The organism is Citrobacter sp. RHBSTW-00887, from assembly GCF_013728095.1.
Lineage (GTDB): Bacteria > Pseudomonadota > Gammaproteobacteria > Enterobacterales > Enterobacteriaceae > Citrobacter > Citrobacter braakii.
Map to the genome: position 1 here is coordinate 3,851,230 of NZ_CP056267.1, position 115,343 is coordinate 3,966,572.

The 115,343-nt window shown below is 53.0% G+C and carries 105 protein-coding genes, 1 tRNA gene, 1 other RNA gene, 2 pseudogenes and 1 other annotated feature (2 of these 110 only partly in view); of the genes and pseudogenes, 53 read left to right on the forward strand and 56 right to left on the reverse strand.

Annotated elements, in window-relative coordinates:
• On the reverse strand, positions 1 to 1,117 hold the 5' portion of the coding sequence (gene rclA, locus HV314_RS18455; protein ID WP_137367287.1) for a reactive chlorine resistance oxidoreductase RclA. 209 nt of this gene lie to the left of the window's left edge; the window shows 1,117 of its 1,326 coding nt (coding positions 1–1,117); its start codon is at positions 1,115 to 1,117; its stop codon lies beyond the left edge, outside the window.
• Positions 1,118 to 1,352: 235 nt separating this feature from the next.
• Between rclA and rclR the strand changes: the two genes are divergently transcribed.
• Positions 1,353 to 2,207 carry a reactive chlorine-specific transcriptional regulator RclR gene (rclR, locus tag HV314_RS18460; protein ID WP_049282483.1) on the forward strand — a complete coding sequence of 285 codons (855 nt, stop codon included), beginning with the start codon at positions 1,353 to 1,355 and terminating at the stop codon, positions 2,205 to 2,207.
• Positions 2,208 to 2,258: 51 nt separating this feature from the next.
• On the opposite strand, the gene HV314_RS18465 is transcribed toward rclR, so the two are convergent.
• The 4 genes from HV314_RS18465 to HV314_RS18480 form a co-directional block, all read right to left on the reverse strand.
• Complete coding sequence (locus tag HV314_RS18465; protein ID WP_047358048.1) at positions 2,259 to 5,402, reverse strand: CusA/CzcA family heavy metal efflux RND transporter; 3,144 nt, start codon at positions 5,400 to 5,402, stop codon at positions 2,259 to 2,261.
• Between the two features lie 11 nt (positions 5,403 to 5,413).
• A complete protein-coding gene (locus HV314_RS18470; protein ID WP_101699769.1) occupies positions 5,414 to 6,706 on the reverse strand; it encodes an efflux RND transporter periplasmic adaptor subunit in 1,293 nt (430 codons plus the stop codon).
• Between the two features lie 76 nt (positions 6,707 to 6,782).
• Positions 6,783 to 7,130: a cation efflux system protein CusF gene (gene cusF, locus HV314_RS18475; protein WP_016155925.1), complete on the reverse strand. Its 348-nt coding sequence runs from the start codon at positions 7,128 to 7,130 to the stop codon at positions 6,783 to 6,785.
• Between the two features lie 32 nt (positions 7,131 to 7,162).
• Complete coding sequence (locus HV314_RS18480; RefSeq protein ID WP_016155924.1) at positions 7,163 to 8,545, reverse strand: efflux transporter outer membrane subunit; 1,383 nt, start codon at positions 8,543 to 8,545, stop codon at positions 7,163 to 7,165.
• Positions 8,546 to 8,740: 195 nt separating this feature from the next.
• Between HV314_RS18480 and cusR the strand changes: the two genes are divergently transcribed.
• The 5 genes from cusR to torS all read left to right on the forward strand — a co-directional run bounded on the left by cusR (position 8,741) and on the right by torS (position 15,729).
• A complete protein-coding gene (gene cusR / locus HV314_RS18485; protein ID WP_016152149.1) occupies positions 8,741 to 9,424 on the forward strand; it encodes a copper response regulator transcription factor CusR in 684 nt (227 codons plus the stop codon).
• On the forward strand, positions 9,414 to 10,865 hold the full coding sequence (locus HV314_RS18490; protein ID WP_016152148.1) for a Cu(+)/Ag(+) sensor histidine kinase: 1,452 nt from the start codon (positions 9,414 to 9,416) through the stop codon (positions 10,863 to 10,865). The genes cusR and HV314_RS18490 overlap by 11 nt, the downstream gene beginning before the upstream one ends.
• A 248-nt stretch (positions 10,866 to 11,113) precedes the next feature.
• Positions 11,114 to 11,440 (forward strand): hypothetical protein, encoded by a 327-nt coding sequence (locus HV314_RS18495; protein WP_016152147.1) that lies wholly within the window; start codon positions 11,114 to 11,116, stop codon positions 11,438 to 11,440.
• 321 nt (positions 11,441 to 11,761) lie between these two features.
• Complete coding sequence (locus tag HV314_RS18500) at positions 11,762 to 12,742, forward strand: IS5-like element ISKpn26 family transposase (protein ID WP_181546410.1); 981 nt, start codon at positions 11,762 to 11,764, stop codon at positions 12,740 to 12,742.
• Positions 12,743 to 12,942: 200 nt separating this feature from the next.
• Entirely contained in the window at positions 12,943 to 15,729 is a 2,787-nt protein-coding gene (gene torS / locus HV314_RS18505) for a TMAO reductase system sensor histidine kinase/response regulator TorS (RefSeq protein ID WP_181546412.1), read from the forward strand.
• 8 nt (positions 15,730 to 15,737) lie between these two features.
• Here the strand turns inward: torS and HV314_RS18510 are convergent.
• A tRNA-Arg gene (locus tag HV314_RS18510) sits at positions 15,738 to 15,814 on the reverse strand.
• A gap of 39 nt (positions 15,815 to 15,853) precedes the next feature.
• Positions 15,854 to 16,033, reverse strand: a complete 180-nt coding sequence (locus HV314_RS18515; RefSeq protein WP_016152134.1) for a hypothetical protein — start codon at positions 16,031 to 16,033, stop codon at positions 15,854 to 15,856.
• Between the two features lie 36 nt (positions 16,034 to 16,069).
• Here HV314_RS18515 and fimW point away from each other — a divergent pair, with 36 nt between their 5' ends.
• The 4 genes from fimW to fimZ all read left to right on the forward strand — a co-directional run bounded on the left by fimW (position 16,070) and on the right by fimZ (position 18,991).
• The gene (gene fimW / locus HV314_RS18520; protein WP_181546414.1) at positions 16,070 to 16,663 is read left to right on the forward strand and encodes a fimbria biosynthesis transcriptional regulator FimW; all 594 of its coding nucleotides are present in this window, start codon (positions 16,070 to 16,072) and stop codon (positions 16,661 to 16,663) included.
• Positions 16,664 to 16,855: 192 nt separating this feature from the next.
• On the forward strand, positions 16,856 to 17,098 hold the full coding sequence (locus tag HV314_RS27195) for a hypothetical protein (RefSeq protein WP_196093686.1): 243 nt from the start codon (positions 16,856 to 16,858) through the stop codon (positions 17,096 to 17,098).
• Positions 17,049 to 17,771: a fimbria biosynthesis regulator FimY gene (fimY, locus tag HV314_RS18525; RefSeq protein ID WP_046276057.1), complete on the forward strand. Its 723-nt coding sequence runs from the start codon at positions 17,049 to 17,051 to the stop codon at positions 17,769 to 17,771. The genes HV314_RS27195 and fimY overlap by 50 nt, the downstream gene beginning before the upstream one ends.
• A gap of 587 nt (positions 17,772 to 18,358) precedes the next feature.
• The gene (gene fimZ / locus HV314_RS18530) at positions 18,359 to 18,991 is read left to right on the forward strand and encodes a fimbria biosynthesis transcriptional regulator FimZ (RefSeq protein WP_016152131.1); all 633 of its coding nucleotides are present in this window, start codon (positions 18,359 to 18,361) and stop codon (positions 18,989 to 18,991) included.
• Positions 18,992 to 19,040: 49 nt separating this feature from the next.
• On the opposite strand, the gene sfmF is transcribed toward fimZ, so the two are convergent.
• From sfmF to fimA, 6 genes are all read right to left on the reverse strand, one after another.
• Complete coding sequence (sfmF, locus tag HV314_RS18535) at positions 19,041 to 19,577, reverse strand: fimbria assembly protein (RefSeq protein ID WP_047358037.1); 537 nt, start codon at positions 19,575 to 19,577, stop codon at positions 19,041 to 19,043.
• Complete coding sequence (gene fimH / locus HV314_RS18540; protein ID WP_016155910.1) at positions 19,570 to 20,577, reverse strand: type 1 fimbria D-mannose specific adhesin FimH; 1,008 nt, start codon at positions 20,575 to 20,577, stop codon at positions 19,570 to 19,572. The genes sfmF and fimH overlap by 8 nt, the downstream gene beginning before the upstream one ends.
• A gap of 4 nt (positions 20,578 to 20,581) precedes the next feature.
• Complete coding sequence (locus tag HV314_RS18545) at positions 20,582 to 23,203, reverse strand: fimbrial biogenesis usher protein (RefSeq protein ID WP_181546416.1); 2,622 nt, start codon at positions 23,201 to 23,203, stop codon at positions 20,582 to 20,584.
• A 7-nt stretch (positions 23,204 to 23,210) separates the two neighbouring features.
• Positions 23,211 to 23,903, reverse strand: coding sequence for a type 1 fimbria chaperone FimC (fimC, locus tag HV314_RS18550; RefSeq protein ID WP_016152127.1), 693 nt, complete (start codon positions 23,901 to 23,903; stop codon positions 23,211 to 23,213).
• A gap of 41 nt (positions 23,904 to 23,944) precedes the next feature.
• Positions 23,945 to 24,478 carry a type 1 fimbrial protein subunit FimI gene (fimI, locus tag HV314_RS18555; protein ID WP_016152126.1) on the reverse strand — a complete coding sequence of 178 codons (534 nt, stop codon included), beginning with the start codon at positions 24,476 to 24,478 and terminating at the stop codon, positions 23,945 to 23,947.
• A 77-nt stretch (positions 24,479 to 24,555) separates the two neighbouring features.
• Positions 24,556 to 25,110 carry a type 1 fimbrial major subunit FimA gene (gene fimA, locus HV314_RS18560; RefSeq protein WP_032931075.1) on the reverse strand — a complete coding sequence of 185 codons (555 nt, stop codon included), beginning with the start codon at positions 25,108 to 25,110 and terminating at the stop codon, positions 24,556 to 24,558.
• A gap of 575 nt (positions 25,111 to 25,685) precedes the next feature.
• Here fimA and folD point away from each other — a divergent pair.
• The 3 genes from folD to HV314_RS18575 all read left to right on the forward strand — a co-directional run bounded on the left by folD (position 25,686) and on the right by HV314_RS18575 (position 27,414).
• Positions 25,686 to 26,552: a bifunctional methylenetetrahydrofolate dehydrogenase/methenyltetrahydrofolate cyclohydrolase FolD gene (gene folD, locus HV314_RS18565; protein ID WP_131380847.1), complete on the forward strand. Its 867-nt coding sequence runs from the start codon at positions 25,686 to 25,688 to the stop codon at positions 26,550 to 26,552.
• Position 26,553: 1 nt separating this feature from the next.
• Positions 26,554 to 26,766: a ribosome-associated protein YbcJ gene (gene ybcJ, locus HV314_RS18570; protein WP_016152124.1), complete on the forward strand. Its 213-nt coding sequence runs from the start codon at positions 26,554 to 26,556 to the stop codon at positions 26,764 to 26,766.
• 123 nt (positions 26,767 to 26,889) lie between these two features.
• Entirely contained in the window at positions 26,890 to 27,414 is a 525-nt protein-coding gene (locus HV314_RS18575) for a metal-dependent hydrolase (protein WP_181546418.1), read from the forward strand.
• Positions 27,415 to 27,504: 90 nt separating this feature from the next.
• Here HV314_RS18575 and cysS read toward each other — a convergent pair whose 3' ends face one another.
• The gene (gene cysS / locus HV314_RS18580) at positions 27,505 to 28,890 is read right to left on the reverse strand and encodes a cysteine--tRNA ligase (protein ID WP_006685638.1); all 1,386 of its coding nucleotides are present in this window, start codon (positions 28,888 to 28,890) and stop codon (positions 27,505 to 27,507) included.
• Positions 28,891 to 29,063: 173 nt separating this feature from the next.
• On the opposite strand from cysS, the gene ppiB reads away from it, so the two are divergent.
• The 5 genes from ppiB to mnmH all read left to right on the forward strand — a co-directional run bounded on the left by ppiB (position 29,064) and on the right by mnmH (position 33,213).
• Positions 29,064 to 29,558 carry a peptidylprolyl isomerase B gene (gene ppiB / locus HV314_RS18585; RefSeq protein ID WP_003021875.1) on the forward strand — a complete coding sequence of 165 codons (495 nt, stop codon included), beginning with the start codon at positions 29,064 to 29,066 and terminating at the stop codon, positions 29,556 to 29,558.
• 2 nt (positions 29,559 to 29,560) lie between these two features.
• Entirely contained in the window at positions 29,561 to 30,283 is a 723-nt protein-coding gene (gene lpxH / locus HV314_RS18590) for a UDP-2,3-diacylglucosamine diphosphatase (protein WP_181546421.1), read from the forward strand.
• Between the two features lie 173 nt (positions 30,284 to 30,456).
• Entirely contained in the window at positions 30,457 to 30,966 is a 510-nt protein-coding gene (gene purE, locus HV314_RS18595) for a 5-(carboxyamino)imidazole ribonucleotide mutase (RefSeq protein WP_016152120.1), read from the forward strand.
• Positions 30,963 to 32,030: a 5-(carboxyamino)imidazole ribonucleotide synthase gene (gene purK, locus HV314_RS18600; protein ID WP_016152119.1), complete on the forward strand. Its 1,068-nt coding sequence runs from the start codon at positions 30,963 to 30,965 to the stop codon at positions 32,028 to 32,030. Before purE ends, purK begins: the two co-directional genes overlap by 4 nt.
• Positions 32,031 to 32,127: 97 nt before the next feature.
• Entirely contained in the window at positions 32,128 to 33,213 is a 1,086-nt protein-coding gene (mnmH, locus tag HV314_RS18605; protein WP_181546423.1) for a tRNA 2-selenouridine(34) synthase MnmH, read from the forward strand.
• Here the strand turns inward: mnmH and HV314_RS18610 are convergent, their stop codons facing one another.
• The 6 genes from HV314_RS18610 to ybbA form a co-directional block, all read right to left on the reverse strand.
• Positions 33,214 to 33,873, reverse strand: coding sequence for a methionine ABC transporter permease (locus HV314_RS18610; protein WP_181546425.1), 660 nt, complete (start codon positions 33,871 to 33,873; stop codon positions 33,214 to 33,216).
• Positions 33,866 to 34,882 carry a virulence-associated ABC transporter ATP-binding protein SfbB gene (sfbB, locus tag HV314_RS18615; protein WP_181546426.1) on the reverse strand — a complete coding sequence of 339 codons (1,017 nt, stop codon included), beginning with the start codon at positions 34,880 to 34,882 and terminating at the stop codon, positions 33,866 to 33,868. Before sfbB ends, HV314_RS18610 begins: the two co-directional genes overlap by 8 nt.
• Before the next feature lie 62 nt (positions 34,883 to 34,944).
• Positions 34,945 to 35,775: a MetQ/NlpA family ABC transporter substrate-binding protein gene (locus HV314_RS18620; RefSeq protein ID WP_016152116.1), complete on the reverse strand. Its 831-nt coding sequence runs from the start codon at positions 35,773 to 35,775 to the stop codon at positions 34,945 to 34,947.
• A 245-nt stretch (positions 35,776 to 36,020) separates the two neighbouring features.
• Positions 36,021 to 37,154 carry a porin gene (locus tag HV314_RS18625; protein WP_181546427.1) on the reverse strand — a complete coding sequence of 378 codons (1,134 nt, stop codon included), beginning with the start codon at positions 37,152 to 37,154 and terminating at the stop codon, positions 36,021 to 36,023.
• A 186-nt stretch (positions 37,155 to 37,340) separates the two neighbouring features.
• Positions 37,341 to 39,755 carry a putative ABC transporter permease subunit YbbP gene (ybbP, locus tag HV314_RS18630; protein ID WP_016152114.1) on the reverse strand — a complete coding sequence of 805 codons (2,415 nt, stop codon included), beginning with the start codon at positions 39,753 to 39,755 and terminating at the stop codon, positions 37,341 to 37,343.
• Positions 39,752 to 40,438, reverse strand: a complete 687-nt coding sequence (gene ybbA / locus HV314_RS18635) for a putative ABC transporter ATP-binding protein YbbA (RefSeq protein ID WP_016152113.1) — start codon at positions 40,436 to 40,438, stop codon at positions 39,752 to 39,754. Before ybbA ends, ybbP begins: the two co-directional genes overlap by 4 nt.
• Between ybbA and tesA the strand changes: the two genes are divergently transcribed.
• Genes tesA through HV314_RS18650 form a run of 3 tightly spaced genes read left to right on the forward strand, consistent with a single transcriptional unit; the run spans position 40,406 to position 42,744 of the window.
• Positions 40,406 to 41,032 carry a multifunctional acyl-CoA thioesterase I/protease I/lysophospholipase L1 gene (gene tesA, locus HV314_RS18640; protein ID WP_085951033.1) on the forward strand — a complete coding sequence of 209 codons (627 nt, stop codon included), beginning with the start codon at positions 40,406 to 40,408 and terminating at the stop codon, positions 41,030 to 41,032. The genes ybbA and tesA overlap by 33 nt on opposite strands.
• Before the next feature lie 28 nt (positions 41,033 to 41,060).
• Positions 41,061 to 41,831: an SDR family oxidoreductase gene (locus HV314_RS18645; RefSeq protein ID WP_181546428.1), complete on the forward strand. Its 771-nt coding sequence runs from the start codon at positions 41,061 to 41,063 to the stop codon at positions 41,829 to 41,831.
• A gap of 58 nt (positions 41,832 to 41,889) precedes the next feature.
• Positions 41,890 to 42,744, forward strand: coding sequence for a co-chaperone YbbN (locus tag HV314_RS18650; RefSeq protein WP_016152110.1), 855 nt, complete (start codon positions 41,890 to 41,892; stop codon positions 42,742 to 42,744).
• Between the two features lie 78 nt (positions 42,745 to 42,822).
• Here HV314_RS18650 and fetB read toward each other — a convergent pair whose 3' ends face one another.
• Positions 42,823 to 43,602: an iron efflux ABC transporter permease subunit FetB gene (fetB, locus tag HV314_RS18655; protein WP_016155894.1), complete on the reverse strand. Its 780-nt coding sequence runs from the start codon at positions 43,600 to 43,602 to the stop codon at positions 42,823 to 42,825.
• The gene (fetA, locus tag HV314_RS18660) at positions 43,589 to 44,266 is read right to left on the reverse strand and encodes an iron efflux ABC transporter ATP-binding subunit FetA (RefSeq protein WP_019076194.1); all 678 of its coding nucleotides are present in this window, start codon (positions 44,264 to 44,266) and stop codon (positions 43,589 to 43,591) included. Before fetA ends, fetB begins: the two co-directional genes overlap by 14 nt.
• Positions 44,267 to 44,400: 134 nt before the next feature.
• On the opposite strand from fetA, the gene HV314_RS18665 reads away from it, so the two are divergent.
• The 4 genes from HV314_RS18665 to HV314_RS18680 are packed head-to-tail and all read left to right on the forward strand — an operon-like array spanning position 44,401 to position 48,623.
• On the forward strand, positions 44,401 to 45,318 hold the full coding sequence (locus HV314_RS18665) for an SPFH domain-containing protein (protein ID WP_016152106.1): 918 nt from the start codon (positions 44,401 to 44,403) through the stop codon (positions 45,316 to 45,318).
• Positions 45,315 to 45,773, forward strand: a complete 459-nt coding sequence (locus tag HV314_RS18670; RefSeq protein WP_016152105.1) for an NfeD family protein — start codon at positions 45,315 to 45,317, stop codon at positions 45,771 to 45,773. The genes HV314_RS18665 and HV314_RS18670 overlap by 4 nt, the downstream gene beginning before the upstream one ends.
• A 19-nt stretch (positions 45,774 to 45,792) precedes the next feature.
• Entirely contained in the window at positions 45,793 to 47,937 is a 2,145-nt protein-coding gene (locus tag HV314_RS18675) for a hypothetical protein (protein ID WP_181546430.1), read from the forward strand.
• Positions 47,907 to 48,623 (forward strand): DUF3142 domain-containing protein, encoded by a 717-nt coding sequence (locus HV314_RS18680; RefSeq protein ID WP_046276071.1) that lies wholly within the window; start codon positions 47,907 to 47,909, stop codon positions 48,621 to 48,623. Before HV314_RS18675 ends, HV314_RS18680 begins: the two co-directional genes overlap by 31 nt.
• Here the strand turns inward: HV314_RS18680 and cueR are convergent.
• Positions 48,620 to 49,030 (reverse strand): Cu(I)-responsive transcriptional regulator, encoded by a 411-nt coding sequence (gene cueR, locus HV314_RS18685; protein WP_029139441.1) that lies wholly within the window; start codon positions 49,028 to 49,030, stop codon positions 48,620 to 48,622. The two genes, HV314_RS18680 and cueR, sit on opposite strands and share 4 nt — an antisense overlap.
• A gap of 290 nt (positions 49,031 to 49,320) precedes the next feature.
• Between cueR and HV314_RS18690 the strand changes: the two genes are divergently transcribed.
• The 10 genes from HV314_RS18690 to ybaK all read left to right on the forward strand — a co-directional run bounded on the left by HV314_RS18690 (position 49,321) and on the right by ybaK (position 60,914).
• Positions 49,321 to 51,465, forward strand: coding sequence for a TonB-dependent receptor plug domain-containing protein (locus HV314_RS18690; RefSeq protein WP_016152101.1), 2,145 nt, complete (start codon positions 49,321 to 49,323; stop codon positions 51,463 to 51,465).
• A 2-nt stretch (positions 51,466 to 51,467) separates the two neighbouring features.
• Complete coding sequence (locus HV314_RS18695) at positions 51,468 to 52,292, forward strand: heme/hemin ABC transporter substrate-binding protein (protein WP_016152100.1); 825 nt, start codon at positions 51,468 to 51,470, stop codon at positions 52,290 to 52,292.
• Between the two features lie 18 nt (positions 52,293 to 52,310).
• The gene (gene hutW, locus HV314_RS18700) at positions 52,311 to 53,657 is read left to right on the forward strand and encodes a heme anaerobic degradation radical SAM methyltransferase ChuW/HutW (protein ID WP_181546432.1); all 1,347 of its coding nucleotides are present in this window, start codon (positions 52,311 to 52,313) and stop codon (positions 53,655 to 53,657) included.
• A 3-nt stretch (positions 53,658 to 53,660) separates the two neighbouring features.
• Complete coding sequence (gene hutX, locus HV314_RS18705; RefSeq protein WP_016155886.1) at positions 53,661 to 54,155, forward strand: heme utilization cystosolic carrier protein HutX; 495 nt, start codon at positions 53,661 to 53,663, stop codon at positions 54,153 to 54,155.
• Complete coding sequence (gene chuY, locus HV314_RS18710; RefSeq protein WP_016152097.1) at positions 54,155 to 54,778, forward strand: anaerobilin reductase; 624 nt, start codon at positions 54,155 to 54,157, stop codon at positions 54,776 to 54,778. The genes hutX and chuY overlap by 1 nt, the downstream gene beginning before the upstream one ends.
• 51 nt (positions 54,779 to 54,829) lie before the next feature.
• Positions 54,830 to 55,822 carry a FecCD family ABC transporter permease gene (locus HV314_RS18715; RefSeq protein ID WP_220131414.1) on the forward strand — a complete coding sequence of 331 codons (993 nt, stop codon included), beginning with the start codon at positions 54,830 to 54,832 and terminating at the stop codon, positions 55,820 to 55,822.
• Positions 55,819 to 56,589 (forward strand): heme ABC transporter ATP-binding protein, encoded by a 771-nt coding sequence (locus tag HV314_RS18720; protein ID WP_049271286.1) that lies wholly within the window; start codon positions 55,819 to 55,821, stop codon positions 56,587 to 56,589. Before HV314_RS18715 ends, HV314_RS18720 begins: the two co-directional genes overlap by 4 nt.
• 146 nt (positions 56,590 to 56,735) lie before the next feature.
• On the forward strand, positions 56,736 to 59,237 hold the full coding sequence (copA, locus tag HV314_RS18725; protein WP_016155883.1) for a copper-exporting P-type ATPase CopA: 2,502 nt from the start codon (positions 56,736 to 56,738) through the stop codon (positions 59,235 to 59,237).
• Between the two features lie 202 nt (positions 59,238 to 59,439).
• Complete coding sequence (locus HV314_RS18730; RefSeq protein WP_137367305.1) at positions 59,440 to 60,234, forward strand: TraB/GumN family protein; 795 nt, start codon at positions 59,440 to 59,442, stop codon at positions 60,232 to 60,234.
• Positions 60,235 to 60,434: 200 nt separating this feature from the next.
• Positions 60,435 to 60,914: a Cys-tRNA(Pro)/Cys-tRNA(Cys) deacylase YbaK gene (gene ybaK / locus HV314_RS18735; RefSeq protein WP_016152092.1), complete on the forward strand. Its 480-nt coding sequence runs from the start codon at positions 60,435 to 60,437 to the stop codon at positions 60,912 to 60,914.
• A gap of 181 nt (positions 60,915 to 61,095) precedes the next feature.
• Here ybaK and ushA read toward each other — a convergent pair whose 3' ends face one another.
• Positions 61,096 to 62,748, reverse strand: a complete 1,653-nt coding sequence (ushA, locus tag HV314_RS18740) for a bifunctional UDP-sugar hydrolase/5'-nucleotidase UshA (protein WP_181546436.1) — start codon at positions 62,746 to 62,748, stop codon at positions 61,096 to 61,098.
• Positions 62,749 to 63,045: 297 nt separating this feature from the next.
• On the opposite strand from ushA, the gene fsr reads away from it, so the two are divergent.
• Together fsr and ybaL are read left to right on the forward strand one after the other, a co-directional pair.
• Positions 63,046 to 64,266 carry a fosmidomycin MFS transporter gene (gene fsr / locus HV314_RS18745; protein ID WP_016155879.1) on the forward strand — a complete coding sequence of 407 codons (1,221 nt, stop codon included), beginning with the start codon at positions 63,046 to 63,048 and terminating at the stop codon, positions 64,264 to 64,266.
• A gap of 224 nt (positions 64,267 to 64,490) precedes the next feature.
• Complete coding sequence (ybaL, locus tag HV314_RS18750) at positions 64,491 to 66,170, forward strand: YbaL family putative K(+) efflux transporter (RefSeq protein WP_016152087.1); 1,680 nt, start codon at positions 64,491 to 64,493, stop codon at positions 66,168 to 66,170.
• A 45-nt stretch (positions 66,171 to 66,215) separates the two neighbouring features.
• On the opposite strand, the gene gsk is transcribed toward ybaL, so the two are convergent.
• Positions 66,216 to 67,520, reverse strand: coding sequence for an inosine/guanosine kinase (gsk, locus tag HV314_RS18755; protein WP_181546437.1), 1,305 nt, complete (start codon positions 67,518 to 67,520; stop codon positions 66,216 to 66,218).
• 152 nt (positions 67,521 to 67,672) lie between these two features.
• Here gsk and aes point away from each other — a divergent pair.
• Positions 67,673 to 68,632: pseudogene (aes, locus tag HV314_RS18760) on the forward strand (acetyl esterase).
• Here aes and hemH read toward each other — a convergent pair.
• From hemH to HV314_RS18800, 8 genes are all read right to left on the reverse strand, one after another.
• A complete protein-coding gene (gene hemH / locus HV314_RS18765) occupies positions 68,629 to 69,591 on the reverse strand; it encodes a ferrochelatase (protein WP_153690660.1) in 963 nt (320 codons plus the stop codon). The pseudogene aes and the gene hemH sit on opposite strands and share 4 nt — an antisense overlap.
• 180 nt (positions 69,592 to 69,771) lie before the next feature.
• Positions 69,772 to 70,416: an adenylate kinase gene (gene adk, locus HV314_RS18770; RefSeq protein WP_003021773.1), complete on the reverse strand. Its 645-nt coding sequence runs from the start codon at positions 70,414 to 70,416 to the stop codon at positions 69,772 to 69,774.
• A gap of 232 nt (positions 70,417 to 70,648) precedes the next feature.
• Entirely contained in the window at positions 70,649 to 72,523 is a 1,875-nt protein-coding gene (gene htpG / locus HV314_RS18775) for a molecular chaperone HtpG (RefSeq protein WP_016152083.1), read from the reverse strand.
• A 110-nt stretch (positions 72,524 to 72,633) separates the two neighbouring features.
• Complete coding sequence (gene recR / locus HV314_RS18780; RefSeq protein ID WP_016152082.1) at positions 72,634 to 73,239, reverse strand: recombination mediator RecR; 606 nt, start codon at positions 73,237 to 73,239, stop codon at positions 72,634 to 72,636.
• Positions 73,239 to 73,568: a YbaB/EbfC family nucleoid-associated protein gene (locus HV314_RS18785; RefSeq protein ID WP_003021764.1), complete on the reverse strand. Its 330-nt coding sequence runs from the start codon at positions 73,566 to 73,568 to the stop codon at positions 73,239 to 73,241. The genes recR and HV314_RS18785 overlap by 1 nt, the downstream gene beginning before the upstream one ends.
• A gap of 58 nt (positions 73,569 to 73,626) precedes the next feature.
• Positions 73,627 to 75,555, reverse strand: coding sequence for a DNA polymerase III subunit gamma/tau (gene dnaX, locus HV314_RS18790; protein WP_019076181.1), 1,929 nt, complete (start codon positions 75,553 to 75,555; stop codon positions 73,627 to 73,629).
• Positions 74,230 to 74,294, reverse strand: a sequence feature (DnaX frameshifting element). (Overlaps the previous gene by 65 nt.)
• Positions 75,556 to 75,673: 118 nt before the next feature.
• Positions 75,674 to 76,225 (reverse strand): adenine phosphoribosyltransferase, encoded by a 552-nt coding sequence (gene apt / locus HV314_RS18795; RefSeq protein ID WP_006685676.1) that lies wholly within the window; start codon positions 76,223 to 76,225, stop codon positions 75,674 to 75,676.
• 193 nt (positions 76,226 to 76,418) lie between these two features.
• Positions 76,419 to 76,796, reverse strand: coding sequence for a DUF454 family protein (locus tag HV314_RS18800; protein WP_029139439.1), 378 nt, complete (start codon positions 76,794 to 76,796; stop codon positions 76,419 to 76,421).
• Between the two features lie 69 nt (positions 76,797 to 76,865).
• On the opposite strand from HV314_RS18800, the gene priC reads away from it, so the two are divergent.
• A complete protein-coding gene (priC, locus tag HV314_RS18805) occupies positions 76,866 to 77,393 on the forward strand; it encodes a primosomal replication protein N'' (RefSeq protein WP_016152078.1) in 528 nt (175 codons plus the stop codon).
• A gap of 14 nt (positions 77,394 to 77,407) precedes the next feature.
• Positions 77,408 to 77,569, forward strand: coding sequence for a pleiotropic regulatory protein RsmS (gene rsmS / locus HV314_RS18810; RefSeq protein WP_016155875.1), 162 nt, complete (start codon positions 77,408 to 77,410; stop codon positions 77,567 to 77,569).
• Between the two features lie 74 nt (positions 77,570 to 77,643).
• Here rsmS and mscK read toward each other — a convergent pair whose 3' ends face one another.
• Both mscK and acrR read right to left on the reverse strand, forming a co-directional pair.
• Positions 77,644 to 81,009, reverse strand: a complete 3,366-nt coding sequence (gene mscK / locus HV314_RS18815) for a mechanosensitive channel MscK (protein WP_016152076.1) — start codon at positions 81,007 to 81,009, stop codon at positions 77,644 to 77,646.
• Between the two features lie 127 nt (positions 81,010 to 81,136).
• Positions 81,137 to 81,787, reverse strand: coding sequence for a multidrug efflux transporter transcriptional repressor AcrR (gene acrR / locus HV314_RS18820; protein ID WP_151222886.1), 651 nt, complete (start codon positions 81,785 to 81,787; stop codon positions 81,137 to 81,139).
• A gap of 141 nt (positions 81,788 to 81,928) precedes the next feature.
• Here acrR and acrA point away from each other — a divergent pair, with 141 nt between their 5' ends.
• The 6 genes from acrA to HV314_RS18850 all read left to right on the forward strand — a co-directional run bounded on the left by acrA (position 81,929) and on the right by HV314_RS18850 (position 88,721).
• On the forward strand, positions 81,929 to 83,122 hold the full coding sequence (gene acrA / locus HV314_RS18825; RefSeq protein WP_094760920.1) for a multidrug efflux RND transporter periplasmic adaptor subunit AcrA: 1,194 nt from the start codon (positions 81,929 to 81,931) through the stop codon (positions 83,120 to 83,122).
• Between the two features lie 22 nt (positions 83,123 to 83,144).
• Entirely contained in the window at positions 83,145 to 86,294 is a 3,150-nt protein-coding gene (gene acrB / locus HV314_RS18830; RefSeq protein WP_016152073.1) for an efflux RND transporter permease AcrB, read from the forward strand.
• Between the two features lie 487 nt (positions 86,295 to 86,781).
• Entirely contained in the window at positions 86,782 to 87,156 is a 375-nt protein-coding gene (gene tomB / locus HV314_RS18835) for an Hha toxicity modulator TomB (protein WP_003021733.1), read from the forward strand.
• A gap of 27 nt (positions 87,157 to 87,183) precedes the next feature.
• Positions 87,184 to 87,402, forward strand: coding sequence for an HHA domain-containing protein (locus HV314_RS18840; RefSeq protein WP_002892050.1), 219 nt, complete (start codon positions 87,184 to 87,186; stop codon positions 87,400 to 87,402).
• A gap of 180 nt (positions 87,403 to 87,582) precedes the next feature.
• Positions 87,583 to 88,134: a maltose O-acetyltransferase gene (gene maa, locus HV314_RS18845; protein WP_016152072.1), complete on the forward strand. Its 552-nt coding sequence runs from the start codon at positions 87,583 to 87,585 to the stop codon at positions 88,132 to 88,134.
• A 116-nt stretch (positions 88,135 to 88,250) separates the two neighbouring features.
• Positions 88,251 to 88,721, forward strand: a complete 471-nt coding sequence (locus tag HV314_RS18850; RefSeq protein ID WP_016152071.1) for a YlaC family protein — start codon at positions 88,251 to 88,253, stop codon at positions 88,719 to 88,721.
• A 78-nt stretch (positions 88,722 to 88,799) separates the two neighbouring features.
• On the opposite strand, the gene ykgO is transcribed toward HV314_RS18850, so the two are convergent.
• Together ykgO and HV314_RS18860 are read right to left on the reverse strand one after the other, a co-directional pair.
• On the reverse strand, positions 88,800 to 88,940 hold the full coding sequence (ykgO, locus tag HV314_RS18855) for a type B 50S ribosomal protein L36 (RefSeq protein ID WP_005125190.1): 141 nt from the start codon (positions 88,938 to 88,940) through the stop codon (positions 88,800 to 88,802).
• 1 nt (position 88,941) lies between these two features.
• Positions 88,942 to 89,202, reverse strand: a complete 261-nt coding sequence (locus tag HV314_RS18860) for a type B 50S ribosomal protein L31 (RefSeq protein WP_016152070.1) — start codon at positions 89,200 to 89,202, stop codon at positions 88,942 to 88,944.
• A gap of 188 nt (positions 89,203 to 89,390) precedes the next feature.
• Here HV314_RS18860 and HV314_RS18865 point away from each other — a divergent pair, with 188 nt between their 5' ends.
• On the forward strand, positions 89,391 to 90,944 hold the full coding sequence (locus tag HV314_RS18865) for an EAL domain-containing protein (RefSeq protein WP_047416867.1): 1,554 nt from the start codon (positions 89,391 to 89,393) through the stop codon (positions 90,942 to 90,944).
• A 51-nt stretch (positions 90,945 to 90,995) separates the two neighbouring features.
• Here HV314_RS18865 and HV314_RS18870 read toward each other — a convergent pair whose 3' ends face one another.
• Complete coding sequence (locus HV314_RS18870; protein ID WP_003831033.1) at positions 90,996 to 91,349, reverse strand: DUF1428 domain-containing protein; 354 nt, start codon at positions 91,347 to 91,349, stop codon at positions 90,996 to 90,998.
• Positions 91,350 to 91,413: 64 nt separating this feature from the next.
• Positions 91,414 to 92,043 carry a membrane protein YczE gene (yczE, locus tag HV314_RS18875; protein ID WP_016155872.1) on the reverse strand — a complete coding sequence of 210 codons (630 nt, stop codon included), beginning with the start codon at positions 92,041 to 92,043 and terminating at the stop codon, positions 91,414 to 91,416.
• 87 nt (positions 92,044 to 92,130) lie between these two features.
• Here yczE and yczR point away from each other — a divergent pair, with 87 nt between their 5' ends.
• Complete coding sequence (gene yczR, locus HV314_RS18880) at positions 92,131 to 93,558, forward strand: MocR-like transcription factor YczR (RefSeq protein WP_080858961.1); 1,428 nt, start codon at positions 92,131 to 92,133, stop codon at positions 93,556 to 93,558.
• Between the two features lie 59 nt (positions 93,559 to 93,617).
• Here the strand turns inward: yczR and HV314_RS18885 are convergent, their stop codons facing one another.
• The 3 genes from HV314_RS18885 to ffs all read right to left on the reverse strand — a co-directional run bounded on the left by HV314_RS18885 (position 93,618) and on the right by ffs (position 94,378).
• Complete coding sequence (locus HV314_RS18885; RefSeq protein WP_181546439.1) at positions 93,618 to 93,836, reverse strand: hypothetical protein; 219 nt, start codon at positions 93,834 to 93,836, stop codon at positions 93,618 to 93,620.
• Positions 93,833 to 94,084 (reverse strand): hypothetical protein, encoded by a 252-nt coding sequence (locus tag HV314_RS18890; protein WP_047501909.1) that lies wholly within the window; start codon positions 94,082 to 94,084, stop codon positions 93,833 to 93,835. The genes HV314_RS18885 and HV314_RS18890 overlap by 4 nt, the downstream gene beginning before the upstream one ends.
• Positions 94,085 to 94,281: 197 nt before the next feature.
• An RNA gene (gene ffs, locus HV314_RS18895) (signal recognition particle sRNA small type) lies at positions 94,282 to 94,378 on the reverse strand.
• An 84-nt stretch (positions 94,379 to 94,462) separates the two neighbouring features.
• On the opposite strand from ffs, the pseudogene HV314_RS18900 reads away from it, so the two are divergent.
• Positions 94,463 to 94,852 (forward strand): annotated as a pseudogene (locus tag HV314_RS18900) (MGMT family protein).
• A 31-nt stretch (positions 94,853 to 94,883) separates the two neighbouring features.
• Here HV314_RS18900 and HV314_RS18905 read toward each other — a convergent pair.
• Complete coding sequence (locus HV314_RS18905; RefSeq protein ID WP_016152063.1) at positions 94,884 to 95,453, reverse strand: YbaY family lipoprotein; 570 nt, start codon at positions 95,451 to 95,453, stop codon at positions 94,884 to 94,886.
• Positions 95,454 to 95,665: 212 nt separating this feature from the next.
• On the opposite strand from HV314_RS18905, the gene tesB reads away from it, so the two are divergent.
• Positions 95,666 to 96,526, forward strand: a complete 861-nt coding sequence (gene tesB / locus HV314_RS18910) for an acyl-CoA thioesterase II (RefSeq protein ID WP_016152062.1) — start codon at positions 95,666 to 95,668, stop codon at positions 96,524 to 96,526.
• Between the two features lie 49 nt (positions 96,527 to 96,575).
• Here tesB and amtB read toward each other — a convergent pair whose 3' ends face one another.
• The 5 genes from amtB to decR all read right to left on the reverse strand — a co-directional run bounded on the left by amtB (position 96,576) and on the right by decR (position 102,535).
• Positions 96,576 to 97,862, reverse strand: coding sequence for an ammonium transporter AmtB (amtB, locus tag HV314_RS18915; RefSeq protein WP_008783954.1), 1,287 nt, complete (start codon positions 97,860 to 97,862; stop codon positions 96,576 to 96,578).
• Between the two features lie 31 nt (positions 97,863 to 97,893).
• Positions 97,894 to 98,232 carry a P-II family nitrogen regulator gene (gene glnK / locus HV314_RS18920; RefSeq protein ID WP_003021657.1) on the reverse strand — a complete coding sequence of 113 codons (339 nt, stop codon included), beginning with the start codon at positions 98,230 to 98,232 and terminating at the stop codon, positions 97,894 to 97,896.
• Positions 98,233 to 98,488: 256 nt separating this feature from the next.
• Positions 98,489 to 100,267, reverse strand: coding sequence for a SmdB family multidrug efflux ABC transporter permease/ATP-binding protein (locus HV314_RS18925; RefSeq protein ID WP_181546441.1), 1,779 nt, complete (start codon positions 100,265 to 100,267; stop codon positions 98,489 to 98,491).
• Entirely contained in the window at positions 100,260 to 102,032 is a 1,773-nt protein-coding gene (locus tag HV314_RS18930) for a SmdA family multidrug ABC transporter permease/ATP-binding protein (RefSeq protein ID WP_181546443.1), read from the reverse strand. The genes HV314_RS18925 and HV314_RS18930 overlap by 8 nt, the downstream gene beginning before the upstream one ends.
• 44 nt (positions 102,033 to 102,076) lie before the next feature.
• Positions 102,077 to 102,535 (reverse strand): DNA-binding transcriptional regulator DecR, encoded by a 459-nt coding sequence (decR, locus tag HV314_RS18935; RefSeq protein WP_016152059.1) that lies wholly within the window; start codon positions 102,533 to 102,535, stop codon positions 102,077 to 102,079.
• Positions 102,536 to 102,651: 116 nt separating this feature from the next.
• Here decR and HV314_RS18940 point away from each other — a divergent pair, with 116 nt between their 5' ends.
• Positions 102,652 to 103,707, forward strand: a complete 1,056-nt coding sequence (locus tag HV314_RS18940) for a PLP-dependent cysteine synthase family protein (protein ID WP_094168793.1) — start codon at positions 102,652 to 102,654, stop codon at positions 103,705 to 103,707.
• A gap of 50 nt (positions 103,708 to 103,757) precedes the next feature.
• Here HV314_RS18940 and cof read toward each other — a convergent pair whose 3' ends face one another.
• Positions 103,758 to 104,576, reverse strand: coding sequence for an HMP-PP phosphatase (gene cof / locus HV314_RS18945; protein WP_131347895.1), 819 nt, complete (start codon positions 104,574 to 104,576; stop codon positions 103,758 to 103,760).
• Positions 104,577 to 104,793: 217 nt separating this feature from the next.
• On the opposite strand from cof, the gene HV314_RS18950 reads away from it, so the two are divergent.
• Positions 104,794 to 106,494 carry an SgrR family transcriptional regulator gene (locus HV314_RS18950; protein ID WP_181546445.1) on the forward strand — a complete coding sequence of 567 codons (1,701 nt, stop codon included), beginning with the start codon at positions 104,794 to 104,796 and terminating at the stop codon, positions 106,492 to 106,494.
• A gap of 64 nt (positions 106,495 to 106,558) precedes the next feature.
• Positions 106,559 to 107,254: a 7-cyano-7-deazaguanine synthase QueC gene (queC, locus tag HV314_RS18955; RefSeq protein ID WP_003021638.1), complete on the forward strand. Its 696-nt coding sequence runs from the start codon at positions 106,559 to 106,561 to the stop codon at positions 107,252 to 107,254.
• Between the two features lie 107 nt (positions 107,255 to 107,361).
• Here the strand turns inward: queC and fadM are convergent, their stop codons facing one another.
• The 7 genes from fadM to clpP form a co-directional block, all read right to left on the reverse strand.
• On the reverse strand, positions 107,362 to 107,760 hold the full coding sequence (fadM, locus tag HV314_RS18960) for a long-chain acyl-CoA thioesterase FadM (protein WP_016152055.1): 399 nt from the start codon (positions 107,758 to 107,760) through the stop codon (positions 107,362 to 107,364).
• A gap of 105 nt (positions 107,761 to 107,865) precedes the next feature.
• Positions 107,866 to 108,240: a helix-hairpin-helix domain-containing protein gene (locus tag HV314_RS18965; protein ID WP_095715158.1), complete on the reverse strand. Its 375-nt coding sequence runs from the start codon at positions 108,238 to 108,240 to the stop codon at positions 107,866 to 107,868.
• A 146-nt stretch (positions 108,241 to 108,386) separates the two neighbouring features.
• Positions 108,387 to 110,261 (reverse strand): peptidylprolyl isomerase, encoded by a 1,875-nt coding sequence (gene ppiD, locus HV314_RS18970; protein ID WP_181546447.1) that lies wholly within the window; start codon positions 110,259 to 110,261, stop codon positions 108,387 to 108,389.
• Between the two features lie 267 nt (positions 110,262 to 110,528).
• On the reverse strand, positions 110,529 to 110,801 hold the full coding sequence (gene hupB, locus HV314_RS18975) for a nucleoid-associated protein HU-beta (protein ID WP_003021629.1): 273 nt from the start codon (positions 110,799 to 110,801) through the stop codon (positions 110,529 to 110,531).
• 208 nt (positions 110,802 to 111,009) lie between these two features.
• Positions 111,010 to 113,364, reverse strand: coding sequence for an endopeptidase La (gene lon, locus HV314_RS18980; protein ID WP_016152052.1), 2,355 nt, complete (start codon positions 113,362 to 113,364; stop codon positions 111,010 to 111,012).
• A 184-nt stretch (positions 113,365 to 113,548) separates the two neighbouring features.
• Positions 113,549 to 114,823, reverse strand: coding sequence for an ATP-dependent protease ATP-binding subunit ClpX (gene clpX, locus HV314_RS18985; RefSeq protein ID WP_003831013.1), 1,275 nt, complete (start codon positions 114,821 to 114,823; stop codon positions 113,549 to 113,551).
• 126 nt (positions 114,824 to 114,949) lie between these two features.
• Positions 114,950 to 115,343: the 3' portion of an ATP-dependent Clp endopeptidase proteolytic subunit ClpP gene (gene clpP / locus HV314_RS18990; RefSeq protein ID WP_003021624.1), read on the reverse strand. Its footprint extends 230 nt past the window's final position; 394 of the gene's 624 nt are visible here — the last part of the coding sequence; its start codon lies off the right edge, out of view — the gene reads right to left on this strand; it ends in the stop codon at positions 114,950 to 114,952.

The window sequence follows — 115,343 nt, forward strand, 5'->3', positions numbered from 1 at the left end:
CATTCATCACCCGGGCACGCGGGATAGCCGCGACAGGCAGGGTGACAACCTGGACCGCCGCGCCGCTGGCGCGAGCTTGTTCTTCTGTCATCCCCACGCGGGAAAGCGGCGGCGTCATAAAAACAGAATACGGTACGTTTTGGCGATCGCCGGTGTTACGTAATCCCTCGCCTAACAGGTTGTCGCGCACAATACGGAAGTCATCCAGCGAGATATAGGTAAATTGTAACCCCCCCGTCACATCGCCCATGGCCCAGATATTGTCTGCCGAAGTACGCAGATATTTATTCACTACAATGGCACCGCGCTCGTTGACATCCACACCCGCATTCTGCAACTGCAGATTTTCAGTTGCCGGTTTGCGACCCGATGCCACCAGTAGCGCATTCACAGTCTGGACGCCTTGCGGCATTTGCACCTGTACCGCGCCGTCATGGGACGAAACCGCCTGCACCCTGGCATTGAGGATAATCTCAACCCCTTTGTCGCGTAAAATGTTGGCGATAGCGTCGGCAATATCCCGATCTTCGCGGGCTAAAAACAGTGGGGCGGCTTCATAAATGGTGACCTTACTGCCAAAGTTGGCAAACATTGATGCGAATTCAACACCAATATAACCGCCGCCCAAAATCCCCAAACGTTCCGGACGTTGCGTCAAATTTAACAACCCGGTGCTGTCAAACACGCCCGGTGTAGTCATTAACCCTGCCACGTTTGGCATCGTTGCCTGTGCGCCGGTATTAATAAAGATCTTTTCGCCGCTTAGTTCAATCTCGCCTGTTGGCTGCACGACCCGCACCGTATGGTTATCAATAAATTCAGCACGACCTTCAATCACATCTACATTTTCCAGATCGGCAAGATTATGGAAGTTTTTATCACGCAGAAAGCTGACAACGGAGGCCTTGCGCTGCATCGCCGCAGCAAAGTCATGCTGAAGTTCAGCATCGTGTACCAGGGTTTTGGTGGGAATGCAGCCGATATTGATACATGTCCCGCCATACATGGTGTTTGACTGTTCAATAATCGCCACTCGCCAGCCCGTTTTCGCCAGGGTAGCCGCCAGCGTTTTACCCGCTTTGCCAAATCCGATAATAATCGCCTGATACTGATTCATGCTGTCTCTCCACCATGTCACTGTTCGTTTGTTGAACTGAAGTATAGGTTTAACGATGCATGAACAATGTATCCATATCGCGCAAATTACTGTCAAATCGTCTAAATCACTACGATCTCTCTTCCACTCAACCCATCGAGGAAATAAACTAACACCATAAATTTATTTAATAAATAATGAGTAACAGCGTTACTTTATCTCGACAAGCATCAACAAGAACTGCTCAGGAGTCTTTATGGATGCACTTAGCCGATTACTTATGCTTAACGACCCGCAGGGCTCGATTGATCAAAACTGCCTGCTGAGCAGGGACTGGCAACTGCCGCACGCGGCGGGTGAGCTGTCCGTTATCCGCTGGCATACGGTAACCCAGGGGTTTGCTCAACTGGATATGCCAGACGGAACGTCTTCTACGTTACGCCCAGGAACAATAGTCATTCTGCCTCAAAACTCCGCGCATCGGCTGTGCCAGACAGGGGAAGAACAAACGCATATTGTCTGCGGAAGCCTGCGATTGCAGGCATCTTCACGCTATTTTTTAACTGCCCTTCCGGAAGTATTAATACTGGCACCAGAAGATAACAGTCCCATTAGCCACTGGCTGAAAGCCATGATTGCGCTGATGCAGCAGGAATACATCAACGATCTGCCTGGCTCCAACATCGTTTGCAGCCAGCAATGCGCTACGCTGTTCGCGTTAGCCGTTCGCGAGTGGCTAGCCCAGCCGACACCCGCTAAAAATGTGCTGAATTTACTGCTGCACCCAAGGCTTGGGGCCGTTGTCTTCATGATGCTGGAGTCACCGGCTTTTCCCTGGACTGTCGAAGAACTGGCAAAGCGTGCCCATATGTCGCGGGCCAGCTTTGCGCAGCTATTTCGTGAAGTCTCAAACTCCACGCCGCTGGCGGTGTTGACCGAGCTACGCCTGCAATTCGCCGCCCAGATGCTGTCACGCGGATCGCAGCCGTTGATCGTTATTGCCGAGTCGGTGGGTTACGCCAGCGAATCGTCGTTTCACAAAGTCTTTTTACGAGGATTTGGCTGCACGCCGGGCGAGTACCGCAAACGCGTGAAAGCGTTGGCGGCATAACGCACCGCCTGCTTCGGCAACAAAACCGACGCAGGCGAGCGCTTCAAGGCATTACTTTTGGCTACGATGCCTGTGCAGCCACATCAGCTTATAAGCTGCCGGAATAATAAACAGCGACAGCAATGGCGCGGTAATCATGCCGCCAATCATCGGCGCGGCAATGCGGCTCATCACTTCTGAGCCCGCCCCTGTCCCCCACAAGATTGGCAACAGGCCCGCGATAATCACCGCCACGGTCATCGCTTTCGGACGTACGCGCAGCACCGCGCCGTGATACAACGCTTCATCCAGCTTATCCGCCGTAAAGGTTTGCGGATTTTCCAGCGCAGGCTCGGCTTCAATAGCATGGCGCAAGTACATCAGCATCACTACGCCAAACTCCGCGGCAACGCCAGCCAGGGCGATAAACCCGGTTCCGGTCGCAACCGACATATGGAACCCCATCCAGTAGAGGAACCAGATCCCCCCTACCAGCGCAAAGGGCACGCTGGTAATAATCAGCAACGCTTCACCAAAGCGACGGAAAGCCAGATAAAGCAGGACAAAGATAATCATCAGCGTCATCGGCACCATCAGTTTGAGCTTATGGCTGGCGCGTTCAAGCAGCTCGAACTGCCCGGAAAACGCCACGCTGGTCCCCGGCTTTAACTGTACGTTTTCAGCGATCGCTTTTTTCAGATCGTTCACCACCGAAACCATGTCACGGTCGCGGGCGTCGATATAAATCCAGCTGGTGGGTCGTGCATCTTCGGTTTTCAACATCGACGGACCAGAAACCACTGTCACATCTGCAACATCAGCCAGCGTGATTTGCTGCTTCATGGGCGTCAGAATAGGCAGATTACGCAGCGCTTCCGGGCTATCACGATAGCTCTGCGCATAGCGAAGGTTAATCGGATAACGTGCAATCCCTTCCACCGTTTCGCCCACCATCGCGCCTCCGACCGCGGAGGTGACAAACAACTGTACCGCGCCAACGGTCATACCGTAGCGGGCTGCTTTCTCCCGATTAATGTCCACATTAATATAGCGCCCGCCCACCAGCCGCTCAGCCAGCGCCGAAGCGACGCCCGGCACGGTTCTGGCTACCTCTTCGATTTGTTCCGCCGTGGCGTCGATATCAGCCAGAACGTTACCTGACACCTTTATCCCAATCGGGCTTTTGATGCCGGTAGAAAGCATGTCGATACGGTTACGAATAGGCGGAACCCACAGATTCGCCAGCCCTGGCAAGCGCACGGTTTTGTCGAGTTCGGCGATGATTTTGTCCATCGTCATCCCCGGACGCCACTGATCCTGCGGCTTCAGTTGGATCGTTGTTTCGACCATTTCCAGCGGCGCGGAATCCGTTGCGGTTTCCGCCTTACCGGTTTTACCAAACACACGCGCCACTTCCGGAACGGTCATGATCAGCTTGTCGGTTTTTTGCAGCATATCCGCCGCCTGCGCCGCCGAAATCCCCGGCAGGGTTGACGGCATATACAGTAGATCGCCTTCGTTAATCTGCGGCAGGAATTCACCACCGACTTTATTCAGCGGGTATATAACCGTCAGTATTGAAAGTACCGCCACCAGCAGGGTGGTTTTAGGCCAATGCAGCACCTTCAACAACAGCGGATGATAAATACGGATCAGGAAACGGTTAAGCGGGTTACTGCTTTCCGCCGGAATTTTGCCACGGATCCAGAATCCCATCAGGATCGGAATGACGACAATAGCCAGAAACGCCGCGCCTGCCATGGCATACGTTTTGGTGAACGCCAGCGGGCCGAACAGTCGCCCCTCTTGCCCCTCGAGCGTGAAAATAGGGATAAACGACAGGGTGATAATCAGCAAGCTGATGAACAATGCCGGGCCGACCTCTACCGAGGCATCGGTAATAACCTTCCAGCGCGTTGCGTTATCCAGTTTTTCATCCGGATGCTGATGTCCCCACTCTTCGAGCCGCTTATGGGCGTTTTCAATCATCACGATCGCGGCATCGACCATCGCCCCGACGGCAATGGCAATGCCCCCAAGCGACATGATATTGGCGTTCAGCCCCTGGAAATGCATCACGATAAACGCGATACACAGTCCCAGCGGCAGGGAAATAATCGCTACCAGCGCCGAACGCAGATGCCACAGGAACAGCGCGCATACCAGCGCAACAACGATAAACTCTTCCAGCAGCTTATAGCTCAGGTTATCAATAGCGCGATCGATGAGCTGACTGCGATCGTATGTTGTAACTATCTCAACGCCTTCCGGCAGGCTGCTTTTCAGCGTGTCGAGTTTGGCTTTAACGGCGGAGATCACTTCACGCGCATTTTTACCGGAACGCAGAATTACCACCCCGCCCGCCACTTCGCCTTCACCATTCAGTTCGGCGATCCCACGGCGCATTTCCGGCCCAATTTGCACACGCGCGACATCGCGCAGGTAAACAGGTACACCGTCGGCCCCTGTTTTCAGGACGATATTATTGAAGTCATCAAGCGTTTGTAGATACCCACTGGCGCGGACCATATATTCCGCTTCAGCCATCTCAACAGACGAGCCGCCCGCCTCCTGATTCGACGTATCCAGTGCAGATTTCACCTCCGCCAGGCTGATGCCATATTGCGTCAGCTTCATCGGGTCGATAACAACCTGGTACTGTTTAACCACGCCGCCTACCGAGGCCACCTCTGCCACGTTCGGAATCGTTTTTAACTCATACTTTAAAAACCAGTCCTGAAGAGTTCGTAACTCTGCCAGATCGTGTTTACCGCTGCGATCGACCAGCGCATATTCAAAGATCCAGCCGACGCCCGTGGCGTCCGGTCCCATCTCCGCGCTAACCCCTGCCGGTAATTTCCCCTGAACCTGGTTGAGATACTCCAGTACGCGCGAGCGCGCCCAGTAAGGATCGGTGCCATCTTCGAAAATGACGTACACATAGGAATCACCAAACTGCGAGAAACCACGCACGGTCTTCGCGCCCGGTACCGACAGCATGGTGGTGGTCAGCGGGTAAGTCACCTGATTTTCAACGATTTGCGGTGCCTGCCCTGGATAGCTGGTTTTGACGATCACCTGAACATCAGAGAGATCGGGCAACGCATCAACCGGGGTATTGATGATGGTCCAGGTTCCCCAGATACTGAGAAACAGCGCCCCCATCATCACCAGAAAACGGTTTGCCACCGAACGGCGGATAATCCATTCAATCATTTATCATGTCCTCAGTGTGAATGGGTCGCCTGGGCTGGCTTTGCGGATGCGTCTTGCGCACCACTGTTCTGCGCGCGCATACGGTCCAGTGCGCCAGAGATATTCGCCTCGGAATCAATCAGGAACAGACCACTGGACACCACTTTTTCACCTTCAGTCAGGCCTGAGCGGATAGCCGTCAGCCCTTGAGATTCATGGAATACCGCAACCTGCTTCGGTACAAATCGACCTTCGTTATCGACGGTGATCACCCGTTGCTCGGTGCCTGTATCAATCAACGCCTTTGAGGGGATCAGCAGCATCGGTTCACTTTGCGTTTTCAGTTGCAGGTAAGCATTCATCCCCGGCTTGAGCGCCTCATCAGGGTTATTGACCTGCAAACGGATCTGCAGCGTACGCGTGGAGGCATCGACACTAGGTAAGATATTCCACTTGCTAATGGTGAAAGGCTTATCCGGCCAGGCGGGCACGGTGATGGTAAATTGCGAGGCGTCTTTGATCAGCCAGGCGATAGATTCCGGGACCGACGCGCTGACCCATACCGGGTCCATCCCCTGAATTTTCGCGACCACATTGTCTTTGGAAATGTTCATGCCAGTACGCAAATCGAATGCGGTAATCACCCCATCAATAGGAGCTTTCAGGGTAAAGCGGGTCTGAATTTTACGCGTCGATTTTAAGCGCTGAATATCCGCTTCCGGCATACCGGCCAGACGTAATCTCTCCAGAATCCCTTCCACCTGCGTCGCACTGCCGCCAGTCTCCCGCAGTAACAAATATTCGCTCTGCGCCTCAACCCAGTCGGGAATCGTCAGATCGATAAGCGGCGCACCTTGCTTAATTTTGTCGCCCACGGTTAGCGGGTAAACCTTCTCGATAAAGCCTGCGGAGCGAGCCTGGACAATAACAAACTGGTATTCGTTATAGCTAACGTTAGCCGGGAAAGTTTGCGCATAGTGCAGCGGGCCACGGCGCACAGGTTCTGTTTTCAGACCCAAATTTTGGGTCTGAGTAGGATCGATACGCACGCCAGGCGCTGACGCGCTCGCGGTCTCTTCATCGGCATATTTGGGGATCAGATCCATATCCATAAACGGTGATTTACCCGGCTTATCAAAGCGCGTGTTCGGGTACATGGGGTCATACCAGAACAACACTTTTCTGGCTTCTTTTTGCGAAGCCTGCCCGGTTTCAGCCGTTACGTTTGCTGATGAATAATAAGTATAAATACCGACAGAAATAACCCCACCGGCAATCATGCCAGCGAGAATAAGCGCGGTATTTTTAATATTTAAAGACGCCATAGTGATTTCCATTGCGCGATAGTCTCACCCGCATTTCGAAGAATCCGGGCAAGAATAAAAGAGACCAGCGAGAACGTTATTTACTGATGTGAATATCGCGTAACACAGAGAGATTTCCCTGCTGAACAAACGTAAACGCAACCTTATCGCCGGGTTTAATATCGTCAGCCTTGGTGTCGGCAACCCGCGTAAAACGCATCGTCATGGCAGGCCAGTTCACCGCGGCAATGGGATCATGCTTGATCGTGATTTTTTTACTTTCTTTATCAATAGCTTCAATCACCCCGGTGGCGCTAATGACGTCTTCCTGTTGGGCCGCTGGCTGCATGTTCATCATCTCGCCATGCTGATGCTCATTGGCCTGAGCGTTAAACATGACCACAGAGAAAAAGCTAAACAACACGGCTTTGGCGGTAGTATTCATACTTGATGCTCCTGAAAAGTTAATATTAAGGATTACTCCACCCAACCGCCGCCTAAGGCAGCAAACAGCTTAATTTCATTAACCTGTTGGGCGTAATTAAGATCGAGCAGCGATTGCTGCGTAGCGAATAAAGAACGTTCGGCGTCCAGTACCTCGATGTAGCTAACCGCACCATTTTGATAAAGCGCTCTGGCGCGTTGTAAGGTGATTTGCAATGACGTCAGGTAGCGCTGCTGACCGCTAATTTGATCGGCAATGCTTTGGCGCAACACCAGCGCATCCGCCACCTCTTTAAACGCGTTCTGAATTTTTTGTTCGTAATTCACCACCGACTGCTGTTGGCGAATTTCAGCGAGGTCGAGATTGGACTGATTACGTCCGGCGTTAAAAATGGGAATATCTATTTTGGGGACAAAATTCCACATGCCGCTGGTCGCATTAAATAAGCTGGAGAGATCGCTGCTGCTGCTGGAAACCGAACTGGTCAAGGTAATCGACGGGAAAAACGCTGCTCGTGCGGCGCCGATATTGGCATTCGCCGCCATTAATCCGTGTTCAGCTTCCAAAATATCCGGGCGCTGCAACAGGATTTGCGACGAGAGCGATGGCGGCAGCGTTACTGGTTTGATATCCCCGCTGCTGCGCATCTGGTCGTTGGGTAATTTCCCGTACGTACCCAGCAACAGTTGCAGCGCGTTGTTCGCCTGCGCCAGTTCACCTTTACGCTTCGCGATTTCGCTGCGCGTGCTTTCAATCACGCCCCGCGCCTGTTCCAGCGCCAGTACGTTGGTGCTTCCGGTCAGCAACTGCTTCTCAACAAAAGCGTAAGAACGCTGATAGTTTTGCAGCGTTTCTTCGGCAATTTGCAGTTGTGCATAAGCCAGACGCTGATTGAAATAACTTTGCGATACGTTGGAGATTAATGAGATGTGTACCGCCCGACGCGCCTCTTCGCTGGCAAAGAAATTCTGTCGCTCAGCTTCACTCATATTTTTCAGCCGACCAAAGAAGTCCAGATCGAAACTGAGATTGAGTCCAGCTTCGAATTCACGATCGGTGCTGCTATCGCCTTTTAATTTGCCGCTGTAAGTACCGCTGGAACCTGCCGTGATTTGCGGATAGCGGTCAGCGTCCGTGACGCCATATTGCGCTCTCGCTTCCTGAACTTTTAGCACTGCCATACGTAAATCGCGGTTATTGACCAGCGCCTCGCCAATCAGCGCCTTTACCTGAGAGTCAACGAAGAAGCTCCGCCAGCCCGTGTCCTGATATCCCACCGGTGCAGAAACCAAGGCGTTCTGGCTTAAGGAGAATTGCTGCGGTACAGGCAATGTCGGACGCTGATAGTCCGGCGCCAATGAACAACCGGCGAGAACGAATACAGCGCTGAGGGTAAGAAGCTTAAATTTGCTCATAGTTCTTCTCGTCCTGACCGGACTGATGGCCCTAAAAAATGTAGGAATTTATAGTGTTGTACTTTAACGAAGTGACTCTGTTTAAGCGGTGACAGGAAAATGACAAAACTGTCATTTTCCCAATAACCGATTGCTATCCGATCCCGCTTCCCTAGAATTGAAAGTCCGCACAACCCGTGTGAGAAGGAGAATGCGATGAAGGTGTTGATAGTCGAAGATGAGAAAAAAACCGGTGAATACCTGACGAAAGGCCTGACGGAAGCGGGTTTTGTCGTGGATTTAGCTGATAACGGCCTGAACGGGTACCACCTGGCGATGACCGGCGATTACGACCTGCTCATACTCGACATCATGCTGCCGGATGTAAACGGCTGGGATATCGTACGGATGCTGCGTTCCGCTAACAAAGGGATGCCCATTCTTCTCCTCACCGCGCTGGGTACCATCGAACATCGGGTTAAGGGTCTGGAATTAGGCGCTGATGATTATCTGGTCAAACCGTTCGCCTTCGCCGAACTGCTGGCGCGGGTCAGAACGCTGCTGCGCCGCGGGGCGGCGGTGATTGTCGAAAGCCAGTTTCAGGTCGCGGATTTAATGGTCGATCTGGTCAGCAGAAAAGTCACCCGCAGCGGGACGCGTATTACTCTGACCAGCAAAGAGTTTACGCTGCTTGAGTTTTTCCTGCGTCATCAAGGGGAAGTTTTACCCCGCTCGCTGATCGCTTCCCAGGTCTGGGATATGAATTTTGACAGCGATACCAATGCCATCGACGTCGCCGTTAAGCGTCTGCGCGCCAAAATTGATAACGATTTTGAGCCGAAACTGATTCAGACCGTACGCGGCGTGGGATATATGCTTGAGGTTCCTGATGCCCAGTAAACGATGGCGGCGCCCTTTTTCGCTGGCAACACGACTGACCTTTTTTATCAGTCTGGCGACGATCGCTTCATTTTTCGCCTTTGCATGGATAATGATCCACTCCGTGAAGGTCCATTTCGCCGAGCAGGACATCAATGATTTACAAGAGATCAGCGCCACGCTGGAGAGGATTATTAACCAACCCAACGAGCCGGAATCACGCCGTCTGGAAACGCTAAAAAACGTGGTTGAGGGCTACTCGAACGTCATTATTTCTCTGGAAGACAGTAAGCAGAAAGCCATTTTTCATTCGCCAAATGCGCCGGATCTCCGGCAATTTATCGCCAGCGCAAGACCGGATAAAAATGCCCATGCCAGCGATGTTTTTATTATATCCGGCCCAACACTGCAAACGTCCAAACATATTCACGGACAAAAAACGTCGTCTAACTGGCGAATGATTCGCCTACCGGTAGGAAAGCTGACTGATGGAAAAGCGGCGTATACGTTGTATCTGGCGTTATCGATCGATTTTCATCTGCACTATATTAACGACCTGAAAAACAAACTGATTATGACGGCATCGCTGATTAGCATGATGATTGTATTTATCGTGCTGTTCGCTGTGTATAAAGGCCATGAACCGATCCGTAATGTCAGTCGGCGCATCCAAAATATCACCTCAAAAGATCTTGATGTGCGCCTCGATCCGCAAGCGGTCCCTATTGAACTGGAACAGCTGGTAAGTTCGTTTAATCACATGATCGAACGCATTGAGGATGTATTTAAACGTCAGTCGAACTTCTCGGCGGATATTGCCCATGAGATCCGCACGCCAATAACCAACCTGGTCACACAAACGGAAATTGCGCTCAGCCAAACCCGTAGCCAAAAAGAGCTGGAAGACGTGCTGTATTCCAATCTTGAAGAGTTTGGTCGTATGTCGAAAATGGTAAGCGACATGCTGTTTCTGGCGCAGGCAGACAACAATCAGCTTATCCCGGAAAAGACAGCGCTTAATCTGGCCGATGAGGTTGGTAAAGTGTTCGACTTTTTCGAAGCCTGGGCAGAAGAGCGCGAGGTGGGCTTACGTTTTGAAGGACGCGCATGCTGGGTTTCAGGCGATCCGTTAATGCTACGCCGGGCAATGAGTAATCTGCTTTCAAATGCCATGCGCTACACGCCAAAAGGCGAGTCGGTAACCGTGCGGGTGAAAGAGGCGGATGGCCTGGTCCAGATAGTCGTGGAAAATCCCGGCCCCCCCATTCCCCCACAGCATCTATCGCGGCTATTTGATCGTTTTTATCGGGTTGACCCTTCGCGACAGCGTAAAGGCGAAGGCAGCGGTATTGGCCTGGCGATTGTGAAATCGATTGTTATCGCCCATCAGGGGAAAGTCTCGGTGACATCCGATCAGCTTGCCACCCGTTTTATTCTGACGCTGCCCAAGCATGCGATGTAATTTATGATAATGACGTTGATACCTTAAACAATTCGAGTTGCAGGAAGGCGGCAAGAGAGGGAATCCCCGGTCACTTACTTAAGTAAATGACTGGGGTGAACGAGCGCAGCCAACGCATATGCAGCTTGTAGTATGACCGATATATATATCATCACCGATTCTCTGACATAACCGTCATAGTCCTGTCACGCCGCTGACAGCCCTCATCAATTATAATTTCTTCCGTAAACCCAAACAGGAGAAATATGATGAATAAGATATCTTCTTTTTTCGCTATCGCGTTTTTTATTTCAGCTGGCGTTAATGCGGCAGACACCCCCAAAATGCATCAGCAGGCCGCAGCAGCCCATGAAATGATGAATAACAGCAGTGCCCCTGCACATCAACAAATGGCACAAGAACACGTCGCGCAGACGAATAATTCAACGTCAACGCCATCCCAGGCACGCCCCTTTTCACAAATGAATAAACATGAAAAAGCGATGGTCGTTCATCAGTCAGTGAATAACGGTCATTCATATGCTCATGAGGTTCAGGCCAGGCAGCACCGTGCACAGATCCCCGCGCAAGGGTAACGTTGTCCTGTGTTGAATAAAATGTCCATCAATACACTATGTATGAATATTGCGGACAAAACGCGCCACGCAGGCCTGTACATTTACAAGCCTGCGTTCCTGCCGTTAATGTCAATATTAATATTTCTTTAAACACTTCATTAAAAAGTAAATATAATTAAGCGCTTTATCTCACTTGTATAAAACACGTAATTCACCTGCTTGTAATGTTGCATATTACAGCCCCCACACCCTCACCATTAATATAAATTAGGGAAGGTGCGAACAAGTTCCTGATATGAGATCATCATATTCATCCGGAGCGCATCCCAGAGGGACATCATGAGCCATCAACTCACCTTCGCCGATAGTGAATTCAGCACTAAGCGCCGTCAGACCCGAAAAGAGATTTTCCTCTCCCGCATGGAGCAGATTCTGCCATGGCAGAATATGACCGCTGTCATCGAGCCGTTTTATCCCAAGGCGGGCAATGGCCGACGGCCCTATCCGCTGGAGACCATGCTGCGTATTCACCGCATGCAGCATTGGTACAACCTGAGCGACGGTGCCATGGAAGATGCCCTGTACGAAATCGCCTCCATGCGCCTGTTTGCCCGATTATCCCTGGATAGCGCCCTGCCGGATCGCACCACCATCATGAATTTCCGCCACCTGCTCGAGCTGCATCAACTGGCCCGTCAATTGTTCAAGACCATCAATCGCTGGCTGGCCGAAGCAGGCGTCATGATGACCCAAGGCACTTTGGTGGATGCCACCATCATTGAGGCACCCAGCTCTACCAAGAACAAAGAGCAGCAACGCGATCCGGAGATGCATCAGACCAAGAAAGGCAATCAGTGGCACTTTGGCATGAAGGCCCACATTGGTGTCGATGCCAAGAGTGGCCTGACCCACAGCCTAGTCACCACCGCGGCCAACGAGCATGACCTCAATCAGCTGGGTAATCTGCTTCATGGAGAGGAGCAATTTGTCTCAGCCGATGCCGGCTACCAAGGAGCGCCACAGCGCGAGGAGCTGGCCGAGGTGGATGTGGACTGGCTGATCGCCGAGCGTCCCGGCAAGGTAAAAACCTTGAAGCAGCATCCGCGCAAGAACAAAACGGCCATCAACATCGAATACATGAAAGCCAGCATCCGTGCCAAGGTGGAGCACCCGTTTCGCATCATCAAGCGGCAGTTCGGCTTCGTGAAAGCCAGATACAAGGGGCTGCTGAAAAACGATAACCAACTGGCGATGTTATTCACCCTGGCCAACCTGTTTCGGGTGGACCAAATGATACGTCAGTGGGAGAGATCTCAGTAAAAACCGGAAATAACGCCAGAAATGGTGGAAAAAATAGCCTAAATAGGCTGATTCGATGTGTTTGCGGGAAAAAAATCGGCCCAGATCCGCGAAATTTTAATCAGCGAGTCAGCTTGGGAAGAAATGACCTGCTTATTCGCACCTTCCCTAGTTGCTTTCCTCTTTTGGACTCAACCTTTTTAATCTGTGGCGACCCGACAGTGAATTTATCTCTGACCAAACGACTGTGGATAGGCTTCGGGCTGATGGCGGCACTGACCCTCATTAGTACGCTGGTAGGCTGGTATAACCTGCGTTTTGTCAGCCAGGTTGAGCAGGCCAATACCCAGGCGCTGATCCCGACCATGGACATGGCGCGCCAGCTCAGCGAAGCCAGCGCCTGGGAACTGTTTTCCGCGCAGAATCTGACCACCGCAGATAATGAAAATATGTGGCTGGCTCAGGGGCGTATGTTAACCGCCCAAAGCCTGAAAATAACCGCTTTACTAAAAACCCTGCGCGAGCAGGGCTTTGACACGTCGGCCATTGAACAACAGGAAAAAGAGATCGCCCAGTCGTTAAGCCATCAGGGGGAGTTGGTTGGCGAACGTCTGAAACTGCGCAATCGGCAGCAACAGCTCAGCCAACATATTGTTGAGGCTACCGCCGACGTTGCCGAAATGGCGCGCGGTCAGGCCAGTAATGCCGCCACCTCGGCGGGCGCTACGCAGGCAAGCATTTATGACTTGATTGAGAGCCATCAGGGGCAGGCGGCGGAACACGCTCTCGACAGGCTTATCGATATCGATCTGGAATATTATAACCAGATGAATGAACTGCGCCTGAGCGCGCTACGCGTGCAGCAAATGGTGATGAATCTGGGAAATAACCAGGCGCAGAATAACCTTGCAGCGCTGGAAACCCAGCTTAATGCCGCCGTCAGAGTGCTTCACCGCCGACAAATACGCATTGAAGATCCGGTGGTACGCACTCAGGTTGCCGGCGCTGTAAATTCGATAAGCCGTTATGTCGATCTGCTGGCCCTGTATCGTCAGGATAATGACATCACCACCCGCTTACAGATCTTATCGCAGAACAATATCGAGCAATTTACCCGTTTCAGTAGCGAAGTGAGTCAGTTGGTAGAAATCATTGGCCAACGCAATCAGACCGGGCTGGCGCATCTCAAACAGGCCAGCCAGCGCGGGCAAACGCTGCTGCTGCTGTTAGGTGCGGTGTCATTGTGCTTGTTAATTCTCATTCTTTGGCGCGTAGTTTACCGCTCGGTCACGCGTCCGTTGGCGCAGCAAACCCAGGCGTTACAGCGTCTGCTTGAAGGTGATATTGACTCCCCATTTCCGGAAACAGCGGGCGTTCGCGAACTGGATACCATCGGGCGGTTAATGGACGCCTTTCGCGGCAGCGTTCACGCCCTTAATAGCCATCGCGAACATCTGGCCGCTCAGGTAAAAGCTCGCACCGCCGAGCTGCGTTCTATGGTGTCTGAACACCGTCAGGCGCGGGCAGAAGCCGAAAAAGCCAACCAGGCAAAATCGGCGTTTCTGGCCGCCATGAGCCATGAAATACGCACCCCGCTGTATGGGATCCTCGGAACTGCGCAGTTGCTCTCAGACAATCCCGCTCTGGCGCAGCATCAGGAGAATCTGCGCGCAATCACCGACTCTGGCGAGTCTCTGCTGACCATCCTCAACGATATCCTGGACTATTCCGCCATCGAAGCGGGCGGAAAAAATGTGGCGATCGGCGATGAACCTTTTGAGCCCAGACCCTTGCTGGAAAGTACGCTTCAGCTCATGCACGGTCGCGTTGTGGGTCGCCCGGTCGTGCTAGTTACGGATTTTGCCGACGATGTCCCCGACTCCCTACGCGGCGATCCGCGCCGCATTCGGCAAATCATAACTAACCTATTAAACAACGCGCTGCGCTTTACCGATCGCGGACACATCACCCTGCGTAGCCGATGTAAAGACCAGAACTGGTATATTGAGGTTGAGGACACGGGATGCGGGATTGATCCTGTCCATCAGCGCGATATTTTTCAGCCGTTTGTTCAGGTTAGCGGTAAACGTGGGGGGACCGGGCTTGGACTCACTATCAGTGCCAGCCTTGCGCAGGCGATGCAGGGAGAACTGAGCGTCACCAGTACGCCGGGAGTCGGAAGCTGCTTTCGTCTGCGTCTGCCATTACGGGCTGGCGCGATGCCGGTAGCTAAATCCGTTCCACGTGCCATATCGTTACAGGGTTTACGCTTACTGCTAATCGAGGATAACCCCCTCACGCAGCGCATCAGTACAGAAATGCTCACCCTCAATGGCGCCCAGGTCACCGCTGCAGACAGTGCGGCTGCGGCGCTCACCATACTGCAGCAAGACGCCCAGTATAATGCCGCGCTGGTTGATTTTGATCTTCCGGATATCGACGGCATCACGCTGGCGCAACAGTTAACCCGCGAGTTTCCGACGTTAAAGCTAATAGGCTTTAGCGCACACGTCATCGACGAAACGCTAAGCCAAAGAACCAGCACCCTGTTTCTCGGCGTTATTCAAAAACCGGTTCCCCAGGATGAACTCAGTCGGCTCATTACCCATTATCTGCACGGTAACGCCCCTCTCCCGGTTGCATTAGAAAATGACAACCAACGGTTAAATACCCAGCAATTAGCCGGGGATATCCAGCTAATGGGATGGCAAAAGGTGCACGAATGGTTAGCGCTCTTTAAGCAACACACCCTTCCTGTATTAGATGAGATTGACGCAGCGCGCGCAGCATGTGAGTACGAGAAGATAAAACGTCTGGCACATCAACTAAAAAGCAGCTGCGCCAGCATGGGGATGCGTTCTGCCAGCAGGATGTGCGCAGCGCTTGAACAGCAGCCGCTAGCTGATTTTTCACTCAGAGAGGAAGTACAACTAAGTCTTACAGAAGTGGAAATGTGGTTGGCAAAAGAAAATTTGTCGCGATTAGCCGAAGCTGAACATCAGAAGTGACGTTGAAATGGTACGCCCTGTAGGATTCGAACCTACGACCTACGGCTTAGAAGGCCGTTGCTCTATCCAACTGAGCTAAGGGCGCATTGCGAAGTGATTACTTCATGCAGATGAAACGCGTGAATTATACGGTCAGCGCTTGCTGAGTCAATGCCTTTTGTTTCGGTTGCTGGCGAAGTGTACGAATGTTGATTTTTTCTGCTCGTTCAAAGGTATCCAGGAAATCACCTGGTAACAACTCAGCCCGCAAAACGTCAGATTTAGGGATACATGTATTTAGAATATTTATGATTTTGCTTAACATTCCTTTATCCCCTCTCCAGTGGTCAGGAACTCTTTAATGTTAAGTATCGCCATCAAGGAAGAAAACAGTCACTTCGAACATGGACTGAAAATCATCATCTCCCATCTGGCAAATCAGTGGCATCAGGAGATTAGCTTTTTACCTGTCGAAGATATCGATCGCGCTGAAATCGCGTTTATCTCACTGGATGAAGATTGGCTCAGCGCCGATTGTTACATGGTTCCTGTCCACACCAGGTGCCAACACCGGGTGGTCATCTGTAGCAAAAACGACAAAGATAAGCTGATGTTCCGCCCCTGCCTGTACATGTTGCCACTGATTTATCGGGAAGATGACGTCGACGAGATAACCAAAAAACTGGTCCTCATCCTGCAAAAACGCGCACTGCGCACTAGCGTGCCCGCGACTATCTGCCATTACTGCACCACCCGCAACTTTTCTATCGAAGAACGCCAGTTCTTAATGTTTCTCGCCAGCGGGTATACGTTAGCCGAAACGGCTCATCTGCTCTCAGTCAGTGATATCCAGGCCAAATCGACCCGCCGCAGCATTATGAAAAAGCTGCATGTGAAAAACGATCAGCAATTCTTAAGATACATCCGCGCACATCTGAACTTTCTGCAAAATTAGACGGGGTATCTCTGCCTAATTTTTATTGAGAAATATCTCATCATGGATTAAGCATCGGCTCCTACTGTACCTGGCTTCAGGCTGCGAGAATAATCCGGTCATACTATTTCCGGGGCAACAGAAAGACACACCCGGTAATATTTTATCTAATCTCAGAGAGAGGTTGAACTGGATAAAACGGTCTTTTGGGCATTGAGTAAGACATCAGAAAACTTCCGGCAGATTATTCTGATGGAGTACGCAATTGCCAGTCTGATGATTGTTGAAGCACTGAAACCCAACGGCACAAGTCAACTCACCTTTGCGCTGACAAAAGTTTGGTTCAGGGATGCCTGTAGTCAGCAATTTATCCAGACCTGCCGCAACAGAAATGGAATGGAAAAGGATGCACAGTGCAAAACGCCGGGACCGCTATCGCCGTATACGAAACGCTAACTGTAGCTGGCAATTTCCCCACTGTACCTCACAGGTATTTGACCGGATCGAGTATCTGGCGCAAAAACTCGAATACACCTTACCGGACGGCACTATATCTCAGGCGATAATTACGACAGACTACTATCTGGCCTATGCGCTGAGTCGACATTTATTCTCAGGTACTCGCACGGCGATCTTCCAGAGCGTTGAATCGACTTTGCTCAGCATGCAAGAGCCGGTAATTAGCCAGTTAGTGATTGACATTGAAAGCTTAACAATCCCTTATTTCGATATACTTGAAAGCCTGCGCCAGCTAATTAAGAAGCATAATGACATCCAAATCTTCATAATGCTTTCCAGTCGCGATGAAGACCTCACTACATTTATTTCACTGTCCGGTCCATTTTATATCTTGCCACGCAATTTGCGCCTCCCCGAGATGCGCCATGCCTTATTATCTCCGGTTCTTAACTATATTCATTCCAGGCGTATAAATCAGCTCGACTGGGAGCTGATTACCTTACTATTGCAGGGTAACTCCTTAAAAAAGATTGCATTGTTACAGGCACAACCCTACCACCGCATCATCTATCGCCTGAACCAGTTGATTACGCGCCTTGGATTACCCAGCAGGCAGCGCTTTTTGCATCTGATACACCGCCTCAACGTTACCTCTCCCCATTTAATTTAACACCATAACTCATTGTGCTATAAGATTTTTTAGGAAATTACTTATTATTGAATAAGAAAAAAGATCTAATTTTTACAAATATTTAATATTTACAACTATTCCTGGTATTATGCCTGGAGGCACACTCACACTTAACCTTACTGATCCTGTGCATTTCAATAAAAAATAGTCCTATTGCAGCCTTAACAAAACCTAAACAATTGGTTTATTGTGTCGTTTTTACTGTTTAAAAAAAATTTTCAATCTGCCATAATTCGAACCACAGATAAATAATACCAATAGTCATTAACACATCTGGATCTTTCAGAATATCCTAACTGACATTAACAACCAGGATGTTGTAAGTCTTTTCCGAATGAGCAGAGCAGGTATAATCCCCACAGTTTCCTGATTAATTGTTAGTTTTCCCGGTGTGAAATGGATTTTCCACAAATTCATTGTTCTGCAGAAGAACAACCGAATAAACAAGGATGAAATAATATTTATTCGGCTCTCCCTCAGAACAATTCTTGGCTATTTGACAATATTATAACGCCTGATGTTTTATCAAATTCGCAAGATACGCAAACAGTTTGAGGCATACAACAATGAAACCAGCATCCGTTATCATTATGGACGAACACCCTATTGTCAGAATGTCGATAGAAGTACTACTCGAGAAAAACAGTAATATTCAGGTAGTGTTGAAAACCGATGACAGCCGTACGGCAATAGAACATCTGCGCACGTACCCGGTCGATCTTGTCATCCTGGATATTGAACTGCCTGGTTCTGATGGGTTTACATTACTCAAAAGAATAAAGTCATTGCAGGAGAAAACTCGGGTACTGTTTCTGTCCTCAAAATCCGAGTCGTTTTATGCCGGGCGTGCTATCCGGGCCGGTGCAAATGGGTTTGTCAGTAAACGAAAGGATCTCAATGATATCTACAATGCGGTAAAAATGATTTTATCGGGATATTCCTTTTTCCCTTCGGATACCCTTAATTTCATTAACAATATAAATGCACAAAAAGGCGTCTTACATGACATGCCGCTCTCTAACCGTGAAGTTACCGTTTTGCGTTATCTGGCAAACGGGCTATCCAATAAGGAAATTGCTGAGCAGTTGTTACTCAGCAATAAAACGATTAGCGCTCACAAGGCTAATATCTACTCCAAGCTCGGGTTGCACACCATCGTTGAGCTGATCGATTACGCAAAAATGCATGAATTAATGTAATAACACTCCCGGCGAGATTTCGTTCGGGAGTGTTTTGTTAGCGCATTGATTAGTTATAGTTAATCATGAACGTGGCATCAGCCCTGGCAATGCCAGGCTGAACCCCAGCAGCTAACGCGATATAGTTTGCGAAAAAGGTCAGCGTGGCATTGCCGTTCTCATCAATCCCCACCGTCTGGCTGGCCTGTTCGAGCGGCAATCGCGTACGGTCGCTGTCGTGTAGTTCGATCGCCACCTTTTGCGCCATCACCGCATCATCAAGCGCCAGCAACGTCGTGCCCGGGGCCGGAGTTCCGGAAAACGTTATCGAAGCGGAACCCGGCGGGCAGCCTTCTAGCTTCAGCGTAAACGCGACCGGTTGAGTAGTATCTCCGCTGGTCTGAAGCTGCTTGGTCGGCCAGGTGCCTAGCTCCACCGACTTATTGCTGTCGCTGGCAATTACCGCGCAGGTAAAGTCCACCACGTTTCCGCGCAGTTCAATATTGATTTCCCCCAGCGACGAAGCGGCATGGCACAACGAGCTGAATGTCAGCAGGCACACCATTGCCAGAAGTGTCCCTGCGGCTGGCGTTTGCTTGTTAGTCATAATCCACTCGCAGATAGCCACGGGCTGTAAAAGGTCCTTCGGTAGGCTTATTGCCCGTTACGCTAACCGGCCATGTTCGAATACCCACGCTCGCCGCGGCGTTATCATCCAGTTGAAACGGGATAGTGCTGGACAGATTATTGGGCGTCAGCGGTTTACCGCTGCTGTCGGCGACAATAAAACCTAAATCGGGATTGTCAGATACCATCATTTGCCCGGTGGCTTTCTCGGCCTCTACACGCATGGTTAAGTAGGCCTGTGCAGCGACGTTGGTGCATTTTATCGCTACAGTTTTGGTCTGCGGATTGATGCCTTCAGGCCGGTTTCCCGCACCTGCCTTGCTAAACAGCGATGCGCCAATATCACCAAAATCAAACTCAACAATCTGCCCGGCGTTTACTTCGCAGTTTTGTGGAACCTCCACTTTGCCGCTGTAGCTGATGGTATAAACCGGCACGCTTAGCGCATCTCCGGTACTGGTCGTGACATAGACGCTGAACATCGTCTGCCGCGGAATCGGCACCATGTTAATAAACGGGCGGATTACTTTGAGCTTAAACACCAGCTTTGAATCCATCACGCCAAAAGGCTGCTGCTTAGGTACGTTTGGGTGAGTCCCCATGCGAATGTAATTACGCGGGGGATAAAATAACCCGGCATAACTATCGGTTATGCTCATGGCCCCCAGCAGGTAGTCATTGAGCTTCAGATACTGGAAGCCGCCTTCGGTACTTTGAACCGGAAGTTCAGTGACATAGCTTCGATAGGTGTAATTTACCGTTGTCCCGGCCGGACAGGTGGCATTCACGCCAACCCAGCCAGATTTTTCCGGTAACGTCACCACCTGTCCCGGCTGGTTGTTACTACTGTTGAAGACATTCGACAGATCGTAAAAAACATCCGTTGGCGTGCCATTCGAGTTTTGGCAGACCGTCGCCCAGGACGAATGGGCCATCAGCAGTAAAGCGCTTCCCAGTAACAAACCCGTTTGTCGTTTCATCGTATTATTCCTGTCGTGCTGACGGAGATTCGCACGTCACGTTCGTGAGCGTTACCGCTTGTTTCAGGCTCTCCTCTGGCAAGGCATAGCGCGCCACGCAGCGCGCGTTTGCGCCTTCCCCCCATTGGATCAACAACTCGCCTTTTAGCGGCAGGCCGCTCAGGTAGATTTGCCCGTCTTCACCCACCATGCTGGTCACGCCGCTGGTGTTTTCACGCACGACGGAGCCAAACGGCACTGGTTTACCGGCATGTTTGGCGGTAATCAGCGCCCGCACACCGATTCGTGTATCAAACACCGCCCGCACCAGCGCCCCTTGCGTTGGCACTACGCTACTGACGTTATTCTCCACATCGGTATTGTTGTTCATGGAATTGGTGTCTAACGCGACGCGGTTATAGCGATAGACGGTGGCATATGGCATCACCGCGTATCCGCGCCAGTCGGTTTGAACGCCGGTCTGGTTCTCTATCCGTACACCCTGCGCGCCCGGCGCTTTAATCAGCACGTTGGTATCGCCCAGAGGCTGACTGAGCGTAATGCCGTCCGCATGCCCCACTACGCCGCCGGAGAGCTGCCAGTTGTAGTCATGCTGGTCACGGTCGTAGTTGTAACCCACGCCCAGCGTACCGTAGGCCGCCTGCCAGTTGGCGCTGGCATTTCCGCTATAGCCATTGGTGCTGCTGTGCCCCTGATTCACGCTGTAGCTCAGGTTGCGCCCATCCAGCAACGTACCGCCGATCCCGCTCTGCCAGCTGTTCTGTCCGTTGCTATTACGGTTGGCATTAAAGGTGGCGTAGGTGCGATCGAGGGCGTTATCACGCGAGTAACGCCGTCCGCTCAGCAGGCTGAACGGTACTGACATATTGAACGCCAGAATACGGTCGGTGTCGGAGATGCCAACCGATTCATTCCACGACCAGGAGAGTGAATAGCTAATCCCCTGCCAGCCGCTGGCATAGCCCAGTTGATACCAGGTATTGGTGTCTGAAGTATTCCAGTACGTCTGCTGACTACCCGAGATATACAGCGATCCGTAATCCCCCAGATTCTGCGAAATGTTGATCTGGAAACGGCCCTTTTTGCTGTAGCTCAGGTTGTGGTAACTCGTCACATTGGGCACGTCGTGGCGATTGCCCTCACTGTCGTATTCGTACTCATAGCCTTCCATACTGCGATACGCCACATCGTCGAGGGTATAGAAGCCACGCGTTGAGTAGCGATACCCCAACAGCTGGAAGTTAGTGCCAAAATTGTTCAGCGATTTCGCATACAAGAAACGTAGAGACTGCCCCTGGTGCGTACTGTCATCCGCCAGTTGGCTGCGCGCATGGGTGAGATCGACAGAAACCGCCCCCCAGTCCCCCAGGTTTCGACCGGTGCCTAAAACCACCGCGGTGTAACGTGAGGCCAACTGCGTACCACCGTATGCGGTATAGCCCTCTGGTAACCCGGCAATTAATGTTCCCTGAAAAAAGAACGGTGAAGATTGCTGGCTATTGCCGCTGCGAAAATCCCCGGCGACAACGTCATATTTAAAACGCCCTTCTCGTTGTAATAAGGGAACGGTGGAGTACGGCACCGTATAGCGTTGCTGGCTGCCGTCCTTCTCATCCACCGTGACCTCAAGATCACCGCTGGATGACGTTGGGTTGAGATCGGTTATCGAGAAAGCGCCGGGTGAAACATAGCTTTGATAAATCACATAGCCATTCTGACGAATGGTCAGTTTCGCTGCGGTACGCGCAATGCCGCGAACGGTAGGCGCGTAGCCCTGTAAGCTGTCGGGATACATACTGTCTGAGGAATAGAGCCGCGCACCGCGAAACCCGACGCTGTCAAAAACGTCGTTGCCAGTGTTGCTGTCGCCCATCACCAGTTCGCCCTTCAGCGGGATAATTGCGCGCTGAAGCCATGTACCGATGTTTTTCCAGCTTTGTGAGTGGTATCCGTCGCCCTTGGAGTAGCTCCACGCACCGTTGTTTCTCAGCCGCCAGGGGCCATAGTTCAGACCACTGAGCATACTGAGGAAATAGCTGTCAGTATCACTGCCGCGGCTGCCGGTAAAGCTGTAGTTAACCAGCGCGGCCGGGATCCCTTCATCCCACTCTTCCGGTGGAATATAGCCGCGCGCGCTGTTTAACATTGACGCCTGTGGCAGGCTGACGTTTAAGCGCAGGGTAGAAAAATCAAACGCAATCTCGCTGCCGGGAATCGCCTCAGGTAGATTGATACAGGTATCGTTCGGATCCTTACTGAGTGCCGGAAACGCGGCGATATTGACGCCAAGGCGCTTCACCCAGTCGAGTCCAAAGCACGGCATCAGCCCACCGGACTTCTCCCCGGCTTTTGCCGCACTGGTAGTAAAACGAATATCCTGAGTGGCAACAAACTCATCGTTGCGCCAGATATCCACGCGATAAACGCCTTCAGGCTGGTGATTGCCTTTTTCAAAACGTGATAAATCCGCCACGGTTGCCGTATCCGCAGATAAAAAGGCCGGATTAAAATAGCTTTCCCCATAGCTTAGAGAGGGAAAGAGCGCCGCCAGCGTGGACAACGCCACCCCCGCCAGCGGTGGCGTAACCCCCGGTAACAGGCCAGGAAAATACGTTGTCTTATTCATCGTTATCTCAACGCACACTAACCGTTTTGGCCGGGGTCACAGCGCCATAATCATTGACCGTCTGGAACGTGACGTTGCCCTGAACGCCCGTGGGTAGCAGGACCTGCGCATCGCTTTTCGGCGCAACCATCACGTTATCGACCTTCGTTTTCCCCACATTGAGATTGACCAACGTGACGTAGTACGCTGACGGATTGTTGATTTTCAGGTGGTTGCCGGAGCGGGAAAAGGTCAGCATTCCTGGTGCATCTTCCGGGATTTGCGGCAGATTATTCGGACGAACGAAAAGTTTGATGCGTGACAGAATCGCCAGTTGCAGAACGTTTTTGCCCTCAAGGCTGTTTTTATTGACTGACGGAATGGCTTTGACGTTCATCCAGAACAGCGACTCACGGTCTTTGGGCAACGGTTCACCGGCATAGATGATACGCAGCGTGTTTTCGCTTTTGGGTTCACTAACAAACAGCGGAGGCGTAACCACAAACGATTTTTCTTTAGCGCCTGCGCTATTCTCAATCCATGAATTAACCAGGTAACGTTCTTTGGTATCGCTATTGCTAATAGACAGGGACGTTTGTTTGGCATCGGCCGGATAAATAACGCGAGTGGCGCCTAATGCAATGCCTCCGGCAGCCTGAACACTGGCAGCAGAAAATAAGGCCAGTAAAAGGATAAAACCTGATTTTAGATAATTAAACATAGCTAAAAATACCTTTGATGCGATTATCGTTGGGAAATAAATCAGGGATAAACCAACGTAAACCACACGTCTGAGCGAAGCGTTCCCGGTGTTATATTTTCCGAGACAGCCCGATAGCGGGCAGTGAAATGAAACGTCATCTCTTGCGTTATAATCGGCGCATAATGAAGCGGCAGGGCATTCGGTATAATTTGCCGTTGGCGCTCGTCAAATAACGCCAGACCAATCCCCGAAGCCGCAGACGCATCACCGCTGGCAAGAAAAACCTGCGGATCTTCCGCTGGCGTCACGCCCGCAAACGCAATCCCAACATGGTCATAAACATCGGAGCTGCACGACGTTAAGCGCAGTGAAAACGGTACGCTGGTAGAGGCGAAGCTTCCCGTCCCAGAGAAAGCATTGGTGCGATACTGCCCCATTTGCACCCGCATATCCTGACTGTCAGTGGCGACCGTACAGGCGCCGTTGACGAGCTGCCCCCGTAAGTGAACGCGGCCACTTTCCAGTATTACCGTATGTGAAAGCACAGGCATTACGCACAGCATTCCCGCCAGCGCCACGCCTTTCCCTATCATCTGCCGCATCCTTCATCATCCCCGGATATTGCCTCATCCATTGAGGCGAACGTCATCCTTGCGCAAATCAAAACGGCTTATTCGTACTTCATGATGAATGTCGCGTCGGCATTTGCCTGACCCGGCGTTGCACTTGCGGCAGTGGCTTTGTAACGTGCAGAGAAACGCAGGGTGTTGGTCCCTTCTACCAGCGCCTGAGCGGTAGAGAAGGTTGCGCCATCCGGCTTCAGCGCGGTGGACGTATTGTCCAGAATTTCAATCCCAACACCGCCCGCAGTTGTACCGTTGTCTGCAGAAGAGACGGCCAGCAGGTTGTTATTGGTATTATCGGACTGGCCAGAGAAAGCAACGGCTGCAGTTGCGGCAACGTTCGGGTCACAGTCGTTCAGCACGATAGAGAACGGAATTTGTGCTGTAGTGTCACCCACTGCGGCAAAACTGGCAGTACGATACTGGCCTAACGTCACAACCTGATCGGATGACTGAGTACTGACTGCACAGGCTGCATTGACCAGTTCACCTTCAAAATGCACAGTACCGCCGCTAACGCTTACCGGATCGGCTGCAACCGCTGCACCGGCGACTAACATCAGGCTGGCAATAACAGAAGAGGTCATTAATTTACGTTTCATGGATTTCCCTTGAATTACACACATCCGGCTCCAGCATCCTGCGGGATCCGTTTGAATCATTATCGACATTAAATGTCAGGCTAATTATCTCTGCATCCTGTAAAGATATATATCGCATGAGAATTAGCTAACCTTTTACCCCAATTCTCCTGAGTATTTGATTCACTAATTATTCCTCGCGAATATGACTATTCGTCACAGCGATAAATTAAACATTTCAATTAATGAAAAATACCTGCAAATCCTTTTAATGACCCTAGCTAATTCTTAATGGGACCTAGGAAAAATCTTGGTGGGAATGAGGTAAAATCCCTCATAATTAACCGTAACAGACTGGTTTGTGGCGCATTACCCCTGAATATACCAGGGTGATGAGTTGTTTCATTCACGTTAATTTTAATTAGCATGCTCATTAATTATCCGCAAGGCTTATGCCTTTGTCCTGATCCCATTCGCAGATCGTGACGCCCCCTGGCGCACGTAAAAATGCAAACGAAAACTGACAGCACGTCCCGCTTCTGACAAAATAGCGGCATCCCCTTCGATTTAACGTAACAGACGGAATCCTCTCTCTGATGGCAGCAAAGATTATTGACGGTAAAACGATTGCGCAGCAGGTGCGCTCTGAGGTTGCTCAAAAAGTTCAGGCGCGTTTAGCGGCTGGATTACGCGCCCCAGGCCTGGCTGTTGTGCTGGTAGGTAGCAACCCGGCTTCGCAGATTTATGTCGCGAGTAAACGCAAAGCCTGTGACGAGGTGGGGTTTGTCTCCCGCTCCTATGACCTGCCTGAAACCACCAGCGAGGCGGAGCTGCTCGAGCTGATCGATACGCTCAATGCAGATACCACCATCGACGGTATTCTGGTCCAGCTACCGTTACCTGCGGGTATCGACAACGTTAAAGTTCTCGAGCGTATTGCGCCGGATAAAGACGTTGACGGTTTCCACCCGTATAACGTTGGTCGCCTGTGCCAGCGTGCGCCGCGCCTGCGCCCGTGTACTCCGCGCGGTATTGTGACTCTGCTTGAGCGTTACAATATCGACACCTACGGTCTGAATGCGGTCGTTATTGGCGCGTCGAATATTGTTGGCCGCCCGATGAGCATGGAGCTGCTGCTGGCTGGCTGCACCACCACCGTCACCCACCGGTTCACCAAAGATCTGCGTCGCCATGTAGAGCATGCAGACCTGCTGATTGTTGCCGTCGGCAAACCTGGCTTTATTCCCGGCGAGTGGATCAAAGAAGGTGCGATTGTGATTGATGTCGGCATCAACCGTCTGGAGAATGGTAAGGTTGTTGGCGATGTGGCCTTTGAAGATGCTGCCGCACGCGCGTCATATATCACGCCGGTACCCGGCGGCGTAGGCCCAATGACGGTCGCCACACTTATCGAAAACACGCTGCAGGCGTGTGTTGAATATCATGATGTAAAGGACGTTTAAGATGGCCACATTTTCACTGGGTAAACACCCACACGTTGAACTCTGCGATTTACTGAAGCTGGAAGGCTGGAGCGAAAGCGGCGCCCAGGCAAAAATTGCTATTGGCGAAGGGTTAGTGAAGGTCGATGGTGCGGTAGAAACGCGTAAACGCTGCAAAATCGTTGCCGGACAGACCGTCAGCTTTGAAGGCCACAGCATTAACGTCGTGGCGTGATCCCAAGTGCCGGATGAGGTTAACCCCTGTCCGGCCACTTCCTCTCTCCTTTTCAGATAATGACTTCATCACCACTTCACAGTGAACTGTTAGCATGTTGTTTTTCCACACGAAGCGATCATCATGCCAACAATCGTTACCCACGCTGCCGTTCCACTCTGTTTAGGATTAGGTCTCGGGCGTAAAGTCATCCCCCCGCAATTCCTGTTTACTGGCGTCATTCTGGCTATGTTGCCGGATGCCGACGTACTGTCATTTAAGCTTGGCGTCGCCTACGGCAACGTGTTTGGTCACCGCGGTTTTACCCATTCGCTGCTGTTCGCCTTCGTGGTACCGCTGCTCTGCGTATGGATGGGTCGACGATGGTTTAAGGCAGGCTTAATTCGCTGCTGGCTATTCCTGACGGTTTCACTGCTGTCGCACAGCCTGTTGGATTCGGTCACCACTGGCGGCAAAGGCGTCGGCTGGCTGTGGCCGTGGTCGGATGAACGCTTCTTTGCACCGTGGCAGGTGATTAAAGTCGCCCCGTTTGCGCTATCACGCTACGCCACACCATACGGGCACCAGGTGATAATTTCGGAGTTGATATGGGTATGGCTACCGGGAGTTATGATGATGGGTGTGCTGTGGTGGTATCGGAAATATTAATTTGCCGGATACGACAAGCGTCTTATCCGACCGACATTCGTACATTGATTGCCGGACAGGGCGAGAGCCGCCATCCGGCAATCAATATCATTACTTACGGCGCCAGGTAGTGCCCTGCGGGCCATCTTCCAGCACGATACCCATCTCATTGAGACGGTCACGCGCGGCGTCAGCTGCCGCCCAGTCTTTGGCTTTACGAGCATCCAGACGCTGCTGGATTAACGCTTCAATTTCAGCAACTTCACCGTCATCCGCCTGCGCACCGCTTTGCAGGAATGCTTCGGGCTCCTGTTCCAGCAGGCCCAGCACGCTGGAAAGCTTACGCAGATGCGAAGCCATACCGTTAGCCGCCGCCATATCTTCACCCTTCAGGCGGTTAACCTCACGCGCCATATCAAACAGCACGGAGTAGGCTTCCGGCGTATTGAAGTCATCGTCCATCGCTTCAATGAAGCGTGCTTCAAAGGCTTCGCCACCGGCTGGGGCAACGGACTTATCGGTGCCGCGCAGCGCGGTATACAGACGCTCCAGCGCAGAGCGCGCCTGCTTCAGGTTCTCTTCGCTGTAGTTTAACTGGCTACGGTAATGACCAGACATCAGGAAGTAGCGAATGGTTTCGGCGTCGTAGTATTTCAGCACGTCACGCACGGTAAAGAAGTTGCCCAACGATTTGGACATTTTCTCCCGGTCAACCATCACCATCCCGGAGTGCATCCAGTAATTAACGTATTCACCGTCATGCGCACAGGTAGATTGAGCGATTTCGTTTTCATGGTGCGGGAACATCAGATCCGAACCACCGCCATGAATATCAAAATGGTTGCCCAACTGTTTGCAGTTCATCGCCGAACATTCGATGTGCCAGCCAGGACGACCCGCGCCCCACGGAGACGGCCAGCTCGGCTCGCCTTCTTTGGACATTTTCCACAGCACGAAGTCCATCGGGTTGCGCTTCACATCAACCACATCAACGCGTGCGCCCGCCTGCAGCTGATCCAGATCCTGGCGTGACAGCTGACCATAGTTCGGGTCAGTCGGCACGTCGAACATCACGTCGCCGTTATCAGCGACATAAGCGTGACCTTTGGCAATCAGCTGTTCGGTGATTTCAATAATCTCAGCGATATGATGCGTAGCGCGCGGCTCCAGATCCGGGCGCAGAATATTCAGCGCGTCGAAATCGCTATGCATTTCCGCAATCATTCTGTCGACCAACGCCACAAAGCTCTCGCCGTTTTCATTCGCGCGCTTGATAATTTTGTCATCAATATCAGTAATGTTGCGCACATACTTCAGCTTATAGCCGAGGAAGCGCAGATAGCGCGCGACAACGTCGAAAGAAACGAAGGTACGTCCGTGGCCAATATGACAGAGATCGTAAACGGTAATACCACACACGTACATGCCGACTTCCCCGGCATGAATAGGTTTGAATTCCTCTTTTTGGCGCGTCAGTGTATTAAAGATTTTTAACATCGAAGATTCCGTGTAGACGTGTGTGGATAGTAAAGTCTGTATAATACCCATAATTTAGACCGGAAGCAGCACACTTTGCGAGGTGATCGCAGCTTGCGGTTATGCTATAACACACCCCTAACTCTGACCCTCCACGGGGTCGAAGCACCAATCTATCGGAACAGGATGCAAAAATGGTTACTTTCCACACTAATCACGGCGATATCGTAATCAAAACGTTTGATGATAAAGCGCCTGAAACAGTTAAAAACTTCCTGGACTACTGCCGCGAAGGTTTTTACAACAACACCATTTTCCACCGTGTTATTAACGGTTTCATGATCCAGGGCGGCGGTTTTGAACCGGGCATGAAGCAAAAAGCCACGAAAGAAGCGATCAAAAACGAAGCGAACAACGGTCTGAAAAACACCCGTGGTACGCTGGCGATGGCGCGTACTCAGGCTCCGCACTCCGCAACCGCACAGTTCTTCATCAACGTTGCAGACAACGACTTCCTGAACTTCTCCGGCGAAAGCATGCAGGGTTGGGGTTATTGCGTGTTTGCTGAAGTTGTTGAAGGCATGGACGTGGTTGATAAAATCAAAGGCGTTTCCACTGGTCGCAGCGGTATGCACCAGGATGTGCCAAAAGAAGACGTCATCATCGAAAACGTGACCGTCAGCGAGTAATCGTGACGACACTGTTTATTGCAGATCTTCACCTCTGCACAGAAGAACCGGCGATCACCGCCGGTTTTCTGCGTTTTTTAGCCGGTGATGCGCGAAAAGCTGATGCACTGTACATTCTCGGCGACCTGTTTGAAGCCTGGATTGGCGACGACGACCAAAACCCACTGCATCATGAAATAGCCGCGGCGATAAAATCACTGGTTGATTCTGGCGTTCCCTGCTTTTTTATTCACGGCAACCGAGATTTTCTGCTCGGCAAACGTTTTGCCCGTGAAAGCGGCATGAGCTTGCTGCCTGAGAAAAAAGTACTCAACCTGTATGGCCGCAAGGTATTGATCATGCATGGCGACACTTTGTGCACCGACGATGCAGGCTATCAGGCGTTTCGCGCCAAAGTACATCAACCCTGGCTACAGAAGCTGTTCCTCTCCCTACCTCTGTTCGTTCGCCAACGTATCGCCGCGAAAATGCGCGCCAACAGCAAAGCGTCCAACAGCAGCAAGTCACTGGCGATCATGGATGTGAATCCGCAGGCCGTCATCACCGAGATGGAAAAGCATCAGGTCCAGTGGTTAATTCACGGCCACACCCACCGCCCGGCAGTCCACGAGCTTACGGCCAATGAGCAACCCGCTTTCCGCGTGGTATTAGGCGCATGGCACACCGAAGGGTCGATGATCAAAGTCACGCCAGATGACGTTGAACTGATCGCATTTCCGTTTTAATTCCGCAGATATCCAGTTCCTCTTTACACAAAACTCATTGAGATGTAGCCAACTACAGAGGCTGCCTGAAGGGTGAAGTGTAAAGCGCGCAATCGTTTTCCTTGACGGCGAATTATGCTATTCTCTGTGGCCTCAAAAGTCGAGTGTAGTGCATCACAGGAGTTTTCAGACGCATGTCTTCCCGCAATAACCCGGCGCGTGTCGCCATCGTGATGGGGTCCAAAAGCGACTGGGCTACCATGCAGTTCGCCGCCGAAATCTTCGAAATTCTGAACGTGCCGCATCATGTTGAAGTCGTCTCCGCCCACCGCACCCCTGACAAGCTGTTTAGCTTCGCCGAAAGCGCAGAAGAGAACGGCTATCAGGTGATCATTGCCGGTGCGGGTGGCGCTGCACATCTGCCGGGCATGATTGCGGCGAAAACGCTGGTGCCTGTTTTAGGCGTCCCGGTGCAAAGCGCGGCGCTGAGCGGCGTAGATAGCCTTTACTCCATCGTACAGATGCCGCGCGGTATTCCGGTCGGAACGCTGGCTATCGGCAAAGCGGGCGCGGCAAATGCGGCCCTGCTGGCAGCACAAATTCTGGCAACACACGACAAAGCATTACACCAGCGTCTGAACGACTGGCGCAAAGCACAAACCGACGAGGTGCTGGAGAATCCGGACCCGCGAGGTGCGGCATGAAGCAGGTCTGCGTACTCGGTAACGGTCAGCTAGGGCGCATGCTGCGCCAGGCCGGTGAGCCGCTGGGCATTGCGGTCTGGCCCGTCGGGCTGGATGCCGAACCAGCAGCGGTCCCTTTTCAGCAAAGCGTGATCACCGCTGAGATTGAGCGCTGGCCGGAAACGGCGCTCACCCGCGAGCTCGCGCGCCACCCGGCATTTGTCAACCGCGACGTTTTCCCGATTATTGCCGACCGTCTGACGCAAAAGCAGCTTTTTGACAAGCTCGGCCTGGCAACTGCGCCGTGGCAACTGCTGGCGGATAAAAGCGAATGGCCTGCAGTATTCGACAAACTCGGTGAGCTTGCGATCGTGAAACGTCGCGTCGGCGGTTACGACGGTCGTGGGCAGTGGCGTTTGCGCGCAAATGAAACCGAACAACTGCCGGACGACTGCTACGGCGAGTGCATCGTTGAGCGGGGAATCAACTTCTCTGGTGAAGTCTCACTGGTTGGCGCTCGTGCGCACGACGGTAGCACCGTCTTCTATCCGCTGACCCATAACCTGCACCAGGACGGCATTCTGCGCACCAGCGTGGTCTTCCCGCAGGCTAACGGCAAACAGCAGAAACAGGCCGAAGCGATGCTCTCTGCCATCATGCAGGAGCTGGGCTATGTCGGCGTGATGGCGATGGAATGTTTCATCACCCCGGAAGGTCTGCTGATTAACGAACTGGCTCCACGCGTGCACAACAGCGGGCACTGGACGCAAAACGGTGCCAGCATCAGCCAGTTTGAGCTGCACCTGCGCGCCATTACCAACCTGCCGTTACCCACGCCGGTAGTGAACACTCCTTCGGTGATGGTCAATCTGATTGGTAGCGACCTGAACTATGACTGGCTGAAGCTTCCGCTGGTGCATCTGCACTGGTATGACAAAGAGGTGCGTGAAGGGCGTAAGGTGGGACACCTGAACCTGAGCGACAGCGATACCGCGCGTCTTAGCGCGACGCTGGAAGCGCTTATCCCCCTGCTGCCGCCGGAATATGCCAGCGGTATTATCTGGGCGCAGTCAACGCTGAAATAAGCCATTAATGCCGGGGATTTGATTTTATCCTTCCCCGGCCCCTCCTCTGGCGCGTAAAATCCCCTCCATTGCTGTTTTTGTATTTTCAGGATCACACATGAACGATGGAACGGACTATCGCGCAATTTTGCTCGCTGGTACGCCTATAATCGATGTACGCGCCCCCGTCGAATTTCTGCAAGGCGCAATGCCGGGCGCAATCAACCTTCCCCTGATGAACGATGACGAACGTGCCGCCGTGGGTACCTGTTATAAACGTCAGGGACCCGAGGCAGCCCTCACGCTCGGCCATCAACTGGTCTGCGGCGAGACTCGCCAACAACGTATGAAGGCCTGGCTGGATGCCTGTCGTCAAAATCCTGCGGGTTATTTATGCTGCGCGCGCGGCGGTCAGCGTTCGCACATTGTGCAGCAGTGGCTGCACGAGTCCGGGATTGACTACCCGCTGATACACGGCGGCTACAAAGCCCTGCGTCAGGCGGCGATTCAACTGACTGAAGAATTAGTGCAAAAGCCGATCGTCTTAATTGGCGGCTGTACCGGGAACGGTAAAACGCAGCTGGTGCAACAGCAGCCGAACGGCGTGGATCTCGAAGATCTGGCGCACCATCGCGGTTCCTCGTTTGGTCGCACCGTTGAACCGCAGCTGAGTCAGGCGAGTTTTGAAAACCTGCTGGCGGTCGAAATGCTCAGAACCGACAGCCGTCAGGATCTGCGTCTGTGGGTACTGGAAGATGAAGGCCGCATGATCGGGGCTAATCATCTGCCTGAGTGCCTGCGTGAACGCATGACCCAGGCATCTATTGCAGTGGTGGACGATCCTTTTGAGCGTCGTCTGGAGCGACTGCGCGAAGAGTATTTCGTGCGGATGCACCACGATTTTACCCATGCTTATGGCGAGAGTCAGGGCTGGCAGGAGTATAGCGAGTATCTGCACCACGGCCTGTTTGCTATTCGCCGCCGTCTGGGTTTACAACGTTTTGCCGAGCTGACCGCCCTGCTCGACGTGGCTCTGCGCGAACAGCAAGCGACGGGCAGTACCGACGCCCATATGGGCTGGCTGGTACCGTTGCTCAACGAGTATTACGACCCGATGTATCGTTATCAACTGGAAAAGAAAGCCGCGAAAGTCGTCTTTCGCGGCACATGGCAGGACGTTGCCGACTGGCTTAACGCACAGTGATCAGTGTCTGTCGCGCTTATCCGCGCGTTTCGCCAGCCAGTCGCCCAGCACCTGAACGACCTGCACCAGAATAATCAGCGCCACCACGGTGACGATCATGACCTGGGTTTCATAGCGGTAATAACCAAAGCGAATCGCCAGGTCGCCTACCCCACCGCCACCAACGATTCCGGCCATCGCGGAGTAACTGATCAGACTCACCAGCGTTATCGTCAACCCACGCAGCAGACCCGCGCTCGCTTCAGGTAACAGAACGGTGCAGATGATACGCATCGGGCTGGCGCCAAAGGCTTCCGCCGCTTCAATAATGCCTTTATCGACTTCACGCAGTGCGCTGTCGACCAGACGGGCATAAAAAGCGATTGCCGCCACCGAGAGCGGGACCGACGCCGCAATCGGCCCAATGGTATTTCCGAGTAAAAACTGTGTGAGCGGCAGCAGCAGCACCAGCAGGATCACAAACGGCACCGAACGGATGATATTCACCAGCACGGAGCTGAGCAGATACACAAAACGGTTTTGCCAGAATAAATGCCGGTCGGTGACGAAAATAAGAAAACCGAGCGGCAGACCGCCAATAATCGCCAGCACCGTAGAGATACTTAGCATCTGAAAGGTTTCATTAAACGCCAGCGTCAAATCAGGCAATAAATCATCCACGAATCACCTCCACCTGTGCCGTGCGTTGACGAATATGTTCCACGGCGACATCCACCGCAGAAGGGTTATGCGTCGCGGTCAGTTGCACCACCAGAATCCCCAGCGCACGCTCGCCGATATATTCAATTTTGCCGTGCAGAATGTTCACCGCCACACCAAATTTAACCGCGACTTCTGACAACACCGGCTGTTCCGCTGAATCGCCGATGAACAGAATTTTCAGCAACTGGCCAGGCAAATGTTGACGCAAGCGTTCGGGTAGCGTCAGATTGAGGGTATGCGACACCAGTTGCTGCGTGAAAGCGTGCTGCGGGTGAGCGAAAACGTCAAACACCTCACCGGACTCCACCACCTTGCCGCCGGACATCACCGCCACACGATCGCAAATCGATTTGATCACGTTCATCTCGTGAGTGATCAGCACGATCGTGATCCCCAACTGTTGGTTGATCTGCTTAAGCAATGCCAGAATAGTGGCCGACGTTTCCAGATCCAGCGCAGAGGTCGGTTCATCACACAGCAGCACATCGGGGTGATTGGCAATCGCACGGGCAATACCAACGCGCTGCTTTTGCCCGCCGCTGAGCTGCACAGGAAAGCGGTTTGCCTTGTCAGACAGCCCCACCAGCGTCAGGATTTCGCTGACGCGTGGGCCAATTTTACTGCGCTCCCATCCGGCAGCCTTCAGGCTGAAAGCGACGTTTTGCGCCACGGTACGGGTATGCATCAGATTAAAATGCTGAAAAATCATCCCAATACGCTGACGGGCTTTACGTAGTTGCGCCCCTTCCAGCGCGGAAATTTCTACGCCGTTAACCTTTACGCTTCCCAGGCCTGGTCGCGTTAAGGCGTTCAGGGTGCGCAGCAGCGTACTTTTCCCCGCGCCGCTGGTCCCGACAATGCCAAATATCTCGCCTGCGCCTATGCGCAAGCTGACGTCATCAACCGCCCGGGTTGATGGTCCACGGCCTGCGCTAAAATCCACGCAAACCTTTTCTATCTCAATCATAGCCACCTCAGAAATGCGAAAAGGGCAGTCGCCGCTGCCCCTGTTAACCTTGTGCGCAGCGATTATTGGGCTGCCGACATCCATTCCGGTTTCTGGAAGGCGCTGTAGATATTTTGCGGATCGTCGATCACCGCGCGATACGCCGGAGATTTCACCGCCGCCACAATATCTTTCGCGAACGGTTTATCCGCATCTTCACTGCGTACCGCTATGATATTTTTCAGATTTTCGTCCAGATGCTCTTGCTTGATGGCGCTGGCGAGATCCAGTTTTGCCGCCACGGCAAAGTTACCGTTGACCAGCGCGCCGGTCACACCGTCCAGGGTACGCGGCAGCTGCGCCGCTTCCAGCGGTTTAAACACCAGCCCTTTCGGGTTGCTGGCGATATCGCGCTCAGAGGCTTTAGTCGGATCGATAGTGTCTTTGATGGTAATAAGGCCAATAGACTGCAGGAAACGCAGACCGCGAGCCAGATTGGTTGGATCATTGGAAAGCGTGATCACATCCCCTTTTTTTAACTCATCCAGGCTTTTGATTTTATGTGAGTAAAAACCCATCCCGGCCGTCGGGACCACAATCAGCTTGCTCAGCTTCAGTCCTTTATCAGCGGTGAATTTGTCAAAGTAGAGCGAGTGCTGGAACAAGTTGGCATCAATACTGCCGTTGGAAAGCGCCATGTTCGGCTGCACGTAGTCGCTGAATTCGCGCACCACTACCTTATAGCCTTTCTCTTTCAGCGTAGGGGCAATGGCCTGTTTCACCATATCGCCGTACGGACCAGGTGCGACGCCAAACACGATGGTATGCGGGTCACTGTTCGCATGAGCAAGTTGTAATCCACAGGCAAGTAACAGCGCTCCGGTCGCGACGCGTAAACTCTGACGCAATCCCATAATTTCTCCATTTTAACGTTGTGGTGTCATGTCTCACGCCGTTCTTGCGGCGTTGTTCTTGTTGGCCTGTTAACAGGCTGATTGTTAACATGACACAGATCACAACCTGCTGTCCTTGAAATTATTTCATGATGTTGCGGGATATGTCGTTGAATGTACGCTGAAGGTACTAATGTGTTTTTCAGCAAAGGATAGTAAAAAACCGGATAACCTTCTGGTTACCCGGTTTTGGCAGGGAAATTGACTTAGAAGTCGTAACGCAGACGAACCAGGTTCATATCACCCAGATCGTCGGTGCTGGAGGTGAAGACGTGTTCGTAATCCACACGGAAACCGTAGTCCAGCTGGAAGCTGATACCCACACCATTGTCGGTACGCAGGTAGTTACGACCATTCACGTATTCAATACGGTCGCCCATAACGTAGGGTTGAACGGATTTCAGCGCATACTGACCAACCGGGAAGGTATAACCCGCGAAATATTCCAGACCCCAGGCATCACCGGCAAAGTAATCGTTAACAGAGACTTTTTTGGTGGTCATGAAGTTTTGATACCAACCGCCGCCCATCGAGAAGGTCCAATTGTCCGGTTTCCAGCTCAGCGCGGTACCGACGATGTTTTGATCGTAGGTTTTGCTGCCGTCGCCACGCATTTCCGCGCGGGTGTAGTTCCACGCCGTACCCCAGGTCAGGTCATCGGTGATGTGATAATCCACACCCAGCGAGCCACCGCCTTTACGCTTGTAGCGCAGACCGTTGTTCGGGTTGTAATCATCGCTGAACAGATAAGATGCGTAGAGATCAACATCGCCAACCGTTTTCTTATACTTCAGTGATTTACGCGTACGATAGGAACCATCATAGTCGCCATTGATACCGTTACCTGGTGCCTGACCGATCATGTCGTAGTCCCAGATATCCGTTTTCGCACCAACCACATCATAGTAAATGCTGTTCTGTTGACCGAAGGTCAGCGTACCCCAGGTCGCGCTCTTCAGACCGGTGTACAACATACGACGCGTGGTATCGTTGGCGCCGTTAGCATAGTGATTATCCCAGTTGAACATTGCCGGGAAGTTTACGCCCAGCTCGTAATAACTCACCCAGCTGATGTCATCAAACAGATAGTAATCAGCGGCGAAGCGGAAACGCGTCCCGCCGTCGAAACCATTACGTTTGTAGCCATTCTTACCATCATCACCGGCCATATTCTGGAACTGCGGACGAATACTCCCGCCGACGGTGAAGTTAAGACGGCTCAGCGGGTTGCCCGCCTGTGGATCTTGTTTCAGGACCGTGATTTCCGCCTGGGAGGCGAACGTCGTTAATGCCACTGCTGCGCCGATCGATACCGCCAGCGCCGTTTTTTTTATAGTCATTATTTGTACCTTGATAGATAGCCTGCCAATTATTCAGCATACAAATATTAACGTTTATTAATACACTCGTGTTGTCGGGTTTTTATTGTTCTGTGCTGTTAAATATCAATGAGTTATCAATTTGTGCTACATAGATAAAAAACGCACCGATTTAAAAAACCGGTGCGTAATCATCACGGATATGAATTAACTACTGAATTGACGGAACAGCGCTTTGCCTTTTAGCAGACGTGAACCGAGCCATCCGCCGCATAATGAGAGCAACAATGCCCCACAAAGCGGCAACACGACCCACAGTCGCCAGTCTGGCTCCCACGGAAAATCAAACACTCGGGTTTGCAGCACCGCCAGTGCGGTTTCCGCGCCGATGGCAGCCACCAGTCCGGCGACCATTCCGAGCATGGCGAACTCGCACCATAGCGTGGTACGCAATAGCTTCTTACCCGCGCCCAGCGTGCGCCAGACCACCAGTTCCTGATGACGCTGACGCATTCCGACCTGGACCTGCGCCAATAGCAGCAACATACCGCAAGCGGTAACCAGCACCACCATCACCTCCAGTGCCCGGCTCACCTGCTCCAGCACCTGGCTCACCTGTTTGAGGATTGCGCCAATATCCAGCAGGCTGATAGTCGGGAATTCGCGGTTAAGCTGCGTCAGCATGCCGTTGCCGTTCTCCCAGCGAAAGCTGGTTAACCAGCTTTGCGGCTGAGCGTCCAGCGCGCCGGAGGGAAAGATAAAGAAGAAGTTGGGGCGCAGGCTTTCCCAGTCCACTTTGCGCAGACTGCTGACCGTGGCGCTGAAATCCTGGGTATCGCCCATAAAGGTCACCCGATCGCCAAGCTTGACGTTCAGCCGTTTCGCCAGCCCCTCTTCCATCGAGACTTCGCCCGCTTTTGGCGGCCAGCTTCCGGCAACGATCGGGTTATGATCCGGTCGGGTATCCTGCCAGGTCAGATTAAGCTCACGGTTCAGCGCCTCATCGTGATTGCCTTCGGTCGGCTTCTCATTGATCGCCGTCAGACGCGCCCGCACAATCGGATAGAACGATTCCGGGATCACCTGATGCTCAGCCAGGAAAGCCTTGAGTGGAACCACCTGTTCGGTGGCAATGTTGATGAGAAAATAGTTCGGGCTTTCCGGCGGCATTTGCTGCTGCCAGCGGTCGAGCAGGTCGCCACGCAGTACCAGCAGCAGCGCCAGCAACATAAAGGAAAGCGAAAATGCCGACAGCTGACTGAGCGTTGACCACGGCTGGCGCAACAGCCGACTGACCGCTAAACGCAGCGGCAGCGAGGTGAGCGTCAGGCCACGCAGCACGTTGAGCAGCATCCAGCCGAGCACCCCGCACAAAAGCGCCAGCACTACCGCTCCGGCCAGCACGGCCCACAGCAGCGGACTTCCGCCCATCAGTCCGGCGAGCAGGGCAATCACGACTATCAATACCACCGGCAAATAAAACTTCAGCGGCCAGACGTTTGCCACCACGTCACGGCGCAGTACCCGCAGTGGCTGAGTCGCCAGCAGCAAACGGTAAGGGCGTAACCCCACCAGCAGAGAAATGACCGTCATGGTGCCTAATGCCCATAGCCACGGCCAGGGACTGGCAGGCGGCAGTTCGCCGGGCAGTACCGGCTTAAGTAATACCACCAGCACGCGTTCAAACAACAGCCCGAATAACCCTCCGGTCACGCCAGACAGCACCAGCACCATCAGCCATTGACCAACAATTAGCCTGCGCAACTGTGCTCTGCCCGCGCCAAGGGTTTTCAGAATAGCCACCAGATCGTAACGACTGCGGCAGTAATGGCTCATCGCCACGGCAACCGCAGCGACCGCCAGCAGCAGGGTTAGCAGCGCCGACAGCAGCAGGAACTGTTGCGAACGCTCCAGTGATTTCCCCAGCGCCCCTTCATCCTGCTCCAGCCCATACCAGCGCTGTTCAGGCTTTAACTGCGGGAGCAGCCATTTTTCATAGGCTTCCAGTTGCTGCGGTGTCCCGCCAAATTTATAGCGCCAGGTCACCCGGCTTCCCGGCTGGACCGCCGCCGTTTTTTCGACATCCGCCATGTTCATCATCAGGCGCGGCGCTATCTGGAACGGATTAAAACCGGCATCCGGCTCCTGCACCACTTCCCCGGCGATGCGCAGCGTGGCATCACCCACGTCGATGGAATCACCGATTTTTAAGTTCAGCAACGCCATCAGACGCGGAGCCAGCAGCACCGAGCCAGGCTGAGGTTTCAGTCCCGGCGGATTGGTTTGCAACGTGCCATACATCGGATACACATCATCCACCGCTTTGACGTTCGCCAACTGCGGCGTATCCCGGGCAAAGGTCATAGTGGCAAAGGTCAGCTGTTCGCCCACTTTCAGGCCACGCTGTCGCGCCTCGTCAATCCACGCTTTCGGCACGGTACGCGAACTTTGCAGCGACCGATCTCCCGCCATAAACTCACGGCTTTGCTGGCTCAGCCCTTTTTCCATACGATCGCTGATATTGCCCAGCGCCAGCACGCAGGCCACGGCCAGACTCAGCGCCAGCCAGACAATCAGTAATGAAGGCGAGCGCCATTCGCGCCAGAACCAGCGTGCAATCATGCCTCCTCCTGCAACTGTCCGTTCACCAGGCGTAAACGCCGATCGCAACGCGCCGCCAGTTGAGAATCATGGGTCACCAGAATCAGGGTGGTGCCATGTTCCCGGTTCAGAGAAAACAGCAGGTCGGCGATTTTGTCTCCGGTCTGGCGGTCCAGATTGCCCGTCGGTTCATCGGCAAACAGCACGTCAGGACGACCGTTAAACGCCCGCGCCAGCGCCACGCGCTGCTGCTCCCCGCCGGAAAGCTGGGCCGGAAGATGATCAAGACGTTTTCCCAGCCCCAGTTGCTCCAGCAACGTTTTTGCCCCGTCGCGACTTTTTCCGCTGTTTTCGCCGCGCAACAACGCGGGCAACTCGACGTTTTCCAGCGCGTTAAGGGTCGGAATTAACATGAATGACTGGAAGACAAAACCCACGTGTCGCGCCCGCAGCTGTGCCCGGGCTTCTTCATCCATGGTGTGTAGCGCCTGCCCCACCAGGCTGACTTCACCGCTGGTGCCATCGTCCAGCCCGGCGAGGATCGCCAGCAGTGTGGATTTTCCTGAACCCGACTCGCCAATCAGCGCAATGGTCTCGGCGCGTTTGACAACCAGTTCAACTCCGGTAAGGATGGATAGCTCATGATCACCCTGACCGACGGATTTCTTAAGATGATGAACTTCAACAATGTTTTCCGCTGGCATTGGCCTTTCCTGTTCCTGGTCCTGTTAACTTTCCGCGCCGCCGCAGCGGACACGTTATTAATTCTGGGTGACAGCCTGAGCGCCGGATACCGTATGTCCGCCAGCGCCGCGTGGCCTGCGCTACTTAATGATAAATGGCAAACCAAAACGCCGGTGGTGAATGCCAGTATTAGCGGCGACACCTCGCAGCAGGGTCTGGCCCGTCTGCCTGCATTACTGAAGCAGCACCAGCCGCGCTGGGTGCTGGTCGAACTTGGCGGCAACGACGGTCTGCGCGGTTTTGCGCCTGCGCAAACCGAACAAACCCTGCGCACGATTCTGCAGGATGTGAAAGCAGCAAATGCCGAACCGCTGCTGATGCAAATTCGTCTGCCGGCAAACTACGGTCGCCGTTATAATGAAAGCTTTAGCGCGATTTATCCAAAACTCGCCAAAGAGTTTGATATACCTCTGCTGCCCTTTTTTATGGAAGAGGTTTATCTGAAACCCCAGTGGATGCAGGATGATGGTATTCATCCTAACCGTGACGCCCAGCCGTTTATTGCCGACTGGATGGCGCAACATCTCACTCCTCTAGTAAATCACGACTCGTAAAACAACGGAGATCCTGACAGGTAAAGTTATGCAAAAATCGGTCTTAATAACAGGATGTTCCAGCGGAATCGGTCTGGAAAGCGCGCTTGAGCTAAAGCGCCAGGATTTTCAAATTCTGGCAGGCTGTCGCAAACCTGACGATGTGGCGCGTATGAACAGCATGGGATTCACCGGCATATTGCTGGATCTGGATTCACCCGAGAGCGTAGATCGCGCGGCTGATGAGGTGATCGCTCTGACCGAAAATCGTTTGTATGGGATCTTTAACAACGCCGGATACGGCGTCTATGGCCCACTGCCCACCATCAGCCGCGAGCAGATGGAACAGCAGTTTTCCGCCAACTTCTTTGGCGCACATCAGCTTACCATGCGCCTGTTACCCGCTATGCTACCCCACGGCGAAGGACGAATTGTGATGACCTCGTCGGTAATGGGATTGATCTCAACGCCGGGGCGCGGGGCCTATGCCGCCAGCAAATATGCGCTGGAAGCCTGGTCCGACGCGCTGCGTATGGAGCTGCGCCACAGCGGGATTAAGGTCAGCCTGATTGAGCCAGGCCCTATTCGCACCCGCTTTACCGAAAACGTCAACCAGACCCAGAGCGATGCTCCCGTGGAAAACCCCGGAATTGCCGCGCGTTTTACGCTGGGGCCACAAGCGGTTGTCGCCAAAGTGCGTCATGCGTTTGAGAGCGACAAACCCAAGCTGCGTTATCCGGTTACGCTGGTGACCTGGGCAGTTATGCTACTGAAGCGCCTGTTGCCAGGCCGCATAATGGACAAAATTTTACACGGTTGAGTTGAAGCACGCGCGTCAGCCCCCATGTAACAAGAAATCGACAAAAGAGAGTAACTCCATGTCCACACAGAATATTGTTAACATTAACGAATCGAACCTCCAGCAGACCCTTGAACAGTCGATGACCACGCCGGTCCTGTTCTATTTTTGGTCTGAGCGCAGCCAGCATTGTCTGCAATTAACGCCGGTACTGGAGAGCCTTGTTGCTCAGTACAACGGTCAGTTTATTCTCGCCAAGTTAGATTGCGACGCCGAGCAGATGATCGCCTCCCAGTTTGGTCTGCGCGCGATCCCCACGGTTTATCTGTTCCAGAACGGTCAGCCGGTAGATGGATTCCAGGGCCCGCAGCCGGAAGAGGTTATTCGCGCGCTGCTGGAGAAAGTGTTACCGAGCGAGGAAGAGCTGAAAGCGCGCCAGGCGATCGAGTTCATCGAAGCCGGCAATCACGCTGATGCGCTGCCGCTGCTGAAAGAAGCCTGGCAGATCTCCAACCAGAGCAGCGAAATTGGCCTGCTGTTGGCGGAAACGCAAATCGCCCTGAACCGTTCAGACGAAGCTGAAGCGGTGCTGAAAACTATCCCATTGCAGGATCAGGACACCCGTTATCAGGGCCTGGTGGCACAGATCGAACTGCTGAAGCAGGCAGCTGATACACCTGAAATCCAACAGTTGCAGCAGCAGGTCGCCAGCAATCCACAGGATGCGGCGCTGGCAACTCAACTGGCCATTCAGTTACACCAGGTCGGACGTAACGAGGAATCGCTGGAATTGCTGTTCAGTCACCTGAAGAAAGATCTCACTGCAGCCGACGGTCAGGCGCGTAAAACCTTTCAGGAGATCCTTGCCGCACTGGGCACCGGCGATGCGCTGGCCTCGAAATACCGCCGCCAGCTGTACGCGCTGTTGTACTAATCCGCTGCATGTGCCTGATGGCGCTTGCGCTAATCGGGCCTACAATCTTCCCGTAGGCCCGCGCCATCCGGTACTCCATTAGTTTTTTTTCAAATGCGTCACCACCAGTTGGTGACGTGAATTATAGAACTTCCGATAGGTCAGGTAGCAGGCGATAATGGTTGACAGACTGGCGGTCGAAAGCAGCATAAACGTCACCATAATCTGATACTTAATCGCTTTTACCGGATCAATACCTGCAAAGATCAACCCGGACATCATCCCCGGTAAACTCACCAGTCCCACGGTCTTCGCTGAATCGATCGTCGGGATCAGCGAAGCGCGAATACTGTCGCGAATCAGCGGCGCGGAGGCCACTTTCGGCGTCGCACCGAGGCTGAGTTTTTCCTGAATTTGCTGCTGTTCGCTGTTAAACCGCTGCCCCAGGTTGTTGTAACACAGCCCTACCGCAACCATCGCATTGCCTGCAATCATGCCGGAAATTGGGATCACCTGCATTGGGGTAAATTCGATAGAGCCTGACAGAACCAACACCGCCAGCGTTAACCCCGCCCCCGCCGTGATGGCGATAAATGACGAGAGAAAAGCTTTATCAATATATTTGCTGCGCTTTTGCGCGTTATAGGCCGCGTTGAAACAGATAAACAGCACCATCAATAAGGTCAGAATGCTGTGGTTAACGCCGAAAATATATTTCAGCACATAGCCAACGATAATAAGCTGAACCACCGCCCGGCAAACGCTCCAGAGAATATCTTTTTCCAGCGCCAGTTTTTCTTTGTTGCTGATTAGTATCGCGACCACCACCAGCATCATCGCTAACGCCAGTGATTCATTGGTAATATTATGCTCGTTCATTGCTTACTTCCTGCATTTCCCCGGCGTGCGGTTGAAGGGTTATGACATTATCCGCATGATTAATTTCATCTTTGTCGTGCGTCACCCACAACACAGCAATATTCTTATCGCGAACATAGTGGTGAATTAATTCGTTCACATTCCGTTTATTGGCTTCATCCAGCGCGCTGGTAATTTCATCAAGCAGCAGGATTTTTGGCAGAAACTGTAAATTACGAATTAACGAGACGCGTTGCTTTTCGCCGCCAGACAGCTCATTGATGTTTTTTTTGAGGATCGTTTCGGGTAGCTCAAAACGGGCCAGATCGGCAAGAAACACATCCGGATCCGGACGTTTATCGCGGATTTGCCAGGGGAAAATGAGGTTGTCGTAAACGGTGTCACCAAACAACGCGGGCGTTTGCGCACAATAAGAAACCTGCTGGCGATATGTTTCAGGCTTAAGAGTGTTTATCTCCTTGCCCTCAAAGAGAATTTCACCGGCAGTCGGGCTGATTAATGACGCCACAATCTTGAGTAACGTACTTTTACCGCAACCAGACTGGCCGGTAATCAGCTTAAATTCTCCGGCCCGGAGATTAAAACAGATGTTATTGAGAACCTGCGTCGCCCCTGCCTGCCATGCGACATTTTTTAACTGAAGCAGAATGCTGCTTTCTTCCATTACCAATCCCTTTTTTACCTCTTTCGTGCAGACAGTCTATCCCTGTAATTTATTATAGGGGAGCCCACCCTGATAAATCGGGTATAATTTGACTAATGAGGCAGTAAAGGACAACACAACAGGAGGTTTCATCAATGCTCATTTTTATTCCTATTCTCATTTTTGTCGCGCTGGTCATCGTCGGTGCTGGCGTCAAAATCGTCCCGCAGGGATATCAGTGGACGGTCGAGCGTTTTGGCCGTTACACCAAAACCCTGCAACCGGGTTTAAACCTTGTTGTACCGTTCATGGACCGCATCGGTCGTAAGATCAACATGATGGAACAGGTGCTTGATATCCCCTCTCAGGAAGTCATCTCCAAAGACAACGCCAACGTCGCGATTGATGCCGTCTGCTTTATTCAGGTGATCGACGCGCCAAAAGCGGCTTATGAGGTCAGCAACCTGGAACTGGCGATCATCAACCTGACCATGACCAACATTCGTACCGTTCTCGGCTCGATGGAACTCGATGAAATGCTCTCCCAGCGCGACAACATCAACACGCGCCTGCTGCATATCGTTGACGAGGCCACGAATCCCTGGGGCATCAAAATCACCCGTATTGAAATCCGCGATGTGCGTCCCCCAGCAGAACTTATCGACGCCATGAACGCGCAGATGAAAGCCGAACGAACCAAGCGCGCCTATATTCTTGAAGCGGAAGGGATCCGTCAGGCAGAAATCGTCAAGGCCGAAGGTGAGAAACAGTCGAAAATCCTCAAAGCGGAAGGTGAACGCCAGTCGGCATTTTTACAGGCTGAAGCGCGTGAACGTTCCGCAGAAGCCGAGGCCCGCGCGACGCAGATGGTTTCGGAGGCAATTGCCGCCGGGGATATTCAGGCCGTGAACTACTTCGTGGCGCAGAAATACACCGAAGCGCTGCAGCACATCGGTTCGTCGAATAACAGCAAAGTGGTGATGATGCCGCTGGATGCCAGCAGCCTGATGGGGTCCATTGCCGGGATAGCCGAACTGGTGAAAGACAGCGCCAGCGAACGGAAAAAATCATGATAGCGATGATTCTGGTGCACCCGCACATCTTCTGGCTCAGCCTCGGCGGTCTGCTACTCGCCGCCGAGATGCTGGGCGGTAACGGCTATCTGCTGTGGAGCGGCGTGGCGGCGGTGATTACCGGCCTGGTGGTGTGGCTCATCCCGCTTGACTGGGCGTGGCAGGGGGCGATGTTCGCCGTACTCACCCTGCTGGCGGCCTGGCTGTGGTGGAAGTGGCTGGCAAGGCGTGTACAAGATCAGAAACCCGCCGACAGCCATCTTAACCAGCGCGGGCAGCAGTTGGTTGGCCGTCGATTTATTCTGGAAACCGCCCTGGTCAATGGCCGCGGACACATGCGCGTCGGCGACAGCTCATGGCCCGTCAGCGCCCGCGACGATTTGAGCGCCGGAACGCAGGTTGAAGTTATTGCCGTTGAGGGAATTACCCTGATTATTACAGCGGTATCACACTAAAAAGACAGGAAATAAGACTATGGTCAGGAAGACACCCCTTGCCTTTGCCCTTTGCTCATTATTGGTCGCCGCCCCGCAGGTATTCGCCTCTTTCGATATGGAAGACTGCAAATGGAGCGACGACAGCTGCCTGCTGAAAGGCACGCCCACCTTCAATCCGGAAAACGACAGCCGCGATAACCTGCTGCGGCTGCTGAGCCAGGAGAAATCATTTGCTCTGCCGGTGCAGTCGATGCCGGCGGACATCACCCGCTCCCGCGATTTCTATTTTGCGTATCATCCGCAGTGGGATGACATTGCCCCGCAGCCAGCCGCAGCGCAGGTATCTGCCGAAGACAGCCCCCTGTCCCGACAGATAGCCGAACTGAACATTAGCGCAGACGAAATAAACGTCAACGACGCTGAGCTTGAGAACCGTCATGTTTCGAACAATACCGCGAGCGTCAGCGCGTTTTTTGCCGCACTGCTGGCCGACTCAACGTTAACGGCAAATCAGCGTCAGGCCCTTGCCCAGGCGCGTACAGGACTGTTATCCGGGGCAACCCGCGAGCAAATTGAGTCATCGCTTGCCACTCTCCCGGCAGATTCTCCAGCTCAGTCCTACAAAAGCTATCTGGCAGCGGCCGCCAGTTTTTATGCCGGTGATTATGCCAGCGCCGAACTGGATTTCGCTCAGCTAGCCAAAAGCGATCGTCCGTGGCTGGCTGAGACCGCGCAATACATGCTGATACGTGCGGCGTTGAACAAAAGCAGCCAGAACAGCGTGGGCGAGTACGGCGATTTTGATATCGCAAAAATTAACCGCGAGGACGCTTCTCAGGCTCAGACGCTGGCGCAAGCCTATCTGCAACACTACCCGCAAGGCCTGTACGCCGCTTCCTCGCACGGTATGCTGCGTCGTATAAACTGGTATTTACAGGCGTGGCCGCAATTGGCGGGGCTGTATGAGCAGACGCTTCAGCAATCGGCTGACGCACAGCAACTGCGTGAGATCGTCATCGAATACGATAATGTCTACGGCATGGCGTTCTACGAACAGTCCGTGGTGGAGGCTTTCCCCGATGCGCCGCTTGTCAGCTATATCGAACTGCTGCGCGCGTTGCGCCTGAATAACAACAACAAACCAACGCTGACGCAGGCCCAGCTTGACGCCAGCAAACCGGTGTTTGAGCAGAGCCAAAAACTGCCGCTATGGCGCGATCTGCAGCTGAATCTGTGGCTGGCAACGGGCAACTACGCGGCGATTATTTCGGCAGTTACCCCGGCGCAGAAACTTCCGGCCCACGATACGCTGGCCTTCAGCGAACAAGTGCTGTACGGCGAAGCGCTGATGGGCCAGAAGAAATGGACCACGGCACGTGATTTCTGGCAGACATTGCTGAAGCTCAGCCAGGACAACGAACAGCAGCAGTATGTGCAGGCTAAGCTAGCCGCGACGCTGGTTTATAGCGGCGACGTGGCGGCAATTTTCGCCCCAGAAAGCGCAGTAACCAACCTGCGCTTTCGCTCGCAGGTGCTGAAAACCCAGGCCACGCCTGAACTACTGCGCCAGCAAGCCGTCCATGGTCCTAATAACGAAGAGCGTACCATCGCCCTGCATACGCTGCTGGTGCGGGATCTCACTGAGCATCGCTTTGACGACTGGCTGAATGACAGAAAACTGGCCAGCGCCATTACGCCGCCGGTCATTGGCGAAGCGTTTGATGACGTTAATCTGAGTATTTTCGACTGGAACGGCGACTCTGCCGAGAGCGGTTATACCTGTCGCAGCCTCAATGAAACGGTAACGGTTCTGAGCAAACAAGCGCATGATGCCCACGCCCTGAACTGCTTAGGCGAATTTTTCCGCACTACGCAAACCCACGTTGATTTATGGAAAAACAGTTCCGGCAACGATGTGCTTGAATCAGCAATCTCGCGCAAGAAACCGTTCGGCCAGTTCGACAGGCAAAGCTACTACCAGCAGGTGATCACATCGCCAAAAGCAGAGGTTGAAGATAAGAGCTTTGCGCTGTATCGCGCCATCATGTGCTATGCGCCGTCAGGCTCTAACGAGTGCGGCGGTGAGGAAGTAGATAAACTACAGCGTAAAGGCTGGTTCACCCAACTGAAAACGCAGTATCCGGGAAGTCCGTGGGCGCAAAAACTCAAATACTACTGGTAACTGCGCTACTGCTCGGCCAGGCACAGGCGGCGGAGATCGTCGCCGCCCGTGAACATCCGGCCTTCTGGCTATGGTCCGGAGTGAAGGCCAGTGACGAGCTGAAAAACGCACAAACGGTCTATCTGCATCAGGGCGAGGTACTGGTACGTTCAGGTAACGTGGTGTTCCAGCGTCTCGGACTGCCTGTTAATCGCCTGACTTTCCCCTCTATCTGGTTGACCGTGCGCTTTACCACTCTCGACGTACCGGAGGAGATTCCGGCGCGCATCATACGCTTGATGCAACGCTGGCAGGCGGCCGGAAATCACGTCATCGGCCTGCAGGTTGATTTTGACGCGGCGACCCATCAGCTTGCCGATTACGCCTACTTTCTGCAGCAGTTACGCCAACGGCTACCGACCGAGTTTGCACTTGGCGTAACCGGACTACTGGATTGGGCAAAAACGGGCGACGTCGCCACGCTGAACGCGCTGGCGGTCGATGAACTGGTGGTCCAGAGCTATCAGGGACGTCACACGGTACCGAATTATCAGGCGTATCTGCCCGCCCTCAGTCTTCTGCGCATTCCATTTAAGCTGGGGCTGGTACAAAACGGTAGCCGCGACCCGCAGGCTGAAGCGCAACTTGAGAAATCACCGTGGTACCGCGGCACGGTGGTGTTTATGCTTAATCCGCCACTTCGTTAAGCCTTCGCTTTATGGTGGCAGCAGCCGGAGAGATTATCAATAATCGGGCATTCGGCGCTGTCATCGCCAGGGCAACTCTCCGCCAGCGCCAACAAATGCAAGCGCATAGCCTGCAGCTCGCTGATATGACGCTCAATGTCCGCCACCTTTTCTAACGTACGCTTTTTCACATCTGCGCTGTGACGCGCCGGATCGTTAAACAGGTTCACCAACTCGCCGCACTCTTCCAGGTTAAAACCAACCTGTCGTGCCTGTCGTAACAGCGTAAGCTCATTCAGATGCTGTTGGTTGTATGTGCGATAGCCATTTTCGCTACGCAGCGGCGGCGTCACTAACCCCTTTTCTTCGTAAAAGCGTATCGCTTTGCTGGTTAAACCGGTTTTTTTCGCAACATCGCTAATATTCACATTTCCCCCGCTGATCTTGTTGGTACTGAGCCACATTATAGCCCACATTGCCGTAATCCTTTACCCAAGAACCCCGCGCATCTTCCACCATCACAGCGATGCACAAATCCTTTTAATTCACATTGTTATATCCGATTCAGATCACATTTCAGCATTTATTGACCACGCAAAATTGACTCAAATCAAAAGATGTATCGGTTCTGCACCTTTCATCTTGAACAAAGGGAAACAATTTTATATACAAACGCGAATGATAATGATGATCATTTACATTCAATAAAGGTTCTCTTATGTTGCCACGGATTAACCAAAGGCCATTTATTCTTTCAGCCCTGACATTATGCATGTCCGGCGCTACTTTTGCAGCGACCTCTCCAACACACGGTTCAACGTCCGACGAAGATACGGTGATCGTTACGGCTAACCGCACAGAAAGTAGTCTCTGGGATAGCCCGGCAACCATTCAGGTTATCGATCGCCAGACGCTACAAAACTCCACCAGCGTTTCTCTTGCTGATGATTTACAAGATATCCCCGGCGTCGAAGTTACCGATAACGCTCTCGCAGGTCGGAAACAAATTCGTATCCGTGGCGAAGCTTCTTCGCGGGTGCTGATTTTGATAGACGGCCAGGTCGTCAGCTACCAACGTGCCGGACAAAACTACGGAGCCGGTTTACTTATTGACGAATCCGCGCTGGAACGCATTGAAGTGGTCAAAGGCCCTTATTCTGTCCTCTACGGTTCGCAGGCAATTGGCGGCGTCGTGAACTTTATTACCAAAAAAGGCGGCGATAAGCCTCTGGGTGGTAGCGTTAAGGCTGTTTATAACTCCGCAACGGCAGGATGGGAAGAGTCAGCGGCAGCCTGGGGAAGCATCGGTAACTTTGACTACCGTATCAATGGCAGCTATTCCGACCAGGGGGATCGCGATACACCTGACGGAAGATTGCCCGACACCAACTTCCGTAATAACGGCCAGGGAGTGTGGCTTGGCTACAACCTCGATCGCCACAAAATTGGACTCTCACTCGACCGTTATAAGCTATCCACTCAAACCTGGTTTGACGATCCCGAAGGTCAGTTCGACGACTTTAGCGTCAAAATTCCTAAGCTGGAACGCGAGAAAATCGGTCTTTTCTACGACTACGCGGCCGACGGGGATTACCTGAAGAACATCCATTTTGACGCATACACCCAGACAATAGAGCGTAAATTTGAAAACCGGGTCAAAACGACCCAGATTATCCCCAGCCCGATGATTAAAGCGCTGACGGTAAGCAATCAAACCAATACCAACGACAAACAATATACCCAGGGTGTAACGCTGCAGGGCAATATCTCCCTTCCGGCAAACAACACGCTGGTGATTGGCACTCAGTATCAGCATGACAAAATAAAACAGGACACGGACGGCAGTACGCGCCAGACCGCGGCTACCGGCTTCTTTGATACGCAAACCCGTACCCTGTCATATAACGAAGCGGAACAAAGCAACACCTCACTGTTCGCGCAAAACGACTGGCGCTTTGCCGATGACTGGACGTGGACCGTGGGCGCACGCCAGTACTGGCTGTCTTCGAAACTCAATCGCAACGATACGCAAACTATCCAAAGCAGCGGCACCACCTGGCAATCCACCGGGGGAAATTCCGTTCACGATGATGAACTGGTGACCTCGACCAGCCTGCGCTATTCCGGCTTTGAAGATCTTGAACTCCGGGCTGCATACGCCCAGGGCTATGTCTTCCCCACGCTTACTCAGTTGTTCATGCAGACATCCGCCGGCGGCAGCGTTACCTACGGCAACCCAAACCTGAAAGCTGAACACTCGAATAACTATGAGTTGGGCGCGCGGTATAAAGGGAATATGTGGCTGATTGACGGTGCTATTTATTACTCCGAAGCCAAAGACTATATCGCCAGTCTGGCCTGTTCAGGCCAACCCGTTTGCAACGGCAACACCACCTCTTCCCGCGGCGGCTATTACTACTACGACAACATCGATCGTGCCAAAACCTGGGGCATGGAATTAACCGCAGAATACAACGGCTGGGCGGTTTCACCCTACCTGAGCGGTAATCTCATTCGCCGTCAATACGAAGGCAACACCATAAAAACCTGGGATACCGGCGAACCCACGCTGACCGGGCGCGTTGGCCTGAAACATACCTGGTTGATGAATGTCGCTAACGTGACGTCCGATGTCTTTATTCGCGCGGCGTCCCGCGCCAAAGATAATACCGGCACCACGGAAATAAACTACCCAGGCTGGGCCACGCTTAACCTCGCATTCAACACTGAGTTTGGTCCGCAGGACCAGTATCAGGTCAACCTCGCGCTCAACAACCTGACCGACAAGCGTTACAGAACCGCGCATGAATCTATCCCAGACGCTGGTTTCAATGCCGCTGTTGGCTTTGCGTGGAATTTCTGACGATGAAAAAACTCATGATTGGCTTACTGAGCCTCGCCTGTGTTTTCAGCGCCCAGTCCGCTGACCGCCTGGTGGTGGCGGGCGGTTCGCTTAGCGAACTGATTTACGCCATGGGCGTCGGCAACCGGGTGGTTGGCGTCGATGAAACCACCTCATACCCACCTGAAACTGCCGCACTCCCGCATATCGGCTACTGGAAGCAGTTAAGCAGCGAGGGCATTTTATCGCTGCACCCAGACAGCTTTATCACCTGGCAGGATGCAGGCCCTCAAATCGTTTTGGATCAGCTCCGGGCGCAGAAAGTTAACGTCGTTACATTGCCGCGCGTACCGGCCACCGTCGAGCAGATGTACGCCAACATTCGGGAGCTGGCTCAAACGCTGCGCATTCCTGAACAAGGTGAAGCGCTGGTCAATCGCCTGCATCAACGTCTGGATCGTGTTCAGCACAGCGTGGCGGCGAAGAATGCGCCGGTCAAAGCCATGTTCATTCTCTCCGCTGGCGGCAGCGCGCCGCAGGTCGCCGGCAAGGGCAGCGTTGCAGATGCCATTATGACCCTTGCGGGCGCACAAAATGTCGCCACCCACGCGCAGTATAAAAGTTACAGCGCGGAGTCGCTGATCGCCGCCAACCCGGAGGTGATCGTGGTGACGTCGCAAATGGTGGATGGCGATCTAGCTCGTCTGAGCGCGATTGCCGGTATTACCCACACTGCGGCCTGGAAAAATCAGCGCATTGTGGCGGTAGACCAGGCGCTGATTCTGGGAATGGGACCTCGCGTCGCCGATGCGGTTGAAGCCCTGCACCAGCAATTCTGGCCTCACTAACTGGATTTATAAAAAAGAATGAAAACTGAACACTCGCTGGATCTCACCGCGCATTTTGCGCTTGAGGGAAGTCAGCCCTTTAAGGATCGCCACGCCACAATGCCATGGCGCGGGGCGATCCCGATTGCCAAAGAGCTATTGTCACAAACCTGGCAGGATGTTATCAGCCAGCCTACCCCGCCGCGTAAACGGCTGGTGTACTTGCATATCCCTTTTTGTGCAACGCATTGTACTTTCTGTGGTTTTTATCAAAACCGGTTCGAAGAAGATCACTGCGCCCGCTACACCAACGCGCTGTTGCGCGAAATCGAGATGGAAGCCGATAGCGCATTACATCAGTCAGCCCCAATTCACGCCGTCTATTTTGGCGGCGGTACGCCTTCAGCGCTGTCAGCACGGGATCTGGGCAGAATCATCACCGCGCTGCGTGAAAAGTTACCGCTGGCACCGGACTGCGAAATTACCATTGAGGGACGAGTGCTCAATTTTGACGATGCGCGAATTGATGCCTGCCTTGACGCTGGCGCCAATCGGTTTTCGATCGGTATTCAATCTTTTAACAGCCGGATCCGCAAGAAAATGGCGCGCACCTCAGACGGCCCGACCGCAATTGCCTTTATGCAGGGGCTGGTAAAACGGGATCGTGCCGCCGTGGTATGCGATCTGTTGTTTGGTCTGCCAGGACAAGATGCAAAACTGTGGGGCGACGATCTGGCGATTGCCCGTGACATCGGCCTCGACGGCGTAGATCTTTATGCGCTGAACCTGATCCCCAATACACCGCTTGGCAAAGCAGTTGAAACCGGGCGCACAACCGTTCCCTCTCCCGCCGAACGTCGCGATCTCTATCTTCAGGGTTGCGATTTCATGGACAGCGCGGGCTGGCGCTGCATCAGCAACAGCCACTGGGCGCGTACCACGCGTGAACGCAATCTGTACAACCTGCTGATTAAACAGGGAGCGGACTGTCTGGCATTCGGCTCAGGCGCCGGGGGATCAGTCAATGGCTATTCCTGGATGGTCGAGCGCAATCTGACGACATGGCATGAATCTATCGCCGCCGGGAAAAAACCGCTAATGATGATGATGCGTACCGCCGAGCGTGGTTTCCAGTGGCGACACACTCTCCAGGCGGGCATTGAAACGGCCCGCGTTCCGCTGGATGAACTGACGCCTCATGCACAAAAACTAACCCCGCTACTGACCCAATGGCATCACGCAGGACTGACGCGAGATGCCAGCACCTGCGTGCGCCTGACCAATGAAGGGCGTTTTTGGGCAAGCAATATTTTGCAGTCTCTTGATGAACTTATTCAGGCACTTAACGCGCCGCGCATTGCGGTAGAACAACCATACCAGGAGTGAATTATGAGCCATGTCTCTTTACAGGATTTTTTGAAAACTGAACCGGACGGTACGCTGGAAGCTATCGCTGCCCAGTACAACACCACGCTGCTGGAGGTGGTGAAAAACCTCCCCTCCCCGACGCTGGTTTCCGGCGATCAATTTGATACCGTCTGGGAAACCGTCAGCGAATGGGGCAAAGTCACCACCCTGGTCCATACTGCTGATGTCATTCTGGAATTCACCGGTGAATTACCTTCCGGATTCCACCGTCATGGCTACTTCAACCTGCGCGGCAAAAAAGGCATGACCGGTCATATCAAGGCAGAAAACTGTACGCATATTGCCCTGATTGAACGCAAATTTATGGGAATGGACACCGCGTCCATTCTCTTCTTTAACCAGGCGGGTAGCGCAATGTTCAAAATTTTCCTCGGTCGGGATGAACATCGACAGCTACTGGCCGAACAGGTCAGCGCCTTTCACGCGTTGTCTTCATCTTTAAAGGAACATGCCTGATGGCTCCATGGCTCATTTTTGGTGCGGGTGGTAGCGGCGTAGGCGCGAAAACGCTTGAACTCGCACTGGCGGAACAACGTCCGGTGATTGCCGTCGTTCGCAACGCACAGGTCGCTGCTGGGTTGCAGGAAAAAGGTGTGCAGGTCTTCATCGGCGACGCCTGCGATAGTCAGGTCACCGCCTGTGCCTGTCGCGCAGCGGGTCAACATGCCACGGTGATCTCCTCCATGGGCGGCGCCCAGGATTATCTGGCGCACAGAACCGTCATTGATGAAGCAGAAAAAGCGGAGATCAAGCGCATGATTCTGGTGACCTCACTCGGCTGCGGTGACAGTTGGCCTTTTCTTTCTTCACGCGCAAAGGCCGCATTTGGTCAGGCTGTACGGGAAAAATCGCTGGCTGAAAGCTGGCTACAAACCAGTCGACTGGACTACGCCATTCTCCGCCCCGGCGGTTTGCTAAACGGTGCAGCCACCGGCCAGGCACAACGAATACAGGCTCAGGAGTGTCACGGCTTTGTAATGCGTGCAGATGTTGCGAAGCATATTCACGAACTGGCCACTGCGCCAGCACTTAATAACCAGATTTACAGTTTGGTTGAGCCGGGACTGAAACCCGCGTAAACCCCTCACGGCGCGGGAATTCCGCGCCGCAAAGACGTTATGGAGCGTTACGTGCTTAAGGACTCGCTTTCTTCCGTCAGCATCCTGACGGGTCTTTCTCTTTTGCTGGTTGCTCTGATGCTCTTCGGTGCCAGCCAGGGGGCGCTGAACATTAGCTTCAGCGCTCTGTTCAACGACGAATATCGTGATATCTGGTTAAACATCCGCCTGCCTCGCGTGCTGCTGGCCGTTCTGGTCGGTGCTGCGCTGGCGACGGCAGGGGTCATCATGCAGGGACTTTTTCGCAATCCGATGGCCGATCCTGGCCTGCTTGGCGTCAGCAGCGGCTCCTCGCTGATGGTCGGCATCGCGATAGTTATCCCATTTTCGTTCCCCGTAGTGCTGGTGCTGTATGAGCAGATGATTTTTGCCGTCGCAGGCAGCATGGTGGTCTGCACAATTATTTTCCTGATAAGCCAGCGTCATAACCACGGTGGAATGATGCAACTGCTGTTAGCCGGTATCGCTATCAATGCCCTGTGCGGTTCGGCTATTGGCGTACTGAGCTATGTGGGCGACGAGCAGCAGCTACGTCAACTTACATTGTGGATGATGGGTAATCTCGGCCAGGCCCAGTGGCCAACGCTGTTGGTTGCCAGCACGTTTGTTCTTCCAGCCATTGTTGTAACCATCTGCATGGCGGGAACGCTTAATTTACTGCAGTTGGGTGATGAAGAGGCGCATTACCTCGGCGTAAACGTCAAACGTAAGCGTCAGCAGTTACTGTTGCTCAGTTCGCTCCTGGTCGGCGCTGCGGTTTCCGTCAGCGGCGTAATTGGTTTTATTGGCCTGGTGATCCCACATCTGATCAGAATGACGACCGGCGCCGATCATCGCTGGTTGATTCCCTGCTCTACGCTGGCCGGTGCCTGTTTACTCCTGATTGCCGACACGTTGGCCCGCACACTTGTTCAGCCAGCCGAAATGCCCGTTGGCCTGTTAACCAGCCTGATCGGTGGACCGTATTTCCTGTGGTTAATACTGCGTAGCCGGAGAGTGTCATGATCGTCGCTGAAAATCTGGTCTACCACATTCAGGGAAGACGACTGACCGACGACGTTTCCCTGACGCTACCTGATGGAGAGATCATCGCGATTCTTGGCCCGAACGGAGCCGGGAAATCGACGCTGCTACGCCAGCTTACGGGATATCTGCAGCCCCACAGTGGGCGTTGTAGCATGTTTGGCAAGCCGCTGGACAAGTGGTCAATCACCGAGCTGGCAAAAACCCGTGCCGTGATGCGCCAGAATAGTCATATGGCCTTCCCGTTTAGCGTTCAGGAGGTCATTCGCATGGGCAGACATCCGTATCGTACGCGCAACACGGGCGATGAAACGGAGCACATCATGGCATTGTGTGATTGCCAGACGCTGGCCGCACGCGATTACCGGCATCTGTCGGGAGGAGAACAACAACGGGTACAGCTGGCGCGCCTGCTGGTTCAGCTTTGGGAGCCCGAGCCTGGGCCGAAATGGCTGTTTCTTGATGAACCCACCTCCGCGCTGGATATTCACCACCAGCAGCACCTTTTTCGTCTGCTACGTCGTCTGGTGCGTGAACGGCAGTTTAACGTCTGCTGCGTCCTGCACGATCTCAACCTCGCGGCGCGCTATGCCGACCGTGTGGTATTGATGGAACGCGGCAAGATAGTTGATAACGGATATCCGCAGGATGTTCTGAAGCAACGGTCGCTGAACGCGCTGTACGGTGCCGATCTCACGGTCATAAATGAACCGGAGCATCGAACGCCGATTATCGTCCTCAATCAATAACAGACCGGGAACCCCTGACGTGGCGTTCCCGTTTTTCTCCCTTTACACCCTTTTTTCACCTTTTCTAAAAACGCCCTTGACCTTCCCCTTGCTGGAAGGTTTAACCTTTATCACAGTCAGTTAATCCTGCAAAAAAGGAGTTGGTTATGTCTCAAACAATCGATCTAACCCTGGACGGCCTGTCCTGTGGTCACTGCGTAAAACGCGTTAAAGAAAGTCTGGAACAACGTCCGGACGTTGAGCAAGCGGATGTCACCGTGACAGAAGCGCATGTTACCGGGAGCGCCAGCGCAGAAGCGCTGATTGAAACCATCAAACAAGCCGGTTACGGCGCGGAGTTAAGCCACCCAAAGGCTAAACCGCTGACGGAGTCATCAATCCCGTCGGAAGCACTGGCAGCGGTCCCTTCCGAGCTTCCGGCAGCTACGGCTGATGATGACAGCCAACAGTTGCTGTTAAACGGCATGAGCTGCGCCAGTTGTGTGACCCGCGTACAAAATGCATTGCAAAGTGTACCGGGCGTCACGCAGGCACGGGTAAACCTGGCGGAACGCACTGCGCTGGTAATGGGCAGTGCCTCCGCCGCAGATTTAGTACAGGCGGTTGAAAAAGCGGGCTACGGCGCAGAAGCGATTGAAGATGATGCTAAGCGTCGCGAACGTCAGCAAGAAACCGCCGTGGCAACCATGAAACGTTTTCGCTGGCAGGCAGCCGTCGCGCTGCTCCTGGGTATCCCGGTGATGGTATGGGGCATGATTGGCGACAACATGATGGTGAGCGACGACAACCGCAGCCTGTGGCTGATGATTGGTCTGGCAACGCTTGCCGTGATGGTTTTCGCGGGCGGTCACTTTTACCGCAATGCGTGGAAAAGCCTGATGAACGGCACCGCGACCATGGATACGCTGGTGGCGCTGGGTACGGGGGTGGCATGGCTCTATTCCATGAGCGTCAACCTCTGGCCGCAATGGTTCCCGATGGAAGCGCGACACCTCTATTATGAAGCCAGTGCCATGATTATCGGTCTGATTAACCTCGGACACATGCTGGAAGCGCGGGCTCGCCAACGCTCGTCTAAAGCACTGGAAAAACTGCTCGATCTGACACCGCCGACCGCACGCGTCGTCACTGACGAAGGTGAAAAGAACGTGCCGCTGGCAGAGGTGCAGGCTGGAATGTTGCTGCGCCTGACCACCGGTGACCGCGTTCCGGTTGATGGCGAAATCACTCAGGGTGAAGCCTGGCTGGATGAGGCCATGCTGACCGGTGAGCCGATTCCACAGCAAAAAGGTGCAGGCGATAGCGTCCACGCCGGTACGGTCGTACAGGACGGTAGCGTGCTGTTCCGCGCCAGCGCTGTTGGCAGTCACACCACGCTGTCGCGCATTATTCGTATGGTGCGCCAGGCGCAAAGCAGCAAACCGGAGATTGGCAAACTGGCCGACCGCATCTCGTCGGTGTTCGTTCCGGTCGTGGTCGCCATTGCGCTGGTCAGTGCGGCTATCTGGTATTTCTTTGGACCGGCGCCGCAGATTGTCTATACGCTGGTAATCGCCACCACCGTCCTGATTATTGCCTGCCCTTGTGCGCTGGGTCTGGCAACGCCGATGTCGATTATTTCCGGCGTCGGGCGTGCCGCTGAATTTGGGGTGCTGGTACGTGATGCCGATGCGCTGCAGCGCGCCAGCACGCTCGATACCATCGTGTTTGATAAAACCGGGACGCTAACTGAAGGCAAACCACAGGTTGTCGCCATCAAAACGTTTGGCAATACCGACGAAGCGCTGGCAATTCGTCTGGCAGCGGCCCTTGAACAGGGTTCCAGCCACCCGTTAGCCAGGGCGATTCTGGACAAAGCAGGTGATGTCACGCTGCCGCAGGTCAACGGTTTCCGTACGCTGCGCGGTTTAGGCGTCAGTGGCGAAACGGAAGGTCATTCGCTGCTGCTGGGAAACCAGGCGCTGCTTAATGAACAGCAGGTAGATACCACTGAAATGGAGGCTGAAATCACCGCTCAGGCTTCCCAAGGCTCAACCCCGGTACTGTTAGCGATTGACGGTAAAGCAGCAGCGCTGTTAGCGGTACGTGATCCTCTGCGTAGCGACAGCGTGGCAGCACTCCAGCGTCTGCACCGCGCCGGGTATCGTCTGGTGATGCTCACCGGCGACAACCCAACGACCGCCAACGCCATTGCCAAAGAGGCGGGTATTGATGAGGTGATTGCTGGCGTTCTGCCTGACGGTAAAGCCGAGGCAATTAAACGTCTGCAGAGCCAGGGGCGTCAGGTTGCCATGGTCGGTGACGGTATCAACGATGCGCCTGCACTGGCTCAGGCTGACGTAGGGATTGCCATGGGTGGCGGCAGCGATGTGGCGATTGAAACCGCCGCGATTACGCTGATGCGCCATAGCCTGATGGGCGTTGCCGATGCGCTGTCTATCTCCCGGGCAACGCTGCGCAATATGAAGCAGAACCTGCTCGGCGCGTTTATCTATAACAGCATCGGTATCCCCGTTGCCGCCGGGATTTTGTGGCCGTTCACCGGAACACTGCTCAACCCGGTCGTTGCCGGGGCGGCGATGGCGCTCTCCTCCATTACCGTGGTGAGCAACGCTAATCGACTGCTGCGCTTCAAACCTAAAGAGTAAGCCTTTACCGGATGGCGCTCTGAACGGAGCCCCAAATCATTCGCGTTGCCTCAAGGCGGCAAGTATAAAAACCCCAGGAGCATAGCCAACTATGTGACTGGGGTTTTTGCTCGCTGCCAATAAAGAGGCTGAGCGAATGATGAAGTGTATTTGCACCTTCCAGGACCACGCGCTAGCATGGAAGTCTACTTAGGGAGGCCGTATGGATCTGTTGTACCGGGTAAAATCATTTTTCACCGCGCTACGCGGCAACCACTATACCTGGCCTGCCATCGACATCTCCTTGCCCGGAAACCGCCATTTTCATCTGATTGGCAGTATTCACATGGGCAGCCGCGATATGGCGCCTCTGCCTGCCAAATTACTCAAAAAGCTCCAGCGTGCCGATGCGCTCATTGTCGAAGCCGATGTTTCCGGCGACGACGCGCCGTTTGCCAACCTTCCGACCTTTGCCGCACTGGAAGAGCGCATCAGCCCAGAGCTGCTAGATAATCTGCACAAAGTCACCGACGAGCTGGGTATTTCCTCTTCCCTGCTGTCTACCCAGCCGCTGTGGCAAATCGCCATGGTCTTGCAGGCAACGCAGGCGCAGCAGTTGGGGTTACGGGCGGAATACGGCATTGATTACCAACTACTGAATGCGGCAAAACAGGTGCATAAACCCATAATCGAGCTGGAAGGCGCATCCAGCCAAATCGAGCTGTTATGTCAGTTACCCGATAACGGACTGGCTCTGCTGGACGATACCCTGACGCACTGGCATACCAATGCCAGACTGCTACAACAGATGATGGGCTGGTGGCTTAAAACGCCGCCACGCAATAGCGAACTCAATCTACCCAATACTTTTAGCCAGTCGCTGTATGACGTTTTGATGCATCAGCGTAATGCGGCCTGGCGCGATCGACTCAGGGCGATGCCCGCCGGTCACTATGTCGTGGCCGTTGGTGCGCTGCATTTGTATGGAGAAGGAAATTTGCCGGAGATGTTACGGTAAAAAAATGGCCAATATTGCTATTGGCCCGTCAAAGAGGAATTTCATCATTATTATGATCCCGACGCTTAAAGCATCGGTGTAGTTCGATTGTCGCTCAAAGTCATCATCCTGCCAACACTATTGCGCAAGATGGTACTATTTTTTAGACAGACATCAGGCGTATGCTTGTGTCGTATTTTGTCTGGGCCAGGAAAATTGCTATGACACCCGCCGTTAAATTACTCGAAAAAAACAAAATTTCTTTCCAGATCCACACCTACGATCACGATCCGTCCGAGACGAACTTTGGTGACGAAGTGGTACGCAAGTTAGGTCTGAATGCGGACCAGGTCTACAAAACGCTACTGGTTGCCGTGAATGGCGATATGAAGCACCTGGCGGTTGCCGTTACGCCGGTAGCCGGTCAACTGGATCTCAAAAAGGTCGCCAGGGCGTTGGGAGCCAAAAAGGTCGATATGGCCGATCCGATGATCGCGCAGCGAACCACCGGGTATCTGGTAGGCGGCATCAGCCCGCTGGGGCAGAAAAAAAGATTGCCGACGCTCATCGACGCTCCCGCCCAGACGTTTGACACCATTTATGTGTCCGGCGGCAAACGAGGGCTGGATATTGAACTGGCAGCGGGCGATTTAGCGAAAATTCTGGATGCGAAATTCGCCGATATCGCACGCCGTGATTAATTGTCTTTTGCCCGGTGATACGGCGATTGAGCCTACTGCGATTACAGGGTGTGATTGGTGAAGACAGTTTGGGTTCGGCCAGCGTGCAGGAACCGGAGCATAGAGGTAATAAGTAGGATTATTGGGCCGCCATGAAGGGCGGCCCGGAGGAGCGGATAAAATGATGCCCAAAATTGCCCTGTTACTGCCAGCTTACCTCGCCCTTCGGCTCATACGCACCAGCATCGAGCGGTGAGTTCTTCTGTACGTACTCTTTCAGCACTTCCGCATCAATAAACCCGGTATTCACATAGCCAGGCTTGTTATCAATTCGCGGATAGCCATCGCCGCCGGTGGCATTGAAGCTCAGCGTTGCCATGCGATAGGTTTTGGCTGGTTCAACGGGTTCGCCTTTAATTTTCAAATCGTTAAGTTTGCCGTCTTTCGCCACGAAGCTGACGTTGGCAAACTGCGGATAGGCCCCGGAATCCGGCTTCATTTGCGCCACGGCGGTCAGATAGTCAATCACCTCTTTCCCGCTCATGTCGGCGTACACCACGATGTTACCGAACGGCTGCACTTTCAGCACGCTCTTATAGGTGATATCACCGCCTTCGATGGAGTCACGGATACCGCCGCCGCTCATCACGCCAAAATCAGCGCTGGTTCGCGCCATTTGCGCAGCCAGCAGTAAATGCCCCATGTTGGTCTGCACGAAACGGACTTTGCTACGGTCGCCTTCGAGGCGCGCATTGACGCTACCAATTTTCACGTCGAGCTGCGCTTTACCTTTATTCTGGAACGGCGTCAGCAGTGAAAGCATTTGCTGATTTTCAGCAATTTCCGGGGTGTAGAGTACGCGCTCACTTTTACCGTTGTCCCAGGTCACTTTTTTCTTCAGGTTGACGGGGATGAGCTGGTAGTTAACCATTTTCATTTCGCCATTGCGGAACTCAAAGTCCGCCCGCCCCACGTATTTCCCCCACTCATGCGCCTGCACAATCCAGATCCCGTTTTGCTTGTCTGGCGCACACGGCGTACCCGGTACGTAATCAACCTGCTTCTTGTTTTCCGCGGCCATACATACCGGATCCTGCGAGTGACCACCCACAATCATTGCCAGCGATCCCGCCGGCAGGCTGCGCGCCATTTCTACGTCGCCAGGCGCGTTCGAGCCGTGATTGCCATTGTCATAATGTCCCATATGGGTGGTCGCAATAATGATGTCCGGCTTTTCCCCCATATTCAGTTCCTGGATAACCAGTTTGGCTTCATCAGCAGGTTTACGGAACTCAATATCGGTAAAGAACTCTGGGTTGCCAATTTTCGCCGTATCGTCAGTGGTTAAACCGAGTACGGCAATTTTTAAATCCTGACGCTTAAAGATGGCCCACGGCTTAAACAAACGCTCGCCGGTGCTTTTCTGATAGATATTGGCCGAGAGAAACGGGAATTTGGACCATTTTTCCTGCTGGCGCAATACGCTAAGCGGATTATCAAACTCGTGGTTTCCGACCGCCATCGCATCATAGCCAATCAGGTTCATTCCGCGAAAATCAGGTTCCGCATCCTGCAGATCGGACTCCGGTACGCCGGTATTAATGTCGCCACCGGAAAGCAGCAGTACACTGCCCCCTTCCTCAGCCACCTCTTTACGAATACCGTCCACCAGCGTTTTTTGTGCCGCCAGCCCGTATTCACCGTATTCGCTGCGCCAGAAGTGACCGTGATGATCGTTGGTATGCAGAATGGTAATTTTGTAGGTTTTATCTTTTTCGTACGCCTGTGCAGGTTGACCTGCCAGCGCAAATGCGGCTAATAACGCCAGCGCCACGCCCCGTTTTAAAAACTTCATATTTCACTCCCTGACTCAATATCAACCGCCATACCCGTTATCCTTCAAATTACATGTGCGTTGGCTGCGCTCACTTCCCCCTGTCGCTTATGCAGTAAGCTCCTGGGACTCTCGCGTTTGCCGCCTACCTGTAAGTCGAATTAGTTCGGGCATAAAATTACAGCTACTGAAAATAATAGCCGAAAATGTTTTCAGAAATGAGACTTCCTTCAAACACCTTCCGCAGGTATGTTAGTCAGGTAATAATAACAAATTAGATTACCCTCATAATCGCAACCCAAACAGAAGTGACTTTCTATGGCAATAAGTGAACCAACCCAGCCAGTGGCTGGCGCGTCAGCGTCGGTTGCTAAAGCACGCACCTCATTTGGCATTTTAGGGGCAATCAGCCTCTCCCATCTGCTAAACGATATGATCCAGTCGCTGATCCTGGCGATTTATCCGCTATTGCAGTCAGAGTTCTCGCTGACGTTTATGCAGATAGGGATGATTACCCTGACCTTCCAGCTTGCTTCCTCACTGCTGCAACCGGTTGTGGGTTACTGGACGGATAAATACCCGATGCCGTGGTCGCTGCCCATTGGGATGTGCTTCACGCTGAGTGGGCTTGTTTTGCTGGCCATGGCCGGCAGTTTCCATATGGTCCTGCTCGCCGCAGCGCTGGTTGGTACCGGCTCTTCGGTATTTCACCCGGAATCATCCCGCGTGGCGCGAATGGCCTCCGGCGGTCGTCACGGTCTTGCCCAGTCAATTTTCCAGGTTGGTGGCAACTTTGGTAGCTCTCTGGGACCGTTACTGGCGGCTGTCATCATCGCGCCATATGGTAAGGGTAATGTGGCCTGGTTTGTGCTGGCTGCGTTATTAGCGATTGTCGTTCTGGCGCAAATCAGCCGTTGGTATGCCGCGCAGCACCGGATGAGTAAAGGAAAACCGAAAGTCGCCATCGTGAATCCGTTACCACGGAATAAAGTGGTGTTGGCGGTAAGCATCCTGTTGGTGCTGATTTTCTCCAAATACTTCTATATGGCGAGCATCAGCAGCTATTACACCTTTTATCTGATGCAAAAATTCGGATTATCGGTACAAAATGCCCAGTTTCACTTGTTTGCCTTCCTGTTTGCCGTCGCAGCCGGGACGGTGATTGGTGGACCATTGGGCGATAAAATTGGCAGAAAATATGTTATTTGGGGCTCTATCCTCGGCGTAGCACCCTTTACCCTCTTTTTACCCTACGCAACGCTGGAATGGACCGGGATTTTAACCGTGATCATTGGTTTTATCCTCGCATCGGCGTTTTCTGCCATTCTGGTCTACGCGCAGGAGCTGCTTCCTGGCCGTATCGGCATGGTTTCTGGGCTATTTTTCGGTTTTGCCTTCGGCATGGGCGGCTTGGGAGCCGCGGTGTTAGGGCTGATTGCCGACCATACCAGCATCGATTTGGTCTACAAAATATGTGCTTTCCTGCCACTACTGGGGATACTGACCATATTCTTACCTGATAACCGACATAAAGCGTGATTTCCTGACGGCCAAAAGTAAATTTTGGCCGTCAGACTTACAGTAGCCATCAGCCTTTGCCTCTCACATACCGCTGTACTTTTCCGATCCGTGCTTTTTTACGTCTAAAATCCTATTTTCATCAAAATTCAATAATTATTCACAAACAAAAACATCAAAATTGTCATAAACTATTACTCGTCGTTTGAGTTTTCAGGATTATCACAGCAACCAAAGGAGACGGAATGCATCACGCCACCCCGCTTATCACCACCATTGTCGGCGGCCTTGTGCTCGCTTTTATATTAGGCATGATTGCCAATAAACTACGTATTTCTCCTCTGGTGGGATATCTGTTAGCGGGCGTTCTGGCCGGTCCATTTACACCTGGTTTTGTTGCTGATACCAAGCTAGCGCCTGAACTGGCCGAGCTTGGCGTAATCCTGCTGATGTTCGGCGTGGGGCTGCACTTTTCGCTGAAGGATTTGATGGCGGTAAAGTCTATCGCCATTCCCGGCGCGATTGCCCAGATAGCGGTGGCAACGCTGCTGGGCATGGCGCTTTCAGCAGTGATGGGCTGGTCGCTGATGGTAGGGATCGTGTTTGGTCTGTGTCTTTCAACCGCCAGTACCGTGGTGCTATTGCGTGCGCTTGAAGAAAGGCAGCTCATTGACAGTCAGCGCGGGCAAATCGCCATTGGCTGGCTGATTGTCGAAGACCTGATGATGGTACTGACGCTGGTTCTCCTGCCAGCCGTCGCTGGAATGCTGGAAAAAGAAGATGTCGGCTTTGCCTCGCTGGCCGTAGATATGGGCATTACCATCGGTAAGGTGGTGGCGTTTATCGCAATTATGATGCTGGTTGGTCGTCGCCTGGTGCCGTGGATTATGGCCCGCAGCGCCGCAACCGGCTCACGCGAACTGTTTACCCTGTCAGTCCTCGCCCTCGCATTAGGTATTGCATTTGGCGCAGTGGAGCTGTTCGATGTCTCCTTTGCACTGGGGGCATTCTTCGCCGGCATGGTGCTGAACGAATCTGAACTGAGTCACCGTGCGGCGCATGACACCCTACCGCTGCGCGATGCGTTCGCCGTACTGTTCTTTGTTTCCGTCGGGATGCTCTTTGATCCCATGATTCTGATTCAGCAACCGCTGGCGGTGCTGGGCACGCTGGCGATTATCATCTTTGGTAAATCCCTTGCCGCCTATTTCCTGGTGCGCCTGTTTGGTCACTCCCAACGCACAGCGCTCACCATTGCCACCAGCCTGGCGCAGATTGGTGAATTTGCCTTTATCCTGGCGGGTCTGGGCATGGCGTTAAACCTGCTGCCGCAGGCCGGACAGAATCTGGTGCTGGCGGGGGCGATCCTGTCTATCATGCTTAACCCGGTGCTGTTCGCGGTGTTAGAAAAATATCTCGCCAAAACAGAAACGCTGGAAGAACAGACGCTGGAAGAGGCTATTGAAGAAGAGAAGCAAATTCCGGTGGATATCTGCAATCACGCCCTGCTGGTTGGCTTTGGGCGCGTCGGTAGCCTGCTGGGCGAGAAATTGATGGCTGCGGGGATCCCGTTGGTAGTTATCGAAACCTCACGCACCCGAGTGGATGAACTGCGCGAGCGCGGCATCCGCGCGGTGCTGGGAAATGCCGCCAACGAAGAAATTATGAATCTGGCGCATCTGGATTGCGCACGCTGGCTGCTGCTGACCATTCCCAATGGCTATGAAGCGGGTGAAATTGTCGCTTCAGCACGCGAGAAGTGCCCGTCGATTGAAATTATCGCCCGCGCGCATTATGACGACGAGGTGGAATACATTACCGAACGCGGCGCCAATCAGGTCGTCATGGGTGAGCGTGAAATCGCCCGTACCATGCTGGAGCTGATTGAAACGCCGCCTGCAGGTGAGGTGGTCGTTACAGGCTGATGTCGTTGCCGGATGGCGCTATCGCTTATCCGGCATGTGCATGATTTAACGATCCCAGTACGACTCTTCGAGGCTATCTTCGCGTTCCGGCAAACCGCGCGTCAGGCGCGGGGAATGCTGGTTCAGCACCTGATAACTCACGCGATTCGCATATTTACACACCTGGGCTAACGACGAATAGGTCAGCCAGGTGAACTTGTGCTTGCTGGAGTTAGGCACGTTGCTGCGGTGATAGCTGTTAGCGGTAATATCATGCAGCAATGCCGCCAGCGCGCCGTCGCCAGCGCCGTTGGTATTCATGATCTTCTCTGGACCGCCCATATACGGTGCGATGTGCGAATACACACGCAGCGGATTGGTACAATCTTTATGGCGCATGGCGCGGCTAAACTCGTACTGGTTGAATTCGGCAATGGCCCCAGGCAGCAGCGGATGCTGGGTTTTACGTTTGACTTCTTCTTCCGTAAAGCCCGCCATATAAAGACCCGCCGGACCCGCTGTGCACAGCACCAGATCCACCCAATCCAGCGCCTTGTCGGACGCCAGCAGCGGATCGTTTTCGCCGGTCAGCGCTTCGGCCTCTTCTTCATTCATCGCCAGAATTGAGACATGCTCTTTCAGGAATGCCTGCCACCACTGCGGATTATCGGCAATGACAAATTTGGTGCCCAGCGTCAGTACCACCGGTACATTGTGTTTTTTAGCAAATTCGATCGCCTTCATGGTCGCTTCCGGCATTGGCTCGCCCGGCTCGCAGCGCACCAGATAGGATGTCAGCACCAGCGCGGACGCTCCGGCAATCACTGATTCAGGGATGCTATCCCCCCGCAGCTTGTTCATATGCCCAGGGCTGATTGCAAAGGTACGCTCACCGGACTCGCCAATCAGCGTAAAGCAGCGACCAATCGGTCCATCTACGCCCTGCAGGTAGTTCAGATCTGTACGACTGGAGGTATTGCATAAATAGCGGTACGCATAGCTGCCAATCTCGATATTGCTGCACATCACACCCAGCAGCACCGAGCGGTCATCCGCCAGCACGGAGTAGTTGTGCATCGTATTACCGATAGTACCGCCCGCAAACTGATGGGTGATCAAATTTTCACGTACCAGTTCCTGGTAGAGCGCTTCAGCGACATCATCTGCAATCACCAGAGAGTGCCCGGCGCTTAATCCATAACGTTTTACAAAGTTATCATCAACTTTGGCTTCAATATCCACCAGCGTCTGGTCAATACCCACCACCCAGGCTGCGCTGGTTTCATTTTCTGGCTGAATTTGTTGCAGCAACGGATCGCGCGCGCTGACGGGGAAATAGTGTTTGGATTTACGTTTACCGGGAAATTTCATGGTCGATTTTACGGGTGGTTAGCTGAGCGATGCATGGTAGCACATTCCCCGCTGCGCATGCGATGCGGCGCTGAGTTTCAATATCGGACGGTGAGATCGCAGTTTATCCGGGATGAATTTCTACAATAACTCACCTTCACAAGGAGCGCTTTATGAAGCCGGAAAACAAGATCCCCGTACTCGACAACATTTCGGATGAAATGAAAAGTGTAGTGAATTTTCATCGCGAAGATTTGCCGCCGTGGCCTGCTGCCGATGACTTCGTGGCCCAGCGTAAACACTACATTCATGAACGGCAGTTGTGGAATGCCGATGCCCCACAGATGAATACCTGAGAATGTGTTATTTCCACCGCATGCGGCCCCGTTGCCACACGAATTTACGCTCCGCAGCCTCATAGCCAGGCGACGCTATATTACCTGCACGGCGGCGGTTTTATTCTCGGTAATCTGGATACCCACGATCGCATTATGCGTTTACTGGCGCGCTATACGCAGTGCACGATCATTGGCATCGACTATTCGCTTGCGCCAGAGGCCCGCTACCCGCAAGCCATCGAAGAGATTGTCGCCGTGTGTCAGTACTTTTATCAGCACCCTGGCGATTATTCCCTTAATGTGAATCATATTGGTTTTGCGGGCGATTCCGCCGGGGCCATGCTGGCGCTTGCCAGCGCGTTGTGGTTGCGGGATAAACAAATTGCCTGCGGCAAGGTGGCTGGCGTGCTGTTGTGGTATGGGCTTTACGGCCTGCAGGATTCACTGAGCCGACGGCTAATGGGCGGAGCCTGGGATGGTTTAACTCGCGAGGATCTGCTGATGTACGAAAACGCGTACCTGCGTAGCGCCGACGATCGCGAATCACCATACTATTGCCTGTTTAATAACGACCTGACGCGCGACGTGCCGCCGTGTTTTATCGCCGGTGCGGAGTTTGATCCGTTGATTGACGATAACCGCTTATTGTTCCAGACGCTACAGGCGCATCAGCAGCCCTGCCAGTACAAAATGTACCCCGGCACGTTGCACGCCTTCCTGCACTATTCGCGGATGATGAAAACCGCCGACGATGCGTTACGGGAGGGCGCGCGTTACTTCAGAGCGCAGCTTTAACGGTAGGCTGCGGTCAGTTTAACCATCATTTCGATATGTTCCGGTGTGGAATTCAGCGCCGGAATATACTCATATTGCTTACCGCCTGCCTCAAGGAAAATCTCCCGGTTTTGCACCGCTATCTCTTCCAGCGTTTCGAGACAATCAGCCGCGAAGCCCGGACACATGACCTGGATATGTCGGGTCCCTTTCTCCGCCAGCATTTTTAACGTTTCATCGGTATATGGCGTCAACCACGGTTCACGGCCAAAACGAGACTGGAAGGTCATCATCACTTTTTCCGGCGGCAAGCCAAGCGCAGAAACCAGCTCACGAGTCGTATCGCGACAGCGCTGCGGGTAGTCATCGCCTTCATCGGCGTAGCGCTGCGGAATGCCGTGGTAGGAAAGCAGCAGCAAATCGGGTTCACCATGTTGAGCAAATGAATCACGGGCGCTCTTGGCCAGCGCATCAATGTAGCTGCTGTCATCGGCGTAATCACGAATAAATGAGATGCCAGGAATACTGCGTTTACGCGCTAAGATTCGCGCTAGTTCGTCCCAGACCGCCGCCACGGTAGAACAGGAATATTGCGGGTACAGCGGTAACACCACCATGTGTTCAACTCCGCTTGCCAGCAGTTCATCGACCGCGCTTTCAAGCGACGGTGAACCGTAGCTCATCCCCAGCGCGACAGGCGTATTTGGCAGACGTTGTGCCAGCGCCTGCTGTTGCGCCTTGCTGTAGACCATCAGCGGGGAACCGTCTTCCATCCAGATTGACTGGTACAGCTTTGCCACTCGTGGCGCACGCAGCGGCAAAATCACACCACGCAGCAGCGGCCACCACAGCGCAGGTGACGTATCGACTACGCGTTGATCGCTTAAAAACTGGCGCAGGTAGCGCTTAACGGCTTCGGGGGTTGGGGCATCGGGAGTGCCGAGGTTTGCCAGCAGGATACCGGTTTTCGTCTGACGCATTACCGCCTCTTATCGATTCAAATTGTTGATAATTGTAGCGGAAAAGCGATAAAGAAGAACTAATTGCTGTGAAAGGTAAGACGAGAATTTGCCTGATGGCGCTGCGCTTATCAGGCCTACATAAAATCGTAGGCCGGATAAGGTGTTTACACCGCCATCCGGCATTGACTGCGCTAAAACTTAACCGAGGATTTTTTCCAGCGCTGCGCGAACGTCAGCCACAGCCTGGGTGCCGTCAACTTTCGCGTATTTGGTGTTACCCGCCTGCGCTTCTTTAGAGTAGTAGCCGATCAGCGGAGCGGTCATCTGATGGTATTCCACCAGGCGCTTACGTACGGTCTCTTCCTGATCGTCTTTACGGGTGGTCAGCTCTTCGCCGGTCACGTCGTCTTTGCCTTCAACCTTAGGCGGGTTGAATTTGATGTGGTAAACGCGGCCAGAAGCAGCGTGTACGCGACGACCCACGATACGGTCAACGATCAGCTCGTCCGGAACGTCGAATTCAAGAACGTAGTCCACGTTGATGCCTGCTTCTTTCATGGCATCAGCCTGCGGAATAGTACGCGGGAAGCCATCAAGCAGGAAACCATTACGGCAGTCTTCCTGAGCAATACGCTCTTTTACCAGCGCGATCACCAGCTCATCAGTCACCAGCTTACCGGCGTCCATGATGTCTTTCGCTTGTTTGCCCAGCTCGGAGCCAGATTTCACGGCAGCACGCAGCATATCACCGGTGGAGATTTGCGGAATACCATACTTCTCCATGATGAACTGAGCCTGAGTTCCTTTACCCGCGCCCGGAGCGCCAAGCAGAATGATACGCATTACGAAAATCCCCTTAAAGGTTGTCGATATTTTTTAAAAAGCGCTAAACGATACCACCATCACGCAATTGGCTCAAGGAAGACGCCCGACGCTGAAACGGTTAACGGTGGGAAAATTAAAAATGAGGAGAGAAAATGCCGGATCGCGGTGTAAACACCGTATCCGGCCAGGGATCGACGAGATGGTGTAAGCCGGACACGCGTTAGCATCATCCGGCATTACCTTACGGCTATCAGGACACCAGCAACTGGTTCATACGACGAATGAACTGGTTCGGATCTTCCAGCGTGCCGCGTTCAGCAAACAGCGCCTGATCCAGCAGCAGTTCAACCCACTCTTTGAACTGCGCTTCGTCCTGGGTATCCGCCGTGCGTTTGACCAGCACGTGGTCCGGGTTGAGTTCAAAGATATATTTCACTTCCGGTACGGCCTGGCCGGCAGCAGCGAACAGTTTCGCCATCTGGGTGCTCATTTCGTCCGCATCAGTGGTAACGATGGCCGGCGTGTCGGTCAGACGGTGAGTCAGACGCACTTCTTTTACGCGATCGCCCAGCAGGGTTTTCACGCGCTCAACGAACGGCGTCAGCGCTTTTTCCGCTTCTTTTGCCGATTCGTCAACGTCATCCGCCAGCTTGTCGATGGACTCGTCAGCTTTGGCTACGGACTGGAATGCCTTACCGTCGAACTCGGTCAGGTAGTTCATCATCCACTCATCGATACGGTCAGAAAGCAGCAGCACTTCGATGCCTTTCTTACGCAACAGTTCCAGGTGCGGGCTGCTCTTCGCCGCCGCATAGCTGTCTGCGGTGATGTAGTAGATTTTCTCCTGCCCTTCTTTCATACGCGACACGTAGTCTTCCAGCGACACGGTTTGTGCGGAGGAGTCAGTGTGCGTGGACGCGAAGCGCATCAGCTTAGCGATCGTTTCCTGGTTAGCGTTGTCTTCCGCTGGGCCTTCTTTCAGCACCAGGCCGAACTGTTTCCAGAAGGTCTGGTATTTTTCCGCGTCGTCTTTTGCCAGTTTTTCCAGCATCTGCAGTACGCGTTTGGTCAGCGCGCTACGCAGGTTACGGGTGACGGTGCTGTCCTGCAGGATCTCACGAGAAACGTTCAGCGGCAGATCGTTAGAATCTATCAGGCCACGCACAAAGCGCAGATAATTCGGCATGAACTGCTCGGCGTCGTCCATAATGAACACGCGCTGAACGTACAGTTTCAGACCATGCTTGTGATCGCGGTTCCACATATCCCACGGAGCCTGAGACGGGATGTACAGCAGGCTTGTGTACTCCTGCTTACCTTCCACACGGTTATGACTCCAGGTCAGCGGATCAGTGAAGTCGTGCGCGATATGTTTGTAGAATTCGTTGTACTCGTCGTCTTTGATTTCCGACTTGTTACGGGTCCACAGCGCCTGCGCCTTGTTGATCTTTTCCCAGGAAACCACGGTCTCGCCGTCTTTCTCTTCGGATTTTTCGATCTCTACCGGCAGCGCGATATGGTCGGAATATTTGCTGATGATGGAACGTACGCGCCAGTCATCAAGGAACTCGTCTTCGCCTTCGCGCAGATGCAGCGTGATTTCGGTGCCGCGATCGTCTTTGGTGATGTCGGCAACGGTGTACTCACCTTCACCCGCAGATTCCCAGAACACACCATTTTCCGGTTTATCGCCCGCTGCGCGGGTACGCACGGTGACTTTATCCGCCACGATGAACGCAGAGTAGAAGCCAACCCCGAACTGGCCGATCAACTGGCTGTCTTTCGCCTGATCGGATCCCATGGATTCAAGGAAAGATTTAGTACCGGATTTCGCAATGGTCCCCAGATGATCGATAACGTCATCACGGTTCATCCCCACGCCGTTATCGGCAATGGTCAACGTACGCTTATCTTTATCGAAGGAAACACGCACACGCAGCTCACCGTCACCTTCATACAGGTCCGGGTTAGACAGTGCGCGAAAACGCAGCTTGTCTGCCGCATCCGAGGCGTTAGAGATAAGCTCACGCAGGAAGATTTCTTTATTGGAATACAGAGAATGGATCATCAGGTGCAGAAGCTGTTTTACTTCTGACTGAAAACCACGAGTTTCTTGTCCTTTCATGTAGGTCTACCTCAACAATGCCATTTTCAATGGTAAAAACAGGTTGAGGGTGAAATGGGGACAAGCGGGAAGGATTTCAAGCGGAAGCCGCCGTCGCGGCCTCCGTTTGTTCAGAATTTAATCTTGTGTCGTCCTGCCAGAGAGTGCGACAGCGTGGTGCCATCGACCATTTCCAGCTCGCCACCAACCGGAACGCCATGGGCGATACGGCTGGCTTCAACGTCATATTGCATGCAAAGCTCAGCAATATAGTTGGCGGTCGCCTCTCCTTCGACCGTGGGATTGGTCGCCAGGATCAGTTCGCTGATTTGCTCAGATGCCAGCCGCTGCTCAAGACGATCCAGCCCAATATCATCAGGACCAATACCGTCCAGCGGCGACAGGTGTCCCATCAGCACGAAGTAACGTCCGGAAAATTGCCCGGTTTGCTCAATGGCGTAGATGTCCGCCGGACTCTCCACCACGCAAATCTGACCGTTTTCCTGGCGACGCGGGTTCGAGCAGATGTTGCAGACGTCTTGTTCTGTGAATGTGCGGCAATCGGCACAGTGGCCGATTTCCGACATCGCCTTCGTTAACGCCTGCGCCAGACGCATCCCGCCGCTGCGATCGCGCTGAAGCAGCGTGAACGCCATGCGCTGCGCAGACTTCGGGCCAACGCCCGGCAGACAGCGCAGAGCTTCCATAAGCTGAGTTAACAGCGGGCTGGTTTGCATCAGAACGGCATCTTAAAGCCAGGCGGCAGCTGCATTCCGGAGGAAACAGAGGCCATCTTCTCTTTCTGCGTCTCTTCAATACGGCGCGCGGCGTCGTTGAATGCCGCAGCAACCAAGTCTTCCAGCATCTCTTTGTCGTCTTCCAGCAGGCTTGGATCGATCTCCACACGACGGCAGTTATGCGCGCCGTTGATGGTTACTTTTACCAGACCCGCGCCAGATTCGCCGGTCACTTCCAGCTTGGCGACTTCTTCCTGCATCTGCTGCATTTTTTCTTGCATCTGCTGGGCCTGTTTCATCAGGTTACCCAGACCGCCTTTACCAAACATAGGCTTCTCTCTCAATCACGTTAAGGGATGACGACCGTCAAACCGTAATGGCTGACGATCAAATGGGGCGAATACTCTCTTCGTCCAGGTCCGCATCGAAAAAACGACGCAGCGTCTGAATGTTATTATCCGCAATAATCGACTCACGCGCCTGCGCGAGTTTCTCTTCATAAATGGCCTGACGCCACTCCAGCGGCGTGCGCACCGCTGGATTATCATCTTCAACGATGGTCAATTCAACCGTTGACCCCGTTAAGGAACTCAATGCTTCGGCCAGTTTTTGCTGCGCGCCGCTGGAGTTAAGGTGTCGCTGCGTGGAACGCAGGTGCAGGCAAACCACGTTGCCATTCTCTTCTTTCCAGGCATTAAGCGCCACCTGCTCCACCAGTTTAGGCAGCGAGAGCTGGCTTACCTGTGCAGCCCACGGGTCGCGTTCGATGGCCTCAGCCGCCAGCTTTGCCGCCAGTTCTGGCGTTTTTTCATGCTCAAGCGCTTTTTTCAGCGCTTTCGGCGTAGCGACGACCTCTTTGACTTCTGCAACAGGATTGGTCGCTTTCCAGCGATACGCTTCTTTCTTCGCTGGCGCTTTTTCCAGCGCAGAGACCGCTGGACGCGCCTGAACACGTTCCGACACCGAAGCCAGTCTTTCCAGCGCAGCATTATTCACCGGCCGCGCGCGGGAAGCGGCTGCCGGTTCACTCTTTTTTGGTTTGGTTGCTCCCTGAGCGCGTTGCAGCTGGCTGCGTGCCGCCAGCACCTGGCTGGTAGCATCGGAGAGCGGTACATTCTGTTGCTGTTGCGCTGCCGCAGGCTGCTGCGGCACCTGCGTCGGGTTCATCACCGCAGTGGGGGCGACCGGGGCAAAAGACTGTCGCGGGGCTTCAGGTTCCGGGAGCGGCATGCGCGGATGAAAAGCCAGCGCACGTAGCAGCGTCATTTCAACGCCCATTCGCCTGTCCGGCGCATACGGCAGTTCTTTGCGCCCGATTAACAGGGTCTGGTAGTAAAGCTGCACATCGGTTGGCGGGACGATTCGCGCCAGTTCGCGCATACGCTGTTCAATGGCGGCCATATCGCTGCCGAGCGCGGCAGGTGAAAGCTGAACCATGGCAATACGATGCAGCAGAGCCGACATCTCAACCAGTAGCGCTTCCCATTCAATACCGCGCGCGGCGGCATCGTTCACCAGCGTCATAACGCGTTCGCCGTCCGCAGCCACAACCGCTTCAACCAGCGAAAGCGCCTGGTCGTCGTCCAGCGTACCAAGCATGGTGCTGACCGCGTCGGTCGAGACCTGACCATCGCCGCTGGCGATCGCTTGATCGGTCAGGCTCAGCGCATCGCGCAGGCTGCCGTCCGCGGCGCGAGCCAGCAGTTGCAACGCACGTGGCTCATGGGCGATATGCTCTTCTTTGAGGATATGCTCAAGCTGATGGCGAATCTGTTCGACATCCAACGCTTTAAGATGGAATTGCAGACAGCGCGACAGGATAGTCACCGGCAGCTTCTGCGGATCGGTGGTCGCCAGCAGGAACTTAACGTGTGCGGGCGGCTCTTCGAGCGTTTTCAGCAAGGCGTTAAAACTGTGGCGCGACAGCATGTGCACTTCGTCAATCAAATAGACCTTAAAGCGACCGCGCGCTGGCGCGTACTGGACGTTATCCAGCAGGTCACGGGTGTCTTCGACTTTGGTGCGTGACGCGGCGTCGATTTCAATCAGATCGACAAAGCGCCCCTGCTCGATTTCACGGCAGTTATCACACACGCCGCACGGCGTAGCGGTGATGCCGGTTTCACAGTTTAATCCCTTCGCCAGCAAACGGGCGATTGACGTTTTCCCGACGCCACGGGTGCCGGAAAACAAATAAGCATGATGAATACGCCCTAACGACAAGCCGTTCGCCAGTGCCGTCAGCACATGTTCCTGGCCGACGACGTCAGCAAAGGTTTGTGGGCGCCATTTTCGGGCTAAGACCTGATAACTCATTGGCAGGCTCTGAAAGGCTGGAGGGTGGATTCACAGGGAGATAATGCTAACACAACCTCGCAGCGACGGCGAGGTTGTGTGTCTCGGTATTAATCTGCCGAGATAAGATAGCCCGAAATTAGTGGCCCGGGAATGGAACCAGGCTATAACAGGTCAGCCCCTGCTTTTCCAGACGCTGCTCGCCGCCAAGATCAAACAGGTTAATGATAAATGCAGCATCGGTCACTTCACCACCCAGACGGCGGATCAGTTTCACGGTCGCTTCAATTGTGCCGCCGGTTGCCAGCAGGTCGTCCACAACCAGAACTTTATCACCAGGTTTGATGGCATCTACGTGGATTTCCAGTTGATCGGTGCCGTATTCCAGCTCATAGCTCTCAGCAATAACTTCACGCGGAAGCTTACGGGGTTTACGTACCGGAACAAAACCAACGCCCAGACCCAACGCTACCGGCGCGCCAAACAGGAAGCCACGCGCTTCGGTACCAACCACTTTAGTGATACCCGCATTTTTGTAGCGTTCAACCAGCAATTCAATACTGAGGGCGTAGGCTTTCGGGTCTTCCAGTAAACTGGTGACATCACGAAAAAGAATGCCCGGTTTTGGGTAATCGTGGATGCTTTTGATGCTATTTTTGAGAAACTCAAGCTGCTGTGCAGTCGCGGTCATAAGTTTGTGCCTGATTAATACAGTATTACTTCACGGCGCACTATACACTTCATCCTCGACGTATCTTGAATGATTTTGTGTCTGTATAAGAGCCAAGGTTATATTTGCTTAACCTTTGACCACCTGCGCCTGTGCTCGAAAACGGTCGAATTTACTGGCTGTGAGAGACAATTGCAACAGCGTTTATTGCGCTTTACTGCTTTTGTTGTTTTTCATCAATCACCGGGATCCGCCACATAAAAATCAGTAAACAGGCGAGAATAACCAGCAGCAGGCCGCGTACCCACATCATATTGACCAGCCACAGTGAAATACTAAACGTTACCAGGATCAACAAAATAGCGCGCGGCTTTGCTCCCGGCGGCATCGCGCGGTGTTTTTGCCAGTGGCGCAGATACCCGCCGAACCACGAACGGTACAGCAACCAGTCGTGAAAACGCGGCGACGAGCGAGCAAAACACCAGGCGGCCAGCAAGATAAACGGCGTTGTCGGCAACAGAGGCAATACAACGCCCAGCGTTCCTAACACTACCGCTATCCAGCCTATGATGATTAGAATAATGCGTTGCATAATATGAATACTTAACACAGAGAATCGCTACTTTATCATAACAGTTCTCATTTTCATCGGAGTGTTGTCGTGAAAACCGTCATGCTGCTTCAGACGCTCGAAAACCAGCTTAACCGCTTGCGGCAGCGTTGTGCCCCACTGGCACACCATGCCACGCTTAGCGCCCGCTTTGACAGGCATCTGTTTCACACCCGCAGCACGTTGCTACAGGCCTGTCTGGATGAAGCTGATGATAATCTCACTGCTCTACGTCGCGCAGTTGAACAGCAACAACTACCACAAATTACCTGGCTTACGGAACACCTTGCCTCACAGTTAGAGGCGATTTCACGTGAAACCGCCAGTTGGTCGCTCCGGGAGTGGGACAGCGCCTCTCCTGGCCTGGCACGCTGGCAGCGTAAGCGAGTTCAACACCAGGAGTTTGAGCGCCGCCTGGTTGAAATGACGCGTGAACGTAAAGAACGCCTGGCACAGGTTACGGGCTTTGAAGAACAGCAAAAACTGCATCGCGAAGTAGAGGCATTCGAAGCACGACTGGCACGCTGTCGTCATGCACTGGCAAGAATAGATAACGTGCTGGCGCGTTTAACCCGCTAATCCCCGGAGAATTTATGTCATTAGAGAACGCCCCAGATGAAGTCAAACTGGCCGTCGATTTGATTGTCCTGCTTGAAGAGAATCAGATGGAGCCTGAAACAGTTCTGAAAGCACTGGAGATTGTGAAGCAGGATTACGAGAAGAAACTGCTCTCTTTATCTAAAAAAGAGCTGTAACTGAAAACCTGATGGCGTTGCACTTATCAGGCCTACGAATGAATCGAAGCTCGCAGGCCTGATGATTATTTCTGTTAACCTACCGAAGGCGTCGGATCGTCACCTTTAATGATGTCACGTTTTACCTCGGTCACGGTGTCACCTTTCGCGTTATGCAGGTGAACTTCGAGCTGGTTAAAGGCGATATCAATGTCATTTTCACGGCACAAACGATCGACCGCCCGGTTAAGTTCATCAACCGTGTGGCTACGATCGCGCAATTCACGCACGTATAAACGCAGCTCATGATCCAGCGTGCTGGCACCGAAGGCGGTAAAGAACACTGCAGGCTCCGGATCGTGCATCACTTTCGGGTGTTCTGTCGCCGCCTGCAACAGCACCTTCTTCACTTTGTCCAGATCCGAACCATAGGCCACGCCAATGCGGATCACCAGACGCGTGGTGGTATCGGAGAGCGACCAGTTGATCAAACGCTCCGTCACGAATGCTTTGTTCGGGATGATCACCTCTTTACGATCGAAGTCAGTAATGGTGGTGGCACGGATGCGGATCTTGCTGACCGTTCCGGAGAACGTACCGATGGTCACGGTATCGCCGATGCGTACCGGGCGTTCAAACAGAATAATCAGACCGGAAACAAAGTTACCGAAAATTTCCTGCAAGCCGAAACCAAGACCAACCGAGAGAGCAGCGGCCAGCCACTGTAGCTTATCCCACGAAACGCCGAGCGATCCGAAGACCGTCATCGCACCGATGGCGATGATGGCGTAATTCAGGATCGTGGTGATCGCATAAGAAGCCCCCTGGCGCATCTTCAGTCGCGAGAGCACCAGCACTTCCAGCAGGCCGGGTAAGTTGCGGATCAGCGCCCACGCGACCATTGACGCAATAATCGCAAACAACAGGCTGCCCATGGTGACGTCTTTCACCACTGCCGCACCCGCTTCGGTGCCGTTGTAATGCCAGAGCGTTATGCTGTCGAGATAGCTGAACACGGTGATCAAATCAGACCAAATGGCCCAGAACAGAACACCAAACAGGGCAACCATCACCAGCATGGTTATACGCAGCGTTTGCTGGTTAACCTGCTCCAGCGCAATAGTCGGTTCTTCCTGCGGCTCTGCGCCTTCGGCCCCTTCTTTCACCAGGTTCTGACGACGCGCTAACGCTCGACGCCAGGCGATACGGCGTGCCGCTACGCTCAACCCTCGCAGCACCGTCTGGTACAGCAGATTCCAGAGGATAACCAGATAGACCGTTTCAATCCAGCGGCCCGCCAGGCGCAGCGTGGTGTAGAAATACCCTGTCGCCGTCAGCACCATTAATGCAATCGGAATAATAGACAGCACGGTAATGGTGACCAGACGCAGACCATGCGACTCTTTGTCACGCCAGCTTTCGCGGCACATTGGCCATACCAAGAAGGCGATCAGCAGCAGGTTGAGGAAAATGACCACCTGGCCAAGCACATCGTCCATCAAATTAAGCGGCGACAGCTCAGCAATGACCGACCAGAAGTTAAGCGGCAACAGCGCAAGGCTAATACGCACAATCTGGCGACGCCAGTGGCTGGTCTGCTTCGCTGGCATGCCAAAATGACGTATCGCCACGCCATCTTTTTCCAGCACCTTCCAGCACAGACCAAACACCAGCCAGAAGATGGTCATCTTCTTACTGAACGCCCACAGCAGGTCGCTAATATTCAGCTGCATAGTCAGCAGAATCAGACCCACCGCGAGGATAATCAGACACGCCGGCAAGGCTCTGATGAGATCGATCAGAATCGCTTTTGGCGTATTAAGCTGACTGTCATTGCGCAGGTTCCCCACCGCGGCGGCTAATTTTGCCTGATAATCCTTCAGCCACTTCAAACGCCAGCGGATTAACCCGGCGATAAGCAGCAACGGCAGCCCTGCCAGGAACGCAATAAACACGGCGGGCCAGGCTTTTTCCCAGTTCACTGTGATTTTCATCGACTTAAACTGGTCTTTTAGGGTTTGCGGGAAGGCTTTGATCCAGTCCCAGTCCATCGGACGGTTACTGTTAACCCAGAAGATTTGCTGCGTGAGGATCTCTTTCAGGTTTTTCGACACGCTCATTAACTGCTGCTGGTTGATTTGCAGATTAATCGCCATCATCAACTGGTTGCCCAGCTGCTTATTTAGCTGATCCAACAGTTCACGACGCATATCCACGACCTGCAGCAGGGCATCATGGACTTCAGGGTTAACGTCGTTGCTGTGTCCTTCTTCCAGTTTGGCGACAAACGCATCATTCTGGAACAACGTATCGCGCTGCTGGTTGACTTCGAACTGCTCCAGACGCAAATCGGCGATCCGGTTGGTCATATCGGCAAGCTCATCCGCCGACGGCAGCGTTTGTTGTTGCTGATATAAAATGCGCGACAGCAGCAGACTGCCTTTCAGGACGGCGATCTGCTCTTTAATGTTGCGTTCGGATTGCAGCGCGCGGTCAAGCCAGTTTTTGACCTTGATATTTTGCTGCATCAGGCTGTTGCCGTTTTCAGTCGCGGCAATCAGGCGCTGGCTGAGCTGATGGTTAACATCAAGTTCCTGCTTCACTAACGGATTGGACTGAATACGCTCGGCTTCGTCCGGCGTTACCGCTTCCTGTGCCGTCTTTTCGGTTAACGTCAGTCGTTTGCTGTTCACCGCCTCTTGCAGGAGCTGGAGCTGGTGTTCAAGGCGGTTACTATGCGCCGTCACATAATCGCGTTGTTTTTGCAGGGTATCCTGCAAAACGGTATTCCCTTCGAGGCTCTTACGCTGCTGGTCGATCTGCGCGTTCAGCAACGCTTGCTGCGCCTGCAGCAGCACCTGCTGGCTGGGGCGTAAAGCCGCCTCTCCCACAGTGGTGCCATCGAGTCGATTGCGGATTTGCTGCATCTGTTGCGACGCGGTGTACATCGCATTTTGTACACGCTCTGGCTGTGTCTGCAGCGATACCAGTTGGCTGTTGTAAGCGGCCAGATCGTTTTGCGAGCTTTGCAGGTCATCCAGGACCTGCGACACGCGCGACTCAAGCTGTCGCAAGGAGAGCGTACTCAGCGTTTTTCGCGTTTCATCGTCATTATCAACATCGCTAAGCGAATTTAGCGCATCCGTCGCCTGACGCATTTTCTCCGGCGCCTGGGCAACTTTTTGCCGAAGCTGTACGGTTTCATCCTTCACACGATCGATTTTATCCAGCGTGGCAATGGTATCGATGAGATCCTGTTGAACCAGCTTATCCTGTGCGGAGAGATCTTTTTGTTTATTCAGCGTGTCTAACTGGCTCTGAATATCCGCTTTCGTCGGCAGTTCACCACTCTGTTGCGCCCGCGCAAATGCAGATGACTGGCAGGATAGCAAAAGAATGAAGAAAAGAATGGTAATAGCAATAAGATGCTGTGAACGTTTATAGAGCTGCAACATAGTCATGAGAATGAAGGTTTCTGAACCGGAAAAGTGACCGAAAATAGTCAAGCGGCAAGAATATCACGGCTGTGACCGGCAGAATAGCAGGAGGCAAAATGACCAGGAGAATTCCTGGTGCGGACCCAGAGAGTTAACAGGTTTCCGTTACGTTAACCCGCAAGGTTGGGCAGAGAAGACACATCTCAAGCAGCACGGCGACGTATTCCCGTGCCTCTTTTTTCAGATCAAAAGATTCAGGGGCAAATAACCAGTTCTCGATAATTCCGGTAACATAACTACGCAGCAGTACCGCCACGCGACGCGTGTTCAGATTTTCCGGCAGCATGTTGGCGTTCATGCAGTGCCGCAATGTTTGTTCGATACGGTCGTAATTTTCAATACACAGACTACGTTGAGCTAGCTGAACTGAGGCCATTTCCCCGACAAATTCGCATTTGTGGAATATAATTTCCAACAATAAACGCCGACGTTCTTCTGTCACGGTAGCTTCAAGAACGTAAATTAAAATTTCTCTTAATACTGATAGTGGATTGTCGGGGAATTTTGCCTGATACTCAGTCTCTAACTCATCAATGTTAGGTTTTGCTAGCTCCCAGATTTCACTGAATAAATCCGATTTGTTTTTGAAATGCCAATAGATCGCGCCGCGCGTGACACCAGCGGCTGCTGCGATCTCCGCAAGCGAGGTGGATGATACCCCTTGTTGCGAAAACAAACGCAGAGCGACATCGAGAATGTGCTGTCGAGTTTCCTGTGCTTGTTGTTTGGTTTTTCGTGCCATAGGTCAGTGAATTTACAGGCGTTAGATTTACATACATTTGTGAATGTATGTACCATAGCACGACGATAATATAAACGCAGCAATGGGTTTATGGGCTTTCAGCCATTGATCAATTTGAAATCGGACACTCGAGGTTTACATATGAACAAAAACAGAGGGTTAACGCCTCTGGCAGTCGTTCTGATGCTCTCAGGCAGCTTAGCGCTAACAGGATGTGACGACAAACAGGCCCAACAAGGGGGCCAGCAGATGCCAGAGGTTGGAGTTGTTACGCTCAAAACTGAACCTCTACAGATAACAACCGAACTCCCGGGTCGCACCAGTGCGTATCGCATTGCAGAAGTTCGTCCTCAGGTTAGCGGTATTATCCTGAAGCGTAATTTCACGGAAGGTGGTGACATCGAAGCGGGTGTATCTCTCTATCAGATTGATCCTGCTACTTACCAGGCCGCTTATGAAAGCGCAAAAGGCGATCTGGCAAAAGCACAAGCCGCAGCAAATATCGCTCAACTGACGGTCAAACGTTATCAGAAACTGTTGGGTACTAAGTACATCAGTCAACAGGATTACGATAGTGCACTGGCAGACGCACAGCAGGCGAACGCCTCCGTTGTCGCCGCGAAAGCCGCGGTAGAAACTGCACGCATCAATCTGGCTTATACCAAAGTGACGTCGCCGATCAGCGGCCGCATTGGTAAATCATCCGTTACTGAAGGCGCTCTGGTGCAAAACGGTCAGGCAACCGCACTGGCAACCGTTCAGCAGTTGGATCCCATCTATGTGGACGTGACGCAGTCAAGCAACGATTTCCTGCGCCTGAAACAAGAGTTGGCCAACGGCACGCTGAAGCAAGAAAACGGTAAAGCGAAAGTCGAACTGGTGACCAATGACGGCATTAAATTCCCGCAGTCCGGTACGCTGGAATTTTCTGATGTCACGGTAGATCAAACCACCGGGTCGATTACGTTGCGCGCAATCTTCCCTAACCCGGATCACACCTTACTGCCGGGTATGTTCGTCCGTGCTCGTCTGGAAGAAGGGACTAACCCAACTGCATTACTGGTTCCACAGCAAGGCGTTACCCGCACACCGCGTGGCGATGCCAGTGCATTGGTTATCGGTGCAGACAACAAAGTTGAAACCCGTCAAATTGTCGCCGCACAAGCGATTGGCGACAAATGGTTAGTCACTGATGGACTTAAACCGGGCGACCGCGTGATTGTCACTGGGCTGCAAAAAGTACGTCCTGGCGCGCAGGTAAAAGCGCAGGAAGTCACCGCTGATAACAACCAGCAAGGTGCAAGCGGTAGCCAGCCTGAACAGTCCAAGTCTTAACTTAAACAGGAGCCGTTAAGACATGCCTAATTTCTTTATCGATCGCCCAATATTTGCGTGGGTGATCGCCATTATCATCATGTTGGCAGGGGGGCTCGCGATCCTCAAATTGCCGGTAGCGCAATATCCGACTATTGCACCGCCAGCAGTGACGATCTCCGCGACCTACCCTGGCGCTGATGCCAAAACAGTACAGGATACTGTTACGCAGGTTATCGAACAGAATATGAACGGTATCGATAACCTGATGTACATGTCCTCAAACAGTGACTCCACGGGTACCGTGCAGATCACGCTTACCTTTCAGTCTGGTACTGATGCGGATATCGCGCAGGTACAGGTGCAGAACAAACTGCAGCTGGCAATGCCGCTTCTGCCGCAGGAAGTACAACAACAGGGTGTGAGCGTTGAGAAATCATCCAGTAGCTTCCTGATGGTTGTCGGCGTAATCAACACCAACGGCACCATGACGCAGGAGGATATTTCCGACTACGTGGGCGCCAACATGAAGGATGCCATCAGCCGTACTTCAGGTGTGGGTGATGTTCAGCTGTTCGGTTCCCAGTACGCGATGCGCATCTGGATGGATCCGAACAAACTGAATAACTTCCAGCTGACGCCGGTTGATGTGATCAGCGCCATCAAAGCGCAGAACGCCCAGGTTGCAGCCGGTCAGTTAGGCGGTACGCCGCCGGTGAAAGGCCAGCAGCTTAACGCTTCGATCATCGCGCAAACCCGTCTGACCTCCGCCGATGAGTTCAGCAAAATTCTGCTGAAAGTGAATCAGGACGGTTCCCAGGTGCGTCTGCGTGACGTAGCGAAAGTCGAACTGGGTGGTGAGAACTACGACATCATTGCGAAGTTCAACGGTAAACCGGCATCCGGTCTGGGTATCAAGCTGGCGACAGGCGCTAACGCCCTGGACACCGCAAACGCTATCCGCGATGAACTGAAGAAGATGGAACCGTTCTTCCCGTCAGGTCTGAAGATCGTTTACCCGTATGACACCACGCCGTTCGTGAAAATCTCTATTCACGAAGTAGTGAAAACGCTGGCGGAAGCCATCATCCTCGTGTTCCTGGTAATGTATCTGTTCCTGCAGAACTTCCGCGCGACGCTGATTCCGACTATCGCCGTGCCGGTGGTGCTATTGGGTACGTTTGCCGTCCTTGCGATTTTCGGCTTCTCGATAAACACGCTGACGATGTTCGGGATGGTGCTCGCCATCGGCCTGTTGGTGGATGACGCCATCGTTGTGGTCGAGAACGTTGAACGTGTAATGGCTGAGGAAGGGCTACCGCCGAAGGAAGCAACACGTAAATCGATGGGCCAGATTCAGGGCGCACTGGTTGGTATCGCTATGGTGCTGTCAGCGGTATTTATTCCGATGGCCTTCTTCGGGGGATCTACCGGTGCAATTTACCGTCAGTTCTCCATCACCATTGTTTCGGCGATGGCGTTATCAGTCCTGGTGGCATTGATTCTGACCCCTGCCCTGTGTGCGACCATGCTCAAACCGGTTGCTAAAGGCGATCACGGAGAAGGCAAAAAAGGTTTCTTCGGCTGGTTTAACCGCATGTTCGATAAGAGCACGCACCATTACACCGACAGCGTGGGCGGAATTCTGCGCAGCACCGGTCGTTATCTGGCGCTGTATCTGATCATCGTCGTGGGTATGGCCTATCTGTTCGTTCGTCTGCCAAGCTCGTTCCTGCCGGATGAAGACCAAGGGGTATTCCTGTCAATGGCTCAGCTGCCAGCGGGTGCAACGCAAGAGCGTACCCAGAAGGTGCTGGACGAAATGACGGATTACTATCTGACCAAAGAAAAAGCGAACGTTGAATCGGTGTTTGCCGTTAACGGCTTCGGTTTTGCAGGACGTGGTCAGAACACCGGTATCGCGTTCGTGTCTCTGAAAGACTGGAGTGAACGTCCAGGCGAGGAGAACAAGGTTGAGGCAATTACTCAACGTGCGATGGGCGCATTCTCGCAGATTAAAGACGCGATGGTCTTCGCTTTTAACCTGCCAGCGATTGTGGAGTTAGGGACCGCGACCGGTTTCGACTTCCAGCTGATTGACCAGGCAGGTTTAGGTCATGAGAAGCTGACTCAGGCGCGTAACCAGCTGTTTGGTGAAGTTGCGAAACATCCTGATCTGTTAGTCGGCGTACGTCCTAACGGTCTGGAAGACACGCCGCAGTTCAAGATCGATATCGATCAGGAAAAAGCGCAGGCTCTGGGTGTATCCATTAGTGATATTAATACAACGCTGGGTGCAGCATGGGGCGGAAGCTACGTAAATGACTTCATCGACCGTGGTCGTGTGAAGAAAGTTTACATCATGTCTGAAGCGAAATACCGTATGTTGCCGGAAGATATTGGAAACTGGTATGTCCGCGGCAGCGATGGACAGATGGTACCGTTCTCCGCCTTCTCTACCTCACGTTGGGAATATGGTTCACCGCGTCTGGAACGCTATAACGGTCTGCCTTCCATGGAAATCTTAGGCCAGGCCGCACCGGGTAAAAGTACCGGTGAAGCCATGGCAATGATGGAGGAACTGGCCAGCAAACTGCCATCCGGTATCGGCTATGACTGGACCGGTATGTCCTACCAGGAACGACTGTCCGGCAACCAGGCCCCTGCTCTGTATGCCATTTCACTGATTGTCGTATTCCTGTGTCTGGCGGCATTGTACGAGAGCTGGTCAATTCCGTTCTCCGTCATGCTGGTGGTACCGTTAGGTGTTATCGGTGCATTGCTGGCGGCAACGTTCCGCGGCCTGACCAACGACGTTTACTTCCAGGTAGGCCTGCTGACAACCATTGGGTTGTCAGCGAAGAACGCGATACTTATCGTCGAATTCGCCAAAGACTTGATGGATAAAGAGGGTAAAGGTCTGATAGAGGCGACGCTGGATGCGGTCCGCATGCGTTTACGTCCGATCCTGATGACATCGCTGGCCTTTATTCTGGGCGTAATGCCGCTGGTTATCAGCTCCGGCGCAGGCTCCGGCGCGCAGAACGCCGTTGGTACTGGCGTAATGGGCGGGATGGTGACGGCAACCGTGTTGGCTATCTTCTTTGTTCCGGTGTTCTTTGTGGTGGTACGCCGCCGCTTTAGCCGCAAAAGTGAAGATCTTGAGCATAGCCACTCAGTAGACCATCACTGATAGATCTCTAAAGATAAGGCCGCGCAAGCGGCCTTTTTTCTGGAAAAATCATAAAAATCACTTATTGCTATTTCGTTTATTTTCTCCAGGGTAAATAAGCGATATAATCCCTGTAGCCTTAAAGGCTATTCTTAAAAATCATTGAGAGTTCTTATTTACTTTAATAAATATTAAGATTATTCCTGGTAAGCGGTTCACATTGTCGATTGTTACCTTTCGTTGCTAAACCTAATCAAGATAACTCGATGATTGCCCGAAGAATAAAGAAATTGTCCGATTCCGAATAACCGCATTTATCTGTTAAAATGTAAAAATGACCTGACATCATAAGTTTGCATAATTGTAATTTTTCGTGATATGACGATGAAATCTTTTTTAGACTAGATTATAGTTAAATCATCAGGAGTCGCGGGCAAGTTCCAGGTAGTCTGTTGTATCCATCCCGAAGGTGTTCGGTTAGTTTAAGCCACGAAGAAGGGGATGCGTTATGGATGAATACTCACCCAAAAGACATGATATCGCGCAGCTTAAATTTCTCTGCGAAACCCTGTATCATGACTGTCTTGCAAACCTTGAACAAAGTAACCATGGCTGGGTTAATGACCCTACCTCTGCCACCAGCTTGCAGCTCAATGAACTGATAGAGCATATTGCAACCTTCGCACTTAATTATAAAATTAAGTACAATGAGGACAATAAGCTGATCGCGCAGATAGATGAATACCTGGATGACACTTTTATGTTGTTCAGCAGTTATGGTATTAATACGCAGGATCTGCAGAAATGGCGGAAGTCAGGTAATCGACTGTTTCGCTGTTTTGTCAATGCCACCAGGGCTAATCCTGTTAGTTTGTCTTGTTAAAAATTATTACAATCATAGGTAAGATTTATGTCCGATAAACCATTAACTAAAACTGATTATTTGATGCGCCTGCGACGTTGTCAGACAATTGACACACTTGAGCGCGTTATTGAAAAAAATAAATATGAATTGTCCGACAACGAACTGGCTGTATTTTACTCAGCAGCAGATCACCGCCTTGCTGAATTGACTATGAATAAGCTCTACGACAAGATTCCAACTTCTGTTTGGAAATTCATTCGCTAATTGCTCACGGGTTAAGTCAGGTATAGCGGTACATTTGTCTGGCTGACCATTTTCGTATTTACAATGGTTATTTAAATCAAATCACGTGACTACGATCACAGCGAAGAAGTGGGAACGTTCCCCTTGTTTGCATTGCGTTTTACTGTGTTGAAATGACCTCCAGTACACAGGAAATTCGTAATGAGTAATGAAAAGCAAAAAATGATCGCCGGTGAACTTTATCGCCCGGCGGATGAAACATTGCGCCACGACCGACTACGCGCTCGTCAGTTGACCCATCGCTACAATCTCACCGCTCCCGATGAAAAAAATGCGCGACAAGCTATCCTGCATGAGCTGTTGGGCCAGAGCGAAGGGGCTTACATTGAACCCTCTTTTCGTTGTGATTACGGCTATAACATTTATCTCGGTAAAGAATTTTACGCCAACTTCGACTGCGTTATGCTCGACGTCTGCCCGATCCATATTGGCGACAACTGCATGTTAGCCCCAGGAGTCCATATTTATACCGCCACCCACCCGCTGGATGCCACCGAGCGAAACAGTGGCATGGAGCTCGGCAAACCCGTGACTATTGGCAACAACGTCTGGATAGGTGGACGCGCAGTGATAAACCCTGGCGTAACGTTGGGTGATAACGTGGTTGTGGCCTCAGGCGCGGTGGTCACGAAAAGCGTTCCGGCAAACTGCGTGGTTGGGGGCAATCCCGCCAGGATTATCAAAACGCTGTGATCTTAAATGTAACTGTTATGCTAAATTGTGGTTAATCTGTTACTTTATTCAAAAGGTATCCCCTTTTAAAATAGGGCGATCGCATCTGAATATCGCAGACACTACAAAGGCAAGAGATGACAGAAATACAGCGCCTGCTTACCGAAACCATCGACGACTTAAATATTCGCGAAAAGCGCGACAACAAACCGCGCTTTAGCATCAGCTTTATTCGCAAACATCCCGGCCTGTTCATCGGCATGTATGTTGCGTGGTTTGCCACGCTGGCGGTGATGCTGCAGTCAGAAACGTTAGTCGATTCAGTATGGCTGCTGGTGGTTCTGTTCGTCATACTCAACGCGTTTTTCTTTTTCGACGTTGCGCCGCGATACCGCTTTGAAGATATCGACGTACTGGATTTCAGAGTTTGCTATAACGGGGAATGGTATAACACGCGCTTTGTCCCCCCTTCACTCATCGATACCATCCTGCACTCACCTTCCGTCGATAGCGAACATAAAGCGCAGCTGCAAAAGATGATATCGCGTAAGGGAGAACTCTCGTTCTACGATGTCTTTACGCTAACCCGTCCCCAGACCAGCCAGTAACCACATCTCAACGCAGATAAAAAAAGTGCGTCCCGGTGAAGGAAACGCACTTTAATCCCTGAAATGTTGGTAAAGAAACTAACGTCTTTTTTTACGCCCCTGAACAGCTTTAAAGCGCGGATTCGTTTTACAGATTACGTACAAACGCCCTTTGCGTTTCACTATCTGGCAGTCAGGATGACGCTGTTTTGCACTACGAAGTGAATTGAGTACCTGCATCTTAACCTCGCTTAGTGCCAATAAAATGACCAAAACGTTTCTGGAAACGTGCTGCACTGCCTTCGTTATCAAAGGTTTTTTGTTTCCCGGTATAGTACGGATGCGATTTGGAAGAGATATCCAGGGTCACGTACGGATACATTTTCCCCTCAAACTCAATCTCACGTTCCGTTTTAATGGTCGAGCCGACCTTAAAAAATTCATTGGCGCTGGTATCGTGAAACACCACAGTACGGTAAAAAGGATGAATATCCGGCTTCATGGCAACCTCAATTCGTTACGTTATAACATAACAACCAAAATACACCACTCTTGTATAAATCACAACCTGGTTTACGCGATTAAGAGTTAAACGGGATGATAAGTGGCCGTAAATATATGATGCCAATCGAATAGCTTTTTCGGCTTTCGGATATACTTTCCCTACGCTGTGTTAATAAGGATATCACTGTGATAACACGACATCTGATAAGCCTGGTGACTGGGGTGCTGTTTCTTTCCATCCTCGCGCCCGTAGGTTTAAGCCTGTGGCTGGCGCATCGTCAGGTCGAAACGAAATTTATCGATGAACTCGATATGTTCTCAACCCGAGTCGCATTACGTACGGAACGCGTAGGTGAACAGGCCAAAAAAGCGTTGCGCCATATTGAAGCTTTTCAGGGTGAACCTTGTAGTGAAGAGCATCTGCTTGAAATGCGTCGTTTGTCATATAGCTATCGCTATATTCAGGAAGTGCTGTACCTCAAAGATAACGTTCCACAATGCTCATCCCTGGAAAAAAGAAGCCGGGCAGCCGCGTTTCCTCCAGCAATGAAAATCACGCCCGATGGCTACCACGCATGGTTGACCATGCAAAACGATTTGGGCATCAAGCGTTTTATGGCGGCATTAGGTAGCAAGCATTACGTCGTGATGATCGATCCCGGTTCTTTTATTGATGTCATCCCGTTTGGCTCATGGCCGATTGAAGTCGCTATCATTGGTACCGCGCGTAACACGGTGGTAGCCAGTAGCACCGATCTGCCACCGGATGTTTTACAACATGTGCAACTAGAACATTCGATTACCCATCTGCAGAAAGACGGCAGTATTTATAACGCCCGCCCCTTCCCCGAACTGGGCATTACGGTTGTAACCTGGGCATCCACTGTACCTTTGCAAAAAAGCTGGCACCGACAAGCGCTAATCTGGCTGCCGGCAGGGATCCTTCTCGGCTTACTCACCGCAGCCTTTATTCTGCGTATTTTGCGCCGTTTGCAGTCCCCTCATCACCAGTTGCAGGACGCTATCCAGCATCGGGATATCAAGGTCTACTACCAACCGATTATCTCGCTCAAAACGGGGAAAGTGGTCGGGGCAGAGGCGCTGGCTCGCTGGCCACAGGCCGACGGGAGCTATCTGTCGCCTGAGATTTTCGTCGCACTGGCGCAAGAGACCGGGCTTTCAGAGCCGCTCACCCGTTTGATTATTGAAAGCGTATTTGACGATTTAGGAAAATGGTTGCGTCAATATCCCCACCAGCATATATCCATTAACCTTGAGTCAGCCGATCTGACCTCCGAAACGCTTCCTGCTCTGTTAAGCCAGAAGGTGAACCACTGGCAACTTAAGCCTGCACAAATCGCGCTGGAACTGACCGAACGCGAATTTGCCGACCCAAAAAACAGCGCGCCGTTTATTGCTAAATACCGACAGGCAGGCCATTCGATCTATATTGATGACTTTGGTACCGGCTATTCAAGTCTTAGCTATTTGCAGGATCTGGATGTGGATATCTTGAAGATCGACAAATCGTTCGTCGATGCGCTGGAGTACAACAACGTCACGCCGCATATCATCGAGATCGCGAAAACGCTGAAGCTGGAGATGGTGGCAGAAGGTATTGAAACCGAGAATCAGGAAGCCTGGCTACGCCAGCACGGCGTGCAGTACGGTCAGGGCTGGCTCTACAGTAAAGCGCTGCCGAAAGCGGAATTTATTCTGTGGGCAGAAAAACGGCTTTAGCATGGCTGTTGATGGTGAGATGGCTGGCGGCACGCCGCACAGCCAGTCACATCACTCTTCCATAATGGGCGCAAATCCACCGTAGATCATTCGCTTGCCATCAAATGGCATAGATTCACCGAATTCCTTCATACGGGGATCGGACATCATCTTCTGATTCGCCGCATCGCGGACCTCTTTGGAAGGGTATTCAATCCAGCTGAATACCACTTCTTCATGATCCTGCGCTTTCACAGCCATGCGAAAATCGGTCAGTTTGCCGTCGGGGACATCATCTGCCCAGCACTCCACCACGCGCAATGCACCGAACTCCTTGAAAAGCGGAGCTGCTTTTGCCGCCATCGCAATGTACGCCTCCTTGTTTTCAGCGGGTACGGCAACCACAAAGCCATCAACATACTTCATGAGAAAAACCTCCGAAGTGTACTGCGCGGCAAGCCGATTCCGGCCGCGTCAGTCGAGGTTAAGTTTAGTCGCCAGCAGGCGATCGTGCCCCAGGCGCATTCCTGATACGAATACGCGCCTGCGGCTGATGGCAAAACCATGGCAGGCAAATTTGAATCAGCGGCCCAATAGCCAGTGCATACAGCACCGTTCCAAACCCAACGGTTCCCCCCAGCAGCCAACCAATAAGCAACACGGACACTTCGATTGCGGTTCGAATTCGTCGTACTGGCCAGCCGGTACGCGCGTGAATTCCAGTCATCAGACCGTCACGCGGGCCCGCGCCAAAACCGGCACCAATGTACAGAGCGGTTGCTAACGCATTCAGTATCACCGCTGACACCAGCAGCCCGCTGCGCGCCAGTAGGGATTCAAATCCCGGAATCACCAGCAGCGCGACATCTGCCGCCAGCCCAATCATAATCACGTTACTCAACGTGCCAAACCCTGGGCGCTGGCGTAACGGTATCCACGCCAGAAGCACCAACACACCCACGGCAATAATCACCACGCCGATATTCATCGACAGTAAATTTGCCACCCCCAGGTGAAACACGTTCCACGGATCGGCCCCTAAATCGGCACGGACAAACATCGCCGTCGACACACCATACAGCGTCAGCCCGATAAACAGCTGAAGTAAACGACGCAGCATGTTCTTCCCCTCTTACTCTCAGATAACTTTCATCTTCACCGCAATTGGCACTATGATTAATGTCCAGTTTTCAAAAAGTGGACTGCTATGTCATCTCGCCGTTACGGAAGCCAGTCTTTGCAACGCCTGCTCGGACACTGGCAGGAAAGTCCCTCGCGAACGCCCATCTGGCGACAGTTGGCAGAAGCGTTACGTTTGCTGATCCTCGATGGGCGACTGGCGCTGGATAGCCGCTTGCCCGGTGAACGCGAACTCGCTGCCGTTCTGCAAGTCAGCCGAACCACCGTCGCCAGCGCCATGGCGCAACTGCGTGAGGAGGGATATCTGGAAAGCCGACATGGTAGCGGTTCACGGGTGATCCTGCCGGAACACATTCGCCATGTGCCAACGCGGACCAGCACTGGCACAGCGCTTGATTTGTCCACGGCAGCGCTGAGTGCCGGTCCTGAAATTCATCAGGCTTACCAGCAGGCTCTGTTCGCAATGCCGCAGCATCTGCTGAGCTCCGGGTATCTACCGCAGGGACTGTCGGTTTTGCGTGAATCCATCGCCCGGCATTATTGCGAACGCGGACTCCCGACGCAGCCCGACGAAATAATGGTCGTGAACGGCGCGGTCAGCGGTCTGGCGTTGATCCTGCGTTTACTCACCGGCCCCGGCGATCGCGTAGTGGTAGATCACCCCACTTATCCGCTGGCCATTGCAGCAATACAAGGGGCGTCATGTCGACCCGTCGGCGTGTCGCTGCCCGAGCACGGTTGGGATACGGCGGGTCTGGTCGCCACCATCGCGCAAACTGCACCGAGAATGGCCTATCTGATGCCGGATTTTCACAACCCGACCGGGCGCTGTATGGACACCGCTACTCGCCAGGTCGTGGCGGATATTGCTGAAAGAACCCGCACGACGTTGGTGGTCGATGAGACCATGGTGAACCTGTGGTATGACGCCCCACCGCCACCGCCGCTTGCCGCATTCAATCGCGATGCCCCGATCATCCTGCTCGGTTCAGCAGGGAAAAGCTTTTGGGGCGGATTACGTCTGGGCTGGATTCGGGCGTCGGCGCGTACCATTGCCGCGCTGGTCCAAACCCGCGACACCTTCGATTTGGGCTCCCCGGTGCTTGAACAACTCGCCACCAGTTGGCTGCTGGATAACGCTGAGGACTTTCTTCCTGACAGAAGACGCCGGCTCACATCACAGCGAGACCTGTGCTCGCGCCTGATGAACTCACATTTTCCGGAATGGCAATTTACCCAGCCACAAGGAGGACTCTCTTTCTGGGTTGAACTGCCTGATACGCTGGCGACGCTCTTTGCCACGCGCGCCGAAAGTGCAGGCATTCAGTTGGGAACCGGTACGCGGTTCGGCCTTGATGGCGCATTCGACCGCTTTTTGCGTATGCCCTTCACGTTGCCGGATGACACAGCATGTGCCGCCTTCAGAGTGTTGCAACCTATTTGGGATAGCCTGCGTTTGCAGGCCAGCGGCGGGAAAATGCGTAAAATAATCTAAACGACGAGTTAAAGGACCCGCTCTTGAATGCCGTGATGGACGAGGAGGTCCTGGCAATACTACCGCTGAGGAGGAACCGGAAAACCCTTCAGGGAAATCACGAAATTCTCACCGTCTTTCTTAATTTTTGCCCCGGCATCACACCAGTCGGAGGCAATACGGAAGAACTCATCGCTGCCGACATTCCAGCTCAGACGAACGTGTTTCACATAATCGGAGCGTAGCATTTCACAGGCTTCGCCATAATTACAGGCGGTTGAGAGCGATTGTTGTTTCATTTTTTCTTCTTCAGTAATCTTCGCAATGCTTTGATTTCTTTAGGAGTCAGTGCGTCAACTACGGATTCTTCCGTATGCTGGCTATCGATATCCTCAGCGGAGACTCCCACCTCTTCAATGGCGGAAAACGCGATCAGTAGCAGTTTTTCCGTGGCGATACTCAAATTTTCATTATGCACTTCAGCATAATGGCGAAGCTTTTCTTTTAGCGTCTCATCAACTTTGACATTCAATACAGCGGTCGACATCGTAGAAAATCCTTGTGGTCAGCCACAACACACCGGATGTAAGACCATGTCATTACAGCGCAATGGCGGCGGCAAAAGCTCAAATAACATCCCCAAAACACAGTGACAGTATTTGATGACAATAAAATGACGATACGATGACAAAGAAAAGAAGATAAACAGAAGAGAAATTGCCGGACGGTAGAATTGGGTGGGGGCCCTGCCAGCTACATCCCGGCACACACGTCATCTGCCTTGGCTGCTTCCTTCCGGACCTGACCTGGTAAACAGAGTAGTGTTGCGGGAGAACCAACAGAGCCCCCATTGAGAGCGTTGTTAACCAACGCGCAGGCGCATTATCACTGCTGCACCCTGTAATTGCAACCCATCCAGCATCGGATGCTGTTTTCTTGTGCAATGCGGCTTCACTCCTTCGCCATTCGGCATTATGCTGGAGGATTAGCGCAGGAATAAATGATGGATATACAGGACTCTTTCCCCCAACGCGTCTGGCAAATTGTCGCTTCAATCCCCGAAGGTTTCGTCACCACGTATGGCGATGTTGCCCGGCTTGCGGGATCGCCGCGCGCTGCGCGTCAGGTAGGCGGCGTGCTTAAGCGTCTCCCCGAAGGCAGCGCCCTGCCCTGGCATCGGGTGGTCAATCGCCACGGGGCCATTTCGCTGACGGGTCCCGACCTGCAACGACAACGTCAGGCGTTGCTGGCAGAAGGAATAGTGGTTTCAGGAAGCGGACAGATCGATTTACAGCGCTATCGCTGGGTGTACTAACCCTCTCCAGGCGGAGAGGGTTACAACGACCTTAGTACTGCGTGGGAGCAGGAACCGCAGATGATGGATTCACCTGGGTTGGTGAAGTAGACGGAACCGTGGTAGTAGCCCCACCGCTCGCCTGAACCGGTACTGCTGTTTGCTGTACAGGGACCAGCGTCAGGTCGGCTTTAGTCCCACCCTGATTGATGACCGTCTGAACGGTATCAGTAATAAAGACCAGTTTATCATTTACCGTAATAGCCGCACTCAGCAGAATACGGGCGTTAGGTTGAATATCTGCCGGGTTGAACGGTAATACAAAGCTGAATGGCGCTTGTTTACCTTCAGTACGAACCGCTTTTTGCGACAGCACTTTTGACGGCGCATCGGCCAGTGAAGCATCTGACAGCGTAACGGTTAGCACCGCATCGGGTGGCAAGGCCACTTTCTGACGGATCCATACTGTACCGGAGACATTTGGCTGCTGAATTTTAGACTGTGTGTCAGAAATTGACGTATTAGGGCTTGGCGCAGGTGTCTGAATATCAGCGCTTTTATCGGCACAGGCCGCCAGAGCGACTGCAACCGCTAAACCACTTACCATGTGCACGAGTTTCATTAAATTCTCCTTATCATCTATGCACCAGCGAGAACTTTCCTCGCCAGAAGAGTGGTTAACAAAAACATAACGTGACTAAGTGTGGCACAAGACAGCTATTTTTGCCTGTAATAGGCCAGTAATTCAGACAATTGCACCCATCGGACCACTTTTAAAATTGCGTTATACTCTGCCTACCTCGCTGCGACATCGATATCACCTGGAGAGCACGTATGAGTCTGGCACTGAAAAATTTGCTGACATTGTTAAATCTGGAAAAAATTGAAGAAGGACTCTTTCGGGGCCAAAGTGAAGACTTAGGGTTACGTCAGGTTTTTGGGGGACAGGTTGTCGGTCAGGCGCTATATGCCGCAAAAGAAACCGTACCGGAAGAGCGTCTGGTACACTCTTTTCACAGCTACTTTTTACGCCCCGGCGATAGCCAAAAGCCCATCATCTATGATGTGGAAGTCCTGCGTGATGGTAACAGCTTCAGCGCGCGCCGCGTTGCCGCGATCCAGAATGGTAAACCCATTTTTTACATGACTGCCTCTTTTCAGGCACCGGAAGACGGATTTGAACATCAGAAAACCATGCCAGATGCGCCGGGTCCCGATGAGCTGAAATCAGAAACGGAAATTGCCCGCTCAGTGGCGCATTTGCTGCCGCCGCTGTTGAAAGAAAAATTTATCAACGATCGTCCGTTGGAAGTACGCCCTGTCGAGTTTCATAACCCCCTAAAAGGTCACGTCGCACCTCCGACGCGCCAGGTATGGATCCGAGCTAACGGCGTGCTGCAGGACGATCTGCGCGTCCATCAGTATCTGCTGGGTTATGCCTCAGACCTGAACTTCCTGCCTGTTGCGCTGCAACCGTATGGGATTGGCTTCCTGGAAAAAGGGATTCAGATCGCCACCATTGACCATTCCATGTGGTTCCACCGTCCGTTTAATATCAATGAATGGCTGCTGTATAACGTCGAGAGTACTTCGGCATCCGGTGCCCGGGGCTTTGTACGCGGAGAGTTTTATACCCAGGATGGCGTGCTGGTCGCTTCTACCGTACAGGAAGGGGTAATGCGTAATCGCAATTGAGAATTACCGGATGGTGGCGCAAAAGCGTTGCCATCCGGCAAATTGAGAATCAGGCGTTGTAAGCGTTCTCGCCGTGACTGTTTACATCCAGACCTTCGCGCTCCTGCTCTTCCGGTACGCGCAAACCAACCGTCATATCCGCCAGCTTATAGCCAATGAAAGCCACCACGCCAGACCAGACGATGGTGATCGCCACGCTTTCCAGTTGCACCAGCAGCTGATGCCCCATGGTCACGCCCTCGGCAAAGCCCACGCCTCCCAAAGAGCTGGCAGCGAAAACTCCGGTCAGGATACAGCCGACAATGCCGCACACGCCGTGAACGCCAAACACGTCACACGGATCGTCCACACGCAGAAAACGCTTCAGCATGGTCACGCCCCACAGGCCTGCCAGACCCGCAACGACACCGATAATCAGCGCGCCGCCGACACCGATATAGCCACATGCAGGTGTTACGCCCACCAGACCCGCAATGGCACCAGAGCAGGCGCCCAGCAGAGACGGTTTACCACGCAGCGCCCATTCACCGAAGATCCATCCGAGGATGGCTGCAGCGGTGGCGACCACGGTATTGACGAAGGCCAGTGCGGCGATTTCATTTGCCGTACCCGCTGAACCAGCGTTAAAGCCAAACCAACCAATGTAGAGAATAGCGGTACCGGTGAAGACCATCGGCAGGTTATGCGGTTTAAAAGCTTCTTTGCCAAAACCGACACGTTTGCCAATCAGATACGCGCCTACCAGACCGGCAATCGCCGCGTTGATGTGTACAACCGTTCCGCCGGCAAAATCCAGCGCGCCGTGGGAAGCCAGCAAGCCGCCGCCCCAGACCATATGCGCAATGGGGATGTACGACAGCGTTAACCATACCACCACAAAAATCAGCACCGCGGAGAAGCGAATACGTTCAGCCAGCGCACCGACGATTAGCCCAACGGTGATGCAGGCGAAAGAGCCCTGAAAAGCAACGTGAATGTACTGGTAGAAGCTCCCCGTTACCGCCGTTAGCGCAATATTCTTCAGCAATACCCAGTTGAAGTTGCCGAAGAAATTATTTCCTTCGCCAAAGGCCAGTGAGTAGCCATAAACCACCCATAAAATACAAACCAGAGCAAATGTCACCGTAACCTGAGTCAGCATCGACAGCACGTTCTTACCGCGAATCAAACCGCCGTAGAACAGCGCAATGCCAGGGATGGTCATAAACAGCACTAGCGCGGTACAGATCATCATAAAAGCGTTATCCGCTTTATCCGCAACCGCCGGTGCCGCCATCGCCAGTCCCGGCAACAGCGCCAGTGAAGCAATACCTGTTTTCATCGTTGCTATCTTCATTTTTTGGTTTCCTATCACTGTGTGCCAGACGTTACAGTGCGGCTTCGTCGGCTTCGCCGGTACGAATACGAATCACACGTTGCAGCTCGGCGACGAAGATTTTGCCGTCGCCAATTTTCCCGGTGTATGCCGCCTTACTGATGACATCAATCACGCCATCCAGTTGATCGTCGGCAATCGCCACATCAATCTTCACCTTCGGCAGAAAATTGACGCTATATTCAGCCCCACGGTACAGCTCAGCATGACCTTTCTGTCGGCCAAACCCCTTCACTTCGGTGACGGTCAGCCCCTGAATACCAATAGACGACAATGCTTCACGGACGTCTTCCAGTTTGAACGGTTTGATTACCACGGTAACCAGCTTCATAGATCCCCTCCAGTCAGAATTCAGTAGTGGCTGCAGATACACGAGAGGGATATTGCAAGGGATGTGCCAGAAATGAAAAAGGCGGGATGATTCAGGTTCTCAGGGTACTTCCGGGAGAGAAAAAGAAAAAACGCACTATAACGGTGCATAGTGCGTTACATTTTTGCACCAGATTGTTGATTGCCGGATGGCAGCGTAAACGCCTTATCCGGCCTACGAGACCGCGCTGGCCGCAGACCGGGTAAGCGCCGCGCCATCAGGCGATAACAGAATCGTCTTGCGTACTGGCGGCTAACTCTTCACCCGCCAGTTGCAGCTGATACATCTGCCAGTAACGGCCTTGCGCCGCGAGTAATTGCTGGTGCGTACCACGCTCAACCGCCTGACCGCGATGCAGCACCAGAATGGTGTCCGCATCGACAATCGTCGATAATCGATGCGCAATCACCACCAGCGTGGTGTGTTCACGTACCGCCGCCAGAGCTTGCTGAATGGCCTGTTCAGTACCGGAGTCAATACTGGCCGTCGCTTCGTCGAGGATCAACACCTGTGGCGTTTCAACCAACACCCGCGCCAACGCCAGCAGCTGTTTTTGACCAACGGAGAGATTATTGCCCTGCTCGCCCAGTCGGGTATGAATCCCCTCGCTCAGACCTCGCGCCAGTTCTGCCAGTTGCACGGTCTCCAGCGCCTGCCATACCCGCTCTTCTGAGATATCGCGGCCCAGCGTAACGTTCGCCAGGAAGGTATCTGCCATCACCACCGGATCCTGCTGCACCATGGCGATGCCCTGACGTAACGCACCGTGGCTCAGTGAAGACAGCGGCCGTCCATCAAGGCGGATTTCCCCCTGCGTCAGCGGGTAGTAACCCATCAGCAGGCTGGCGAGCGTGCTTTTACCACTGCCGGTGTGCCCGACCAAAGCCACAAAGCTGCGCGAAGGCACGGACAGACTGATATTTTTCAGCACCAGATTGTCGTCGCGATAGGCAAATGAAACGTTATCCACTTCAATGTCCCCGCTCTTTAGCGGTCGCTCATCTTCACCATAGCGCTGACGTGGCCCATCCATCAGTTCGAACACTCGCTCACCGGCGACAACCGCCTGCTGCAACATTGATTGCTGAGTGGTCAACTCGATCAGCGGTTCGTTCAAACGGCCGAGGTAGCTGATAAACGCGTACAGCACGCCAACCTCGATCGAGCTGCCAGAGGTAAAACTGAACAGCATCAGCAATCCGCAGAGGATCAGCGCCGAGAAAAGGCTAAGCAGCGGGCGCAACAAAAAACCATCCAGTCGCAGGGTCTGCATACGCGCCATATAGTGCGAGCGGCTTGCTTCGCCCATTCTCTCGCCAAATCGCGCCTGCTGGCGGAACTGCTGGATAACACTCATGCCGTTGATGACTTCGTTAAAGCCATCGTTAATATCCGCCAGATAAGCGCGAACCCGGCGCACAATCGGGGTGCTATAGCGTTGATAAATCACCATCACCACCAGCACGGCCGGGAAAATGGCCATCGCCACTAACGCCATACGCCACTCAAGGCTGAACATCGCTACCAGCATGGCGCCAATTAATGCCGCGCTGCGCAGGACCGTTGCTACCACCGTCACGTACAGGTCGCGAATAACTTCGGTGTCGTTGGTCACGCGGGAGATTAGCTGCCCGACGGGTTGAGTATCAAAGGCGCTGAGCGGCTGGCGCAGCGCAGCGTCCATTACGTCGGTGCGCAACTGTTGTACTACGCCAACTGCCGCCTGGTTAAACAGCAATGACTGCGCGTAATGCAGGCCAGCCGCCAGCAGTTGCAGACCGATATATGCCGCAACCAGCCCGGCGACCATCGCCAGCGGCAGATTATTCTTCGCCACCATGTTATCGATAAAATAGCTAATCAGCAGCGGACCGCTGACTTCCGCCGCAGCCGCCACCCACAGCATGACTACCGCAATAGCCAGCTGTTTTCGCCATGGAGAGCCATACGCCAGCAATCTTTTCAGGGTCGGCCATAATTGCCCAAAACTACGCATTAGCCGCCTCCTCGTTTATCTCTGGTGCATCAGTCAGCGCCGCTTCCAGTTGCTGATAGCGGTACATATCGCGATACCAGCCAGGCTGCTGCACTAACGCATCATGCTCACCGCGCTGGGCAATATGCCCATGCTGCATCACGATAATCTCGCTGGCTTCCGTCAGGGCCGATAAACGGTGGGCGCTAATAATGACGGTTCTGCCTTCGCCCCACTGGCGCAGGTTATGCAGGATCTGATGCTCGGTACGACCATCTACCGCCGACAGCGCATCATCCAGAATCAGGATTTCAGCGTTCAGGAGTAGCGCTCGAGCGATAGAAATACGCTGTTTTTGCCCACCAGACAGCATCACCCCACGTTCGCCCACTTCGGTGTCGTAGCCCTGCGGAAGACGTAAAATATCCTCATGAACGCTGGCAAGGCGTGCCACATACTCGATCTCTTCCTGCGTGGCCTGAGGGCGTCCTAACGCGATGTTATTGCCAACGGTATCCGAAAACAGGAATGGCGTCTGGCTGACAACTGCCAGCCGGCTGCGCCAGCTATCCAGTTGTAATCGCGTTAAGGGGATATCATGAAAGCGCACATCGCCGTGGGTGATATCAAAATGACGCTGAATCAGCGACAGCACCGTACTTTTCCCCGCGCCGGTAGACCCACAAATGCCCAACATCTGCCCAGGTTTAAGCTGGAAGTTCACATTTTCCAGCGCCGGATGTGCCGTTTGCGGGTAGCAAAATTCACGAATCGCCACCGCCAGCTCCCCACGCCCTTCCGGTACCGGTTCAGTGCCGTCATCCACCACCGGCGCTTCAGACAGCATGGCGCGAATACGGCTGTACGCCGCGCTGCCACGTTCGACGATGTTAAACATCCATGCCAGCGCCAGCATCGGCCAAATCATCAAACCGAGATACATCATAAAGCTGGTGAGCTGGCCGAGCGTCAGCGAGCCGTGCACCACCATCCAGCTTCCCCCAGCAATCGCCAGTAGGTTAGCCATGCCAATGGCGATATAAATCGTGGGATCAAAGCGGGCGTCAATGCGCGCCACGCGCAGGTTTTTCTTACCGGTATCTTCGGCATCGGCGGCAAATAATGCCGATTGCCGATCCTCCAGACCGAAGGCCTTGATCATGCGAATACTGGTCAGGCTTTCCTGAGTACGGTCGTTGAGACTGGAAAACGCCGCCTGCGCCAGCTTAAAGCGGTTATGGAGTCGATCGCCGTAACGTTTGATCATCAACGCCATCACCGGCATCGGCAGCAGCGCAATTAACGTCAACTGCCAGCTTATCTGCGTTGACATCACGATCAGCACCGCACATCCCATTACCAGCGAATCTACCAGCGTCAGCACGCCTTCTCCGGCGGCAAATACGACCCGATCAACATCGTTGGTCGCACGCGCCATCAGATCGCCCGTTCGGTGACGCAGATAAAATTCTGGATGCTGGCGACTCAACTGACGGTAATAATCTTCCCGCAGCTCAACCGCCAGTTGGTAGGATGCGCCAAACAGCAGCACGCGCCAGACATAGCGCAACAAATAAACCACCACTGCAATCAGGGCAATTGTTCCCACCCACATCAGCAGCCACTCGGTGGTGAAGCGTTGAGTCGTCACGCCATCCACAATGATCCCGACCACTTTCGGCGGAATAAGCTGAAGGATAGCGATGATGATAAGCAGGGCCACCGCCCCGAGGTAGCGACGCCACTCCCGGCGGAAGTACCAGCTTAATTGAGCAAATAATCGCACGCGTTATGTCCTGACAAGATTTCCGGCAATAAGCGCCGGGAGAGTTATTCAATAGGGAGAGCAGTTGTGTATTTAATCTGTTCCATCGCAAAGCTGGAGGTGACGTCAGACAGGCCCGGTACGCTGTTCACCAGGCGCTTATAAAATTCATCGTAGCTTTTCATATCGGCGACCTGCACTCGCATCAGGTAATCATACTCCCCTGCCATACGCCAGAACCCCAGAACCTCCGGCATACCGGTGACTTCGGTGACAAAGCGGCAATACCATTCACTGCTGTGATGCTGAGTCTTAATCAGCACAAACGCGGTCAGCCCCAGCCCCAGTTTTTCTGGATCTAACAGGGCGACTCTACCCAGCAGGATACCGTCATCTTCAAGCCGTTTGAGGCGTTTCCAGCAGGGGGTGGTAGTCAGATTAACGGCATCTGCTAACGCCTGCAAAGAAAGGGTGCAGTCCTGTTGCAGTAGGCTAAGCAGCTTACGGTCAATTTTGTCTAACATATCCACTCCACAGAGAAGAATTTTCTCCTTACATTCTATTTTAAAGGCTAAATGGCAACAATTTTTTCCGTGCTTTTCGCTATTCTTGGCACAAAATGACAAATGGATATCTATTAATGATGAATAGCTCCTGGGTTAAAAACGCCATCAATGAAATCAACGCGGATTATCAGCGTTCTGCGGATACGCATCTCATTCGTCTGTCGCTACCGGCGTTCCCGGGCATTCAGATCTATTTAAAAGATGAGAGCACGCATCCCACCGGGAGCCTGAAGCATCGTCTGGCGCGTTCACTGTTTCTGTACGGATTGTGCAATGGCTGGATTAAAGAAGGCACCACCATCATTGAATCATCGTCCGGTTCAACGGCGGTCTCTGAGGCTTATTTCGCCCGACTGTTAGGGCTGCCGTTTATTGCCGTCATGCCTTCCTGTACGGCGAAGCGTAAAATTGAACAGATTGAGTTTTACGGTGGTCGCTGTCATTTCGTGGAAAGCGCCTGTGAAATCTATGCGGCCTCTGAACAGCTGGCGCGTGAGCTGAACGGTCATTACATGGACCAGTTCACTTATGCTGAGCGCGCTACCGACTGGCGTGGCAATAACAATATTGCTGACAGCATCTTCCGTCAGATGCAGTGCGAGCCCAACCCTGTCCCCCGCCATATTGTAATGAGCGCCGGAACCGGCGGCACCTCTGCAACCATTGGCCGCTATATTCGCTGTCAGGGCTACGACACCCGCCTGATGGTGGTGGATCCGGAAAACTCAGTCTTTCTGCCCTTCTGGCAGGATCGCGATGCAACGTTACGCAGCCCGGTAGGAAGCAAAATCGAAGGCATCGGCCGCCCACGTGTCGAACCCTCCTTCATTCCTGACGTAGTCGATGAAATGCTGCGCGTGCCGGATGCCGCAAGCGTGGCCACCGCACACTGGCTGGAAACGCAGTTGGGCCGCAAAGTCGGCGCTTCAACCGGCACCAACATGTGGGGAACGCTGCAACTTGCCGCCCGTATGCGCGATGCCGGAGAAAGCGGTTCACTGGTCACGCTGCTGTGCGACAGCGGCGAACGCTATCTTGAAACCTACTACAACCCGCAGTGGATCGACACGCACATCGGTGATTTAACGCCGTGGAAAGCGGAACTCACCCGGCTTCTGAACACCCATTAATGGGATAAAAAAAAGCCAGACGCGAAGTCTGGCTTGCTGGAAGGGATCTCTCATTCGGGGGAATAAGGTAGATGCGGATTGTCCAGCCAATGCGTCAAAAAGTGTGACACCGCCTGATTGCGGCAATGCCCAATCACCGACAAATGCGGCAGTTCAGCAATCAGTTGTGGCATCGCGTTGCCCATAATCAGGCCGCGCCCAACGCTGCCTAACATTTCGCGATCGTTCATGGCATCGCCAAATGCCATACATTCGGCCATTGAATAACCTAAGTGGTCGCTTAGTACCGCCAGCGCCGATCCTTTGTTACAGCCCACCGGCAGCACCTCAAGGCAATCAACCGCGGAAAAACAGAGATTTGCCTGCTCACCCAGCGCCTCATTCAGTTGAATGCGTAATTGGATCAGGGAGTCATGATCCCCACAGAAACAGACTTTCGTTACCTGATGAGCCGGAATACGTTTCACATCGACGATCTGGTAGCGAAATCCGCTATACACATGCGCCTGTAGCAGCGATGGGATCTCTTGTCCGGTGAACCAACCGTTGTCATTAAAGACATGCATGCTGGCTGTAGTATCCCACTTCTGATGTAACACGATATCCGCCACAGTCGGATCCAGATCCCGACGGTGCAATACATCGCCCTCAACAGAGTGAATGCGCGTGCCGTTACCCGTGATCAAAAAGGCGTCCAGTGAGATAGAACCCAAAATATGGCGCATCTCCAGCACATGGCGGCCGGTGGCAAATGTCAGGGTGATCTCGCGTTCACGCAGGCGCGCCAGCGTTGAAAGCGTTTCGTCACCTAAATGGTGATTCGGCATCAAAAGGGTGCCATCCATATCAAATGCAGCCAGACGAGCCATTTCTTTCTCCACACTGTGACGCGGTTAACTTGTGATTCAGTATCACCTGAGATATACGGAAGTAATAGTGAATAGATAAAATGAATTGTTCCGGGTTTATTACACAAAATCATTCAAGTTGCATCCAGGCGGCAAGTGAATGAACGTCCAGGAGCATGCAGTGGCTGGGATGAATTAACGCCGCCAACAAAGAGGCAGCTTGAAGGATGACGTGTATATGAGATTGTTGAATCGCCTGAATCAGTACCAACGCCTGTGGCAGCCGTCGGCGGGAGAACCGCAGTCGGTGACCGTCGGGGAGCTGGCAGAACGCTGTTTTTGCAGCGAGCGCCACGTGCGTACCCTGCTGAAGCAAGCGCAGGATGCTGGCTGGCTGGAGTGGCACGCCCAGTCGGGGCGTGGGAAACGCGGGCAGCTGCGCTTTTTGGTGACGCCAGATTCGCTACGCAGCATTATGATGGAGCAAGCGCTGCAAAAGGGGGAGCAACTTAGCGTACTTGAGCTGGCTCAGCTGGCGCCGGGAGAATTAAGAACGCTGCTCCAGCCGTTTATGGGCGGGCAGTGGCAAAACGACACGCCAACCCTGCGCATCCCCTATTACCGCCAGCTCGACCCTTTGCACCCTGGATTTCTCCCCGGTCGCGCAGAGCAACACCTCGCCGGACAAATATTCTCGGGCCTGACCCGGTTCGACAGTATTACGCAACGCCCCTGCGGAGATTTAGCCCACCACTGGAATATCTCCGCCGACGGCCAGCGCTGGGATTTCTATATTCGTTCCACCCTGTACTGGCATAACGGCGATGCGGTCAGCAGCACACAGCTACATCAACAGTTGCTGAAGCTGTTAGAGCTACCCGCGTTAAATAAGCTGTTTATCAGCGTAAAGCGCATTGAGGTGACGCATCCCCAGTGCCTAACCTTTATTTTGCATCGCCCCGACTTCTGGCTGGCGCATCGTCTGGCAAGCTACAGCAGTCACCTGGCACATCCCGAACTCCCGTTTGTTGGTACCGGTCCGTTTCGGTTGACGCTGTTTACCCCAGACCTGGTGCGCATCGAGAGTCACGATCACTACCACCTGAGTCATCCGCTACTAAAAGCCATTGAATACTGGATAACCCCGCAGCTTTTCTCCCAGGATTTGGGCACCAGCTGTCGCCATCCGGTTCAAATTGCAATTGGTAAACCCGAAGAGCTTCCCATGCTAAGCCAGGTAAGCAGCGGGATCAGCCTCGGTTTCTGCTATCTCACGCTCAGAAAAAGCGCGCGGCTGAATACGCAGCAGGCCCGTCGCCTGGTCAATATTATCCACCGCTCTTCCCTGCTACAAACGCTTGACGTGGATGAAAACCTGATCACGCCAAGCAATGCGCTGCTGCCGGGATGGACGATCCCCCAATGGGATGAACTGGACGACGTACCGCTACCGGAAAAACTTACGCTGGCCTATCACCTGCCGGTAGAGTTGCACGCCATGGCTGAACAGCTTCGCCAGGCGCTGGCGCTACTCGACTGTGAATTAACGCTTATTTTTCATAATGCTAAAAACTGGGATGGCGACCATCCTTTAGCCCAGGCCGACCTGATGATGGGAGACAGGCTGATTGGCGAAGCACCTGAATATACCCTCGAACAGTGGCTGCGCTGCGATCAGCTCTGGTCACATGTATTGAGCTCACCGGCATATACTCATCTGCAAACCACCCTGGATGCCCTGCAAATTCAGGCCGATGAGGACGATCGTCATGCGGCTTTACAACACGTTTTCGCCTCGCTGATGCATGACGCGACCCTGACACCGCTGTTCAATTATCACTATCGTATTAGCGCTCCGCCGGGCGTGAACGGCGTACGCCTGAATCCTCGCGGCTGGTTTGAATTTACCGAAGCCTGGCTACCGCCCCCGTCAGCGTGAAGAAGCTGGTCGGCGACACGCCCAGGCGCTACCATAAGGGTTTCGTTATTTGTCAGGAAAAACCATGAAACGTGCCGTTGTTGTATTCAGTGGGGGTCAGGACTCCACAACCTGTCTGGCGCAAGCGCTGCATCAGTATGATGAAGTGCACTGCGTGACCTTTGATTATGGTCAGCGCCATCGCGCTGAGATTGATGTCGCACGTGACCTGGCCTTAAAACTTGGCGCGCGTGCGCACAAGGTACTTGATGTAACGCTGCTCAGCGAACTGGCCGTCAGCAGCCTGACCCGCGATAACATTCCGGTACCCGATTACGAACCGGATGCGAACGGCATTCCTAATACCTTTGTGCCAGGACGCAATATTCTGTTTTTAACGTTGGCGGCGATTTACGCGTATCAGGTGCAGGCGGAGGCGGTCATTACCGGCGTTTGTGAAACGGATTTCTCTGGATATCCGGACTGCCGCGATGAGTTCGTCAAAGCCCTGAACCATGCCGTAAGCCTGGGAATGGCGAAAGATATCCGCTTTGAAACCCCGCTGATGTGGATCGATAAAGCCGAAACCTGGGCACTGGCCGATTACTGGGGCAAGCTGGACCTGGTACGCGAAGAAACGCTGACCTGTTATAACGGCATCAAAGGTGACGGTTGCGGTCACTGCGCGGCCTGTAATCTGCGCGCCAACGGCCTGAACCATTATCTGGCAGATAAACCGGCAGTGATGGCGGCAATGAAGCAGAAAACAGGACTAAAGTGATCGTTTTGCCGGATGGCGGTGCACGCACCTTATCCGGCTTTCGACATTCACCGTGGTCAATATCGCCCGTAAGCCTGATAAGCGAAGCGCCGTCAGGCTTCCTTCCATCACTTCACCATCTGCTCCAGTTTTTCGCGCAACTCCCCTTCCAGCGGTAGCGCCTTTTGCGTTTTCAAATCAATACAGACGAAGGTAATCAACGCGTCTGCCACCACCTGTCCTTCCGGCTCCAGGGTGATAGTCTGGTTCAACACACCGCTTTTGCCATTTAGCTGTTGCACCTGACTGGTAATGGTCAGCAGGTCGCTCAGCACCGCAGGGCGGCGGTAGTTAATGTTAATATTCACGACCACAAAAGCGATGTTGTGTGCGGTCATCCACTGAAAGCTGTCGCTGTTTTCCAGGCCATCCCAGCGGGCTTCTTCCAGAAACTCAAGATAGCGAGCATTGTTAACGTGCTGATAGACATCAAGATGAAAACCACGAACTTTGATTTGTGTTTGCATAGCGCAGGAGCCTTACGTTGTTTTTATAGGAACACACTTCAGGGTAAGAGGTCATAACTGGTATGACCTCTACAGTCTGGCAAACTTTCAGCACTCTGCAAGTTATTAAAGTGTTAAAACTGCCAGATTGCGCTCTACCAGCGAACTCCCCATGCCCGGCACCTGCTTTAAGTCCTCCACCGTTTTAAACGGCCCGTACTCCTCACGATAGCTCACAATCGCCTGTGCTTTCTTCAGACCTACGCCATTCATGACTCGCGCTAAATCCTCCGCAGAAGCGCTGTTGATGCTTACCCTGGTGCCTTCATCATCGCTCGCTTTAGCCGGTTGCGTGGCTTTGCTTTGTGCTACCCCCGTAGCATCCACTTTGGCTTGAGTCGCCTGGCTTTTGGCGACTGGCTCTGCAGCCAGTGCGCTTTGAGCCATACCGGTACAGGTCAATGAAAGGGTAATAAGCAGGGCTTTGATTCCATGTTTCATACTGTTTTCTCCTTGTTTGTTAACAGTGGAATCACGATAGCGAGGTGCAGAACGGCAGACAAACGGCAAATATCAGAAATGGAAAAGGCCGCGAAAGCGGCCTTTGGTTGATACAACTTTTTGCAATTTTTTGCGAGTAGCCTCGGTTATTGCTGCTGTTCCAGTGCGTCACCGACTTTAATTTTTGCGGCTTTACGCAGGTTGCTCATCAGCGCTTCAAAGACAATCTGCGCATTGTTCTGGGTAATCCCCTGAACCATCGCTTTCTTCTGCTCTTCAGGCATAGAACCGGCTTTCACCTCGTCCAGCGCCAGCAGTACAACGTTACCCTGCATGTCGTTCGCCACGCCGTAGCTCGGTTTGTCTTTCGCCGGCAGGCTCAGGCCAAAGGCCGCCTGACTCAGCGGATCCTGACCCGTACGGCTCAGCGTTTTCGCCTCGCCAAAGCTCAGACCCGCCGCTTTCATGGCTTCATCGCCTTTACCAGCTTTCAGATCCGCCAGCAGTTTATCGGCATCAAGCTTCGCCTGCTGCTCTGCTTTATTGTGCTTAACAAGCGCAGTTACCTGATCTTTCACTTCAGCCAGTGGTTTAATGGCTTCAGCTTTGTGCTCTGCAATACGCAGTACAAACGCGCGATCGCCATCCACGGTGATGATGTCAGAGTTACTGCCAGGCGTACCGTTCTCACCAACCAAACCACCATTGAAAATGATGTCAGCGACCGGTTTGAAGTTCAGCTCTTCCGGCAGGCTGTCACGGCTAAACCAGCCCGTTTCAACCGCTTTCATACCCGCCGCCTGCTCCGCGCCCGCCAGGGATTCGTTATCGTTGCTGGCGGCATCGCTCACTTTCTGCTGCAGCGCATAGTAGGCATCCAGCGCTTTTTCCTGCTTCACTTTCGCCGCAATGTCGTCACGGGCTTCGCTCAGCGGTTTAACCTGCGCAGGCTGTACGTCGTCAAGACGCGCAACGAGGAAACCAACGGAAGACTTAATCACACCTGACAGCTGACCTTTCTCTTTCAGACCGGCATTCTTCAGCTCATCCGGGGTGGTGGAATCTTCCAGCCATCCCATATCACCGCCTTTACGGGCAGAGATGATGTCAGCAGATTTTTCTTTTGCCAGCGCAGCGAAATCACCGCCTTTTTTCAGCTCGTCCAGTACCGCTTTGGCTTCATCTTCCGTTTTGGTCTGAATGATGCTGTAGCGGTTACGCTGCGGCTGAGTGAACTGATCCTGATGCTGGTCATAATAAGCCTGAATATCAGCATCGCTGGCCGTCTCCTGCATAGCAGCAGCATCCAGCTTGATGTAGCTCACGCGGAACTGTTCCGGCGTCATAAAGTTGTTTTTATTCTGCTCGTAGTAGCTGGCAACTTCCTGCTCGGTAACAGACTGCTTGGCGGCCAGTGCGTTAACGTCAATTGTCGCCTCGCGAACGATACGCTGCTGTGCGACCAGCGCCGCCAGCTCGTCCGTTTCGCCTTTCAGCATGAAGTCCGTACCGGCAACGCCGTTAATCAGTTGCTGGGTAGTAAGCTGATTACGTAATGCCTGAGCGTACTGGTCTGCGGTCATTCCCATCTGATTAACAATCGCGTTGTAGCGATTGTTATCAAATTTACCGTCCACCTGGAACGCAGGCGTGGCGAAAATAGCCTGTTTAACCTGATCGTCGCTGATGTTGAGATTAAGCTCGCGGGAGTACTGATCCAGCAGCGCTTCGTCAATAAGACGATTCAGCACCTGCTGACGCAGCGTTTTCATGTAGCCTTCGTTCGCAGCCAGTTCGGAGTATTGATCGCCCAGCTGTTGCTGCATGCGGTTACGTTCGCTGTTGAACGCATTCTCGAACTGCCCGCGGCTAATCTCCTGGCCATTCACTTTGGCGGCGAAGTTATTGCCCCCGCCAATCAGGTAACCACTCACGCCGGTCAAAATGAACGACACGATAATGATACCGAAAATAATCTTGAGCACGAGACTGTTAGCAGCCGTGCGTAAGCTGTCCATCATGGTGTAACCACACTCCGCTGTAGATGACTATACGCGTTATCTCTCAAGCCGCCTGCGCGTTGTCACCACAGCGGCGGCAAGGATTTTGAGTATATATGCTTCACGCAGCATAGCGTTTCCTGAACGCTGCGTACAAAGGCCTATTGTGACAAGAAACAGGGGCAATTGTCAGCCCACAACGCGTAGAAAGTACCGGAATTACAAATAAAAAAGGCACATCAGTCGATGCGCCCTTGTACTTCGTCACATCCCCAAAGGGGAAATCACTTAGTTTACCGCGTCTTTCAGTGCTTTACCTGCACGGAAGCCCGGTACTTTAGCCGCGGCGATGGTGATCTCTTTACCTGTTTGCGGGTTGCGACCAGTACGGGCAGCACGCTCTTTAACGGCAAAAGTACCAAAACCTACCAGCGCTACGTCATCACCTTCTTTCAGAGATTCGGTAACAGAAGCAATAATTGCATCTAACGCACGTCCAGCCGCAGCTTTAGAGATATCAGCCCCTGCAGCAATTTTGTCGATCAGTTGAGATTTATTCACTCTTCTCTTCCTCTTTATAATTTATATCGCACCTGAATCCTTCAAAGTGCGAACGCGCAGCAGTTATATCAGGCCTGCCATGCCCTTACAACACCCGTTAATGATGGCAAGCCCAATCCGTCATCTAAATTAGCTATACAAAAAAAGGCTGGCAAGTCCGAAATGGCCTGCCAGCCCTGTTTTTATTAGTGCTCTTTGCGCGAGGTCACTATTTTGCGGTCACAACCTGCATTCCGGAGGGCTCATTTTGCAACGCGAGCGTCAGAACCTCCTCAATGCGTTTCACCGGATGGATGTCCAGATCGGCAATTACGTTGTCCGGAATCTCTTCCAGGTCACGTTTGTTTTCGTCTGGAATTAAGACCGTTTTAATACCACCACGGTGTGCTGCCAGCAGTTTTTCTTTCAAACCACCAATAGGCAGAACCTGGCCACGCAGGGTGATCTCGCCGGTCATCGCCACGTCGGCGCGAACCGGGTTACCGGTCAGACAAGAAACCAGCGCGGTACACATGGCAATACCCGCACTTGGACCGTCTTTCGGCGTCGCCCCTTCAGGTACGTGAACGTGGATGTCGCGTTTTTCGTAAAAGTCCGGATTAATGCCCAGTTTTTCCGCACGCGCGCGCACCACGGTCAGCGCAGCCTGAATGGATTCCTGCATGACTTCACCCAGAGAACCGGTGTAGGTCAGCTTGCCTTTACCCGGTACGCAAGCGGTTTCGATGGTCAGCAGATCGCCGCCCACTTCCGTCCATGCCAGACCGGTTACCTGACCAACGCGGTTTTCGTTGTCCGCGCGGCCATAGTCAAAGCGCTGTACGCCCAGGTAGTCGTGCAGGTTGTCGCCATTGATCTCAATATGTTTCAGCGACTTGTCGAGCAGCAGCTGTTTCACCGCTTTACGGCACAGTTTGGAAATTTCACGCTCCAGACTACGCACGCCAGCTTCACGGGTGTAATAACGAATAATGCCCACAATGGCGCTATCGTCGACCGTCAGCTCGCCTTTTTTCAGCGCGTTACGCTCAATCTGTTTCGGCAACAGGTGACGTTTAGCAATGTTCAGCTTCTCGTCTTCGGTATACCCGGACAGACGGATCACTTCCATACGATCCAGCAACGGTGCGGGAATATTCATAGAGTTAGAGGTCGCAACGAACATCACGTCGCTGAGATCGTAGTCCACTTCCAGGTAATGATCGCTGAACGCCACGTTCTGCTCTGGATCCAGCACCTCAAGCAGTGCGGAAGCCGGATCGCCACGCATGTCGGAAGACATTTTGTCGATCTCATCAAGCAGGAACAGCGGGTTTTTAACGCCCACTTTAGCCATTTTCTGGATCAGTTTACCCGGCATCGAACCAATATAGGTCCGGCGGTGACCGCGAATTTCAGCTTCATCACGCACGCCGCCCAGCGCCATACGGATGTATTTACGTCCGGTTGCTTTAGCGATGGACTGTCCCAGAGAAGTTTTACCTACCCCCGGCGGCCCAACCAGGCACAGGATCGGCCCCTTGATTTTATTCACACGGCTTTGAACCGCGAGATACTCAAGAATACGGTCTTTGACGCGTTCCAGACCGTAATGGTCAGTATCGAGGATTTCCTGAGCCTGACGCAGATCTTTTTTGACCTTGCTACGCGCATTCCACGGCACCTGAACCATCCAGTCGATGTAGCCACGGACTACGGTCGCTTCCGCTGACATCGGAGACATCATTTTCAGCTTCTGCAGTTCTGCTTCCGCTTTCTCTTTTGCCTCTTTCGGCATTTTCGCCGCGTCGATTTTACGCTTCAACGCTTCGTTTTCGTCCGGCGCATCGTCCATCTCGCCGAGCTCTTTCTGAATGGCTTTCATCTGCTCGTTCAGATAGTACTCACGCTGGGATTTTTCCATCTGCTTTTTCACGCGGTTGCGAATGCGTTTCTCAACCTGCAGCAGATCGATTTCAGATTCCATCATCGCCATCAGATATTCCAGACGTTCGTTAACGTCGGACATCTCCAGTACGGACTGCTTGTCAGCAAGCTTCAGCGGCATGTGCGCAGCGATGGTGTCCGCCAGACGTGCAGGATCGTCAATGCTGTTCAGCGACGTCAGCACTTCGGGCGGGATTTTCTTGTTCAGCTTGATATAGCCTTCGAACTGGCTGATAGCGGTACGCACCAGCACTTCCTGTTCGCGCTCATCAATAGCAGGCGAGTCAAGGTACTCCGCTTTCGCAGAGAAGTGCTCGCCGTTGTCAGACAGCGCTGAAATACGCGCGCGCTGTAACCCCTCGACCAGCACTTTTACGGTGCCGTCAGGCAGTTTCAGCATCTGCAAAATAGAGGCCACGGTCCCGACGGTGAAAAGATCGTTTACACCCGGCTCATCCGTTGACGCTTCTTTCTGAGCAACCAGCATGATTTTTTTATCATGGTCCATAGCCGCTTCCAGACAACGGATAGATTTTTCCCGCCCTACAAATAAGGGTATGACCATGTGCGGATAAACCACCACATCGCGCAACGGCAATACGGGGATTTCAATGCGTTCAGAACGCTCAGGATTCATAGAGCTCTCTCTTAGTTTAGTTTCCGCCAGGTAATCAGGTGGTACGACTGTGCTCCACACCACCTTTAACATGTATGTCAGTATATGGGGATGTTTCCCACACATTCAACGCCATGTTTACGGAAAAATAAAAGGGGAGATAAAATCCCCCCTTATTAATTAAATGTCTGTATGAATTGATGAATTATTCGCCAGATGCCTGCTGCGCTTCCGGCTTACCATAAATCAGCAATGGCTTGCTCTGGCCGCCAATCACCGACTCATCGATCACCACTTTTTCGACGTCTTCCATAGAAGGCAGATCGTACATGGTGTCAAGCAGCGCGGCTTCGACGATAGAACGCAGACCACGAGCACCGGTTTTACGTGCCATCGCTTTTTTGGCGATCGCATCCAGCGCTTCCTCACGGAATTCCAGATCAACACCTTCAAGATTGAACAGCGCCTGGTACTGCTTGGTCAGGGCGTTTTTCGGCTCTTTCAGGATCTGGATCAGCGCTTCTTCGCTCAGTTCGCTCAGCGTCGCTACAACCGGCAGACGCCCGATGAACTCAGGGATCAGACCAAATTTGATCAGATCTTCCGGCTCCACCTGCGACAGCAGTTCACCTTCGCTGGCTTTATCAGACTGCGCTTTTACCGTTGCGCCAAAACCAATGCCGGAGCCCGTTTCAACACGGTTAGCAATGACTTTATCCAGACCGGCAAAGGCACCGCCGCAGATAAACAGGATCTTGGAGGTATCAACCTGCAGGAATTCCTGCTGAGGATGTTTACGCCCCCCCTGCGGTGGAACGGCAGCAACCGTACCTTCGATCAGTTTCAACAGCGCCTGCTGTACGCCTTCGCCGGAAACGTCACGGGTAATGGACGGGTTGTCAGACTTACGAGAAATCTTGTCGATTTCATCGATATAGACGATCCCGCGCTGTGCTTTCTGCACGTCGTAATCGCACTTCTGCAGTAGTTTCTGAATAATATTTTCAACATCTTCACCCACATAACCAGCTTCGGTCAGCGTGGTGGCATCGGCCATAGTGAACGGAACGTCCAGCAGGCGTGCCAGCGTTTCAGCCAGCAGCGTTTTACCGGAACCCGTCGGGCCAATCAGCAGGATGTTACTTTTGCCCAACTCGACGCCATTGCTGGTGTCGCCGTTGCGCAGACGTTTGTAATGGTTGTATACCGCGACCGCCAGCACTTTCTTCGCCTGCTCCTGACCGATAACGTAATCGTCCAGGTGGTTGCGAATTTCATGCGGCGTCGGCAGCGCACTGCGTTCACGGTGCGGTGCTACTTCCTTAATCTCTTCGCGAATGATGTCGTTACATAAATCAACACATTCGTCGCAGATATACACGGATGGTCCGGCAATCAGCTTACGCACTTCATGCTGGCTTTTGCCGCAAAAAGAGCAGTACAACAATTTGCCCGAGCCATCTTTGCGTTTATCTGTCATGGGTCAAAACCTCTTCTTTGTTCTTTGTGCCGCACACGACGACGCAAATGCCATTCTCAGGCGCAAGACGCTAGTCAGCGTTGTGCCGCTCCAGGTAATTATAGCGGTACACCTGCGCGCTGGGCATTAATTACGATGGGTCAAAATCGAGTCGACCAGACCGTACTCTACCGCTTCAGAAGCGGAGAGGAAGCGATCGCGCTCGGTATCACGTTCAATCTGCTCAAGAGATTGACCCGTATGATGCGCCATAAGTTCGTTCATGCGCCCTTTTACCTTCAGGATTTCACGGGCATGAATTTCAATATCCGTTGCCTGGCCCTGGTAACCGCCCAGAGGCTGGTGGATCATGACGCGAGAGTTAGGCAGGCAAAAACGTTTACCTTTCGCCCCGGCAGTCAGTAGGAACGCGCCCATTGAGGCCGCCTGGCCCATACAAATGGTGCTGACGTCCGGCTTAATAAACTGCATGGTGTCATAGATAGACATCCCGGCAGTGATCACTCCACCAGGGGAGTTG

Coding starts and splice junctions, on each gene's coding strand:
- rclR (WP_049282483.1), top strand. CDS start 1,353: ATGGATGCACTTAGCCGATTACTTATGCTTAACGACCCGCAGGGCTCG.
- HV314_RS18465 (WP_047358048.1), bottom strand. CDS start 5,402: ATGATTGAATGGATTATCCGCCGTTCGGTGGCAAACCGTTTTCTGGTG.
- HV314_RS18470 (WP_101699769.1), bottom strand. CDS start 6,706: ATGGCGTCTTTAAATATTAAAAATACCGCGCTTATTCTCGCTGGCATG.
- cusF (WP_016155925.1), bottom strand. CDS start 7,130: ATGAATACTACCGCCAAAGCCGTGTTGTTTAGCTTTTTCTCTGTGGTC.
- HV314_RS18480 (WP_016155924.1), bottom strand. CDS start 8,545: ATGAGCAAATTTAAGCTTCTTACCCTCAGCGCTGTATTCGTTCTCGCC.
- cusR (WP_016152149.1), top strand. CDS start 8,741: ATGAAGGTGTTGATAGTCGAAGATGAGAAAAAAACCGGTGAATACCTG.
- HV314_RS18490 (WP_016152148.1), top strand. CDS start 9,414: ATGCCCAGTAAACGATGGCGGCGCCCTTTTTCGCTGGCAACACGACTG.
- HV314_RS18495 (WP_016152147.1), top strand. CDS start 11,114: ATGAATAAGATATCTTCTTTTTTCGCTATCGCGTTTTTTATTTCAGCT.
- HV314_RS18500 (WP_181546410.1), top strand. CDS start 11,762: ATGAGCCATCAACTCACCTTCGCCGATAGTGAATTCAGCACTAAGCGC.
- HV314_RS18515 (WP_016152134.1), bottom strand. CDS start 16,033: ATGTTAAGCAAAATCATAAATATTCTAAATACATGTATCCCTAAATCT.
- fimW (WP_181546414.1), top strand. CDS start 16,070: ATGTTAAGTATCGCCATCAAGGAAGAAAACAGTCACTTCGAACATGGA.
- fimY (WP_046276057.1), top strand. CDS start 17,049: ATGCACAGTGCAAAACGCCGGGACCGCTATCGCCGTATACGAAACGCT.
- fimZ (WP_016152131.1), top strand. CDS start 18,359: ATGAAACCAGCATCCGTTATCATTATGGACGAACACCCTATTGTCAGA.
- sfmF (WP_047358037.1), bottom strand. CDS start 19,577: ATGACTAACAAGCAAACGCCAGCCGCAGGGACACTTCTGGCAATGGTG.
- fimH (WP_016155910.1), bottom strand. CDS start 20,577: ATGAAACGACAAACGGGTTTGTTACTGGGAAGCGCTTTACTGCTGATG.
- HV314_RS18545 (WP_181546416.1), bottom strand. CDS start 23,203: ATGAATAAGACAACGTATTTTCCTGGCCTGTTACCGGGGGTTACGCCA.
- fimC (WP_016152127.1), bottom strand. CDS start 23,903: ATGTTTAATTATCTAAAATCAGGTTTTATCCTTTTACTGGCCTTATTT.
- fimI (WP_016152126.1), bottom strand. CDS start 24,478: ATGATAGGGAAAGGCGTGGCGCTGGCGGGAATGCTGTGCGTAATGCCT.
- fimA (WP_032931075.1), bottom strand. CDS start 25,110: ATGAAACGTAAATTAATGACCTCTTCTGTTATTGCCAGCCTGATGTTA.
- folD (WP_131380847.1), top strand. CDS start 25,686: ATGGCAGCAAAGATTATTGACGGTAAAACGATTGCGCAGCAGGTGCGC.
- ybcJ (WP_016152124.1), top strand. CDS start 26,554: ATGGCCACATTTTCACTGGGTAAACACCCACACGTTGAACTCTGCGAT.
- HV314_RS18575 (WP_181546418.1), top strand. CDS start 26,890: ATGCCAACAATCGTTACCCACGCTGCCGTTCCACTCTGTTTAGGATTA.
- cysS (WP_006685638.1), bottom strand. CDS start 28,890: ATGTTAAAAATCTTTAATACACTGACGCGCCAAAAAGAGGAATTCAAA.
- ppiB (WP_003021875.1), top strand. CDS start 29,064: ATGGTTACTTTCCACACTAATCACGGCGATATCGTAATCAAAACGTTT.
- purE (WP_016152120.1), top strand. CDS start 30,457: ATGTCTTCCCGCAATAACCCGGCGCGTGTCGCCATCGTGATGGGGTCC.
- purK (WP_016152119.1), top strand. CDS start 30,963: ATGAAGCAGGTCTGCGTACTCGGTAACGGTCAGCTAGGGCGCATGCTG.
- mnmH (WP_181546423.1), top strand. CDS start 32,128: ATGAACGATGGAACGGACTATCGCGCAATTTTGCTCGCTGGTACGCCT.
- sfbB (WP_181546426.1), bottom strand. CDS start 34,882: ATGATTGAGATAGAAAAGGTTTGCGTGGATTTTAGCGCAGGCCGTGGA.
- HV314_RS18620 (WP_016152116.1), bottom strand. CDS start 35,775: ATGGGATTGCGTCAGAGTTTACGCGTCGCGACCGGAGCGCTGTTACTT.
- HV314_RS18625 (WP_181546427.1), bottom strand. CDS start 37,154: ATGACTATAAAAAAAACGGCGCTGGCGGTATCGATCGGCGCAGCAGTG.
- ybbP (WP_016152114.1), bottom strand. CDS start 39,755: ATGATTGCACGCTGGTTCTGGCGCGAATGGCGCTCGCCTTCATTACTG.
- tesA (WP_085951033.1), top strand. CDS start 40,406: ATGATGAACTTCAACAATGTTTTCCGCTGGCATTGGCCTTTCCTGTTC.
- ybbA (WP_016152113.1), bottom strand. CDS start 40,438: ATGCCAGCGGAAAACATTGTTGAAGTTCATCATCTTAAGAAATCCGTC.
- HV314_RS18645 (WP_181546428.1), top strand. CDS start 41,061: ATGCAAAAATCGGTCTTAATAACAGGATGTTCCAGCGGAATCGGTCTG.
- HV314_RS18650 (WP_016152110.1), top strand. CDS start 41,890: ATGTCCACACAGAATATTGTTAACATTAACGAATCGAACCTCCAGCAG.
- fetB (WP_016155894.1), bottom strand. CDS start 43,602: ATGAACGAGCATAATATTACCAATGAATCACTGGCGTTAGCGATGATG.
- fetA (WP_019076194.1), bottom strand. CDS start 44,266: ATGGAAGAAAGCAGCATTCTGCTTCAGTTAAAAAATGTCGCATGGCAG.
- HV314_RS18665 (WP_016152106.1), top strand. CDS start 44,401: ATGCTCATTTTTATTCCTATTCTCATTTTTGTCGCGCTGGTCATCGTC.
- HV314_RS18670 (WP_016152105.1), top strand. CDS start 45,315: ATGATAGCGATGATTCTGGTGCACCCGCACATCTTCTGGCTCAGCCTC.
- HV314_RS18675 (WP_181546430.1), top strand. CDS start 45,793: ATGGTCAGGAAGACACCCCTTGCCTTTGCCCTTTGCTCATTATTGGTC.
- HV314_RS18690 (WP_016152101.1), top strand. CDS start 49,321: ATGTTGCCACGGATTAACCAAAGGCCATTTATTCTTTCAGCCCTGACA.
- HV314_RS18695 (WP_016152100.1), top strand. CDS start 51,468: ATGAAAAAACTCATGATTGGCTTACTGAGCCTCGCCTGTGTTTTCAGC.
- hutW (WP_181546432.1), top strand. CDS start 52,311: ATGAAAACTGAACACTCGCTGGATCTCACCGCGCATTTTGCGCTTGAG.
- hutX (WP_016155886.1), top strand. CDS start 53,661: ATGAGCCATGTCTCTTTACAGGATTTTTTGAAAACTGAACCGGACGGT.
- chuY (WP_016152097.1), top strand. CDS start 54,155: ATGGCTCCATGGCTCATTTTTGGTGCGGGTGGTAGCGGCGTAGGCGCG.
- HV314_RS18720 (WP_049271286.1), top strand. CDS start 55,819: ATGATCGTCGCTGAAAATCTGGTCTACCACATTCAGGGAAGACGACTG.
- copA (WP_016155883.1), top strand. CDS start 56,736: ATGTCTCAAACAATCGATCTAACCCTGGACGGCCTGTCCTGTGGTCAC.
- HV314_RS18730 (WP_137367305.1), top strand. CDS start 59,440: ATGGATCTGTTGTACCGGGTAAAATCATTTTTCACCGCGCTACGCGGC.
- ybaK (WP_016152092.1), top strand. CDS start 60,435: ATGACACCCGCCGTTAAATTACTCGAAAAAAACAAAATTTCTTTCCAG.
- ushA (WP_181546436.1), bottom strand. CDS start 62,748: ATGAAGTTTTTAAAACGGGGCGTGGCGCTGGCGTTATTAGCCGCATTT.
- fsr (WP_016155879.1), top strand. CDS start 63,046: ATGGCAATAAGTGAACCAACCCAGCCAGTGGCTGGCGCGTCAGCGTCG.
- ybaL (WP_016152087.1), top strand. CDS start 64,491: ATGCATCACGCCACCCCGCTTATCACCACCATTGTCGGCGGCCTTGTG.
- gsk (WP_181546437.1), bottom strand. CDS start 67,520: ATGAAATTTCCCGGTAAACGTAAATCCAAACACTATTTCCCCGTCAGC.
- hemH (WP_153690660.1), bottom strand. CDS start 69,591: ATGCGTCAGACGAAAACCGGTATCCTGCTGGCAAACCTCGGCACTCCC.
- adk (WP_003021773.1), bottom strand. CDS start 70,416: ATGCGTATCATTCTGCTTGGCGCTCCGGGCGCGGGTAAAGGAACTCAG.
- htpG (WP_016152083.1), bottom strand. CDS start 72,523: ATGAAAGGACAAGAAACTCGTGGTTTTCAGTCAGAAGTAAAACAGCTT.
- recR (WP_016152082.1), bottom strand. CDS start 73,239: ATGCAAACCAGCCCGCTGTTAACTCAGCTTATGGAAGCTCTGCGCTGT.
- HV314_RS18785 (WP_003021764.1), bottom strand. CDS start 73,568: ATGTTTGGTAAAGGCGGTCTGGGTAACCTGATGAAACAGGCCCAGCAG.
- dnaX (WP_019076181.1), bottom strand. CDS start 75,555: ATGAGTTATCAGGTCTTAGCCCGAAAATGGCGCCCACAAACCTTTGCT.
- apt (WP_006685676.1), bottom strand. CDS start 76,225: ATGACCGCGACTGCACAGCAGCTTGAGTTTCTCAAAAATAGCATCAAA.
- HV314_RS18800 (WP_029139439.1), bottom strand. CDS start 76,796: ATGCAACGCATTATTCTAATCATCATAGGCTGGATAGCGGTAGTGTTA.
- rsmS (WP_016155875.1), top strand. CDS start 77,408: ATGTCATTAGAGAACGCCCCAGATGAAGTCAAACTGGCCGTCGATTTG.
- mscK (WP_016152076.1), bottom strand. CDS start 81,009: ATGACTATGTTGCAGCTCTATAAACGTTCACAGCATCTTATTGCTATT.
- acrR (WP_151222886.1), bottom strand. CDS start 81,787: ATGGCACGAAAAACCAAACAACAAGCACAGGAAACTCGACAGCACATT.
- acrA (WP_094760920.1), top strand. CDS start 81,929: ATGAACAAAAACAGAGGGTTAACGCCTCTGGCAGTCGTTCTGATGCTC.
- acrB (WP_016152073.1), top strand. CDS start 83,145: ATGCCTAATTTCTTTATCGATCGCCCAATATTTGCGTGGGTGATCGCC.
- tomB (WP_003021733.1), top strand. CDS start 86,782: ATGGATGAATACTCACCCAAAAGACATGATATCGCGCAGCTTAAATTT.
- HV314_RS18840 (WP_002892050.1), top strand. CDS start 87,184: ATGTCCGATAAACCATTAACTAAAACTGATTATTTGATGCGCCTGCGA.
- maa (WP_016152072.1), top strand. CDS start 87,583: ATGAGTAATGAAAAGCAAAAAATGATCGCCGGTGAACTTTATCGCCCG.
- HV314_RS18850 (WP_016152071.1), top strand. CDS start 88,251: ATGACAGAAATACAGCGCCTGCTTACCGAAACCATCGACGACTTAAAT.
- ykgO (WP_005125190.1), bottom strand. CDS start 88,940: ATGCAGGTACTCAATTCACTTCGTAGTGCAAAACAGCGTCATCCTGAC.
- HV314_RS18860 (WP_016152070.1), bottom strand. CDS start 89,202: ATGAAGCCGGATATTCATCCTTTTTACCGTACTGTGGTGTTTCACGAT.
- HV314_RS18870 (WP_003831033.1), bottom strand. CDS start 91,349: ATGAAGTATGTTGATGGCTTTGTGGTTGCCGTACCCGCTGAAAACAAG.
- yczE (WP_016155872.1), bottom strand. CDS start 92,043: ATGCTGCGTCGTTTACTTCAGCTGTTTATCGGGCTGACGCTGTATGGT.
- yczR (WP_080858961.1), top strand. CDS start 92,131: ATGTCATCTCGCCGTTACGGAAGCCAGTCTTTGCAACGCCTGCTCGGA.
- HV314_RS18885 (WP_181546439.1), bottom strand. CDS start 93,836: ATGAAACAACAATCGCTCTCAACCGCCTGTAATTATGGCGAAGCCTGT.
- HV314_RS18890 (WP_047501909.1), bottom strand. CDS start 94,084: ATGTCGACCGCTGTATTGAATGTCAAAGTTGATGAGACGCTAAAAGAA.
- HV314_RS18905 (WP_016152063.1), bottom strand. CDS start 95,453: ATGAAACTCGTGCACATGGTAAGTGGTTTAGCGGTTGCAGTCGCTCTG.
- tesB (WP_016152062.1), top strand. CDS start 95,666: ATGAGTCTGGCACTGAAAAATTTGCTGACATTGTTAAATCTGGAAAAA.
- amtB (WP_008783954.1), bottom strand. CDS start 97,862: ATGAAGATAGCAACGATGAAAACAGGTATTGCTTCACTGGCGCTGTTG.
- glnK (WP_003021657.1), bottom strand. CDS start 98,232: ATGAAGCTGGTTACCGTGGTAATCAAACCGTTCAAACTGGAAGACGTC.
- HV314_RS18925 (WP_181546441.1), bottom strand. CDS start 100,267: ATGCGTAGTTTTGGGCAATTATGGCCGACCCTGAAAAGATTGCTGGCG.
- decR (WP_016152059.1), bottom strand. CDS start 102,535: ATGTTAGACAAAATTGACCGTAAGCTGCTTAGCCTACTGCAACAGGAC.
- HV314_RS18940 (WP_094168793.1), top strand. CDS start 102,652: ATGATGAATAGCTCCTGGGTTAAAAACGCCATCAATGAAATCAACGCG.
- cof (WP_131347895.1), bottom strand. CDS start 104,576: ATGGCTCGTCTGGCTGCATTTGATATGGATGGCACCCTTTTGATGCCG.
- HV314_RS18950 (WP_181546445.1), top strand. CDS start 104,794: ATGAGATTGTTGAATCGCCTGAATCAGTACCAACGCCTGTGGCAGCCG.
- queC (WP_003021638.1), top strand. CDS start 106,559: ATGAAACGTGCCGTTGTTGTATTCAGTGGGGGTCAGGACTCCACAACC.
- fadM (WP_016152055.1), bottom strand. CDS start 107,760: ATGCAAACACAAATCAAAGTTCGTGGTTTTCATCTTGATGTCTATCAG.
- HV314_RS18965 (WP_095715158.1), bottom strand. CDS start 108,240: ATGAAACATGGAATCAAAGCCCTGCTTATTACCCTTTCATTGACCTGT.
- ppiD (WP_181546447.1), bottom strand. CDS start 110,261: ATGATGGACAGCTTACGCACGGCTGCTAACAGTCTCGTGCTCAAGATT.
- lon (WP_016152052.1), bottom strand. CDS start 113,364: ATGAATCCTGAGCGTTCTGAACGCATTGAAATCCCCGTATTGCCGTTG.
- clpX (WP_003831013.1), bottom strand. CDS start 114,823: ATGACAGATAAACGCAAAGATGGCTCGGGCAAATTGTTGTACTGCTCT.